This window comes from Lysobacter xanthus (assembly GCF_047159895.1).
Map to the genome: position 1 here is coordinate 1 of NZ_BAAGAB020000006.1, position 87,233 is coordinate 87,233.

88 protein-coding genes are annotated in these 87,233 nt (G+C 71.9%); 36 read left to right on the forward strand and 52 right to left on the reverse strand.

Annotated features, from left to right (window positions below; genetic code table 11):
* Nucleotides 1-1,093, forward strand: a 1,093-nt coding sequence (locus ACY35P_RS03490; RefSeq protein WP_462114442.1) for a YifB family Mg chelatase-like AAA ATPase, incomplete at its 5' end; no start/stop codon positions are given.
* Nucleotides 1,094-1,133: 40 nt separating this feature from the next.
* Here ACY35P_RS03490 and ACY35P_RS03495 read toward each other — a convergent pair.
* The 3 genes from ACY35P_RS03495 to aceB form a co-directional block, all read right to left on the reverse strand.
* Nucleotides 1,134-1,586 (reverse strand): hypothetical protein, encoded by a 453-nt coding sequence (locus ACY35P_RS03495; protein ID WP_462114443.1) that lies wholly within the window; start codon nucleotides 1,584-1,586, stop codon nucleotides 1,134-1,136.
* A gap of 80 nt (nucleotides 1,587-1,666) precedes the next feature.
* Nucleotides 1,667-2,956: an isocitrate lyase gene (aceA, locus tag ACY35P_RS03500; protein WP_462114444.1), complete on the reverse strand. Its 1,290-nt coding sequence runs from the start codon at nucleotides 2,954-2,956 to the stop codon at nucleotides 1,667-1,669.
* Nucleotides 2,957-3,051: 95 nt separating this feature from the next.
* Complete coding sequence (aceB, locus tag ACY35P_RS03505) at nucleotides 3,052-4,656, reverse strand: malate synthase A (RefSeq protein WP_462114445.1); 1,605 nt, start codon at nucleotides 4,654-4,656, stop codon at nucleotides 3,052-3,054.
* Between the two features lie 110 nt (nucleotides 4,657-4,766).
* On the opposite strand from aceB, the gene ACY35P_RS03510 reads away from it, so the two are divergent.
* Nucleotides 4,767-5,708, forward strand: a complete 942-nt coding sequence (locus ACY35P_RS03510) for a LysR family transcriptional regulator (RefSeq protein ID WP_462114446.1) — start codon at nucleotides 4,767-4,769, stop codon at nucleotides 5,706-5,708.
* Nucleotides 5,709-5,742: 34 nt separating this feature from the next.
* On the opposite strand, the gene ACY35P_RS03515 is transcribed toward ACY35P_RS03510, so the two are convergent.
* From ACY35P_RS03515 to ACY35P_RS03530, 4 genes are all read right to left on the reverse strand, one after another.
* Nucleotides 5,743-5,946 carry a hypothetical protein gene (locus ACY35P_RS03515; RefSeq protein ID WP_462114447.1) on the reverse strand — a complete coding sequence of 68 codons (204 nt, stop codon included), beginning with the start codon at nucleotides 5,944-5,946 and terminating at the stop codon, nucleotides 5,743-5,745.
* A 61-nt stretch (nucleotides 5,947-6,007) separates the two neighbouring features.
* On the reverse strand, nucleotides 6,008-6,634 hold the full coding sequence (locus ACY35P_RS03520) for a lysophospholipid acyltransferase family protein (protein WP_462114448.1): 627 nt from the start codon (nucleotides 6,632-6,634) through the stop codon (nucleotides 6,008-6,010).
* 2 nt (nucleotides 6,635-6,636) lie between these two features.
* Nucleotides 6,637-7,059 carry an alternative ribosome rescue aminoacyl-tRNA hydrolase ArfB gene (arfB, locus tag ACY35P_RS03525; protein WP_462114449.1) on the reverse strand — a complete coding sequence of 141 codons (423 nt, stop codon included), beginning with the start codon at nucleotides 7,057-7,059 and terminating at the stop codon, nucleotides 6,637-6,639.
* Nucleotides 7,060-7,096: 37 nt separating this feature from the next.
* A complete protein-coding gene (locus ACY35P_RS03530; protein WP_462114450.1) occupies nucleotides 7,097-7,789 on the reverse strand; it encodes a pseudouridine synthase in 693 nt (230 codons plus the stop codon).
* Between the two features lie 68 nt (nucleotides 7,790-7,857).
* Here ACY35P_RS03530 and hemF point away from each other — a divergent pair, with 68 nt between their 5' ends.
* Nucleotides 7,858-8,799 carry an oxygen-dependent coproporphyrinogen oxidase gene (gene hemF / locus ACY35P_RS03535; RefSeq protein ID WP_462114451.1) on the forward strand — a complete coding sequence of 314 codons (942 nt, stop codon included), beginning with the start codon at nucleotides 7,858-7,860 and terminating at the stop codon, nucleotides 8,797-8,799.
* A gap of 342 nt (nucleotides 8,800-9,141) precedes the next feature.
* Here hemF and polA read toward each other — a convergent pair whose 3' ends face one another.
* Complete coding sequence (polA, locus tag ACY35P_RS03540) at nucleotides 9,142-11,901, reverse strand: DNA polymerase I (protein ID WP_462114452.1); 2,760 nt, start codon at nucleotides 11,899-11,901, stop codon at nucleotides 9,142-9,144.
* A 92-nt stretch (nucleotides 11,902-11,993) separates the two neighbouring features.
* Between polA and ACY35P_RS03545 the strand changes: the two genes are divergently transcribed.
* Complete coding sequence (locus tag ACY35P_RS03545; RefSeq protein ID WP_462114453.1) at nucleotides 11,994-12,287, forward strand: DUF2782 domain-containing protein; 294 nt, start codon at nucleotides 11,994-11,996, stop codon at nucleotides 12,285-12,287.
* Nucleotides 12,288-12,313: 26 nt separating this feature from the next.
* Nucleotides 12,314-12,976 (forward strand): OB-fold protein, encoded by a 663-nt coding sequence (locus ACY35P_RS03550; RefSeq protein WP_462114454.1) that lies wholly within the window; start codon nucleotides 12,314-12,316, stop codon nucleotides 12,974-12,976.
* A gap of 9 nt (nucleotides 12,977-12,985) precedes the next feature.
* On the opposite strand, the gene uvrD is transcribed toward ACY35P_RS03550, so the two are convergent.
* From uvrD to ACY35P_RS03565, 3 genes are read right to left on the reverse strand one after another with little or no spacing between them, the layout of a single operon-like run.
* Nucleotides 12,986-15,163, reverse strand: a complete 2,178-nt coding sequence (gene uvrD, locus ACY35P_RS03555; protein ID WP_462114455.1) for a DNA helicase II — start codon at nucleotides 15,161-15,163, stop codon at nucleotides 12,986-12,988.
* Between the two features lie 43 nt (nucleotides 15,164-15,206).
* The gene (locus tag ACY35P_RS03560) at nucleotides 15,207-16,904 is read right to left on the reverse strand and encodes a GAF domain-containing protein (RefSeq protein ID WP_462114456.1); all 1,698 of its coding nucleotides are present in this window, start codon (nucleotides 16,902-16,904) and stop codon (nucleotides 15,207-15,209) included.
* A complete protein-coding gene (locus ACY35P_RS03565) occupies nucleotides 16,901-17,443 on the reverse strand; it encodes a biliverdin-producing heme oxygenase (RefSeq protein ID WP_462114457.1) in 543 nt (180 codons plus the stop codon). The genes ACY35P_RS03560 and ACY35P_RS03565 overlap by 4 nt, the downstream gene beginning before the upstream one ends.
* A gap of 93 nt (nucleotides 17,444-17,536) precedes the next feature.
* Between ACY35P_RS03565 and ACY35P_RS03570 the strand changes: the two genes are divergently transcribed.
* Complete coding sequence (locus tag ACY35P_RS03570) at nucleotides 17,537-19,801, forward strand: S9 family peptidase (RefSeq protein WP_462114458.1); 2,265 nt, start codon at nucleotides 17,537-17,539, stop codon at nucleotides 19,799-19,801.
* 70 nt (nucleotides 19,802-19,871) lie between these two features.
* Nucleotides 19,872-21,665, forward strand: a complete 1,794-nt coding sequence (locus ACY35P_RS03575; RefSeq protein ID WP_462114459.1) for a DUF885 domain-containing protein — start codon at nucleotides 19,872-19,874, stop codon at nucleotides 21,663-21,665.
* A 67-nt stretch (nucleotides 21,666-21,732) separates the two neighbouring features.
* Here ACY35P_RS03575 and ACY35P_RS03580 read toward each other — a convergent pair whose 3' ends face one another.
* Nucleotides 21,733-22,416: a YdcF family protein gene (locus ACY35P_RS03580; RefSeq protein ID WP_462114460.1), complete on the reverse strand. Its 684-nt coding sequence runs from the start codon at nucleotides 22,414-22,416 to the stop codon at nucleotides 21,733-21,735.
* 127 nt (nucleotides 22,417-22,543) lie between these two features.
* Here ACY35P_RS03580 and ACY35P_RS03585 point away from each other — a divergent pair, with 127 nt between their 5' ends.
* The 4 genes from ACY35P_RS03585 to ACY35P_RS03600 are packed head-to-tail and all read left to right on the forward strand — an operon-like array spanning nucleotide 22,544 to nucleotide 26,979.
* Complete coding sequence (locus ACY35P_RS03585; RefSeq protein ID WP_462114527.1) at nucleotides 22,544-23,740, forward strand: beta-ketoacyl-[acyl-carrier-protein] synthase family protein; 1,197 nt, start codon at nucleotides 22,544-22,546, stop codon at nucleotides 23,738-23,740.
* Nucleotides 23,737-24,513, forward strand: a complete 777-nt coding sequence (locus ACY35P_RS03590) for a beta-ketoacyl synthase chain length factor (protein WP_462114461.1) — start codon at nucleotides 23,737-23,739, stop codon at nucleotides 24,511-24,513. Before ACY35P_RS03585 ends, ACY35P_RS03590 begins: the two co-directional genes overlap by 4 nt.
* Entirely contained in the window at nucleotides 24,506-25,327 is an 822-nt protein-coding gene (locus ACY35P_RS03595) for a glycosyltransferase family 2 protein (protein ID WP_462114462.1), read from the forward strand. Before ACY35P_RS03590 ends, ACY35P_RS03595 begins: the two co-directional genes overlap by 8 nt.
* Nucleotides 25,324-26,979, forward strand: coding sequence for an NAD(P)/FAD-dependent oxidoreductase (locus ACY35P_RS03600; RefSeq protein WP_462114463.1), 1,656 nt, complete (start codon nucleotides 25,324-25,326; stop codon nucleotides 26,977-26,979). Before ACY35P_RS03595 ends, ACY35P_RS03600 begins: the two co-directional genes overlap by 4 nt.
* Nucleotides 26,980-26,985: 6 nt before the next feature.
* Here ACY35P_RS03600 and ACY35P_RS03605 read toward each other — a convergent pair whose 3' ends face one another.
* The 11 genes from ACY35P_RS03605 to ACY35P_RS03655 form a co-directional block, all read right to left on the reverse strand.
* Nucleotides 26,986-27,414 (reverse strand): hypothetical protein, encoded by a 429-nt coding sequence (locus tag ACY35P_RS03605; protein ID WP_462114464.1) that lies wholly within the window; start codon nucleotides 27,412-27,414, stop codon nucleotides 26,986-26,988.
* 55 nt (nucleotides 27,415-27,469) lie between these two features.
* On the reverse strand, nucleotides 27,470-28,054 hold the full coding sequence (locus ACY35P_RS03610; protein ID WP_462114465.1) for a hypothetical protein: 585 nt from the start codon (nucleotides 28,052-28,054) through the stop codon (nucleotides 27,470-27,472).
* Nucleotides 28,055-28,144: 90 nt separating this feature from the next.
* Complete coding sequence (gene fabG, locus ACY35P_RS03615) at nucleotides 28,145-28,873, reverse strand: 3-oxoacyl-ACP reductase FabG (protein WP_462114466.1); 729 nt, start codon at nucleotides 28,871-28,873, stop codon at nucleotides 28,145-28,147.
* A gap of 46 nt (nucleotides 28,874-28,919) precedes the next feature.
* A complete protein-coding gene (locus ACY35P_RS03620; RefSeq protein WP_462114467.1) occupies nucleotides 28,920-29,366 on the reverse strand; it encodes a hotdog family protein in 447 nt (148 codons plus the stop codon).
* Nucleotides 29,363-31,720, reverse strand: coding sequence for an MMPL family transporter (locus ACY35P_RS03625; protein ID WP_462114468.1), 2,358 nt, complete (start codon nucleotides 31,718-31,720; stop codon nucleotides 29,363-29,365). The genes ACY35P_RS03620 and ACY35P_RS03625 overlap by 4 nt, the downstream gene beginning before the upstream one ends.
* Nucleotides 31,717-32,373 carry a LolA-related protein gene (locus ACY35P_RS03630; RefSeq protein WP_462114469.1) on the reverse strand — a complete coding sequence of 219 codons (657 nt, stop codon included), beginning with the start codon at nucleotides 32,371-32,373 and terminating at the stop codon, nucleotides 31,717-31,719. Before ACY35P_RS03630 ends, ACY35P_RS03625 begins: the two co-directional genes overlap by 4 nt.
* Nucleotides 32,291-33,274: an LpxL/LpxP family acyltransferase gene (locus ACY35P_RS03635; RefSeq protein WP_462114470.1), complete on the reverse strand. Its 984-nt coding sequence runs from the start codon at nucleotides 33,272-33,274 to the stop codon at nucleotides 32,291-32,293. The genes ACY35P_RS03630 and ACY35P_RS03635 overlap by 83 nt, the downstream gene beginning before the upstream one ends.
* Nucleotides 33,271-33,558 (reverse strand): hypothetical protein, encoded by a 288-nt coding sequence (locus ACY35P_RS03640; protein WP_462114471.1) that lies wholly within the window; start codon nucleotides 33,556-33,558, stop codon nucleotides 33,271-33,273. The genes ACY35P_RS03635 and ACY35P_RS03640 overlap by 4 nt, the downstream gene beginning before the upstream one ends.
* Nucleotide 33,559: 1 nt before the next feature.
* Nucleotides 33,560-34,330 carry a lysophospholipid acyltransferase family protein gene (locus ACY35P_RS03645; RefSeq protein ID WP_462114472.1) on the reverse strand — a complete coding sequence of 257 codons (771 nt, stop codon included), beginning with the start codon at nucleotides 34,328-34,330 and terminating at the stop codon, nucleotides 33,560-33,562.
* A gap of 4 nt (nucleotides 34,331-34,334) precedes the next feature.
* Nucleotides 34,335-35,024, reverse strand: a complete 690-nt coding sequence (locus ACY35P_RS03650) for a COG4648 family protein (RefSeq protein WP_462114473.1) — start codon at nucleotides 35,022-35,024, stop codon at nucleotides 34,335-34,337.
* Between the two features lies 1 nt (nucleotide 35,025).
* Nucleotides 35,026-35,295 carry a phosphopantetheine-binding protein gene (locus ACY35P_RS03655; protein ID WP_462114474.1) on the reverse strand — a complete coding sequence of 90 codons (270 nt, stop codon included), beginning with the start codon at nucleotides 35,293-35,295 and terminating at the stop codon, nucleotides 35,026-35,028.
* A gap of 290 nt (nucleotides 35,296-35,585) precedes the next feature.
* On the opposite strand from ACY35P_RS03655, the gene ACY35P_RS03660 reads away from it, so the two are divergent.
* From ACY35P_RS03660 to ACY35P_RS03670, 3 genes are all read left to right on the forward strand, one after another.
* Nucleotides 35,586-36,569, forward strand: a complete 984-nt coding sequence (locus ACY35P_RS03660) for a chorismate transformation FkbO/Hyg5 family protein (RefSeq protein ID WP_462114475.1) — start codon at nucleotides 35,586-35,588, stop codon at nucleotides 36,567-36,569.
* Nucleotides 36,570-36,763: 194 nt separating this feature from the next.
* Nucleotides 36,764-37,138 carry a hypothetical protein gene (locus ACY35P_RS03665; RefSeq protein ID WP_462114476.1) on the forward strand — a complete coding sequence of 125 codons (375 nt, stop codon included), beginning with the start codon at nucleotides 36,764-36,766 and terminating at the stop codon, nucleotides 37,136-37,138.
* The gene (locus tag ACY35P_RS03670) at nucleotides 37,135-38,766 is read left to right on the forward strand and encodes a PA domain-containing protein (RefSeq protein WP_462114477.1); all 1,632 of its coding nucleotides are present in this window, start codon (nucleotides 37,135-37,137) and stop codon (nucleotides 38,764-38,766) included. The genes ACY35P_RS03665 and ACY35P_RS03670 overlap by 4 nt, the downstream gene beginning before the upstream one ends.
* Before the next feature lie 54 nt (nucleotides 38,767-38,820).
* Here the strand turns inward: ACY35P_RS03670 and ACY35P_RS03675 are convergent, their stop codons facing one another.
* Nucleotides 38,821-40,386 carry an ATP-binding cassette domain-containing protein gene (locus ACY35P_RS03675; RefSeq protein ID WP_462114478.1) on the reverse strand — a complete coding sequence of 522 codons (1,566 nt, stop codon included), beginning with the start codon at nucleotides 40,384-40,386 and terminating at the stop codon, nucleotides 38,821-38,823.
* Complete coding sequence (locus tag ACY35P_RS03680; protein ID WP_462114479.1) at nucleotides 40,383-41,213, reverse strand: ABC transporter permease; 831 nt, start codon at nucleotides 41,211-41,213, stop codon at nucleotides 40,383-40,385. The genes ACY35P_RS03675 and ACY35P_RS03680 overlap by 4 nt, the downstream gene beginning before the upstream one ends.
* A 118-nt stretch (nucleotides 41,214-41,331) precedes the next feature.
* Between ACY35P_RS03680 and ACY35P_RS03685 the strand changes: the two genes are divergently transcribed.
* The 8 genes from ACY35P_RS03685 (at nucleotide 41,332) to aroE (ending at nucleotide 49,244) form a co-directional block, all read left to right on the forward strand.
* On the forward strand, nucleotides 41,332-41,769 hold the full coding sequence (locus ACY35P_RS03685; RefSeq protein WP_462114480.1) for an RrF2 family transcriptional regulator: 438 nt from the start codon (nucleotides 41,332-41,334) through the stop codon (nucleotides 41,767-41,769).
* Nucleotides 41,770-41,956: 187 nt separating this feature from the next.
* Nucleotides 41,957-43,375 carry an OprO/OprP family phosphate-selective porin gene (locus ACY35P_RS03690; protein WP_462114481.1) on the forward strand — a complete coding sequence of 473 codons (1,419 nt, stop codon included), beginning with the start codon at nucleotides 41,957-41,959 and terminating at the stop codon, nucleotides 43,373-43,375.
* Between the two features lie 23 nt (nucleotides 43,376-43,398).
* A complete protein-coding gene (locus ACY35P_RS03695; RefSeq protein WP_462114482.1) occupies nucleotides 43,399-44,400 on the forward strand; it encodes a sulfate ABC transporter substrate-binding protein in 1,002 nt (333 codons plus the stop codon).
* Nucleotides 44,397-45,278, forward strand: a complete 882-nt coding sequence (gene cysT / locus ACY35P_RS03700) for a sulfate ABC transporter permease subunit CysT (protein ID WP_462114483.1) — start codon at nucleotides 44,397-44,399, stop codon at nucleotides 45,276-45,278. Before ACY35P_RS03695 ends, cysT begins: the two co-directional genes overlap by 4 nt.
* 28 nt (nucleotides 45,279-45,306) lie before the next feature.
* Nucleotides 45,307-46,119: a sulfate ABC transporter permease subunit CysW gene (gene cysW, locus ACY35P_RS03705; RefSeq protein ID WP_462114528.1), complete on the forward strand. Its 813-nt coding sequence runs from the start codon at nucleotides 45,307-45,309 to the stop codon at nucleotides 46,117-46,119.
* Nucleotides 46,082-47,188, forward strand: coding sequence for a sulfate/molybdate ABC transporter ATP-binding protein (locus ACY35P_RS03710; RefSeq protein WP_462114484.1), 1,107 nt, complete (start codon nucleotides 46,082-46,084; stop codon nucleotides 47,186-47,188). The genes cysW and ACY35P_RS03710 overlap by 38 nt, the downstream gene beginning before the upstream one ends.
* A 153-nt stretch (nucleotides 47,189-47,341) precedes the next feature.
* Nucleotides 47,342-48,334 (forward strand): porphobilinogen synthase, encoded by a 993-nt coding sequence (gene hemB / locus ACY35P_RS03715; protein ID WP_462114485.1) that lies wholly within the window; start codon nucleotides 47,342-47,344, stop codon nucleotides 48,332-48,334.
* A 61-nt stretch (nucleotides 48,335-48,395) separates the two neighbouring features.
* Nucleotides 48,396-49,244: a shikimate dehydrogenase gene (aroE, locus tag ACY35P_RS03720; RefSeq protein WP_462114529.1), complete on the forward strand. Its 849-nt coding sequence runs from the start codon at nucleotides 48,396-48,398 to the stop codon at nucleotides 49,242-49,244.
* Nucleotides 49,245-49,249: 5 nt separating this feature from the next.
* Here aroE and ACY35P_RS03725 read toward each other — a convergent pair whose 3' ends face one another.
* On the reverse strand, nucleotides 49,250-49,708 hold the full coding sequence (locus tag ACY35P_RS03725; RefSeq protein WP_462114486.1) for a DUF3465 domain-containing protein: 459 nt from the start codon (nucleotides 49,706-49,708) through the stop codon (nucleotides 49,250-49,252).
* Nucleotides 49,709-49,866: 158 nt separating this feature from the next.
* On the opposite strand from ACY35P_RS03725, the gene ACY35P_RS03730 reads away from it, so the two are divergent.
* Nucleotides 49,867-50,406, forward strand: coding sequence for a hypothetical protein (locus ACY35P_RS03730; RefSeq protein ID WP_462114487.1), 540 nt, complete (start codon nucleotides 49,867-49,869; stop codon nucleotides 50,404-50,406).
* A 7-nt stretch (nucleotides 50,407-50,413) separates the two neighbouring features.
* On the opposite strand, the gene ACY35P_RS03735 is transcribed toward ACY35P_RS03730, so the two are convergent.
* From ACY35P_RS03735 to ACY35P_RS03770, 8 genes are read right to left on the reverse strand one after another with little or no spacing between them, the layout of a single operon-like run.
* On the reverse strand, nucleotides 50,414-52,321 hold the full coding sequence (locus ACY35P_RS03735; RefSeq protein WP_462114488.1) for an LTA synthase family protein: 1,908 nt from the start codon (nucleotides 52,319-52,321) through the stop codon (nucleotides 50,414-50,416).
* 55 nt (nucleotides 52,322-52,376) lie between these two features.
* A complete protein-coding gene (locus ACY35P_RS03740) occupies nucleotides 52,377-53,729 on the reverse strand; it encodes a DUF58 domain-containing protein (RefSeq protein WP_462114489.1) in 1,353 nt (450 codons plus the stop codon).
* Nucleotides 53,726-54,715 carry an AAA family ATPase gene (locus ACY35P_RS03745; protein ID WP_462114490.1) on the reverse strand — a complete coding sequence of 330 codons (990 nt, stop codon included), beginning with the start codon at nucleotides 54,713-54,715 and terminating at the stop codon, nucleotides 53,726-53,728. The genes ACY35P_RS03740 and ACY35P_RS03745 overlap by 4 nt, the downstream gene beginning before the upstream one ends.
* The gene (locus tag ACY35P_RS03750; RefSeq protein WP_462114491.1) at nucleotides 54,712-55,842 is read right to left on the reverse strand and encodes a DUF4350 domain-containing protein; all 1,131 of its coding nucleotides are present in this window, start codon (nucleotides 55,840-55,842) and stop codon (nucleotides 54,712-54,714) included. Before ACY35P_RS03750 ends, ACY35P_RS03745 begins: the two co-directional genes overlap by 4 nt.
* Complete coding sequence (locus ACY35P_RS03755; protein WP_462114492.1) at nucleotides 55,839-57,338, reverse strand: DUF4129 domain-containing protein; 1,500 nt, start codon at nucleotides 57,336-57,338, stop codon at nucleotides 55,839-55,841. The genes ACY35P_RS03750 and ACY35P_RS03755 overlap by 4 nt, the downstream gene beginning before the upstream one ends.
* Nucleotides 57,335-58,342 carry a stage II sporulation protein M gene (locus ACY35P_RS03760; protein ID WP_462114493.1) on the reverse strand — a complete coding sequence of 336 codons (1,008 nt, stop codon included), beginning with the start codon at nucleotides 58,340-58,342 and terminating at the stop codon, nucleotides 57,335-57,337. The genes ACY35P_RS03755 and ACY35P_RS03760 overlap by 4 nt, the downstream gene beginning before the upstream one ends.
* Entirely contained in the window at nucleotides 58,339-59,025 is a 687-nt protein-coding gene (locus tag ACY35P_RS03765; protein ID WP_462114494.1) for an RDD family protein, read from the reverse strand. The genes ACY35P_RS03760 and ACY35P_RS03765 overlap by 4 nt, the downstream gene beginning before the upstream one ends.
* Nucleotides 59,026-59,085: 60 nt before the next feature.
* Nucleotides 59,086-59,619 carry a gamma carbonic anhydrase family protein gene (locus tag ACY35P_RS03770; protein ID WP_462114495.1) on the reverse strand — a complete coding sequence of 178 codons (534 nt, stop codon included), beginning with the start codon at nucleotides 59,617-59,619 and terminating at the stop codon, nucleotides 59,086-59,088.
* A 43-nt stretch (nucleotides 59,620-59,662) separates the two neighbouring features.
* Between ACY35P_RS03770 and ACY35P_RS03775 the strand changes: the two genes are divergently transcribed.
* Entirely contained in the window at nucleotides 59,663-61,060 is a 1,398-nt protein-coding gene (locus tag ACY35P_RS03775) for a coniferyl aldehyde dehydrogenase (RefSeq protein ID WP_462114496.1), read from the forward strand.
* Nucleotide 61,061: 1 nt separating this feature from the next.
* On the opposite strand, the gene ltaE is transcribed toward ACY35P_RS03775, so the two are convergent.
* Complete coding sequence (gene ltaE, locus ACY35P_RS03780) at nucleotides 61,062-62,066, reverse strand: low-specificity L-threonine aldolase (RefSeq protein WP_462114497.1); 1,005 nt, start codon at nucleotides 62,064-62,066, stop codon at nucleotides 61,062-61,064.
* 53 nt (nucleotides 62,067-62,119) lie between these two features.
* Between ltaE and xth the strand changes: the two genes are divergently transcribed.
* A complete protein-coding gene (gene xth / locus ACY35P_RS03785; RefSeq protein WP_462114498.1) occupies nucleotides 62,120-62,911 on the forward strand; it encodes an exodeoxyribonuclease III in 792 nt (263 codons plus the stop codon).
* A gap of 54 nt (nucleotides 62,912-62,965) precedes the next feature.
* Here the strand turns inward: xth and ACY35P_RS03790 are convergent, their stop codons facing one another.
* Together ACY35P_RS03790 and ACY35P_RS03795 are read right to left on the reverse strand one after the other, a co-directional pair.
* Nucleotides 62,966-63,238, reverse strand: a complete 273-nt coding sequence (locus ACY35P_RS03790) for a GlsB/YeaQ/YmgE family stress response membrane protein (protein WP_462114499.1) — start codon at nucleotides 63,236-63,238, stop codon at nucleotides 62,966-62,968.
* Nucleotides 63,239-63,398: 160 nt separating this feature from the next.
* Entirely contained in the window at nucleotides 63,399-64,766 is a 1,368-nt protein-coding gene (locus ACY35P_RS03795) for an AMP-binding protein (RefSeq protein WP_462114500.1), read from the reverse strand.
* Between the two features lie 70 nt (nucleotides 64,767-64,836).
* On the opposite strand from ACY35P_RS03795, the gene ACY35P_RS03800 reads away from it, so the two are divergent.
* Entirely contained in the window at nucleotides 64,837-65,406 is a 570-nt protein-coding gene (locus ACY35P_RS03800; RefSeq protein ID WP_462114502.1) for a 4'-phosphopantetheinyl transferase family protein, read from the forward strand.
* Nucleotides 65,407-65,428: 22 nt separating this feature from the next.
* On the opposite strand, the gene rsmG is transcribed toward ACY35P_RS03800, so the two are convergent.
* The gene (gene rsmG, locus ACY35P_RS03805) at nucleotides 65,429-66,082 is read right to left on the reverse strand and encodes a 16S rRNA (guanine(527)-N(7))-methyltransferase RsmG (RefSeq protein ID WP_462114503.1); all 654 of its coding nucleotides are present in this window, start codon (nucleotides 66,080-66,082) and stop codon (nucleotides 65,429-65,431) included.
* A gap of 165 nt (nucleotides 66,083-66,247) precedes the next feature.
* Here rsmG and ACY35P_RS03810 point away from each other — a divergent pair, with 165 nt between their 5' ends.
* The 4 genes from ACY35P_RS03810 to ACY35P_RS03825 all read left to right on the forward strand — a co-directional run bounded on the left by ACY35P_RS03810 (nucleotide 66,248) and on the right by ACY35P_RS03825 (nucleotide 69,141).
* Nucleotides 66,248-67,054 carry a ParA family protein gene (locus tag ACY35P_RS03810; protein ID WP_462114504.1) on the forward strand — a complete coding sequence of 269 codons (807 nt, stop codon included), beginning with the start codon at nucleotides 66,248-66,250 and terminating at the stop codon, nucleotides 67,052-67,054.
* Nucleotides 67,051-67,968 carry a ParB/RepB/Spo0J family partition protein gene (locus ACY35P_RS03815; RefSeq protein ID WP_462114505.1) on the forward strand — a complete coding sequence of 306 codons (918 nt, stop codon included), beginning with the start codon at nucleotides 67,051-67,053 and terminating at the stop codon, nucleotides 67,966-67,968. The genes ACY35P_RS03810 and ACY35P_RS03815 overlap by 4 nt, the downstream gene beginning before the upstream one ends.
* Before the next feature lie 103 nt (nucleotides 67,969-68,071).
* On the forward strand, nucleotides 68,072-68,797 hold the full coding sequence (locus ACY35P_RS03820) for a glycosyltransferase family 2 protein (protein WP_462114506.1): 726 nt from the start codon (nucleotides 68,072-68,074) through the stop codon (nucleotides 68,795-68,797).
* Nucleotides 68,798-68,799: 2 nt separating this feature from the next.
* Nucleotides 68,800-69,141: a lipid-A-disaccharide synthase N-terminal domain-containing protein gene (locus ACY35P_RS03825; RefSeq protein ID WP_462114507.1), complete on the forward strand. Its 342-nt coding sequence runs from the start codon at nucleotides 68,800-68,802 to the stop codon at nucleotides 69,139-69,141.
* A 38-nt stretch (nucleotides 69,142-69,179) separates the two neighbouring features.
* Here the strand turns inward: ACY35P_RS03825 and ACY35P_RS03830 are convergent, their stop codons facing one another.
* A complete protein-coding gene (locus ACY35P_RS03830; protein ID WP_462114508.1) occupies nucleotides 69,180-69,593 on the reverse strand; it encodes a GFA family protein in 414 nt (137 codons plus the stop codon).
* Between the two features lie 371 nt (nucleotides 69,594-69,964).
* Between ACY35P_RS03830 and rpmB the strand changes: the two genes are divergently transcribed.
* Nucleotides 69,965-70,201, forward strand: a complete 237-nt coding sequence (gene rpmB / locus ACY35P_RS03835; RefSeq protein ID WP_027082327.1) for a 50S ribosomal protein L28 — start codon at nucleotides 69,965-69,967, stop codon at nucleotides 70,199-70,201.
* A 13-nt stretch (nucleotides 70,202-70,214) separates the two neighbouring features.
* Nucleotides 70,215-70,379 (forward strand): 50S ribosomal protein L33, encoded by a 165-nt coding sequence (rpmG, locus tag ACY35P_RS03840; RefSeq protein WP_036137644.1) that lies wholly within the window; start codon nucleotides 70,215-70,217, stop codon nucleotides 70,377-70,379.
* A gap of 69 nt (nucleotides 70,380-70,448) precedes the next feature.
* On the opposite strand, the gene ACY35P_RS03845 is transcribed toward rpmG, so the two are convergent.
* The 10 genes from ACY35P_RS03845 to ACY35P_RS03890 form a co-directional block, all read right to left on the reverse strand.
* Nucleotides 70,449-70,706 carry a hypothetical protein gene (locus ACY35P_RS03845; protein ID WP_462114509.1) on the reverse strand — a complete coding sequence of 86 codons (258 nt, stop codon included), beginning with the start codon at nucleotides 70,704-70,706 and terminating at the stop codon, nucleotides 70,449-70,451.
* A gap of 78 nt (nucleotides 70,707-70,784) precedes the next feature.
* On the reverse strand, nucleotides 70,785-72,551 hold the full coding sequence (locus ACY35P_RS03850; RefSeq protein WP_462114510.1) for a sensor domain-containing diguanylate cyclase: 1,767 nt from the start codon (nucleotides 72,549-72,551) through the stop codon (nucleotides 70,785-70,787).
* Nucleotides 72,552-72,652: 101 nt separating this feature from the next.
* Nucleotides 72,653-72,853, reverse strand: coding sequence for a hypothetical protein (locus ACY35P_RS03855; protein ID WP_462114511.1), 201 nt, complete (start codon nucleotides 72,851-72,853; stop codon nucleotides 72,653-72,655).
* Nucleotides 72,854-72,905: 52 nt separating this feature from the next.
* Nucleotides 72,906-73,448 carry a GNAT family N-acetyltransferase gene (locus tag ACY35P_RS03860; protein WP_462114512.1) on the reverse strand — a complete coding sequence of 181 codons (543 nt, stop codon included), beginning with the start codon at nucleotides 73,446-73,448 and terminating at the stop codon, nucleotides 72,906-72,908.
* Entirely contained in the window at nucleotides 73,445-74,002 is a 558-nt protein-coding gene (locus ACY35P_RS03865) for a GNAT family N-acetyltransferase (RefSeq protein ID WP_462114513.1), read from the reverse strand. The genes ACY35P_RS03860 and ACY35P_RS03865 overlap by 4 nt, the downstream gene beginning before the upstream one ends.
* Before the next feature lie 45 nt (nucleotides 74,003-74,047).
* Entirely contained in the window at nucleotides 74,048-74,212 is a 165-nt protein-coding gene (locus tag ACY35P_RS03870) for a hypothetical protein (RefSeq protein ID WP_462114514.1), read from the reverse strand.
* A gap of 26 nt (nucleotides 74,213-74,238) precedes the next feature.
* Nucleotides 74,239-75,078, reverse strand: a complete 840-nt coding sequence (locus ACY35P_RS03875; RefSeq protein ID WP_462114515.1) for an SAM-dependent methyltransferase — start codon at nucleotides 75,076-75,078, stop codon at nucleotides 74,239-74,241.
* 119 nt (nucleotides 75,079-75,197) lie between these two features.
* A complete protein-coding gene (gene acs / locus ACY35P_RS03880) occupies nucleotides 75,198-77,147 on the reverse strand; it encodes an acetate--CoA ligase (RefSeq protein WP_462114516.1) in 1,950 nt (649 codons plus the stop codon).
* Nucleotides 77,148-77,448: 301 nt separating this feature from the next.
* Nucleotides 77,449-78,012: a hypothetical protein gene (locus ACY35P_RS03885; protein ID WP_462114517.1), complete on the reverse strand. Its 564-nt coding sequence runs from the start codon at nucleotides 78,010-78,012 to the stop codon at nucleotides 77,449-77,451.
* A gap of 48 nt (nucleotides 78,013-78,060) precedes the next feature.
* On the reverse strand, nucleotides 78,061-79,431 hold the full coding sequence (locus ACY35P_RS03890) for an erythromycin esterase family protein (RefSeq protein ID WP_462114518.1): 1,371 nt from the start codon (nucleotides 79,429-79,431) through the stop codon (nucleotides 78,061-78,063).
* Nucleotides 79,432-79,584: 153 nt separating this feature from the next.
* On the opposite strand from ACY35P_RS03890, the gene ACY35P_RS03895 reads away from it, so the two are divergent.
* Entirely contained in the window at nucleotides 79,585-80,274 is a 690-nt protein-coding gene (locus ACY35P_RS03895) for a glutathione binding-like protein (RefSeq protein WP_462114519.1), read from the forward strand.
* Between the two features lie 4 nt (nucleotides 80,275-80,278).
* Here ACY35P_RS03895 and ACY35P_RS03900 read toward each other — a convergent pair whose 3' ends face one another.
* Genes ACY35P_RS03900 through ACY35P_RS03910 form a run of 3 tightly spaced genes read right to left on the reverse strand, consistent with a single transcriptional unit; the run spans nucleotide 80,279 to nucleotide 82,717 of the window.
* A complete protein-coding gene (locus ACY35P_RS03900) occupies nucleotides 80,279-81,151 on the reverse strand; it encodes a pseudouridine synthase (RefSeq protein ID WP_462114520.1) in 873 nt (290 codons plus the stop codon).
* A gap of 5 nt (nucleotides 81,152-81,156) precedes the next feature.
* A complete protein-coding gene (locus ACY35P_RS03905) occupies nucleotides 81,157-81,510 on the reverse strand; it encodes an EF-hand domain-containing protein (RefSeq protein WP_462114521.1) in 354 nt (117 codons plus the stop codon).
* Between the two features lies 1 nt (nucleotide 81,511).
* Complete coding sequence (locus tag ACY35P_RS03910; protein ID WP_462114523.1) at nucleotides 81,512-82,717, reverse strand: DesA family fatty acid desaturase; 1,206 nt, start codon at nucleotides 82,715-82,717, stop codon at nucleotides 81,512-81,514.
* A 209-nt stretch (nucleotides 82,718-82,926) separates the two neighbouring features.
* Here ACY35P_RS03910 and mutM point away from each other — a divergent pair, with 209 nt between their 5' ends.
* The 3 genes from mutM to ACY35P_RS03925 all read left to right on the forward strand — a co-directional run.
* Entirely contained in the window at nucleotides 82,927-83,739 is an 813-nt protein-coding gene (mutM, locus tag ACY35P_RS03915) for a bifunctional DNA-formamidopyrimidine glycosylase/DNA-(apurinic or apyrimidinic site) lyase (RefSeq protein ID WP_462114524.1), read from the forward strand.
* A 94-nt stretch (nucleotides 83,740-83,833) separates the two neighbouring features.
* Entirely contained in the window at nucleotides 83,834-84,409 is a 576-nt protein-coding gene (locus ACY35P_RS03920) for an ECF-type sigma factor (RefSeq protein ID WP_462114525.1), read from the forward strand.
* 26 nt (nucleotides 84,410-84,435) lie between these two features.
* Nucleotides 84,436-87,233, forward strand: a 2,798-nt coding sequence (locus ACY35P_RS03925) for a serine/threonine-protein kinase (protein WP_462114526.1), incomplete at its 3' end; no start/stop codon positions are given.

An 87,233-nucleotide genomic window follows, 5' to 3' on the forward strand; every position in this document is an offset into this window, starting at 1 on the left:
TGCTGATCGAACGCCTGTGGCTCGGCCGCAGGCTGGAGTGCTGCAGGTGTGCGCGATGCTCGCCGGCCGCGAGTCGCTGCCGCTCGCGGTCGCGCCGGCGGCGGCGATGGACGCCGTCGTCGGCCCCGACCTCGCCGACGTGCGCGGCCAGGCGCAGGCCCGGCGCGCGCTGGAGATCGCGGCGGCCGGGTCGCACCACCTGCTGCTGATCGGCCCGCCCGGCTGCGGCAAGACGCTGCTGGCCTCGCGGCTGCCGGGCCTGCTGCCCGAGGCGAGCGAGGCCGAAGCGCTCGAAGCCGCGGCGGTGGCCTCGATCAGCGGCCGCGGCCTCGACCCCTCACGCTGGCGCGAGCGCCCGTTCCGCGCGCCGCACCACACCGCAAGCGCGGTCGCGCTGATCGGCGGCGGCAGCCATCCGCGCCCGGGCGAGGTCTCGCTGGCGCACAACGGCGTGCTGTTCCTCGACGAGCTGCCGGAATGGCAACGGCATGCGCTCGAAGTGCTGCGCGAGCCGCTGGAGTCCGGCGTCGTCACCGTCTCGCGTGCCGCCCGCAGCTCCGAATTCCCGGCGCGGTTCCAGCTGGTGGCGGCGATGAACCCGTGCCCCTGCGGCTGGGCCGGCGACCCGAGCGGCCGATGCCGCTGCGGCAGCGATGCGATCCAGCGCTATCGCGCGCGCGTTTCCGGCCCGTTGCTGGACCGGATCGACCTCCACGTCGCGCTCGGTCGACTGCCGCCCGCCGAGCTGCGCGGCGACCGCCCGGGCGGCGAGTCGACCGCGACGGTACGTGCGCGCGTCGAAGCGGCGCGCGCCCGGCAGCTCGCGCGTTGCGGCCACCCGAACGCGCGGATGACGCAGGGCGAGACGTTCGCGCTGTGTCGGCTGTCGGACCGCGACCAGGCGCTGCTCGAGCAGGCGATCGACCGGCTGCAGCTGTCGGCGCGCTCGGCGGTGCGGATCCTGCGCACCGCGCGGACAATCGCGGACCTGGACGACGCGGACGCGATCGCCACGCGACATCTCGCCGAGGCGATCGGCTACCGGACGCTCGAACGGCCCCCTGCGGGAGCGACGACGACGGCCGCCGCGTGAAGGCGGCGGCCGTGGCGGGAGCTGCTACGCGCGCGTGCGCTCAGCGCCCGTCGCAGGGATTGCAGATGCGCGGCTTCTCGAGGAAGGCGCGCGCACCTTCGCGCGCATGGTCGCGGTCGTCGACCGTGCCGCAGACCAGCTGCTTCTCGCGCGAGCCGACCACGCTCTGGTAGCGGCAGACGGACTTGTCGTCCCGCGCCAGCCGCGTGCCCTGGACGGCGGCGTTGATGCGCTCGAGCGCATTGTCGAAGTTGACGCGCTCCTGGATGTTCATCGCATCGAGCGTGGGCTTGCGCTGCAGCAGCTCGAAGACGGTGTCCTGGTCGCGGCGCACCTGCGCGGCCACGCGCGGCATGAGCTTGAGCGTGCCGGCATCGAGTTCCGCGCGCAGCGCGGTCTGCTGGGCGCGGATCTGCTCCGTCTTGGGGACGTCCTGGGCGAAGGCCGTGGCCGCGGCCAGAAGGGCGGTGAGCGCGAGGGTCTTGCGGATCATGGCCTTCCTCCTGAAGTGTCCGTCGATCCTCCGCCCGTCCGGACGCGCCAGTCAAGCGCGTCCGTCGGCGGGCACGACCGTCAGGCGGCCTTCTCGAACTGCTCCTCCTCCGTCGAGCCCTTGAGTGCGACGGTGGACGACTGGCCGCCCTGGATGGTCTGCGTCACCGCGTCGAAATAACCGGTGCCCACCTCGCGCTGGTGCTTGACCGCGGTGAAGCCGCGCTCGGCGGCGGCGAACTCGCGCTCCTGCAGCTCGACGAAGGCGCTCATCTGGCGGCGCGCGTAGCCGTAGGCGAGGTCGAACATGCCGTAGTTGAGCGCATGGAAGCCGGCGAGCGTGATGAACTGGAACTTGTAGCCGTAGGTCGCGATCTCCTTCTGGAACTTCGCGATCGTCGCGTCGTCGAGGTTCTTCTTCCAGTTGAAGCTCGGCGAGCAGTTGTAGGCCAGCAACTTGCCCGGGTACTTCGCGTGGATCGCCTCGGCGAACTTGCGCGCGAACTCCAGATCCGGCTTGCCCGTCTCGCACCAGACGAGGTCCGCGTACGGCGCGTAGGCGAGGCCGCGCGAAATCGCCTGGTCCAGGCCCTTGTGCGTCTTGTAGAACCCTTCGACGGTGCGCTCGCCGGTGCAGAACGGCTTGTCGTTGTCATCGACATCCGACGTGATGAGGTCGGCGGCCTCGGCATCGGTGCGCGCGACGATCAGCGTCGGCACGCCCATGACGTCGGCCGCGAGGCGCGCCGCGACGAGCTTCTCCACGGCCTCGCGCGTCGGCACCAGCACCTTGCCGCCCATGTGGCCGCACTTCTTGACGCTGGCGAGCTGGTCCTCGAAGTGCACGCCGGCGGCGCCGGCTTCGATCATCGCCTTCATCAGCTCGAACGCGTTTAGCACGCCGCCGAAGCCGGCTTCCGCGTCGGCCACGATCGGCTGCAGGAAGTCGATGTCGCCCTGGCCTTCCGCGCACTGGATCTGGTCGGCGCGCAGCAGCGTGTTGTTGATGCGCTTGACCACCTGCGGCACGGAGTTGGCCGGGTACAGCGACTGGTCCGGGTACATCTCGCCCGCGATGTTCGCGTCGGCCGCGACCTGCCAGCCGGACAGGTAGATCGCCTTCAGGCCCGCCTTCACCTGCTGCATCGCCTGGTTGCCGGTCATCGCGCCGAGCGCGTTGACGAAGTCCTCGGTCTGCAGCGAGTTCCAAAGCTTCTGCGCGCCGAGCTTCGCGATCGAATGCTCGACCGGAACGCGACCGCGCAGGCGCACCACGTCCTCGGCGGAGTACGGACGGCAGATGCCACTCCAGCGGGCATCGCTGGCCCATTGCTGGCGGAGCTGGTCGGCGGTGGGAAGCGTCGTCGTCATGGCGGATCTCCTGTCTTCGTGTCGGTCGTCGGGCAAGGGGAGGCCGTTCCGCCCGCGATGCGGACGGTCGGGCTCAACGCGGATCGTTTGGAAACTCAGTCGAGGCGTTTGTACGCGGGCAGCGTCAGGAAGTCCTCGAGCTCGTCGCCGTGGGTGAGGCGGCAGAGCAGGCCGATCGCCTCGTTGATGCGGCTCGCGCCGGGAATGTCGGTGGACGCGAGGTTCGGCAGCTTCATCAGTGCGCGCTCGAACAGCGTCTCGTCGAGCGGGGTGCCGTCGTCGAGGTGCAGGTCGCCGGCCTTGAGCCACTGCCACAGCTGTGCCCGCGCGATCTCGGCGGTGGCGGCGTCCTCCATCAGCCAGTGGATCGGCACGCAGCCGTTGCCGTCGAGCCAGGCGGCGAGGTAGCGCACGCAGACCTCGACGTTGCCTTCGAACCCGGCGCGGGTGATCGAACCGATCGGCGGGGTGACGAGGTCGTCGCGCGTGACCAGCACGTCGTCGCGCACGAGGTGCTTCTGGTGCGCGCCGGGCATGCGCTCGTCGAACACGGCCTGCGCGAGCGGGATCAGCGCCGGGTGCGCGACCCAGGTGCCGTCGTGGCCAGCGGTGACCTCGCGCAGCTTGTCGGCGCGCACCTTGGCGAGTGCAGCCTCGTTGGCGGCGACGTCGGTCGAGATGGGGATCTGCGCCGCCATGCCGCCCATCGCATGCGCGCCGCGGCGGTGGCAGGTCTGGATCAGCAGTTCCGAGTACGCGCGCAGGAACGGCTGCGTCATCGTCACCTGCCCGCGCTCGGGCAGCACCTTGTCGCGGTGCCTGCGGAACGTCTTGATGTAGGAGAAGACGTAGTCCCAGCGGCCGCAGTTGAGGCCGGCGATGCGCTCGCGAAGCGCGTACAGGATCTCGTCCATCTCGAACGCGGCGGGCAGCGTCTCGATGAGCACGGTGACGCGGATCTGGCCGCGCGGCAGCTTCAGCTCGTCCTCGACGGCGTCGAGCACGTCGGTCCAGAGCTGCGCCTCCTCCATGGACTCGAGCTTGGGCAGGTAGAAGAAGGGGCCGCGGTCCTTCGCAGCCAAAGCGTGCGCGTTGTGGAAGGCGAACAGGCCGGCGTCGAACAGGCTGCCCGACATCGGCGCGCCATCGACGAGCACGTGCTTCTCGTCCAGATGCCAACCGCGCGGCCGGACCATCAGCACCGCCTGCTGCTCGAACGGCTTGGGCGCGTAGGCCTTGCCGCCCGGGGCGGTGAAGGCGAGCGTGCCGGCGACCGCGCCGCGCAGCGCCTGCTGGCCCTGTACGAGGTTCGCCCAGGAAGGCGACGTCGAGTCCTCGAAGTCGGCCATGTAGACCTTCGCGCCCGAGTTCAGCGCGTTGATGACCATCTTCGGGTCGACCGGGCCGGTGATCTCGACGCGGCGATCCTGCAGGGCGGCGGGCAGCGGCGCGACCCGCCAGGCGGCACTGCGGATGTGGGCGGTGTCGGGGCGGAAGTCGGGCAGGCCGCCGACGTCGAAGGCCGACTGGCGCGCCCGGCGCGCGGCGAGACGCTGCTGGCGGCGGCCCTCGAAGCGGCGGTGCAGGCCGCCGAGGAAGGCGAGCGCGGCGGGCGTCAGCAGGGCGTCCTGCGCCTCGGCGCGGCCGAGCACCTCGATCCCCTGCACCCCGTTCCCCGTTTCGATCAGCACTGCCGACATCGCGCCACCTCATGGTCGCTCCGATGAATCGACCATGCGCCGCCGTCTGGTATTTGACAAACAAGTTTTGGCAATGCGATGTATGAGCAAATCATATACACGCGACCTTCATGGCCCGGACGACCCCGCCGCGCTTCACCTACAAGGCCGACCGGCTCAAGCCGCTGCGGGCCTTCTGCCAGACCGCCCGGCTGGGTTCGGTGTCCCGCGCGGCCGAGGCGCTGTTCCTCAGCCAGCCGGCCGTGACGCTGCAGCTCCAGGCCCTGGAACGCGACGTCGGCGTGCCCCTGCTGGAGCGCAACGGCCGCCGGCTGACGCTGACTCGCGAGGGCGAGGCGCTGTACGACCTCGCCCGGCCGCTGGTGGAGGGCCTGGACAACCTCGACGCCATGTTCCGCGACCGCATCCGCGGGCTCGACGCCGGCGAGCTGCACGTCGCCGCCGGCAGTTCGACGATCGTCTACCTGCTGCCGAAGATCGTGGAGGCCTTCCGCGCCGCGCACCCGGACATCCGCCTGATCCTGCACAACGTGACCGGCCCGCGCGGGCTCAACCTGCTGCGCGACGACGGCGCGGACCTCGCCGTCGGCTCGATGCTCGACGTGCCCGGCGACCTCGCCTACCAGGCCGTCGTGTCCTACGACCCGATGCTGATCACCCCGACCGACCACCCGCTGGCGACCAAGCCCGTCATCGAGCTCGCCGACCTCTCGCCGTACGGCCTGATCCTGCCGCCGCAGCGGCAGACCACGTACCGGATGGTCGACATGGTCTTCCAGCGCGCGCACGTGCCCTACACCGTGGCGCTGGAGGTCGGCGGCTGGGAGGTGATCAAGCAGTACGTGGCGATGGGCCTGGGCATCTCGATCGTCACCGCGATCTGCCTCACCGAGGCGGATGCGACCAAGCTCGCGGCGCGTTCGCTGTCGGCCTACTTCCCGTCGCGCAGCTACGGCGTGGTGACGCGCCGCGGCCGCACCCTGAGCCCGCAGGCGCGGGCCTTCATCGAACTGGTGCGGGCCTGGGGGACCGAGGTCCGCACGGGCGGTTGAACCCCCTCGGCGACCACCCGGCGGGCCGGCCGCGTCAGCGCCGCAGCACCCACGGAATCGCGGCGAGGACCACGCCGGCGAGCAGCAGCAGCGCGACGCTCGAAACCAGGTACGGCACGATCATCAGCCCCACGCCGCAGGCCAGGGGAACGCCCGCGCGCTGCCGGCGGGCGTAGAGGCAGTAGCCGAGACCGATCGAGCTGAGCAGGACGCCGAGCAGGAGTACCGGGGTGTCCATCCTTACCGCCTGTGCGGGGCCGTTCGGCGATCGTACGACGCTGCCGGCGGCGTTCGCCCGTCTACTGCGCCCCGTGGTTCTTGCCCTGCCAGGGCGCATACCAGGCGCGGATGCGGGCCATGTCGGCGGCGACGTCGTCGGTCGGCGTCCACAACGGGCCTACGCCGATCACCTTGTCGGGATAGTGGAAGTAGACCGGCAGCACCGGCACGTCGGCGGCGCGCGCGATCTTCCAGAAGCCGGTCTTCCACTTTTCCACGCGCTTGCGCGTGCCCTCGGGCGCCAGGCCGAACCACAGCGCGTCGGCCTCGCGGAGCATCGCCGCGGCCTGGTCGACGACGCCCTTCGGATTGCCACGGTCCACCGGGATCACGCCGAGCCGCCGCAGCAGCAGGCCGACGCCCGGGACCTTGAACAGCGTGTCCTTGCCGAGCACGCGGATGTCGAGCCCCAGCGCGAGCTTGGCGGCGAAGCCCCAGATGCCGTCCCAGTTCGACGAATGCGGCGCGCCGATCAGCACCAGCTTGGCGACGTCCGGCAGCTCACCGACCATCCGCCAGCCGCCGAGCCGCAGCACGAGTCGGCCGAGCCCGCGGGTGAAGCGGTTGGGCGGCACCTGCGGCACGCGCGGCGGCATGGCCGGAATGTGCCCGACGGCGCCGTCGTGCGCCGGATACCCCTCGCCCATGCTCAGTCCCAGTCCCGCGCGGCGCGCCCCTTCTTGATCGTACCGCGGCCCTTCTTGGCATCGAGCCGGCGCTCCTTCGACGCCCGGGTGGGCCGGGTGGCCACGCGTTTCTTCGGCACGTGCATGCCGGCCTCGACGAAGGCGCGCAGGCGCTCGCGCGCGTCCTCGCGGTTGCGGTCCTGCGTGCGGAAGCGCTGCGCGCTGATGACCAGCACGCCCTCGTTGGTGACGCGCCGGTCGCGGCGCGCGAGCAGGCGCGCACGCAGATCCTCGGGCAGCGACGGGGAGTTCGCGATGTCGAAGCGCAGCTCGACCGCGGTGGCCACCTTGTTGACGTTCTGCCCGCCCGGCCCGGCCGACCGCACGAAGCGCTCGACGAGCTCGTTCTCGGGAATCTCGGGGGCGCTCGCGGTCATGGCGTGCATCGTAACGGCCGCTCGCCGCGCCGGCCTGATGCGATGCTCACGCGTCGAACAGCGCGAGCGCCTTGGCGAATTCGTCGTCGACCGGTGCGCCCACGCGCAGAAGTTCGCCACTGCCCGGGTGCACGAAGGCGAGCCCGCGCGCATGCAGCAGCATGCGATGGATCCCGAGCATGCGGAACGCGCGGTTGTGGCGACCGTCGCCGTGGCTCGTGTCGCCGATGAGATGGTGCGAGAGATGCTTGAGGTGCCGCCGGATCTGCCGGAAGCGCCCGGTGCGCGGCATCGCCTCCAGCCAGGCGTAGCGCGAGGTCGGAAAACCCGCCGACGGGATCTCGAGCTCCACGGTGCGCAGCCGCCGGAACGCGGTGACCGCCGGCTTCTTGAGCGGCTTGCCCGGGCCGCCGTCGAGCGGATGGTCGACCTCGAAGTCCTCGTCGGGCCAGCCCCGGCAGACCGCCCAGTACGTCTTTTCCACCTCGTGCGACATCAGCGTGCGGCCGAGCGCGGACGCGGTCTCGCGGTCGAAGGCGAGCAGCAGGCAGCCCGAGGTCGCGCGGTCGAGCCGATGCACGAGGAAGACCGGCCGGCCGAACTGCTCGCGCAGGCGATCGGCGGCGAAGTCGCTCTCGCCACGCGCGAGCGCGCTGTCGTGGACCATCAGGCCCGCCGGCTTGCAGACCACCGCGAGCGCGTCGTCGCGATACAGCACGGGCAGGGCGAGGTCGGTCATGGCGGCTCCACGGCGGGCGCGCAGTGTCGCAGGCACGGAGGCCCCGCGCGCGTCGCTAGAATCGTGCGATGACGACGCCCCTGCCTTCCATCGACACGGTCCGCGACTACCTGACCGGCCTGCAGGACCGCATCTGCGCGGGGATCGAGCAGGCGGACGGCCGCGCCCGCTTCGTCGAGGACGCCTGGACCAAGGCACCCGACGATCCGTCGCCGATCCGCGGCGGCGGGCGCACGCGCATCCTGCGCGACGGCGCGGTGTTCGAGCAGGCGGGCATAGGCTTTTCCGACGTCTCCGGCACGCGGCTGCCGCCGTCGGCGACCGCGAACCGCCCGGAGCTCAACGGCGCGTCGTGGCGCGCGGTCGGGGTGTCGCTCGTCTTCCATCCGCACAATCCGTACGTGCCGACCACGCATGCGAACGTCCGCCATTTCCGCGCCGAGCGCGACGGTGAGACGGTGGCCTGGTGGTTCGGCGGTGGCTTCGACCTGACGCCCTACTACCCGTTCGACGAGGACGTGCTGCACTGGCACCGCGTCGCGCACGACCTGTGCGCGCCCTACGGCGGCGAGGCGCGCTACGCGGCGCACAAGCGCTGGTGCGACGAGTATTTCTTCCTCAAGCATCGCGACGAGACGCGCGGCGTGGGCGGGCTGTTCTTCGACGACCTGCACGGCGACTTCGACGCCGACTTCGGCTACCTGCGCAGCGTCGGCGACGGTTTCCTCGACGCCTACCTGCCGATCGTCGCGCATCGCCGCGACACGCCGTTCGGCGAGCGCGAGCGCGGGTTTCAGCTCTATCGCCGCGGGCGCTACGTCGAGTTCAACCTCGTCTTCGATCGCGGCACGCACTTCGGCCTGCAGTCGGGCGGCCGCACGGAATCGATCCTGATGAGCCTGCCGCCGCTGGTGCGCTGGGAGTACGGCTACGTGCCCGAGGCCGGATCGCCCGAGGCGCGCCTGCACGACTACCTGCGCCCGCGCGACTGGCTCGCCGAGCTGGGCTGAACCGCCCCGCGCCAAATCGCGGGCAATAAAAAGCCCCGCAGGCAGGGGGGGCCGGCGGGGCTGAGGAACGGGGCCTGGGGAGGGGCCTTACGTTCCGGGATCGCTCCAGGGGAGGGGAGGATCAGCGCCGGACGTTGCATCCGGCGCAGGGACATAAAAACATCGGCGAGATGCACGGAAGGTGAAGGCATCCGTGCACCAACCGGCTGGATTCAGGGGTGATTCACCGTTTTCCGCCCGCTCGTCGGAAAAGCGTGACGCGCCTCGATGAACGGACGCGACGGCGTCCGCGCATGACCGGTCCACCGCCGCTCCTGCGTTGCACCGCGAGGGTGCAATCGCTCAGTGCGCCTCGTCCCAGTTGAGCCCGACGCCGGCGTCCACTTCGAGCGTCACCTTCAGTTCCGCGGCCGCCGCCATGCGCCGCTTCACCTCGTCGACCAGCGTCGGCACGAAGCCCTCGTCCACCTCGAAGACGAGTTCGTCGTGCACCTGCAGCACCATGAGCGCCCGCTCGGCATGGCCGTCCAGCCAGCCGTGGATGTCGATCATCGCCCGCTTGATGATGTCCGCCGCGGTGCCCTGCATCGGCGCATTGATGGCCGCCCGCTCGGCACCCGAGCGCAGGCCCTGGTTCCGTGCGGTGATGTTCTCGAGGTACAGCCGGCGACCGAAGACCGTCTCGACGTACCCCTGGTCGCGCGCCTGCTGCCGCGTGCGGTCCATGTAGTCGCGAACGCCGGGATAGCGGGCGAAGTACAGCGCGATGTAGTCCTGCGCCTCGCCGCGCGAGATGCCCAGCCGCGTCGCGAGCCCGAACGCGCTCATGCCGTACATCAGGCCGAAGTTGATCGCCTTCGCGGCGCGCCGTTCGCCGGGCTCGACCGTCTCGATCGTCTTGCCGAACACTTCGGCCGCGGTCGCGGTGTGCACGTCGACGTTCGAGGTGAAGGCACGCAGCAGCGCGGGATCCTCGGACAGGTGCGCCATGATCCGCAGCTCGATCTGCGAGTAGTCGCAGGCGACGATGCGGCGGCCTTCGGGCGCGATGAAGGCGGTGCGGATGCGGCGCCCGTCCTCGGTGCGGATCGGGATGTTCTGCAGGTTGGGATCGCTCGACGCGAGGCGGCCGGTCGCCGCGCCCGCCTGGTGGTAGCTGGTGTGCAGGCGATGCGTGCGCGGGTTGAGCATCTCCGGAAGCTTGTCGGTGTACGTGCCGCGCAGTTTCGCGAGCCCGCGGTAGTCGAGGATGAGGCGCGGCAGTTCGTGCTGGTCGGCGATCGCCTCCAGCGCGGTTTCGTTGACGCTTGGCGCACCGGTCGGCGTGCGCTCCGTCGCCGGCAGGCCCAGCTCGTCGAACAGGAGCGCGCCGATCTGCTTCGGCGAATCCATGTTGAACGTGCGGCCGGCCACCTCGGTCGCGCGCTGCTGGATCTCCAGCATGCGCCGCGCCATGTCGGCCGACTGCCGCCGCAGCTCGTCCGGATCGATCATCACGCCGTTCGCCTCGATGCGCTCGAGCACCGGGATCAGCGGGATCTCGATGTCGCGGTACACCGATTCGAGCGCCGGCACCTCGCGCAGCTTCGGGCCGAGCACGCGGTGCAGCCTGAGCGTGACGTCCGCATCCTCCGCGGCGTAGCGCGTCGCGTCGTCGAGCGCCACCTGCGAGAACTTGATCTGCTTGGCGCCCTTGCCGGCGACGTCGGCGTATTTGACCGTGTCGTAGCCGAGGTACTTCTTCGCCAGCGAGTCCATGTCGTGGCGCGTCGCGGTGGCATTGAGCACGAAGCTCTCGAGCATGGTGTCGTCGTGGTAGCCGCGCACGTTGACGCCGTGGCAGCGCAGCACGTGGATGTCGTACTTGCCGTGCTGGCCGAGCTTGCGCTTGCCGGCATCCTCGAGGATCGGCCCGAGCGCGCGCAGCACCTGCGCCTTGTCGAGTTGCTCCGGTGCGCCCGGATAGTCGTGCGCGACCGGGATGTAGCAGGCGCGCCCGGGGTCGACGCACAGGCTCAGGCCGACGAGGTTCGCGCAGAGCGCGTCGAGCGAATCGGTCTCGCAGTCGAAGGCGAACTCGTCGGCGTTGCGCAGGGCTTCGGCCCAGGCCTCCAGCTGCGCCGGCGTCAGCACGAGTTCGTACTCGCCCTTCGCCGACAGCGCGGGATCCAGCGCCTCCGCCATCGCGACGTTCGCGGCGACGCCGCGGCTGCCGGGCCCCGTCGGCGCGGTGCCGGCGTCGCCGCCCTCGAGCTCGCGCAGCGCCTGGCGCATCTCGTAGCGCGCGAACAGCACGCGCAGCGCCTCGTGGTCGCGCTCGCGCAGCACGAGGTCCTGCGGCCCCAACGCCAGCGCGCAGTCGGTCTTGATCGTGGTCAGCGTGCGGTTGAGCGGCAGGCGGTCGAGCACGCGGGCCAGGTTCTCGCCGATCTTGCCCTTGATCGCCGAGGCGTTCGCGACCACGCCGTCGAGCGTGCCGTATTCGGCCAGCCATTTGGCCGCGGTCTTGGGGCCGCACTTCTCCACGCCCGGGATGTTGTCGACGCTGTCGCCCATCAGCGCGAGGTAGTCGACGATCTGGTCGGGCCGCACGCCGAACTTCTCGATCACGCGCTGGGTGGAATCCAGGCGGCTGCCGCTCATGGTGTTGACGAGTGCGACGCCGCGGCCGTCGACCGGATCGCGCACCAGCTGCGCGAAGTCCTTGTCCGACGTCGACACGGTGACGTCGAGGCCCTCGTCGAAACCGCGCAGGGCCAGCGTGCCGATCACGTCGTCGGCCTCGACGCCGGGCTCGCGGATGATCGTGATACCGAGCGCGTGCACGATGTCGCACAGCGGCTTCACCTGCGCGCGCAGGTCGTCGGGCATCGGTGCGCGGTTGGCCTTGTACTGCGGGTCGAGGTCGTCGCGGAACGTCGGGCCGGAGTCGTCGACCACGTAGGCGACGAAGTCGGGCTTCTCGGCGAGCACGGACTTCAGCATGTTCACCACGCCGAACAGCGCACCGGTCGGCTCGCCGTCCGCATTGGTCAGCGGCGGCAGCGCGTGGAAGGCGCGGTAGAGGTAACTGGAACCGTCGATCAGGACGAGCTTCTTCATCCGCCGATTGTAGGCGGCGCCCGTCGCGCGCCCTGAGCCTGCCGTTCACGGCAGGGCGGCCGTATGCTGGACGCCTGACCGGAGACGCCCCGATGCCCCGTACCGCCCCTCTCCTGCTCGCCCTGTCGCTGCTCGCCGGCTGTGCCTCGATGCCGCCGGACGACCCGACGCTCACCTTGCGTGATGCGCAGGTGGCGACACGGACGATGGAGAACGGCGACGTCGTCTCCGAATACCGCGTCGCCGGCCTGCTGCGGGTGGTGAAGATCGTGCCGAAGACCGGCATCCCGTATTACCTGACCGACGACGACAACGACGGGCGCCTCGACCATCGCCGCGGCGAAGGCCCGGTTCGCCCGGTCCAGTACAAGATCTTCAGCTGGTAATTCCGACCGCCTTCCAAGGAGAGCCGATGAGCATCGACGCCGCCCCCAAACCGACCCTGCTGATCCGTGCCGCCTGGGCCTGCCTCGCGCTGGCCGTCGTCGCGTTCCTGCTGCCGCTTCCGGCGATCGCCGTGCTCGTGCCCGGCATCGCGGCCGGGCTGCTCGCGCTGATGGCGCAGCTGCGGGGCGCACCGCGCGCGGGCGGCCTCGCCCTGATCACCGCGCTCGTGCTGACGCCGCTGCTGTACATGCTCGACTCGCAGGGCATGCGCCCGCAGCTGGGCGGTTCCACGGGCTTCGCCGGCGGCCGCGATACCGGATCGGCGAGCACGGCCGACCGTGCCACGCCGACCGCCGGCGCCCCCGCGGCCACGCTGCCGGCCCCCGCGGGCGACGCCGCGATGCGGACGGCAGTGACCGCCTACGAGCTGTCCTCGACCTATGCCACCGACGCGAAGGCCGCCGACGACCAGTACAAGGGCAAGCGCCTGCTGGTGACCGGCCTGGTCGCCGGCCGCGACGGCACCGCACTGACGCTGGCGGCCGGCGATTTCCCGGCCGTGCGCGTCGAAGGCGTGGCCGATGCCGCCCGCGCGGCGATCCGCGACGGCCAACAGATCAGCCTCGCCTGCAACGGCGCCGGCGCGACCGCCGGCGCGCCCGTGGTCGACGGCTGCACGCTGCAGTAAGGCGGCGCCTCAGACCCGCTGCAGGTTCGCGAACGCGGCGACGAGCCACTTGCTGCCGGCGTCGTCGAAGTTGACCTGCACGCGGGCGTGCGCGCCGCTGCCTTCCACGTCGGTCACCGTGCCGGTACCGAACGTGGGATGCCGCACCGTCGCGCCGAGTGGCATCGCCGGCGCTTCGGTCACACCGTTGTCGAGGCGACGGCTACCCGCCCCGTACACCGGCCGCGAGACCTGCACCTTCGGCCGCACCTCGTGCACCAGCGCCGACGGGATCTCGCGCAGGAAGCGCGAGGGCATGCCGTACATGTCCATGCCGTGGATGCGCCGCGCCTCGGCATAGCTCAGCACCAGCTTCTCGCGGGCGCGGGTGATGCCCACATAGGCGAGGCGGCGTTCCTCCTCCATGCGCCCGGCTTCCTCGGCCGACTTGTTGTTCGGGAACAGCCCTTCCTCCAGGCCGACGAGGAACACCAGCGGGAATTCGAGGCCCTTCGCGCTGTGCAGCGTCATCAGCTGCACGCCGTCCTCGTTCGCCCGCGCCTGGCCTTCGCCCGCTTCCAGCGAGGCGTAGGAGAGGAAGGCGACGAGCTCGGGCAGCTCCGGTTCCTCGTCGTCCTCCTCGCGGTAATTGAAGCGCGAAGCGACGGAGACGAGCTCGTCGAGGTTCTCGATGCGCGAATCGAGCTGGCCCTTCTGCTCCCGCGCATAGAACTCGCGCAGGCCCGATCGCAGCAGGACGTGGTCGATCTTTTCGGGGAGCGAGCGCTCCATGCACTCGACCTGCAGGTCGTCGACGAGCTTGAGGAAGCCCATCAGCGCATTGCGCGCACGCGCGGCGAGCACGTTGCCGCTGGCGAGCCTGAGCGCGGCGACCGACAGCGGGGAGGCCTCGGCGCGCGCAAGCCTGCGCACCTCGTCGAGCGTGCGCTCGCCGATGCCGCGCGCGGGCGTGTTGACCGCGCGTTCGAACGCCGCGTCGTCGGCACGGTTGGCGATCAGGCGCAGGTAGGCGAGCGCGTCCTTGATCTCGGCACGCTCGAAGAAGCGAAGGCCGCCGTAGACGCGATACGGCAACTGCTCGCCGATCAGCACTTCCTCGAAGGCGCGCGACTGGGCGTTGCTGCGGTAGAGGATCGCGGTATCGCGGTAGCTGCCGCCGGCCTGCACCCACTGCTTGATGCGCTCGACGACGAAACGGGCCTCGTCGATCTCGTTGTAGGCCGCGTACAGGTCGAGCGTCTCGCCGCCGCCGACCTCGGTCCACAGCTTCTTGCCGAGCCGGCCGGGATTGTGCGCGATCACCGCATTGGCCGCGTCGAGGATATTCGCGCTGGACCGGTAGTTCTGCTCGAGGCGGATCGTCTTTGCCGTGTCGAAGTCGCGCAGGAACTTCTGTACGTTCTCCACCTTCGCGCCGCGCCAGCCGTAGATCGCCTGGTCGTCGTCGCCCACCACGAACACCTGCCCGGTGTCGCCGGCCAGCACGCGCACGAAGGCGTACTGGATGTCGTTGGTGTCCTGGAACTCGTCGACCAGGATCTGCCGGAACCGGTTGCGGTAGTGCGACAGCAGCTGCGGCGAGTCGCGCAGCAGTTCGTGCGCGCGCAGCAGCAGCTCGGCGAAGTCGACCAGGCCGGCACGGTCGCAGCGCTCCTGGTAGGCCGCGTAGATGCGACGCATCGTGTCGGTCCACTCGTCCTCGCCGCCCTGGATGTGCTGCGCGCGGCGTCCCTCGTCCTTGCGCGCGTTGATCCACCACGCGGCCTGCCGCGGCGGGTAGCGCGTCTCGTCGAGTTCCAAGCCCTGCAGCACGCGCTTGACCAGCCGCAGCTGGTCGTCCGAGTCGAGCACCTGGAACCCTTCGGGCAGCTTGGCTTCCTGGAAGTGCAGGCGCAGCAGCCGGTGGGCGAGGCCATGGAAGGTGCCGAGCCACATGCCGCGCGCGCCATTCACCAGCTGCATGTCGACGCGGTGACGCATCTCCGCCGCCGCCTTGTTGGTAAACGTCACCGCGAGGATGCCGTGGATCGGCACGCGCTCGACCTCGTTCAGCCAGGCGATGCGGTGCGTGAGCACGCGCGTCTTGCCGGAGCCGGCGCCGGCGAGGACGAGGTAATGGCCGAGCGGTGCGCAGACGGCCTCGCGCTGCGCCGGGTTCAGCGCGTCGAGCAGGTGGGAGACATCCATGGCGGCAAGTGTACGGGCCGGCCGTCGCAGGCCGGCACGTGGCTCATGTCCGGGCGGGCGCGACTTCCGCGAGCCGGCGCAGTTCGAGCTCGAGCGCGGCGATGCCGGCGTCGAGGCGCTCGCTGGCGGCGTCCTCGAGGTGCGCGAGGCCCTCGAGCATCTGCGCGAGCTGGCCGAGGCGCTGGCGACGGTCGTCCATCGCGACCTGCCGCTGCTGCAGTTCCAGCGCGGGCACGTCGGTGCGCGTCTGGATGCGGCGTCGCTGCTCGGTCAGCACCTGGTGCAGGCGCGCGGCGCCGCGACGGTCGGCCTCGCTCCACGGCAGCGCCTGGCCGCGCATGCTCTCGCGCCAGACCGCGAAGCTGCGCCGCGGCGCGATGCGCAGGCCGTCGTCCGAAGGCACCAGCGCCTTGGCGGGCTCGCCGGCCCAGCGCACGGTCTCGACCTGCTCGTCGCGGAACAGCAGCAACCAGTCGTCGCCGCCGAGGCGAAGGCCCAGCACGCCGGCCACCGGATCACCCGGCACGGGCGGCGCCCAGGCGTCCATGCGCTCGCTGGCGACGAGGCTGGCGGCGCCCTGCCCCCGCAGCCAGTCGACCAGCGCGGCCACGCGGCGGGGATCGGGCACATGGCCGTTGCCCTGCCAGCGCGAACCGGTCCACAGCGCGGCGCCGTCGGCGCCGAGGCTCGTGCGCAGCAGCGGAAGCTCGCCGGCGAGCGCGGCATCGAAGTCGCGCGCCTGCGCGAGTCGCTGCACCAGCGCGTCGCGCACCTGCTGGGCGTGCTCGAAGTGGGCAAGCGTCTTCTGCTGCTCGGCGCTCGCCACGCGCATGGACACGAACAGGCCGAACAGGTCGGCCGCGGCGCGCACGGCGGGCGGTACGAGCCGCGGCGCGCGGTGGTGGCAGGCGATCAGGCCCCACAGCCGGCCGCCGGCGATGATCGAGATCGACATAGAGGCGGCGACGCCCATGTTGCGCAGGTACTCGAGATGGATCGGCGAGACGCTGCGCAGCGCATGCTGCGAGAGGTCGACGGGCCGACCGTCGACCGTGCCCGGCAGGACCGGCACGGGCACGTAATCGGCATCCGGAATCACGCGCAGCCGGTTGCGCAGGTAGAGCGCCCGCGCCTGCGGCGGGATGTCGGACGCGGGATACCGCAGGCCGAGGTAGGGCTCGAGGTCGCCGGCGACCGACTCGGCGATCACGTCGCCGCTGCCGTCGTGCAGGAACCGGTAGACCATGACGCGGTCGTAGCCGGTGAGCTCGCGCACCTGCGCCGCGACGTAGTCGTGGAAGTTCTCGGGCGGCTCGTGCGCCACCGCCGCGATCATCGACTGCGCCAGCGCCGTCGGCTGTGGCGCCAGCCCGCGCTCGCTGCGCGGCTCGATCTCGATATGCACGAGGTCGTCGGCGACGTGCACCACGAGGTCGCAGGCGGTGCCGAGCGGGCCGAGGTTGGCCTGCCCGGCGCGCTGCGCCGACGCGCCGGGGCTCACCAGCGCCAGCGTGTCGAGGACGGCCTGCAGCACCTCCTCGCTCACGTACTCGCGCAGGCTGTGCCCGAGCAGCGCATCGACCTCGACGTCGAGCAGGTCCGGCACGTTGGCGGACACCTGCCGCACCGTCCAGTCCGGCATCGCGCAGCTGACGAGGTAGCCATGCGCCTGGATGGCGCCGGAGAGGTGGATCGGTTCCCTCGCGCAGCCTTCGGCATCGATCGTCGCGAAGCGGGTCATGCGGTGAGGCCCTGCGCCTCGTCGAGCGCGCGTTCGACCACGCCGAACGCGGCGACCGCACCGTGGCAGGCCTCGCGCTCGGCCGTCTCGCTCAGGCGCAGGGCGTCGAGCGCGGCGACGAGCGTCGGCCAGGCCCGGCCGCCGGCATGCAGCGTGAGGTAGCGCGCACCGCGGTCGGCGTCGAAACCCAGTGCGTGCGCCCGCTTGAGCAGCAGTTGCGCACCGAGCGAGGAGCCCGCGATCACGTAGCGCCAGCCGAGGCGGGCGTCCTCGCGCGTCGCCGCCAGCGGCGCATCGCCGAGTGGGGCGCGGCCGAGCACCGCGAGGTCATCGACGAGCGCCGCCTCGCAGGCCCCGAGTTCCGGCGCATCGGCGAGCACCTGCCGCGAACTGCGCACGAAGCGGTGCATCGCGCAGAGGAACGTCGCATAGCCGGCGGCATCATCGAAGGCATCGCCCATGCGGGCATCGACGCGGGCATGCGCATCCGCGGTGGCCTCGCGCAGGCGCCACCGCAGGGAAGAGGAAACGGGGGTCATGCCGACGACGATATCAGCGCGGTGTGAACGATTCCTTGCCGCGCGGCCGCTTTCGCCGCCTACACTCGGCGGACTTCCGCGACCCTCCGTGCCATGAACCGACTCCGGCTTCGTGCTGTGCTCCCTGCCCTCCTGCTGACCGCCGCCCTGACCGTGCCGACCGCCGACGCCGCGCCCCCGACCGCCCCCTCGCGGCTCACCCTCGAAGCCCTCGCCGGCGACGCGCCGCTGTCGGGGCCCAGCCTGCTGAAACCGAAGGTCTCGCCGGATGGCACGCGCGTGACGTTCCTGCGCGGCAAGGATCGCGACCGCAACCGGCTCGACCTGTGGGCCTACGACATCGCGAGCGGAAAGACGCAGCGCCTCGTCGACGCCGACGACGTGCTGCCCGGCGCCGAGGTGCTGAGCGACGAGGAGAAGGCACGCCGCGAGCGGCAGCGCATCGCCGCGCTGAGCGGGATCGTCGACTACCAGTTCTCGCCCGACGGAAAGACGCTGCTGTTCCCGCTCGGCGGCGACCTCTACCTGTACGACCTCGCCAAGTCCGGCAAGGACGCGGTGCGCAAGCTCACCGACAAGGAAGGTTTCGCGACCGATCCGAAGCTTTCGCCCGCGGGAAAGTACGTCAGCTTCGTGCGCGCCCGCAACCTGTGGGTGATCGACCTCGCGAGCGGCACGCAGCGCCAGCTCACGTTCGACGGTGCCGAGACGATCGGCAACGGCCAGGCCGAATTCGTCGCCGACGAGGAAATGGGCCGCCACACCGGCTACTGGTGGGCGCCCGACGATTCGGCGATCGCGTTCGCCCGCATCGACGAGTCGAAGGTGCCGGTGCAGAAGCGCTACGAGGTCTATCCCGACCGCACCGAGGTGGTCGAGCAGCGCTACCCCGCCGCGGGCGATACCAACGTGGCGGTGAAGCTCGGCGTGATCGATCCGTCGGGGGCGTCGAAGGAGGCCCGCTGGATCGACCTCGGCCGCGACGAGGACATCTATCTCGCCCGCGTGAACTGGCGCGATGCGCAGCGGCTGACGTTCCAGCGACAGTCGCGCGACCAGCGCACGCTCGAGCTCATCGAGGCGGACCTGTCGACGGGCAAGCAGCGCACGCTCGTGACCGAACATTCGAAGACCTGGGTTCCGCTGCATGACGCGCTGCGCTTCCTCAAGGACGGCAGCTTCCTCTGGAGCAGCGAGCGCAGCGGCTTCGAGCACCTGTACGTGATCGACGGCGCGGGCAAGGCGCGTGCACTCACGTCCGGCGACTGGCCGGTCGACGACCTGCTCGCGCTCGACGCCCGGAACGGCTGGGTCTACTTCAGTGCCGGCCGCGAGTCGCCGACCCAGTCGCAGATCTACCGCGTGCCGCTCAAGGGCGGCGCGATCCAGCGGCTGTCGCAGGAGGCCGGCTGGCATTCGGCGACGTTCGCGGCGAACGCGAGCGTGTACGTCGACAACTGGTCGAACCCGACCACGCCGCCGCAGCTTGTGCTGCACCGGGCCGACGGCAGCGAGGTGGCGACGCTGGTGAAGAACGACCTCGCCGACCCGAAGCATCCCTACGCGCCGTACCGCGCCGCGCACCGCCCGGTCGAGTTCGGCACGGTGAAGGCCGCCGACGGCAGGACGCCGCTGCACTACTGGGTGATGAAGCCCGAGGGGTTCGACCCGTCCAAGGCCTACCCGGTGGTGGTCAACGTCTACGGCGGCCCGGCCTCGCAGACGGTGCGCGAAGCCTGGTCGCCCGACCTCAACCAGTACCTCGCGCAGCACGGCTACGTGGTGTTCTCGGTCGACAACCGCGGCACCCCGCGTCGCGGCGCCGCCTTCGGTGGCGCGCTCTACGGCAGGCAGGGCACGGTGGAGGTCGACGACCAGCGTGCGGCGCTTCACTGGCTGACGTCGCAGCCCGGCATCGACAAGGACCGCGTCGGCGTCTACGGCTGGAGCAACGGCGGCTACATGACGCTGATGCTGCTGGCGCGCGGCGAGGGCGACTACGCCTGCGGCGTCGCGGGCGCACCGGTCACCGACTGGGGCCTGTACGACACGCATTACACCGAGCGCTACATGGACCTCCCCAAGGGCAATCCGAAGGGCTACCAGGCCGCGCGCGTGCTCGAGCACGTCGAGGGCCTCGTCGGCGAGAAGGCGCCGCGCCTGCTGCTGATCCACGGCATGGCCGACGACAACGTGCTGTTCACCAACTCCACCGCGCTCATGAGCGCGCTGCAGCAGCGGGGCCAGCCGTTCGAGCTGATGACCTACCCCGGCGCGAAGCACGGGCTCAAGGGTCGCGACCTGCTGCATCGCCTGCGCATCACCGAGGACTTCCTCGGCCGCTGCCTCAAGCCCTGACGTGACCTTCGGCGCATGGCCGCGCACCGCGGCCGCGCCATCCTCGCCGAATCGCCCGGAACCCGACGCCATGACCAAGCCGCTCGTCCTCGCCCTCGCCCTGGCGCTCGCCGCCCCGGGGATCGCCCTCGCCGCCCCGGCGGCACCCGCCGCGAAGGCCGCGCCCAAGCCCGCGCCCGCGTGGGTCGCGCGCAGCAATGCCAACGCGCAGATCCTGCTGATGGCGCAGGCGCCGTTCCAGCCGGAGCAGCTGTCGTTCTTCGGCGTGCCGGGCTTCGACGAGAAGGTCTTCGACTTCGGTCCCAACTACTCGGCGCGCTTCCGCGAGGCCACGGCCAAGGCGCGTGACCAGCTCCGCGCGAAGCTCGCGACGGAAAAGGATCCGAACGTGCGGCAGGACCTCGAGATCCTGGTGCAGGCGGCCGACGACGCGATCGAGGGCAGCGAGATCAACGAGCGCCTGACGCGTCCCTGGCTCGACGTCGGCCAGACCGTGTTCGGCGGCCTGCAGGGCCTGCTGTCCGACCAGACGCCGCAGGCGCGCCGCGCGATGGCGCTGAAGCGGCTGCAGGCCTATGTCGGCATGGCGCCGGGCAGCACGCCGCTCACCACGCTGGCCCGGCAACGCTACGAGGAGCGGTCGCAGGCCGGCCTGCTGCAGCCGACGCAGGTGGAGGTGCAGCAGTCGCTGTCGAACCTCGACACGTATCGCACCGGCATCAAGCAGCTCTTCGACAAGTACAAGATCGATGCGGGCCCGGCGCTCGCCGAGCTCGACAGGCAGCTCGCCGACTATGCCGCGTGGACGAAGTCCACGGTGCTGCCGACGGCCCGGACGACCTACGTGCTGCCGCCCGAGCTGTACGCGCTCTCGCTCAAGGGCGTCGGCATCGACATCGACCCGCGCACGCTGATCGAACGCGCGCAGATGGAATTCGCCGAGACGCGCAATGCGATGCAGCAGCTCGCGCCGCTGGTCGCGAAGGCGCACGGCTGGCCGGAGACGGACTACATCGCGGTCATCAAGCACCTCAAGCGCGACGTGATCCCGAACGAGAAGATCGAGACGCACTACCGCACCGAGGTGATGCCCGAGCTCGACCGCCTGATCGCGGCGAACCGCGTGGTGGAACTGCCGAACCGCCCGATGCAGATGCGCGTGGGCACGCCCGCCGAGAACGCGCAACAGCCGGCCCCGCACTTCCTGCCGGCGCCGCTGGTGGGGAACACCGGCCAGCAGGGCACGTTCGTTCTCCCGATGTCGAACCCGGACGCCGGCGCCGACGGCCCCTACGACGACTTCAACTATCCGGCCAGCGCCTGGACGCTCACCGCCCACGAAGGCCGCCCGGGCCACGAGCTGCAGTTCACCGCGATGGTCGAGCGCGGCGTCTCGCTCGCGCGCACGCTGTACGCCTTCAACTCGGTCAACGTCGAAGGTTGGGCGCTGTACGCCGAGGCCGAGATGGTCCCGTACGAGCCGCTGGACGGGCAGCTGATCGCGCTGCAGTTCCGCCTGCTTCGCGCCGCGCGCGCGATGCTCGATCCGATGCTCAATCTCGGGCTCACCGACCGCGATACCGCGTTCAACTGGCTCACCGACAAGGTCGGCTTCTCGAAGGCGATGGCGCGGCAGGAAGTGGACCGCTACACCGTGCGCTCGCCGGGCCAGGCCGGTGCCTACTTCTACGGCTACAGCCAGCTGATGCAGCTGCGCACGGAGACGGAGATCGCGCTGGGCGACAGGTTCGACCGCAAGGCCTTCAACGACTTCCTGCTCGACCAGGGCCTGCTGCCGCCGAAGCTGCTGGCCAAGGCGGTACGCGAGCAGTTCGTGCCGCAGCAGAAGGCGAAGAAGGGCTGATCCGTCGGCCCTGCGATGCAAAAACGCCCGCGAAAGCGGGCGTTCTCGTTGGTGGTACCCGGACGACTCAGGTCACCCGCGCCAGCATCCGCTCGTTGCCGATGAAGCGCGCCCAGCGCGTGCCGACGTCGACCCAGCAGACGTAGGCCGCTTCGCCGGCCAGGCGCAGCAGCGTGCGCGGGCCGAGCGGCAGGCGCGGCTCGGCGGCGCAGAGTTCGGCATCGAAGCCGAGTTGCCGCGCGAACATGGCGCAGCGCGCGAGGTGGTAGCGGTTCGACAGCAGCGTCACGCGTTCGCGAACGGCGTCACCGAGCACGTGCCGCGCGTTGCGCAGGTTCTGCAGGGTGTCGCGGGAACCGGATTCGAGTTGCAGCGGCGTGTCGGCCGAGAGCCCCCGGGCGAAGAGTTCGCGGCGTGCGATCTCGGCCTCGCTCGGCTCGCCGTGCGCGCCACCGCCCAGCAGCACGTAGCGACGCTGCGGCTGCTCGCGCCCGAGCGCGACGGCGCGATCGAGGCGGGCCGCGAAATCGTCGTCGATCCGGCCCTGGGGCGCATGCTTGCCGAACAGCAGCAGGTGGCGGCCGCGCTGCACCGTGCACGGCGCGCGGCGTGCGGTGCGCACCACGTGGACGAGGTAGCCGACGTAGACGAGCCCCGCGCTCAGCACACAGGCCGACAGCGCGACGATGCCGGTGTGCAGCGCGTCGCGGTCCCTGAACAGGGTGAGCTGGTGGTGCCGGCGGGAAGACATGGAAGCGGCCGTCCGCGGTGGAGATGCGCGTGCAGGATAGGCCATGACGGGAGGGTGAAGGATGACGGCTGGCATACTTCCGGACCCGTCTTCGAGAAACACCGTGCCCTCGTCCGCGCCTGCCCCGATGCCGCCGATCGCGATCCGCGCGTTCACCGCCACGAGCGCGCTCGGACGCGGCCTGGACGCGCATCGTGCCGCCTTGCGTGAAGGCCGCAGCGGCCTGCGCCCGAACGACTTCGGCCCCGCACGGCTCGACTGCTGGATCGGCCGCGTCGAGGGCCTGGAGGACGCGCCCCTGCCGGCCGGTTGGTCGCAGTGGGACTGCCGCAACAACCGGCTGGCCTGGCTCGCGCTGCAGCAGGACGGCGTGCTCGACGCGACGCGCGATGCGATCGCGCGTTACGGCGCCGAACGCGTCGCGGTGGTCATCGGCACCTCGACCTCGAGCATCGGCGCGACCGAGGAGGCGTACACGCGCCTGGTGACGGACGCGGACGGCACGACCGATTTCCCCGAGGACCTGCGCCGCGCGATCGTCCACACCGTACATTCGCCGGGCGACTTCGTGCGCGAGGCCACCGGCGCGCGCGGTCCCTGCGCCACCGTCGCCACCGCCTGCTCATCGAGCGCGAAGGTGTTTGCGCAGGCCGCGCGCCTGATCGAGGCGGGCGTGGCGGACGCGGCGATCGTCGGCGGCGTGGATACGCTCTGCGGCAGCGTGCTGTTCGGCTTCAATTCGCTGCAGCTCGTCTCGAAGAATCCATGCCGGCCGTTCGACGCGACGCGCGATGGCCTGTCGCTCGGCGAAGCCGGCGGCTTCGCGCTGGTCGAGCGCGCGAACGCGGGCGAGCCTGGGCTGCTGCTGCGCGGCTACGGCGAATCGTCCGACGCGCACCACATGTCCGCACCCCATCCGGAAGGTCTCGGCGCACAGCTGGCGATGCGCGATGCACTGGCACGTGGCGGAGTCGACGCTGTCGACGTCGGCTACCTCAACCTGCACGGCACCGCGACGCCCGCGAACGACCGCGCCGAATCGCTCGCGGTGAAGGCAGTGTTCCCGGACACGCTGCATGCCAGCTCGACCAAGGCCTACACCGGCCACACGCTGGGCGCGGCCGGTATCGTCGAATCCGTGATCGCGCTGCTCGCGCTGGAGAGCGGCGCACTGCCCGGCACGCTCGGCTCCACCACGCCGGACGACATCTGCGGCCCGCAGATCCGCTTCGACGCCGCCACCCGCGAGATCCGCTACGCGATGAACAATTCCTTCGGCTTCGGCGGCAACAACTGCTCGCTGCTGTTCGGACGCGCCGCATGAGGCTGGAGGCGACGATCGAGGGCCTCGGCTTCTGGGCGCCCGGTGTGCCCGACTGGGCGGCCGCGCTCGCCTTCGTGCGCGACGGCACGCTGCCCGAGGAGGCTCCGAAGCGGCCGTCGCCGCAGCTGCTGCCGCCGAACGAGCGCCGCCGTGCGCCGGACAGCGTCGCCGTGGCGCTGGAGGTGGCGCTGGCGGCCTGCGCCGCGGCCGGACGCGACCCGAAGGCGTTGCCGTCGGTCTTCGCCTCCATGCACGGCGACCTCGCGATCACCGACTACATGTGCGCGACGCTCGCCGAGCAGCCCGACACGGTCTCGCCGATCCGCTTCCACAATTCGGTGCACAACGCCGCCGCCGGCTACTGGACGATCGGCGCTGGCGCGATGGCGCCCGCGACCTCGCTCAGCGCCTTCGACGCGACGTTCGCGCAGGGGCTCGTCGAGGCCTGCGTGCAGCTCGCCACCGGCACCGAGGCGGTGCTGCTGGTGGCGTTCGACAGCGCCGCGGCCGGGCCGCTGACGAAGGTCTCGCCCAGCGTGGGCCTGCTCGGCGGCGCGCTGGTGCTCTCACGCGCCGACCGCGGGGCGAGGCTGAGACTCGCGCTGCGCGACGGCGAGCCGGCCCCGGACGTCGGCGCGCTGCTCACGCGGGCGCCGCACAATGCGATGCGGCCGATGCTGCCACTGTTCGAGGCCCTCGCGGCGGGCATGCCGCGCTGCACGCTCAAGGCCGGTCCCGGCCGCGTACTGGATGTGGAGATCCTGCATGGCTGAGGCGATCGGCGCGCGCGACATCGCGATCATCATCCCCGCGCTCAACGAGGCGCTGCGGATCCGCGACGTCGTGGAAGGCGCGCTCGCGCACTGCCCGAACGTGATCCTGATCGACGACGGCTCCGACGACGACACCGTGGAGCGCGTGGCCGACCTGCCGATCACCGTGATCCGCCATCCGCACCGGATGGGCAAGGGCGCGGGACTGCGCGACGGCTTCGCCGAGGCGCTGCGACGGGGCTTCCGCGGCGCCATCAGCATGGACGGCGACGGCCAGCATTCGGCCGACGACATCCCGCGCCTGCTCGAGGCCGCGAACGCGTATCCCGAGCACATCATCATCGGCGCGCGCCTGCGCAAGCGTTCGCGGCAACCGACCTACCGGCGCCTCGCCAACGAGTTCGGCGACTGGGGCATCGCGGTCGGCTGCGGCTTCCGCATCGCCGATACGCAGAGCGGGCAGCGCTTCTATCCGGCCTCGGTCTGCGCGCTCGGCGACATTCCCGGCGAGGACTTCGTCTACGAGGCGCAGATCCTGATCTCCGCCTCGCGCCTGCTCGGCGTGCGTTGCGTCTCGGTGCCGATCGAATCGCGCTACCAGGCGGCGGTCGGCCCGGTGAAGTTCCGCAAGAGCCACTTCCGTCCGCTGCGCGACCTTTGGCGCATCACCTCGCACGTGGTCGGGCAGGTGCTCGCCTACGGCGGCCTCGCCCGCGAGTACCGCATCACGCGCGCCACGCCGGTGATCGTCTTCGATCCCAGCGGCGAATTCGCGCCGCCCGCCGCGCCGGTGCGCGCCCCGGAGCTGACATGACCCCCGCTACCGACACCGACGTCGCCATCCTGGGCGGCGGCCTCGCCGGCCTGACGTTGGCGCTGCAGCTCGTGCGGCGCGATCCGTCGCTGCGCATCACCGTCATCGAGCGCCATCGCCATCCGGTGCGCGAAGGTGCGTTCAAGGTCGGCGAATCGACGGTCGAGATCGGTGCGCACTACTTCGCGCACGTGCTCGGCCTGAAGCGCCACCTCGACGACGAACACATCCGCAAGTTCGGCTTCCGCTTCTTCTTCAGCGAGGGCCGCGACGACGTCGACCGCTGCACCGAACTCGGCGTCAGCCGCCTGCTGCCGACCACGTCCTGGCAGATCGACCGCGGCCGCTTCGAGAACTTCCTCACCGACCACGTGCGCGCGCAGGGCGTCGTGCTGCATGACGGTGCCGTGGTGCGCGGCGTCGAGCTCGCGAGCGGCGACGACGCGCACGCCGTGCGCTTCGAGCGCGACGGCGAGGCCTCCACGCTCAGCGCGCGCTGGGTCGTGGATGCGAGCGGCCGCGCGGGTCTGCTCAAGCGCAAGCTCGGCCTCGCCGAGTCGAATGCGCACAACGCGAACTCGGTCTGGTGGCGCGTCACCGGCCACCTCGATCCGCGCGACTGGTCGACCGACCCGGACTGGCTCGCGCGCACCACGCCGCCGGATCGCTGGCGCTCGACCAATCACATGTGCGGCGAGGGCTACTGGTTCTGGCTGATCCCGCTGTCGTCCGGCCAGCATTCGCTCGGCATCGTCTGCGACGGCGACCTCCATCCGCTGGAGTCGATGAACACGCACGAGAAGGCGATGGCCTGGCTGCGCGAGCACCAGCCGCGGGTCGCGGCGGCGCTGGAGACCGGCGGCCACGCGCTGCAGGACTTCGCGTTCCTGCGCCACTTCTCGCATTCGGCCAAGCAGGTGTTCTCCGGTGACCGCTGGGCGCTCACCGGCGAGGCGGGCGTCTTCCTCGACCCGTTCTACTCGCCGGGCAGCGACTTCATCGCGATCAGCAACACCTACATCTGCGAGCTGATCGAGGCCGACCGCGCAGGCAAGCCGACCGCCGGCATGGCCGCGCTCTACCAGCAGCTCTACTTCTCGTTCTACGAGAACACGATGACGCTCTACCAGGACCAGTACCGCCTGTTCGGCGATGCGCGCGTCATGCCGCTCAAGGTCATCTGGGATTACACGTACTACTGGTCGCTGCTGGCGCCGCTGTTCTTCTCCGGCTACCTCGCGAACCTGCAGGTGCTCGGTGCACTGCGCCCGCTGTTCGGCCAGGCCAGCGCGCTCAACCGCGCGATGCAGGCGATGCTGCGCACGTGGGGCGAGCGCAACGCCGCATCGGGCGTGGACACCGCGCCGCCGGACGGTCGCCTGCTCGACCAGTACCGCATCGACTGGTTCCACGAGCTCAATCGCCAGCTCGACGACACGCTCGATGCCACCGCGTTCGTCGCGCGCATGCGCGGCGACCTCGACCGCATGGTCGACCTCGCCGCCGAGCTGCTCGCACATGCGACCGCACAGCATCCGGACCTGGACGACGCCGGGCTCGGTGCGTTGGTCGGCGGCCGTCGCGCGCCGTCGCCGGCCCTGTTGCCGCCGGAGTGGACACGCGTAGCGATGCCGGTCGCCGAACCGGCCTGAGCCCGGTCAGCGGGCGGACGGCTCCGCGATCCAGATCGCGACCGCGGTGGCCCGCTCCTTCGGCGGGCTGATGCCCACGCTCACGCCGCCGCCGACATGGCGGCTGCCGCCGCCCACGCCGATGCCGACGCCGCCGTTCGACGGCACCTGCCCGCGGTTCTGGATCAGCACGCCGTTCGCGCCCAGCTTTGCCGCTTCGGTGCGCAGCTTCAGCATCAGCGATTCGTCGCGGTTGCGCGCGCCGTAGGTGAAGTCGCCGGTGGTGGCGTCGAGCAGTGCGATCTCGACGTAGCGCGTCGCCGGCGGCTGCACGTAGACGCGCACCTGCTCGACCGGGATCGCCGGACGCGGGTCGGAAATCATCACGCGCGACGTGCCGGCGCAGCCGGCGAGCAGGGCGGTCGCGAGGACGAGGGCGGTCAGGCGTGGCGTCATGGGAACCTCCGGGGAGGCGGTCATCATTGGGCCGCGGCCATGTACCGGGCGTGGATCAGTCCATCGCCCGCGAGGCGCGCGCGACGTTGCTGCCCTGCGCGATCTCGTAGTTGTCGTGCAGGTAGGCCGCGGCCATGTCGGCGATGCGCGCGAGCATCAGCTTGTCGGCGGCGCCGAGGCTGTAGCCGGCGAAGATGCCGGGCGCGCGCTGGTAGAAGCGCGGCGTCGCGATCACCTCGCCGGTCGAAAGGTCGACCAGGTCGAGCCGCACGAGCGCCCACGAATTGCCCGCGAAACCGCCCGCCAGCAGCCGCTTGCCGCCGGTGATGAAGCGGATCTGCTCGATGGTGGGACGGATCGACAGGATGCGGTCGCCCGGCCCGCGCGCATTCCACGGCGCGATCAGCTTGGGCATGCGCTCGTCGAGGTCGACCTGCAGGTACTGACGCGCGACCCGGTTGCCCTTGTGCGCCGCCACGTCGTCGGCCATCGCCACCGGCCGCACGTCGAAGCGGTCGTAGGTGGCCAGCGCGACCGGCGGCGGCGGGTTGCGGTCGTCGCGCGCGATTTCCGGCGGCTTCGCCTGCACGATCGGGGCGAGGACGAGCAGCAGCGGGAGCAGGCAGGCGAAACGACGCATGGACGACCTCCGGCCGCGCGACGCGGCGACCGCAGGCCGGTGTAGCAGCGCCGGTGCGAGGCCGGCGTGGACGGCGTTCCGAAGCGGCCGTCAGGCCATGCCGCCGTTGATGCCGATCACCTGCCCGGTGACGTAGCCGGCGTCCTCGCCGCAGAGGAAGGCCACCAGCGCGGCGACCTCGTCCGGCCGGCCCGCGCGCGCGGCGGGCACGATCTGCTTGATCTGCTCGGGCGGGAACGCATCCCGGGCCATCGTGCCCTCGATGACGCCGGGCGCCACCACGTTCGCGGTGATGCCGCGGCTGGCCATCTCGCGTGCCAGCGACTTCGTGGCGCCGTGCAGCGCGGCTTTCGCCGCCGCGTAGTTCGCCTGCCCGCGATTGCCCGTCACGGCGGCCACCGACGAGATGCTGACGATGCGCCCCCAGCGCCCGCGCGCCATCGGCAGCAGCAGCGGCTGGGTGACGTTGAAGAAACCGTGCAGCGAGACGTCGACCACGCGCGTCCACTGCTCGCGGCTCATGCCCGCCATCGGCGCGTCGTCGTGGATGCCCGCGTTGTTGACGACGATCTGCACCGCGCCGGCCTCGAGGATGCGCGCGATCGCCGCGGCGCTCGCGTCTGCGTCCGCCACGTCGAAGGCGACCGCGTCGGCGGAGCCGCCGGCATCGACGATCGCGTCGACCACCGCCTGCGCGCGATCGAGGCCCCGGTTGGCATGCACGATCACGTGCGCGCCCTGCGCCGCGAGCCGCCGCGCGATCGCGCCGCCGAGGTCGCCGCTGCCGCCGGTGACGAGCGCGCGTCGGGGAGTGGTCATGCCGGTGCTCCGTCGGGATCGGCGCGCATTGTCGCCGATGCCGCGCTCAGGCCGGCGGGTGGATCACCGCCGCCCGGCCCGCGGCGAGCACGACGCCCGCATGACGGATCTCGAAGGCGTACTGCCAGCCGGTCTCGCTCTCGACCAGCACTTCGGCTTCGCCGTCGAGCGGACCCTCGAGGTCGTCGATGCGATCGCGATGCAGCACGAGGCCGCGCAACGCGACGAGCAGGCCGGGCCGCGCCGGTGCACCGGACGCCGCGCCGCGCAGGCCGCCGTGCACCGCCATCGCCTGTGCGCCGTACTCGGCGAGGTGCACGGCATGCAGGCGGTCGCGATGGCGCAGCGGATGCGCGGGGTCCACGTGGTCGGACGCCTCGAGGCGGATGCGCCGCGCGTCCCAGTCCACCACGCGCTGCCACAGGCACATGCGGCCCTGGTGCGGGACGATCCGCGCGATCGCCTCGCGGCTTTGGGGGCGATCGACGGTCATGCCGCGGTCTCCGCCGGCGGCGTACCGTCGTGTCGCACGATCATCAGCGCGAGCACGAAGTTGCAGGCCACGCCGAGCGCCACCGGCAGGCCGATCGCGCGCAGCACCGGGATGCTCGACAGTCCGAGCAGCAGGAAGACCAGCAGCGTCGTCGCCGAGCAGACGAGGATCGCGTGCAGCGCACGCACCTGCTCGTCGGGATCGTCGCCGGCATGGTCGAAGAACAGCGCGTAATCGAGCCCGAGGCCCGCGGCGAGGATGAGCGCGACGAGGTGGAACAGGTTGAGCTCGACGCCGGCGAGGCGCAGCACCGCGAGGATGAGCAGCGTCGTCAGCGCCATCGGCGCGACCACGCGCAGGGTGCGGCGCGCCGAACGCAGGGCGACGCCGACGGTCGCGGCGAGCAGGACGGCGGCGAGCGCCAGCGCCCACAGCACGCGGCTGCGGTAGGCGGCGACGAGCGACTCCGACGCCTCCTTCAGGTCCATCAGGTGGGCGCCGTGGCCTTCGAGCGCGCGCGCGACCGCCGCGGGATCGGTCAGGCCGGCGAGCGTCACGATCGCGGTCGCGCCGTCGCGACGCGGCAGCAGCAGGCCCTGCACGGCGCTCGCGAGCGGCGTGCCGTCGAGGTCCTTCGGCTGCAGCGGGGGCGCGGTGCGCGCGCGCTCGACGTCCTCGACGAAACCCTCGAACGCGTCGGGCACGAACGGACTCGCGGCCACCGCGGCGGCGAGGTCGCGGCGCAGCGTGTCCGCATCGGGCAGCCGCGCCTGGCGTGCACGCTGGGTAGCGGCGCTCGGCAGGTAACGCGCGGCGAGGTCGTACCCCGCGATCGCACCCCGTGCACGCAGCGCGTCGAGCACGGGCACCAGCCGTTCGCCCGCGGCGAGTACCGCGTCGACATCGCGACCGTCCATCGCGACGAGATAGCGCACGTCGGGCGCACCGAGCTCGGCGCGCAGGCGGCCGTCCTCGGCGAGCGCGGCGGCGGGCACCGGCGTGAGTCTCGACAGGTCGTTCTCCCAGAACGCACCGGGAGCGAAGCGCATCGCGGCAAACGCGAGTGCGGCGATGACGACCCCCGCGGTGACGCCCACCCTCGGCCCGCGCGCCACGCGCGACCACAGCGCACGCAGCCGCGCGGAGTCGGCGACGTCGCGCGGCGCGGGATCGATCAGCCCCGGCAACAGGAAGCGCGACGCGAGCGCGGCGCTGCCGAGGCCGACGATGGTGAACACCGCCAGCTGGCGCAGGCCGTCGACGCCCGACACGAAGAACGTCATGTAGGCGATGCACGTCGACGCGACGCCCGTGCCGAGCGTGGGCCACAGCGCGCGTGCGCTGGCCCACGGCGACAGGCCCGGGCGCTGGTGGCTGAAGAGGTGGATCGGATAGTCCTGCGCGACGCCGATCAGGGTGAAGCCGAAGGCGACGGTGATGCCGTGCACGCCGTCGAAGCAGAACGCGACGGCGGCGAGGCCCGTCAGGCCCGCGGTCGCGAGCGGCAGCGCGCCGAGCAGCGGCGCCTTCCATGACCGGTACGCAAGCCACAGCAGCAGCGCGAAGCAGATCGAGTCGACCGTGCCGATCAGGCTCGCCTCGCGCTGCGTGCGCCCGGCCACGTCCACGGCGAACGCGCCCGGGCCGGTGAGCACCAGTCGCGTGCGTGCATCGCCGCGCACCGCGTCGAAGGCGCGATGGATCGCGGCGAGCACGCTCGCCTGGCCCTTGGGGTCGAAGCCGGCGGCGTCCGTCTGCACCGCCAGGACCGCACGCGCGCCGTCGCGACTCGTCCAGACGCCGTCGACCGTGCGCGGCGCCGACGTGGGCGTCCATCGCTCGGCGAGGCGCAGCATCTCCAGCGTCGGATCGCGCTCGATCAGCGGCTCGACCATCGAAGCCATCGGCGAGCCGAGGTCGGCCTCGCGCTGCGACAGCGCATCGGCGAGCGCGGGTGCGGCCAGGCCGCCCTGCGAGGGCGCATCCGAGAGCAGGTACCGGTAGGGCCGCAGGCGCTCGGGGATTGCCGACAGATCGGTATCGCCGTTGCCGACCAGCGCGATGCCCGGCGTCGACCGCAGGCGCACGGCGAGCGCACGCGATTGCGCGATGCGGGCCTCGGGCGTGCCGCCTTCGATCGCGAGCAGCAGCAGGCGCGCGCCCGGGCCTTCGCCGAGCTGGTCCATCAGCAGGCGCTGCGCATCGGTGCGCGGCGCCGGCATGAACTTGCGCAGGTCGCCGCCGAGGTCGAGCGAACGCCCGGCGGCCCAGCCGAGCACGCCGAGCAGCGCGAGCCAGGCGAAGGCGAGCGCGAGGCGCAGGCGCGGCGTCAGCGCGCGGGCCGGCGGACTCATCGCGCGACGGCGCCGTCCCCGCGGCAGAGCGTGGCCAGCCGCGCCGCGTCGTCGACGCCGGACGCGGCGACCGCGGCTCCGGCGAGCAGCGTGCGCTGCACATCGCCCTTCGACGGCTGCGTCTCGATGCAGCGCAGCTCGGCGCCGCGGCCGAACAGCGCGATCCCGCGCACGTAGGTGGCCATGCGCGCGTCCTTCGGGACCAGGCGCAGCGTCCAGCGCTCGCGCGTGCCCGCGCTGTCGATCCGGAAGGCACGCTCGAGCTGCGCGCGATCGCCGCTCAGCAGCGCGCCGAAGCTGCTCTGCAGGCCGGCAAGCTGCGGCGCGCGATCGAGCGGATACGTCTTCGAGGTGGTGCCGCGGCGGATGGTCACGCTGCCGGCGCGGATGGTCGAGCTCTCGGCGTAGGGCAGCCGCACCTCGCGCACCAGCGTGTCGGCGGCCGGGCGCGCGTACTCGCCTTCCACCCGCAGTGGCTTCTTGAGCAGGCGCGAGCCGCGCAGCTCGACGAACTGCGTGCGCATCGGCGCCGGGCGCGCGAGGGTGCCCAGGATCCAGCCCGTGTCGATCTCAGGCGATGCGGCGCGTGTCGTCGGCAGCGCGAGCAGCGGGAGGAGGCATAGGAGCATCGGGAGCGGGGAGCGTCGCGTCATGGTCGGGTTCGCGCCAGAAGTCGAAGAAGTTGAACCAGCAGTACGGCGAGCGACGCGCCTCGCCTTCGAGGATGGCGGCATAGCGCCGCACGCAGTCGGCGATGACCGCCGCGCGGTTATGCCGTTCAGCGACCAGACCGTCGCTGAACATCGTGAAGTCGAGGTCGTAGCGGTTGCCGCCGCGGTACAGCCCGAAGGCCACGCAGACGGGCAGCTTGAGCATCGCCGCGATCATCCACGGCGAGGTCGGGAACGCCGCGGTGCCGCCCATGAAGGGCACGTCGAGCGTGGGTTCGCCGGGCTGCGCGCGGTCCACGAGCAGCGCGACGATCGCGCCGGCGTCGGTCGCCTCCTTGATCGCCAGCACGATCGACGGGCCGTCCATGCCCGCATCGATGATGTTGGCGGCGAGTTCGGGATTGAGCGCGTCGAGCAGCGCCTGCATGGAGGGGTTGTGCTGCTTGTCGAGCACCACGCGGATCGACGTCTGCGGGCGCTTGAGGCCGAGCACGCGCATGGCGTCGAAGCTGCCGAGATGCGAGCCGACCAGCAGCACGCCCTGCCCGCGGTCGAGCGGCGCGTGCAGTGCTTCGAGGCCGCGGGTGCGGATGTCGAAGCGGTCGAGTTCGCCGGCGAGCAGGAAGACGCGGTCGAGGATCGTCGATGCGAACGTGTGGATGTGGCGCGCCACGTCGCGCAGCGTCGCGGGCCGGCCGAGCGCGCGGCCGAGGAAGCGCCGCGATGCGCCGCGCTCGTAGTCGCGGCGCAGCAGGAAGTAGGCGGTGATGGGATACAGCGTGAGGCGCGCCAGTGCACGTCCGCCGTAGCGGCCGATGCTGCGGATCAGCCAGAGCGCGAACCAGCCGCCGCCCTCGGGGCGCTGCTTCCAGGCGACGTTCATGCGGCGCTGCCGTCGACGACGTCGCCACTGGCGATCAGCACGTCCCCGCGCAGCACGCGAAAGCGCCAGCGCGGCGTCTCGCCGTCGAGCTCGATCCGCGCGGGCTCGTCCGGCCGCAGGGGCTGCAGGAACTTCACCTGCGGCATCCGCAGCGCGGCGAGCGGGCCGTGGCGGCGCTCGATCGCCTCGACCACGCGGTCGAGCAGCACCACGCCCGGCACGATCGGGTTGCCGGGGAAATGGCCCGGCAGGCTCGGATGCGAGGCGTCGATGAGGAAGTCCACGTCAGTCGCGCGCGAGCAGGTCGAGCACGGCCTGGCGCGCGCGCGCCGCGAGTGCCTCGCGCGCGTCGGCACCGCTGCCCTCGGCGCTCATCGGCGCGCCGAAGCGCACCCGCAGCGTGCCGGGCCGCACGCGGAAGCTGTACGGCGGCAGGATCGCGCCGGCGCCGCTCAACGCCACCGGCACCACCGGCACGCCCGCGCCGATGGCCACCTGGAACGCGCCGGGCTTGAATTCGCCGACGCGGCCGTCGGTATTGCGCGTGCCTTCCGGGAAGATGCAGAGCACCTGCCCGGCCTTCACGATCTCGCCCGCCGCGCGCAGGCTGCGCACCATCGAGGCACGGTTGCCGTCGCGCTCGATGAAGCACATGCCCATCCGGGTGGCATAGCGGCCCACGAACGGCACGCGCGTCATCTCGTGCTTGAGCATGAAGCGCAGCGGCACGGGCACCGCGCGGAACAGCGCGCAGATGTCGATCACCGATTCGTGCGTCGCCACGAGCACGCAGGGCTTGCTCCAGTCGACCTGTTCGGCGCCGCGGACGTCCAGCCGCGCGCCGGCGCCGGTGAGCAGCGCCGGCGCCCACAGCCGCGCGGCCATGCGCAGCGGCAGACGCGCGCTGCCGGTCACGGCGCGCACGGCGAGCGCGAGCGTCACGCAGGCGGCGGTCCACGCGAGGGTGAAGACGAGCTGCACCGCATTGCACGCCGACCACGCCAGGCGCAGCGGCAGCGGTTCGCGGAGCGGGAGGGTATCGGAGGTCGCGGACATGGGCTCAGCGCATCACGTCGCGCCAGAACGCCGGGCCCATGGCACCGATGCGGCGGACGAACTCGGGAAGGGTGCGGTACGGGCGGTCCGGGAACAGGCGCATCCGCACGAGGTATTCGACGACCATCAGCAGCGCGGCGACGCCGTAGTCGAGCACGTTCGCGACCCACGACCAGGCCACCTGCGGGACGGTGACGGGCGAGGCGTAGCCGAGGTGCACGAGCAGGCCGTCGGGCACCGCGATGATGCCGAGCAGGAGGTTCGCGACGCCGATCCCGGCGAGCACGAGTGCCCAGAGCCGGGTCAGGCCGCGGGTGTAGGCCTGCAGCGGCGGCGGCAGGTCGGCGACGGCACGATCCTCGATCCCCGCCGCGATGCGGCTGATCAGCGGTACCCGCCCGGCGCGAAGCGTGCGCGCGAAGAACCAGGCGACCAGCCACGGGAAGAGCACGGGCGGCAGCAACAGCAGCACCGGCAGCATCACCGAGCGCTGCACGAGCCAGAGCACCGCCGCCGACGCGACGACCGTCGCCCAGGCCCACGGGCGGCGCTGGCCGAGCGGCACGACCAGCAGGATCAGCACGATGTCGAGCAGCGCGAACGCGGCCAGCCGCGGGTCGCGCCCCGCGCTCGCGGCATGCGCGAGCAGCGGGTACGCCGCGCTCAGCAGCAGGCGCGCGAGCGCCAGGTCCATCTCAGGCCGTGCGGTTCGCCTGCACGTGCTCGCTGAGCGCGCGCAGGGAGCCGAAGATCCGGCGGTTCTCGTCGCTGTCGCTGCGCAGCTGGAAGCCGTAGCGCTTGCTGATCGACAGGGCGAGTTCGAGGGCGTCGATCGAGTCGAGGCCGAGGCCGTCGCCGAACAGCGGCGCCGCCGGATCGATGTCGGCGGCGCTGACGCCCTCGAGGTTCAGGCTCTCGACGATCAGCTCGGCGAGTTCGGTTTCAGGGGCGGTCTGCGTGGACATCGGTGCTTCCGTCGAAAAGGGGTGGGCCGCCGATGCCGCGGCCCGCAGCGCCCGCCGCGAGCGGTCCGGCGCCCTCGCGCGGGCTGCCGGTATCATTCGGGGATGAGCGAAGTGCGGAATTCTGCCACCGATGGCGGCGTGGCGCGGGCGTCGGCGGCGATGGGGCCCCGCCCCCGTTCACTGCGCGCCCGGGGATCGGCCGGTGTCGGAGCCCTGCCCCGCGCGGCCCGGCGGCCCGGACCGTCCAGCCCGCGGACCCGTCGCCGCCCCGCTGCCGTACAGGGCTGCCCATGACGGCGCCGACCCCGGCGACCGCTCCGCGCCTGTCGATCACCTACTCCCACGCGCCTCTCCCGGCGCTGCTGGCCGGGGATGACGTGCTGGCGGTCATCGCCTTCGGCGAGGCGGCGCCGCGGAGCGAGGATCCACGCCTCGTCCGCGTCGCCCTCGAACCGGCCGGCGACGCGCCGTTCGAAGTCTGGCGCTCGACCGGCCCCGTGCGGCGCGGCCACATCGACGACCTCGCCTATGCCGAGGACGGCGCGCTGCTGGTCGCCGCGATGGACGTGCCGGAGGTCGCGGGCGACATCCGGGCGGCGGCGGCGCATGCCTATGCCACGTTGCGGCGGCGCACCGAGGCGCTCGGCTATCCCCACCTGCTGCGCATCTGGAACTACCTCGACGACATCACCGCGGGCGAGGGCGACGACGAGCGCTACAAGCGTTTCTGCGTCGGCCGCGCCGAGGGGCTGGGCGATGGCTTCTCGACCGCGACGCTGCCGGCCGCGACCGCGATCGGCCGCATCCGCGGCAATGGACGCCTGCAGGTGTACTGGCTCGCGGCGCGGGAGCCGGGCCTGCCGCTGGAAAACCCGCGGCAGGTCAGCGCCTATCGCTACCCGCGCCAGTACGGCCCGCAGCCGCCGAGCTTCGCCCGGGCGATGCTGCCGATCGAGCCGCTGCCCTTGCTGCTGTCCGGCACGGCCTCGATCCAGGGCCACGAATCCCGCCATCTCGACTGCGTGAGCGCGCAACTCGACGAGACGCTGGCCAACATCGACAGCCTGGTCGAGGTCGCGCGCACCCACCGGCCGTCCCTGCCAGCCCGGCTCGGCCCGGGCTCGCCGCTCAAGGCCTACGTCCGCGAGGCGGGCGAACTGGCGACGGTCGACGCCGCACTGCGGCAGCGCCTGCCCGACGTGCCCCGCCTGGTGCTGCATGCCCGCGTCTGCCGCCGCGAACTGCGGCTGGAGATCGACGGCTGCCACGGCTGAGGGCCGAAAGCGGCCGTTTCTTGAGCGGACCTGTCCGGTTAAGGCGCCCGTCCGATGTCGGGCGAATGCCTATTGAATTGGCGTTGTGAGCTGGTTCACACTCGGGCGCGCCCTCGGTCACTGTCCTGATCGGGCGGGCGAATCCGTTCCGGCTGTGCTGGCCGGGGGTTTTTCGATCATTCCAGGGGATCCACATGAACATCGCACGCACTTCCGTGCTGCTGCTGGCGGTCGCCGCCGGCGCCGCGGTTGCAGCCGAGCCCGCAAAGCCGGCCACTCACAGCGTTACCGCCGCCGGCATCAAGGTCGGCATCGACCCGACCACCGGCCAGCTGCGACCGCTGACGGGCACCGAGAGCGCGGAACTCGAAGTCGAAGGCCCGGCGGTTGCCGGCCCCACGACCGAGGAAATCCTCGCGACCCGCTTCAACGCGGCTGCGGGCGGCACCGGCTTCCGCGTCCCCGCCGACTTGCAGAGCGTTGTCCGCGCGACCACGGGGCCCGATGGGCGCGTCGTGATCGACCACGGCCAGGCGCAGGCCCCGACGCGCGAGGTCAGCGACCGATGAACAAGACCCTCCTTGCCCTCGGCCTGGGCCTTGCGCTCACCGCCGGCGCCGCCGATGCCGCGAACGTTCGACTCGTCAACGTCGACGTGGCGGGCGTTGGCCTCAACGAAACCACCCCGGCCACGCCCGCGGGCGGAAACCCCGGCACCACGCTGGGCCAGCAGCGCACGAACGCCTACCAGTTCGCGGCCGACCTCTGGGGTGGCGTGCTCAAGAGCAACGTCGACATCCGGGTCAACGCCTCGTTCGCCCCTTTGACCTGCGACGCGACCAGCGCCGTGCTGGGTTCGGCCGGTCCGACCTACATCTTCATCAACGGTCCGGGCATGGTGCCCAACGTCATCTACCCGTCGGCGCTGTACGACGCGATCGCTGGCGGCGACGGTGTGCCAGGCGGTCCGGACATCAGCTCCCAGTTCAACGGCAAGATCGGCACCCCGGGGTGCTTGGAGTCGTCCGGCGGCTGGTACTACGGCCTCGACGGCAAGACGCCGGTGGGCAAGATCAACTTCCTCAACGTGGTGATGCACGAGATCGGCCACGGCCTCGGCGTCGCGGGTTTCCTCAACAAGAGCACCGGCGCGCTGTACGCGGGCTATTCGGACATCTACACGCGCAACGCCTATGACAACGTCCGCGGCTTGCGGTTCGACGACCCCGGCATGACCAATGCCGACCGCGCCAATGCCATGAAGACGCCGGGCCGCACCGTCTGGGCGGGTGCTAACGTCAATTCGCAGGCCTCGCTGCTGCTGGACCAGCGGCGCGTGCTGAGCGTGGCCGCGGGCCCCGCCGCCGGCAACTACGAGCTCGGCTATGCGGTGTTCGGCCCTGCAGCCACCAGCGCGGCCATGCCGGCCAACCAGCTCGTGCTGGTGAACGACGGCGTGGCCAGCCCGTCGGCGACTGATGGCTGCGAGGCTCCGTTCGTCAACGCGGCTGCGATCGCCGGCAAGTACGCTGTCATCGACCGCGGCACCTGCTCGTTCAAGATCAAGGTGCGCAATGCCCAGCTCGCCGGCGCCGTTGGCGTGGTGATCGCCAGCAATGCCGCAGGCGTGCAGGACATGGGCGAGGATGCGACCGTCACCCAGGCGATCACCATCCCGTCCGTGCTGGTGTCAAACGTCGATGGCGCCACGCTCAAGGCCAACCTTCCGCTCACTGCGGGCATCGCGACGCCGCCGGGTGTCCTGCAGGGCGCCGACAACGCAGGCCGCGTGCGCCTGTACGCACCGACGGTTGTCGCGGGCGGCTCGACGTTCTCGCACTTCGACACCGCCCTGCAGCCCAACGCGCTGATGGAGCCGTTTGACACGCCGTCGGTCCAGGCGCAGGTTCTGGTCGACCTGACCCCGGCCCTGCTGCAGGACCTCGGCTGGCAGCTGCAGACCGCGGGCACGAAGCTCGGCACCTGCGACACGACCGTTCCGGGTGTGAAGGTGGGTGGCCTGATCCCCGGGTCGAACGTTCTGGGCCAGGCAGGAGTCTGCAAGGCGATCTTCCCGGGCAGCAAGGCGTCGTACGCCAAGTGCGTCATGGATCGTTCGCTGCCGCTCCAGCAGGTCGGCCTCATCAGCTACCTGCAGCGCGACCAGATCTTCAAGTGCGCTTCGCTCCAGCCGTAACCGTCTGACGCTTGCGGTGTGACATCGGCCGGCGCCTTCGGGCGCCGGCTTTTTTTATGCGAGTCCCGACGCCTCGACGAGCGCGCGCGTGTGCGGATGCCGCGCCTGCGCGAGCACGTCGGCGGTGGCACCCGTCTCGACGATGCGGCCGCGCTCCATGACCGCGATGCGCGCGGCGAGTGCGCTGGCCGCCCGCAGGTCGTGGGTGATGAACAGCAAGGCGAGCCCGCGCTCGCGGCGCAGGCGGTCGAGCAGTTCGAGGATCGCGCGGCGATGGTGCGCGTCGAGCGCCGACACCGCTTCGTCGCAGAGCAGCACCGCGGGATCGCCGGCGAGCGCGCGCGCGATCGCGATGCGCTGGCGCTGGCCGCCGGAGAAGCGATGCGGATGGCGATCGAGCATGTCCGCCTCGAGGCCGACGTCGCGCAGCAGTGCGCCGGCGCGCTCGCGCAGCGCGGCCGCGTCGACACCGCCGTGCACGCGCAGCGGTTCGGTCACCAGGTCGAGCACGCGCATGCGAGGATCGAGCGACGCGCCGGGATCCTGGAAGACCACGCCCAGCGTAGGACGCAGCGCGCGCAGCGCACGCGGCGACAGATGCAGCAGGTCGTCGCTGCGGCCGTGGTGGTGCAGCCGCACCTCGCCGTCGGCGCGACGCACGAGCCGCAGCAGCGCGCGACCGAGCGAGCTCTTGCCGCTGCCGCTCTCGCCCACGATCGCCAGTGCTTCGCCGCGCCGCAGGACGAGGTCGACGCCGTCGAGCGCGTCGCTGCGCGCGCCTGGATAACGCAGGCGCAGGCCCCGCGCCTCGAGCACGACGGGGGCGTCGCTCGCGACCCGTGCGCCCGCATCAAGCGCGGCACCATCGCTCGCGACGAGTTCGCGCGTGTAGGCGTGCGCGGGCTGCGCGAGCACCGCGGCGGTGGGGCCGGCCTCGACCACCTCGCCCGCACGCAGCACCAGCACCTGCCGCGCGTGCGCGGCCACCAGCGGGAGGTCGTGGCTCACCAGCAGCACGCCCAGGCCGTCGTCCTCGCGCAGCGCATCGAGAAGACGCAGCACGTCGCGGGCGATGCGCGCATCGAGCGCGGAGGTCGGCTCGTCGGCGACCAGCACGCGCGGCCGGGTGGCGAGCGCGAGCGCGATCGCGATGCGCTGGCGCTGGCCGCCGGAGAATTCGTGCGGGCGACGCCGCAAGGCACCCGCCGGATCGGGCAGCTGCACGCGCTCGAGCAGGCGACGCGCCTCGTCGATCGCCGCGCGCCGGTCGAGGCGGTGCAGGGCCCGTAACGTCTCGACCATCTGGTCGCCGACGCGCCGCAGCGGATGCAGCGAGGCGAGCGGATCCTGCGGCACCCAGGCGAGCCCGCGCCCGGCGAGCGCACGATGCATCGACGTGCCGAGGCTCGACTCGACGCCGTCGAACGCGAGCCGGCCCGTCGACGTGAGCCCCTGCGGCAGCAGGCCGAGCAGCGCCTGCACCGTGAGGCTCTTGCCGCTGCCGCTCTCGCCGACCAGCGCAGTGCAGCCGCCCGCCTCGACGTCGAGCGCCGGCAGGCGGAGCAGCACGCCGGTGCCGTGCCGCACTTCAAGGTCGCGCAGTCGCAGCAGCGCGCTCATGCGGCGGCCTGCGGACGGGTGCGAACGTCGAGCCAGTCGCGCAGGCCGTCGCCGAGCATCTGGAACGCGGCGAGCGTGAGCACCAGCGCGCCGGCGGGGAACAGCAGCGTCCACGGGGCGCTGTCCATCTCCTGCACGCCATCGCTCAGCAGGCTGCCCCAGCTCGCGGCGGGCTCGTCGATCGACAGGCCCAGGAAGCCGAGGAAACTCTCGACGAGGATGGCCTGCGGCAGGATCAGGCCGAGGTAGACCATCGCCAGCGGCAGCAGGTTGGGCACGACGTGCCAGCGCAGGCGCTGGCCGAACGTCGCGCCCAGGGCCTCGCTCGCGAGCACGAAGGGCGCGTTTCGCAGCCGCGCGGCCTCGCTGCGCATCACGCGCGCGAAGTCGATCCAGACGTAGCCGCCGATGGCGGCAAGCAGCAGGCCGAGCGAGCGCTCGAACAGGGTGAGCAGCAGGATCACCACCAGCAGGAACGGGATCGCGCTGACGACGTCGAGCGCGCGCACCATCAGCCGCTCGAGGCGGCCGCCCGCGAGCCCGGCGACGGCGCCGTAGGTCAGGCCGATCAGCAGCGCGAGCACGCTCGACAGCAGGCCGACGCCGAGCGAGAGCCGGCCCCCGGCCAGCGTGCGCGCGAGCACGTCGCGGCCGATCGCATCGGTGCCGAGCAGATGCCCGCCGACGCCCGGCGCGACGGACAGGGCGTCCCAGTCCGGCGACTGCGCATCGAACGGCACCACGAGCGGTCCCAGCGCGCAGGCCAGCGCGAGCAGGCCGAGCACCGCGAGGCTCGTGCGGGCGAGGGACGGAAGGGGCGAACGCATCGGCGGCATCCTAGCCTGCGCGCGCGTCGCCACATGCCGTCACGGCATGAGCAGATTCGACCGCGGCGTTTCCCGGATCGCGCGGCCGCAGGCAGATTTCCCACATGGTGGCTGGGAAATGCTGACGATGAAGGCCAAGTACGCGCTGCGGGCGCTGTCCGCGCTGGCCGTCGGCGACGGCGAGCGGCTGCAGGCGCGCACGCTCGCTGAGCGCAGCGGCACGCCGGAGAAGTTCCTCGAGGCGATCCTCGTCGAGCTGCGCGATGCGGGCCTGGTCGACAGCCGACGCGGCCCGCACGGCGGCCATGCCCTGGCGCGCCCCGCACACCGCATCATGCTCGGCGACGTCATCCGCGTGATCGACGGCCCGCTGGCGCCGGTGCGTTGCGCTTCGGTCACCGCCTACCGGGCCTGCCCCGAATGCCCCGATCCGGACGCCTGTGGCCTGCGCGCGGTGATGCGCGATGCCCGGGACGCGCTGTCGCGGGTGCTCGATGCGGTGAGCGTACAGGCGCTGGCCAACGGCGATCCGCTCGGCGTGGCGACGTCCGCATGACTGTCGCGCCATTCGGCGACTGCGCCGTCCGCAATGCCGGCGCGCGGTGGAGGTCGTCGTACACACTGGCCCCATCGTCCCAATCGCGCGGCCGGATGCTGCGCGTCGACGGACGCGGATCTTCCACGCGTCCACCACGAACCTTCGCGATGCCGCAGGGCATCGCCCACCGCAAACGGAGTCCCTGATGCCACGCCGTCCCGCTTCCCTCGCCGTCGCGCTGGCGCTCGTGTCGGCCACCGGCGCCGCCCACGGCCAGCAGCCGCCCACCGTCGAACAGCTGGCCGAACGCCTGAAGGCGATCGAGCAGCGCCTCGGCGTCTCCGCCACCGACGCCGGTAGCGATGCCGGCCTCGCCGCGCTCGACCAGCGCCTGAAGGTCATCGAGCGCCAGCTGGAGCTGCAGGCCGAAGACGCGGTGACGAAGGCCGCCAGTGCCTCGACGCTCACCGTCAGTGCGGCCAAGGGCGTGTCGCTGAAGTCGCCCGCCGCGGACGGGGTCGAGCTGAAGTTCCGCGGCCTGGTCCAGGCGGACGGCCGCGCCTGGATCGGCGACGACGCGTTGCCGCAGAACGACGGCTTCCTCGTGCGCCGCATCCAGCCGGTGCTCGAAGGCAGCTACGGCAAGCTGCTCGGCTTCCGCCTGATGCCGGAGCTCGCGGGCGACAGCGCGACGATCGCCGATGCCTACGTCGACCTGAAATTCGACCCGCGCGCGACCGTGCGGGTGGGCAAGTTCAAGGCGCCGGTCGGGCTCGAGCGCCTGCAGTCGTCGGGCGCGACCACGTTCATGGAACTCGGACTGCCGTCGGAGCTCGCGCCCAATCGCGATTTCGGCGTGCAGCTGCAGGGCGAGTCCGGCAATGGCCTCACGTATGCGGTCGGTGCGTTCAACGGCACGCCCGACGGCCGCGATGCGCCCACGGCGAGCAATCCCGACGATGCGATCGAGTTCGCCGGCCGGGTGTTCTGGGAACCGTTCCGGGACTCGGCCGGCATCGCATCGGGCCTCGGCTTCGGCGTCTCGGCCACGCAGGGCGACGTCGCGGGCAGCGGCTCGAACGCGCTGCCGCGCTACCGCACCCCCGGCCAGGTGCAGTTCTTCGGCTATCGCAGCGCCGTGGTGGCCGACGGCGAGCGCCGTCGTCTCTCGCCGCAGGCGTACTGGTACGCGGGCCCCGTCGGCCTGCTGGGCGAATACATCGAGTCGTCGCAGCAGGTACGCGCGGGCACGAGCCGTGCGCGCATCGACAACCGCGCCTGGCAGCTCGCCGCGAGCTGGGTGCTGACCGGCGAGGACGCGTCGTACCGCGGTGTGGCGCGGCCCGATCGTCCTTTCAACGTCGCGGGCGCAGGCTTCGGCGCCGTGGAACTCGCCGCCCGGGTCGGGGCGCTCGACATCGACGAGGACGCCTTCCCCGTATTCGCCGACCCGGCCACCGCCGCCCACCGGGTGCGTGCCTGGACGGTCGGCGTCAACTGGTACCTGACGCAGAACCTCAAGCTGGTCGCGAACTACACGCAGGCCGCGTTCGACGGCGGCGCGGCGGGCGGCGACCGCGAGACCGAGAAGACCTTCTTCACCCGCGCGCAAGTCTCCTTCTGACCTCCACTCCAGGCCTTTCCCCCATGAAGACCCTGATCCGCACCGCACTGCTGGCGGCGACGCTGCTCGCCGGTCCGGCCGGCGCCAAGGAGCTGCAACTCCTCAATGTCTCCTACGATCCGACGCGCGAGTTCTACGCCGACGTCAACACGCGGTTCGCCGCCCAGTGGAAGCAGCAGACCGGCGAGACGCTCGAGGTCCGCAGTTCGCACGGAGGCTCGGGCAAGCAGGCCCGTGCCGTCATCGACGGGCTGCAGGCGGACGTGGTGACGCTGGCCCTCGCCGGCGACATCGACGCCATCGCGCAGAACGCGAAGCTGCTGCCGCCGAACTGGCAGTCGCGCCTGCCGCACAACAGCGCGCCGTACACCTCGACCATCGTGCTGCTGGTACGCAAGGGCAATCCGAAGGGCATCCGCGACTGGGGCGACCTGACCAAGCCGGGCGTCGCGGTGATCACGCCGAACCCGAAGACCTCCGGCGGCGCGCGCTGGAACTACCTCGCCGCCTGGGCCTGGGCCTCGCAGCAGTACCGCGACGGCGACAAGGTCGTCGACTGGATGGGCCGGCTGTTCAAGAACGTGCCGGTGCTGGACTCTGGCGCGCGCGGCGCGACCACCACCTTCGTCGAGCGCGGCATCGGCGACGTACTCATCGCCTGGGAGAACGAGGCGTTGCTCACGCTCGCGCAGCCGGGCAACGCCGGCAAGTACGAGATCGTCGCGCCGTCGCTGTCGATCCTCGCCGAGCCGCCGGTTGCGTGGGTCGACAAGAACGTCGCCAGGCACGGCGCGCGCAAGCAGGCCGAAGCCTACCTGCGGTTCCTGTACTCGCCGACGGGCCAGCAGCTCGCGGCGAAGCACTTCTTCCGTCCGATCGACACCACCGGCATCGCCGCGGGCGACCTCGCGCGTTTCCCGAAGCTCAAGCGGGTGACGATCGACAGCGCGTTCGGCGGATGGAAGAAGGCACAGGCGTTGCACTTCGCCGACGGCGGCTTCTTCGACCGCATCTACCGCAAGTGACGCAGTCGGCGACCGCCATCGCGGGTGTCCCGCCGCGCACGCGCAGCCGCGCGGGACGCTCGCCCCTGCCGGGCTTCGGGCTGAGCCTGGGGCTCGGCATGGCGTGGCTCGGCGCCGTCGTGCTGCTGCCGTTGCTCGCGCTGGCGGTGCGTGCGGCCGGGCTCGGGCGCGAAGGTTGGCTGCGCGCGATTTCCGACGAGCGCGTGCAGCAGGCCCTCAAGCTCAGCTTCGGGGCGTCGCTGGTCGCCGCGATCATCGCCTCGCTCGCCGGCGTGCTGATCGCGTGGGTGCTGGTGCGGTATCGGTTCCCGGCGCGGCGCCTGCTCGATGCGCTGGTCGACCTTCCGTTCGCGCTTCCGACGGCGGTGGCCGGCATCGCGCTCACCGCGATCTACGCGCCGAACGGCTGGCTCGGCCGGTACGCCGAATCGATGGGCTGGAAGATCGCCTACACCCCGATCGGCATCGTGCTCGCGCTGGTCTTCATCGGGCTGCCGTTCGCGGTGCGCACGGTGCAGCCGGTGCTGGAAACCCTCGGGCGCGAACAGGAAGAGGCCGCGGCCTCGCTCGGGGCCTCGCGCTTCACCACGTGGCGCCGCGTGGTGGTGCCCGAAGTGCTGCCGGCCGCGCTCACCGGGTTCTCGCTGGCCTTCGCACGCGCGCTCGGCGAGTACGGCTCGGTGATCTTCATCGCCGGCAACCTACCGTACAAAACGGAGATCGCGCCGCTGCTCATCACGATCCGCCTGGAGGAATACGACTACAACGGCGCGGTCGCGATCGCGGCGCTGCTGCTGATCGCCTCGTTCGTCTGCCTGCTCGCGATCAATGCGGTCCCCTTGCTGTTCGCGCATTCCCGGGGCGGCCGCCGTGGCTGAGCGTCATCCGCTCGATCCGCCGGCGTGGATGCGCATCCCGCTGATCGCGCTCGCCTTCCTGTTGATGGGCGGGCTCGTGGTGCTGCCGCTGGCGATGGTGCTGGGCGCGGCATTCGGCGAAGGCTTCCACGCGTGGTGGGCCGCGCTCACCACCGAGGACGCGATCGCCGCGCTGAAGCTGACGCTGTTCACCGCCGGCATCGCGGTGCCGTTGAATGCGGTCTTCGGCGTGATGCTCGCCTGGGCGGTGACGCGTTTCGACTTCCACGGCAAGCGCGTGCTGCTCGCGCTGGTCGACCTGCCGTTCGCGGTGTCGCCGGTGGTCGCGGGCCTGTGCCTCGTGCTGCTGTTCGGCTCGCAGGGCTGGTTCGCGTCGCTGCTCGAGCACTACGACGTCAGGATCCTGTTCGCGCGGCCGGGCATCGTGCTCGCGACGCTGTTCATCACCTTTCCCTTCGTCGCGCGCGAGCTGATCCCGCTGATGCAGCAGCAGGGCGCGGACGAGGAACTGGCCGCGCGCTCGCTCGGTGCCGGCGCGTGGACGATGTTCCGTCGCGTGACGCTGCCCAACATCAAATGGGGCCTGCTGTACGGCGTGCTGCTGTGCACCGCGCGCGCGATGGGCGAGTTCGGCGCGGTGTCCGTGGTCTCGGGCCACATCCGCGGGCTCACCAACACGCTGCCGCTGCACATCGAGATCCTCTACAACGAGTTCGACGGCACTGCCGCGTTCGCAGTGGCCTCGCTGCTGGCGGGCCTCGCGCTCGTCACGCTCGTCCTGAAATTCTGGCTGGAGTCCCGCCATGGCGACGCCCTCGCTCGCCCTTCCACTCGCCACTGAGCCCAGCCGCGCCGTGACCGCCACGCTCCGCCGCCCCGGCACCCGCCTCACCGTGCGCGGGCTGTCCAAGCACTACGAAGGGCTCGCCGCGCTCGATGCCGTCGACCTCGACGTCGCCGCGGGCGAACTCGTCGCGCTGCTCGGCCCCTCGGGCTCGGGCAAGACCACGCTGCTGCGCGTGATCGCCGGCCTGCTCGACGCCGACGGCGGGCGTGTGCTGTTCGATGATGGCGACGCCACGCGGCTCTCCTTGCGCGAACGCAACGTCGGCTTCGTGTTCCAGCACTACGCGCTGTTCCGGCACATGACGGTCGCCGAGAACATCGCGTTCGGGCTGCGCAGCCGCCCACGCGTGCGGCGCCCGGCGAAGGCCGACATCGCACGGCGCGTCGACGAACTGCTCGCGCTGGTGCAGTTGCCCGAGCACGGTGGTCGCTACCCCGAACAGCTGTCGGGCGGCCAGAAGCAGCGCATCGCGCTCGCCCGCGCGCTCGCTATCGAGCCGGGCCTGCTGCTGCTCGACGAGCCGTTCGGCGCGCTCGACGCCAAGGTGCGCATCGAGCTGCGTCGCTGGCTGCGTCGCCTGCACGAGCAGACCGGCACCACCACGCTGTTCGTGACCCATGACCAGGAGGAAGCGCTGGAACTCGCCGACCGCGTGGTGCTGCTGCGCGACGGGCGCATCGAGCAGGTCGGCACGCCGGCCGAGATCTACGACTCCCCGGCAACGGCCTTCGCGTTCGACTTCATCGGGCGCGCGTCCACCGTGGACGGCGCGGTGCGCGACGGTGCGTTCACCGACGGCGAGGTCGCGCTGCCGCTGCCCACCGACGGCGCCACCGGCCCCGCGCGGCTCTACTTCCGGCCGCACGATGCGGACCTGGGCGAGCACGGCTTCGCCGGGCGCGTAGTGGACGTGCGCCGCCTGGCGGGCACGACCACGCTCGACATCGCCCTCGCGCGCGGCGGGCAGGTCGAGGTCGACGTGGCCACCCGCCTGTCGCCCGTGCCCTCGCGCGGTGATGCGGTGCGCGTGCAGCCGCGGCGCTGCCGGGTCTTCGCGCGCTGAGCACCGGCGGCCCCGCCTGCCCGCCGGTGCACGTCGACGGTCGGGGCGCCGGGGTCGACGCCACCCCATCGGCGACCCTCGCGTCCTAATCGCAGCCGACTCCAGCGGCCGTGGCCCGCCGGGCGCACCGGCCGCGCGCGGTAGACTTTCCGCATGAGCTATCCCTACATTCGACCGCGGCGGATGCGCCGCGACGACTTCTCGCGCCGCCTCATGCGCGAGACGGTGCTGACCGCCAACGACCTGATCTACCCGGTCTTCGTGCACGAGCTCGCCGGCCGCGCGGCCGTGGGGTCGATGCCGGGCGTGGAGCGGGTGTCCGTCGACGAACTGCTGCGCATCGGCGAGCAGGCCAGCGAGCTGCGCGTGCCCGCCCTCGCGTTGTTCCCGGTCACCGCGCCCGAGGCCAAGTCGCTCGATGCGGCGGCGGCCTGGGATGACGAGGGCCTCGTGCAGCGCGCGGTGTTCGCGCTCAAGTCGCGCTTCCCCGACCTCGGCGTGATCACCGACGTCGCGCTCGATCCGTACACCTCGCACGGCCAGGACGGCCTGATCGACGAGAACGGCTACGTGCTCAACGACGAGACGGTCGACGCGCTCGTCAAGCAGGCGCTGAGCCATGCGCGCGCGGGTGCCGACATCGTCGCGCCCTCCGACATGATGGACGGTCGCATCGGCGAGATCCGCGCCGCGCTCGAGATGGACGACCACATCCATACGCGCATCCTCGCCTACAGCGCGAAGTACGCGAGTGCCTTCTACGGCCCGTTCCGCGATGCGGTCGGCAGTGCCGGCGCGCTGGGCAAGGCCGACAAGAAGACGTACCAGATGGATCCGGCGAATTCCGACGAGGCGCTGCGCGAGGTCTCGCTCGACCTCGCCGAGGGCGCCGACATGATCATGGTCAAGCCGGGCCTGCCCTACCTCGACATCGTGCGCCGGGTGAAGGACGAGTTCGGTGCGCCGACGTTCGTCTACCAGGTGAGCGGCGAGTACGCGATGCTCAAGGCGGCGTCGATGAACGGCTGGCTCGACGAGCGCAAGGTCGCGCTCGAGGCGCTCACCTCGATCAAGCGCGCGGGCGCGGACGGGGTGCTCACCTACTACGCGCTGGACGCCGCGCGCTGGCTGCGCGAGGACGCCTGATCCCTCCGGCGGCCGTGCGAAGCCGCCGTCTTCGATGCGCGGGGAACCGATCGTGACGAACGTGCTGCGCTACGCCGTGTTCGGGCATCCCGTCGCGCATTCGCGCTCGCCGGCGATCCACGCCGCGTTCGCTGCGCAGTGCGGCATCGCGCTCGACTACGCGCGCATCGACGCCGCACCGGACGCGTTCGCGCAGGCCGTCGCCCGCTTCGGCCACGACGGCGGGCGCGGCGCGAACGTCACGCTGCCGCACAAGGCCGCCGCGGCGGCGCTGTGCACGTCGCTGTCGCCGCGCGCGGCGCGCGCCGGGGCCGTGAACACACTGGTCCGGCTCGACGACGGCGATGCCTCGACGCCGCGCTGGCACGGCGACAACACCGACGGCGTCGGCCTCGTGCGCGACGTGCGCGAGCGCCACGACCTCGCGCTCGATGGCGCGCGCGTGTGGCTGATCGGTGCGGGCGGTGCCGCGGCGGGGGTCGCACCGGCACTGCTCGACGCGGGCGTCGCGCGGCTCGTCGTCGTCAACCGCGGCGCGGAGCGGCTCGCCCAACTCGTCGCGCGGCTCGACGACCCGCGCGTGCAGCCGCGCGCGTGGGGCGATGGCGTGGACGACGCCCCGGTGTTCGACCTCGTGATCAACAGCACGTCCGCCGCCCGCGACGCCGCGGACGTCGAGTGGCCGCTGCCGAGCAGTCTCGCGCCGCGATGGGCTGCGGTCGACCTCGGCTACGGCGCGTCCGCCCGGCCCTTCCTCGACGCTGCCGGATCACGCGGCGCGGCGGTCGGCATCGACGGGCTCGGCATGCTGGTCGAACAGGCGGCCGAGAGCTTCCGCCTCTGGCATGGCATCGCGCCGCACACCGATGACGTCTACGCGATGCTGCGCCGCGAGCTCGACGCCGGCTGACCGCGCTACCGGTAGATGCGGCCGCGCCAGCGCAGCCAGCCGTCGGGATGCGCACCGCGCGGATCGCGATGCGTCCAGTGCACGGTGCCGCCCTTCGGCGTCCAGACGTACTCCCCGCGGAACGCGACGGTGTCGCCCTCGGCGAGACCGTCGAGGCGTGGCGCGAGGTCGATGTTGTGCGCGACGAGCACGGTGCGGTCGTTCCCGACGCGCAGCAGGAAGCGCTGGTGCGCGCTGCCGTCGCGATCGTCGCGCAGCACGCGCGACACGACGCCCTCGCCTTCGACCGGCACGTCCTGCGCATGCCGTCGCATCGCCTCGTCGAGGCTCGCGTTCGACGCCACGGCCCGCGAAGGCACGTCGGCGCGCGGCGCGTCCTCGACCGACGGCGTGCAGCCGACCGCCAGGCCAAGCAGCGCCACGGCGGCCACGTAACGGATTCGGGAGACGGGTCGGCGTTGCATCGCCGGATCATCGCATTCCACCCCCCGATCCGGGACGGGGCAACGCGTTCACCCGGGACGAGGCACAATCCCCGTGCTGCACGAATCGTGCGAGCGGCGCTCTTCACGACAGGGACCCGGCCGATCGGCCGTCGCTGCGCCTTGCCCCGAGGAGATCCATGTCCGCCCGACCCGAACACCAGCGTCTTACCGACCCGCGCGATCGCGTGGTCGATATCGATCCGACCTGGCTCGACTTCGGGCCCGACGACCCGCTCGATGCCGCGCGCTGGATCAACGCCTGCGCCGCCTGCGGCGAGGCGCCCACCCTCGCCTTCGCCGACCTGCGCTGGCAGGTGCGCTGCGACTGCGGGGCCTGCGGCACGCCGGGCCAGCTCGCGGCGATCGCCGCGGTGAACTGGAACAAGGCGCCGCTGTCCCGGCATCCGCGGTACGACGCACTGCCGTTCTTCGCGCTCGACGGGCTGTCGATCCCGGCGGCGCGCGCGAAGCTCGTCTGCGTGCGCGAATACCTCGAGGAACAGAAGCGCCGCTGCGAGCGCCGCATCCAGGCGCGGGAGCCATTCGGCCACCGCTACTTCCAGCGCGTCCGCGCTTACCTGGCGTGGACGATCTACGCGCAGGGCCTCGTGCGCGAGGCGGAGGTGTCGACCCTGCGTGCGGTGGCCGCCGACCTCGACGGCGCCGCGCGCTGCTGAGCGGCGCTCAGCGCGTCCGGTCGAGGCGCATGCGGCCCGAGCGGAAATCGTCCGCCGCCTGCTGGTAGAACGCGATCGCCTCGGCGGCCAGCGCCGGATCGTCCGGCAATCGCGGCTGCGAGGCATCGCCGGCGAGCGACGGATGCAGCGCGACCGCATCGTGTCGCGGCGAGAGCTGCAGCAACTCGCCATCGCGCAGGTAGCCCAGCAGTTCGTAGGTGCCGATGAAGGCGCGCTGCGGCGGCGCCCGCATCACGTCCACGCCGTAGAAACGGCTCGTGTAGTCGAAGCCGAGCAGGCCCAGCAGCGTCGGCGCAATGTCGATCTGGCTCATCAGTCCGTCGAAGCGGCCGGGCGCGACGTGCTTCGGGGAATAGATCCACAGCGGGATGTGGTAGCGGAAGGCGGGCAGGTCCGCCTTGCCGGCGCTGCTCGCGCAGTGGTCGGCGGTGAACACGAAGACGGTGTCGTCGAACCACGCATGCGACTTCGCGCGTCGCAGGAAATCGGCGATCGCCCAGTCGGTGTACTGCACCGCACTCTCGCGCTGCTTCTGCGGCCACGGCCCGCGCCCCGCCGGGAACGTGTAGGGACGGTGGTTGGACGTCGTCATCAGGTGCGCGAAGAACGGCTTGCCCTGCGCATGCGCCCGGTCGAACGTGCCCATCGCCAGCGTGTAGAGGTCCTCGTCGGCGACGCCCCAGATGTTCTCGTGGTGGATCTGCGAGGACGGGATCTGCTCGCGGTCGTGCACGTCGTAGCCGTTCTGCCCGAAGAAATAGTCCATGTTGTCAAAGCGTCCGTAGCCGCCGTAGACGAAGCCGGAGGCATAGCCCTTCGCGTTGAAGACGCTCGCCAGGCTGAACAGGCGTTCGTTGTGGTCGCGCTTGACGATCGACTCGCCCGGCGTGGGCGGCACCGACAGCGACAGCGCCTCGAGCCCGCGCACGGTGCGGGTGCCGGTGGCGTAGAGCCGGGTGAACAGCAGGCTCTTCGACGTCAGTGCGTCGAGGTTCGGGGTCAGCGAGTCCGGACGCCCGTACGTGGCCGAGTACTCGGCGGACAGGCTCTCGACGCTCACCAGGACGACGTTGAGGCGACGCTCGGGGCGGCCCGCCCGGATGCGGCGGACGATGCCGTGGGGATGCAGGAACTCCGCGTCCGGCGTCGCGAGCGCGCCGCGCACGCGCGCCTCGGCCTGCGCATCGGGCAGCGTGCGGTAGAAGCGCCGGTAGTCGAGCTCGGCGGTCCGATAGGCGGCGAAGAACTCGTAGATGCCGTCGCCGGCGAGCTGGTCCGCGTAGCGGTTGCCGCTGCCGTCCTTGCGCTCGCTGGTGACGCCGTAGGTGGCCAGGGTGGCGAGCAGCGCCCATCCCACCACCACGCCCACCCGCACGCGTCCGGAGGCGCGCGCGCCGTGCATCCACCACAGCCGGCGCGTGCCCACGAACGTCGCGGCGCACACGGCGACCAGCCCGGTGAGGATCGCGCCCACCGGATACGACTGGCGGATGTTGCCCAGGACTTCCTGCGTGTAGACGAGGTAGTCCACCGCGATGAAGTTGAAGCGGCTCTGGAACTCCTCCCAGAAGGTCCACTCGGCGATCGCCACGAAACCCAGCGACAGCAGCGCGAGGAAGCAGGCGAGCCCGACCAGCCCGCGTCCGGTCCGCGTGTGCACGACGCGCTCGGGCAGCAGCGACGTGAGCAGCACCAGCGGGATCGCGAAGTAGACGTAGGTGACCAGGTCGAAGCCCAGACCCAGCACCAGCACGCGCGCCATCAGCAGCGGCGTATGCGGCAGGCCGGCGCCCGTCGCCGCCACCAGGGCGATGCGGGTGAGCATCGACAACGCGAGGAACACGACCAGCAGCCACACCAGGGGCCGGAAGCGGCCGGGAATCGGGATGCGCACAGACGGACCGGAGCGGGACGGGCCGCCAGCCTACCGCCTTCGCGAACGCGACGGGCTAGAGCCCGCCGGCGCGCTTGATCTCCAGGTACTTCTCGACCAGCGCGGTGGGCAAGGCGTCGGCCGTGACGTCGAGCACCACCACCCCGTGCCCGCGCAGCGCCTCGTGCGCGGCCGTGCGGCCCGCGAGGTACTGCGCGGTGGCGCCGGCCGTGAGCGCGTCGTCCAGGTCGCCGACGTCGGCCGCGAGCATCGCATCGAGCACGGACTCGCGCAGGCTTGCCACGCAGACGACGTGCCGGCGCCGCAACAGGCGCGCGGCCGCGAGCACGTCGTCCATATCCTCGTCGCGCAGGTTGGTCACCAGCATCACCAGCGCGCGCCGGCGCTGGCGGAGCGAGAGATCGGTCGCGGCGGCGAGGAAATCGGTGGCGACGGGCCGCGGCTGAAGCGCATAGCTGCCGCGCAGGAGGCGGTCGATCGCCGATGCGCCGCGCTGAGGCGGCACCCAGGCGGCAGCGCCGCCGTGCGCGAGCAGGCCGACGGCGTCGCCCTGCCGGAGTGCGAGCCAGGCGACCAGCAGCGCCGCATCCAGCACGTGGTCGAAGTGGCTCAACGTGGCCCCTGCGTTCGCAGGCGCCGCGTCGCGCGCGAGCATGCGGCGGCCGGTGTCGAGCATCAGTACGACCTGTTGGTTGCGCTCGTCCTGGTATTCCCGCGACACGAGCCGGCGCGTGCGCGCGGTGGCCTTCCAGTCGATCTGCCGCAGCGAATCGCCGACGCGGTATTCGCGCATCTGGTGGAAGTCGGTGCCTTCGCCGCGACGCCTCCGCAGGTGCGCGCCCACCAGCCGCGACGCCTGTTCGGCGCTGAACGTGGCGAAGCGCGCGAGCGGCGCGAAATCGGGATACACGCGCACGCGCCGCGGCGCGCCGACCACGACGTCGCGGTCGAGCAGTCGCCACGGCGAGAGGACGCGCAGCTGCGTGCCGGCGAACTCGACGTCGCCGCGCCCATCGGGGGTCACGTGGTAGTCGACGCGCGTCTCGACGCCGGGCCGCAGTGCGAGCCGGCGCGGCAGGCCGTGCATCGACCACGCGCCCGGATGCAGGTCGAAGACGTCGAGCCGCAGCCGCGCGGGCACCTCGTCGACGACGAGCGTCACCGGCCGCTCGACGCCGACCGCCCACGTCTCCGGAATGTCGCGGCGCACCGACGGCAGCGGCAGGCGCAGCAGGCGCGCGCCATCGATGACCGCGACGAGCGCGACGAGGCCACCGGCGGCGAACCAGGCCGTGGGCTCGATGCGACCCGCGAGCAGCGCGAGGCCGACGACCGCCCACGCGCCCAGCACCGCCAGCAACGCGGGCGCGGGTCGGGGCCAGCCGCCGCGGGCGCGCAGGCGCGTCACCGGCGCGGCGCGTCCACGCGGGCGAGCAGCGCCTTCAGCACGGTGTCGGTGGACTGGCCTTCGAGCTGCAGTTCCGGCGCGAGCGCGATGCGATGGCGCAGCGCGGGCAGCGCGACCTCGCGCACGTCGTCGGGCGTCACGAAGTCGCGCCCGGCGAGCACCGCCTGCGCACGCGCGCAGCGCACCAGCGCGATCGAACCGCGCGGACCGGCGCCGAGCGCGATGCCGGCCCAGTCACGCGTGCTCGCGGCGATGCGCACGGCGTAGTCGACGATCTGGTCGTCGACGTGCAGCGCGGCGGTGGCGGCCTGCATCGCGACGATGTCGCCGGGACCCAGCACGCGCGGCACGCGCGAGAGGTCGAACGTGCTCGCGGCGCCGCGGCTCACATCCGCCACCATGCGCACCTCGTCCTCGCGCGAGGGATAGCCGATCAGCACCTTGAGCAGGAAGCGGTCGAGCTGCGCCTCGGGCAACGGATACGTGCCCTCGTGCTCGAGCGGGTTCTGCGTCGCCAGCGTCATGAACGGCGGCGGCAGCGCGAAACTCTGGCCTTCGATCGTGACCTGGCGCTCGGCCATCGCCTCGAGCAGCGCGGCCTGCGTCTTCGCCGGCGCGCGATTGATCTCGTCGGCGAGCAGAAGGTTGGTGAACACCGGGCCGCGGCGGATCGAGAACGTCTCGGTCTTCGGGTCCCACACGGCGTGGCCGCTGATGTCGCTCGGCATCAGGTCCGGGGTGAACTGCACGCGTGCGTGGGCGCAGTCGAGCGCCTGTGCGAGCGCGCGCACGAGCAGCGTCTTGCCGAGGCCGGGCACGCCCTCGATCAGCACGTGGCCGCCGGCGAGCAGCGCGAGCAGGATCTGCTCGAGCACGTCGGGCTGGCCGACGAAGGCGCCGGACACGGCCTCGCGCAGGCGCGCGGCGGCATGCGCGAGGCTCTTGCCGGTGAGCGGCGCGGGTGGAGGAGGCGGAGCGTCGGTCATAGCCGGTTTCCCATGCGGACGAGGGTGGCGATGCGCGCGACGAGGGCCTTCGCATCGCGCGGGTCGGGGGAGGTGAGGGCGTCGCGGATCGACGCGGCGGGCAGCCCGAGGCGTTCGACGAGCCGCACCAGCTGCGGCTCGCCGTCGAGCGCGGCGGTTTCGGGATCGCGGCGGCGCAGGCGGGCGAGAAAGGCCTCGCGCAGCGCGGCATGCAGGCGATCGGCTTCGCCGAAGCGCCAGTGCAGGCGCCCGCTCGCGGCGACGTGCTCGAGCAGCGACCGGCGCTCGGGCACCGGCGAGGGCAGCAGCGGCCCGAAGCGCCGCATGCGCGAGGCGAGCGCGCCGGCGAGCAGCAACGCGAGCGGCGCCCACACGGGCCAGCCGCGCGTGACCAGCGTTCGCCACAGCGAGGGCAGCGCATCGGCGTGGACGAGGTGCACGCGGCCGTGCGGAGCGTCGGTGGCGAACAGTTGCGCCGCGAGCGCGCGCGACCCGACGCGCTCGAGCGCGTCGGTCGTCACGAAATCGAGCGAGGCGAGCACGTCCATGCGCCCGGCGCCGACGCGCACGCGCGCGACGACCTCGCCTTCGTCGTCGCCGATGCGAACGATGGCGCCGGCGGGCGCGTGGAAGCGCCGGCCGTTGCAGGGCAGCGCGGGAAGGTCGGTCGAGCGCACGCAGCGGGTCCGCAGCACGCGTTCGACGCGCACCCCGACGGCGTCGAACAGCGGCACCGGCAGCGTGCTGCCATGCGCGGGATCGAAGACGTCGCCGACCGGATCCGGCGGAGGCACCGCGACGATCAGGTGGCCGCCGCGCCGCAGCCAGTCGAGCAGCGCGGTGCGCGTGGCGGCATCGAGCGTGCGCGGGTCGCCGTCGAACAGCAGGGTGTCGTCCGGTGCGAGCGTCGTCGCGCGCGGATCGATGCGACGCGCGGTGGTGACGCGACGTCCCTGCGATTCCAGCACAAGCTTCAGCGCGAACAGCGGATCGGTCGCCGCCGCGCCGGTGCGCGGCAGGTCCACCCAGCGCTCGACGCGGTGGTACGTGCGCAACCACCACGTCGCGATCCCCGCGATGACCAGCGCAATGACGGCGACGAGCGCGATCCACCCGCGAGCCCTCATGCGCGCCACCCGAACTGCAGTGCCGCGGTGTCGAGCACGTCGTCGAAATCGGAGGCGGCGGGCAGGCGCTTGGCCCAGGCGGCGTACTGCCACTGGCGCACGACGGCCGCGAACGCGCGGCGCGGTTCGTCGGGCAGCGCCTGCGCGGCGCGCAGGCACTGGGCCTCGGTCGCGCCGGGCGGCAGCACGCGGCCGGTGGCGGCGAGCATCGCCTCGACCGAGGCGCGATACACCAGCGCGAGCGCCTCGCGGCCCTGCCCCGCGGCCCACAGGCGTCGCGCCGCGGCCACGATGTCGTCGGGCAGCGGGACCTCGACCGGCAGGCTGCGTTCGCTCGCGTCGGACGGCGCGCGCGGCGGCGGCATCGACAGCCCGCGCAGCCACGGCCACCAGCGTCGCGCGGTCACCGCCAGCAGCAGCACCACGACCCCGGCGATCGCCCACAGGCCGAACTTGCCGACCAGGCCGGCCGCCGCGGCGACGGCCTCGAGCCATTTCGGCGCGTCGCCCGGCTTCCGGTCCGGCTTGGGATCGCGCGGCTCCCAGGCCGTCACGCGACGCTTCGGATGCAGCTGCGGCCCGGCGAAGGCGCGGCCCGCGGCCCGTTCGAACGCGGCGGGATCGCGGTATTCGGGGCCGAAGCCCGCGGGGATGCGGTCGCCCGACGCCGGCGCGGCCGGCGCGGACTGTGCGATCGGCGCGATCGCGAGCACGGCGAGCACGAGCGCGGCACCGGCGGCCGCCTGCAGCCGCGCACGCAGGCGACGGAAGACGAGCTCGATGTCCCAGCCTTCGATCTCGGTACGGCGATTGAGGTAGAGCCCGAAGCCCGTGCCCACGTAGAACGGCTCGAGCAGGCTCGTGGCGATCCACAGCACCGCGTTCTCCGCGACCTGCAGCCACGCCGGCGCGTCGCGCACCGCGCGCCACAGCGATTCGAGCGAAGCCTTGATGTATTCGTCGGGCACGAAGAGCACGAGCAGCGCGACCAGCCCGAGCACGAGGGCCGATTCGAACGCCGCGAAGACCGCGAAGCACAGCGAGGCGATGCCGTAGGCCGGCCCGCCGAGCACGCGTCGCCGCGCGCGCGCCTGCGCCGCACCGGCGCCTTCCAGCATGTCCACCGGCATCAGCAGCGAACGCGCGGGGCTCAGGCGTCGCCACAGCAGTTGCGCGGCCAGCGCCCGGCCGCTGCGCGCGAAGGCGCCGCGCAGCGTCGTGCGGGTGTCGGGCATGTCGCCGAACACCGCACGCGACAGCACGAACAGCGGCAGGCGGTCGAACAGCGGCTTGAGCCACCACATCAGCAGCATCGCGACGATCGGCATGCCCGCCAGCACGCCGACCGCGTTCGCGACGACAAAGGCGGGCAGCGTCACCGCGCACCACGGACGCCACACCGCGCCCGCATGCCGGCGCACCAGCGCGGTGCCGAGCTCGACGGCCTCCCACGACGACCGCGGGCGCAGGGCGACGGTGACGGCGTCGAGCCTCATGCGGCGTCGCCGTCCACCGGCAGGCCGCGGCCGCCGCGCAGCAGCCACGTGCCCACCGCGAGCCACAGCAGCGCGGCGACGCCGAACTTCACCGACGCGGGCAAGGCGGCCACCGACGACCAGAACGCCTCGATGAACGCCGCGACCACCAGCATCACGAACACGCCGGCGCACAGCAGCGCGCCGCGCCGACCGCCTTCGGCGAGTGCGTCGATCCGCCGCCGCTGGCCGGGTGCGAGCAGGCGCAGGCCGATCTGCAGGCCGGCGCCACCGGAGATGACGATCGCGGTGAGTTCGAACGCCGCATGCCCGCAGACGAAGCGCCAGAACGGATCGCCGTGCCCGACCGCCTGCAGGTGCCCGGCGACGCCGCCGATGATCAGGCCGTTGGCCACCAGCACCACCACCGCGCCGACCGCCGCGAGCGCGCCGCTCGCGAACGCGCGGAAGGCGATGGAGATGTTGTTGAAGATGTAGTGGCCGAACATCGCGACATCGGTGCCGGCCTCGCGGCCGAGCGCGCGCGTCGCGTCCGCCGGGTCGTACATGCGTTCGAACTGCGCGAGCTGGTCCGGATCGAACAGCGCCGACGAAAGCTCCGGCCGCTGCAGGATCGCGGCGAAGACGATCGCCATCGGCAGGTACAGCAGCACCGCGGCGCCGAGCATGCAGCGCCACTCCTCGCGCACGAGGCGCGGGAAGCCCGCGGCGAGGAAGATCGCGACGCGGCGCCACTGCGGCGCCGGCGCGCGGTAGAGCACGGCATGTCCGCGCCGCGCCAGCGCCTGCAGGCGGGCGGTGACCGGCGGGCTGTAGCCGCGCCGCAGCGCGAGGGCGAGGTGCTGGGTGATGCGGCGGTAGCGGGCGGGCGCCTCGGCATCGTCGAACGCGGCGGTGGACCGCTCGCGCCGCGCGCGGCGTGGATCCTCGCCGCGCGTGTCGAGCCAGCGCTCGAAGTCCGCCCACTCGGTCCCGTGCCGCGCGACGAACGCGTCCTGCCTCATGCGCGGCGTCCCAGCAGCCAGCCGGCGACCGCGTACAGGCGCGTGGCCGCCTGCGCGCCCTGCGCGGCCACCAGCGGCGCGGCGATGCCGGCGAGCTCGTCGCGGCGCGCGTCCGACAGTCGCGGCGCGCGTTCGGCGAAGGCGATCACCGCGGCCTGTTCGTCGGGACGCAGCGCGAGCGCGGGCGGCTGCGGCGGCACGACGGGCGCGAGGTCCGTCCCCGTCGCTTCCGTGTCGTGGATCACCTGCGTCCGCGCCACCATGTCGCCGAGCCGGCGCGCGGCCGGGTCGGCGAGGCAGGCGAGCAGGCCGGCGGCATAGCCGAACGGCAGCATGTCGACCACGCGCAGCAGGTTGCGGGTGAACGAAGCGCGCCAGCCCACGGGCGCGCCGTCGGCGGCGACGACGCGCAGGCCGAGCGCGCGCTTGCCGGGCGTGCGCCCGTTCCACAGCACCTCGAAGGCGACCGGATAGAACCAGTACATCGCGAAGGCGAGCACGGCCATCGCGCCCGAGCCCGCGGCGCCGAACAGGCCGAGCACGATCGACGCGGCGACGGCGATCATCAGCCGCAGCGCGACGTCGATCACCCAGGCGCAGGCGCGCGGCACCGGGCCCGCGACGGGCAGGTGCAGCGCCACGCCTTCGGGCGTCACGACTTCGAGGTAGGTGTCGAGCGGCATGCGGTCCCTGCGGTGCGACGGTGGGACGCACGGCGCCCGCCCCCCGACTCTACCCGTGGCTCATCCGGCGAGGTAGCGGTCCTTCAGGCGCACGTAGTGCTGCGCCGAGTAGTACAGCGCCTCCACCTCGGCGTCGCTCAGCACGCGCACCTTCTTCGCGGGGTTGCCGAGCCACAGCTCGCGCTCGCCCACCACCTTGCCCGGCGGCACGACCGCACCGGCGCCGACGAAGCCGTGCTTCCGCACGATCGCGCCGTCGAGCACGATCGCACCCATGCCGATCAGCACCGCGTCCTCGATCGTGCAGGCGTGCACGATCGCCTTGTGGCCAATGGTGACGTCGCTGCCGATGCGCGTGGCGAAGCCGCCGAGCTTGGCGTGCGGGCCGTCGTGGCTGACGTGCACGACCGTTCCGTCCTGGAGGTTCGTGCGGTCGCCGATGCGGATGAAGTTCACGTCGCCGCGGATCACCGTCCCCGGCCAGACCGAGACGTCCTCGCCGAGCACGACGTCGCCGATGACGGTGGCCGCCTCGTCGACATAGGCGCGCGCGCCCAGGACCGGGAGATGTTCGAGATAGGGTCGGATCGCCATGCGCGGATTGTAGGCTGTGCCCTCCGACGTCCGGCCCGCCCGCATGACCCCGACGACGCCCGACCTGAACGACACGCTGGGCCACCTGCGGGCGGCCTGGCAGTCCCATCGCCCCGACGTCGCCCAGCGACGCGCCGACCTCGAGCGCCTTCGCACCGTCTTCCGCGCGCGGCAGGCGGCGATGGACGCCGCGATCCGCGCGGACTTCGGCCATCGCTCGCCGCACGAGAACCTGATCGCCGAGACGCTGATCGTGCTCGCCGAGATCGACCACGCGCTCGCGCACCTGCGCCGCTGGTCGCGCCCGCGACGCGCGGCGGTGGGCTGGCGGCTGTGGCCGGCACGGGCGAGGGTGCGGCCGATGCCGGTCGGCGTCGTCGGCATCATCTCGCCGTGGAACTACCCGGTGAACCTCGCGCTGGTGCCGCTGGTGAGCGCGATCGCCGCGGGCAACCACGTCTTCCTGAAGCCGTCGGAGCACACGCCGCGCACCAGCGAGTGGCTGCGCGACGTGCTCGCCGAGGTGTTCCCGGCCGATCGCGTCGCGGTCGCGCTCGGCGGGGCCGAGGTCGGCGCCGCGTTCGCGTCGCTGCCGTTCGACCACCTGCTGTTCACCGGCTCCACCGCGGCGGGGCGCAAGGTGATGGCCGCGGCCGCGCCGAACCTCACGCCGGTCACGCTGGAGCTCGGCGGCAAGGCGCCGGCGATCGTCTGCCCCGACTACGAACTCGACACGGCGGCGGCGCGCATCGCGACGGGCAAGTGGTTCAACGCCGGCCAGACCTGCATCGGCGTCGACTACGCGCTGGTCGACCGCGCGCGGCGGGACGCCTTCGTCGGGGCGATGCTCGCCCAGCTGCATGCGCGCTACGGCGAGATCGCGGGCAACCCCGACTACACGCGGATCATCAACGACGCGCAGTACGCGCGGCTGTCGGGCTATGTCGCGGAAGCGCGCGCGGCCGGCGCCACCGTCATCGCGCCGTTCGGCGAGGGCAATCCGGCCACGCGCCTGCTGCCGCCGATGCTCGTCGTCGATCCGCCGCCGAACCTGCGCCTGATGCAGGAGGAGATCTTCGGGCCGATCCTGCCGGTGCTCGGCTACGACGGGCTCGACGACGCCGTCGCGCGCATCGCCGCGCTGGAGCGGCCGCTCGCGATGTACCCCTTCAGCCATGCCGCGGCCAACGTGGCGCGGCTCGTCGACGGCACGCTCGCCGGCGGCGTCACCATCAACGACACGCTCCTGCACTTCGGCGCGCAGGGCCTGCCGTTCGGCGGCATCGGCCCGAGCGGCATGGGCGCGATCCACGGGCAGACCGGCTTCGATGCCTTCAGCAAGATGCTGCCGGTCTTCGAGCAGCGACGATTCGCCGTCACCGACCTGCTGCGGCCGCCCTATGCGCGGCTCGACCGCGTGATCCGCTGGCTCGCGCGCTGAATCAGGCGAAGGCTCGGAACGCCTCGGCCGTGCGCGCGACGCCGTCGTCGTCGACGTCGAGATGCATGACGAGGCGGATCGTCGGCAGGTAGCCGGTCGAGATCACGACGCCGTGCGTCGCGAGGTGCGCCTTGAGCGTCGCCTGCCGCTCCACCGGCAGGTCGACGAAGACCATGTTGGTGTGCGCGACCGCGGGCAGGCCGAGCGCGGCCAGCTGCGTCGCAAGCTGCGCCGCACGGCGATGATCGTCGGCCAGGCGCTCGACGTGGTGGTCGAGCGCATGCAGCGCCGCCGCGGCGAGCAGGCCCGCCTGGCGCATGCCGCCGCCGCAGACCTTGCGCCAGCGCTTCGCGCGCTCGACGAAGTCGCGCGGGCCCGCCAGCACCGAGCCCACCGGCGCGCCGAGCCCCTTGGACAGGCAGACCGAGACGCTGTCGAAGTGCCGCGCGATCTCGCCCGCGGGCACGCCGAGCGCGACCGCCGCGTTGTACAGGCGCGCGCCGTCGAGGTGCAGCGCGAGGCCGTGGTGGTCGCAGAGCTCGCGTGCGTCGCGCAGGTAGGCCATCGGCAGCACGCGGCCGTGCCAGGTGTTTTCCAGCGCCAGCAGGCGCGTTCGCGCGAAGTGCGGATCGACGGGCTTGATCGCGCGCTCCACCGCATCGAGCGGCAGCGTGCCGTCCACGGCGTGCGGGATCGGCTGCGGCTGGATGGAACCGAGCACCGCGGCGCCACCCCCCTCGAACTTGTACGTGTGCGCGTCCATGCCGACGAGGTATTCGTCGCCGCGGCCGCAGTGCGCCATCAGGCCGACCAGGTTGGCCTGCGTGCCGGTCGGCGTGAACAGCGCGGTCTCGAAGCCGAGATCGGACGCGACGCGGGCCTGCAGCGCGTTGACGGTCGGATCCTCGCCGTAGACGTCGTCGCCGACCTCCGCGCGCAGCATGGCCTCGCGCATCGCGGCGGTGGGACGGGTGACAGTGTCGCTGCGCAGGTCGATCGGGGTCATGGCGTCGGCTTCGGAGGCGAACCACGATGATGCCCTGCGGCTAGACTTCGCCGATGAAGATCGCCAGCTGGAACGTCAACTCCCTGAACGTGCGGCTGCCGCACCTCGAGCAGTGGCTCGCCGCCGCCCGCCCCGACGTGGTGGCGCTGCAGGAGACCAAGCTCGAGGACGCCCGCTTCCCCGACACCGAGATCGCGGCGATGGGCTATCGCAGCGTCTTCGCCGGCCAGAAGACCTACAACGGCGTAGCGATCCTCGCGCGCATGGACGCCCCCGGCGGCGGCGTGCTCGACGACGTGCAGGCGGGGATTCCGGGCTTCGAGGACGAGCAGAAGCGCGTGCTCGCGGCGACGGTGAACGGCGTGCGCATCGTCGACGTGTACGTGGTGAACGGGCAGTCGGTCGGCAGCGACAAGTACGACTACAAGATGCGCTGGCTCGACGCACTGCACCGCTGGCTGGGATCGGAGCTGCAGCGGCATCCGCGCCTGGTGCTGCTCGGCGACTTCAACATCGCGCCGGACGAGCGCGATGTGCACGATCCCGCGTACTGGAACGAGGATCGCATCCTCACCTCGCGCGCCGAACGCGATGCGCTCGACCGCCTGTTCGCGCTCGGCCTGCACGACGCCTTCCGCGCGCTCAATCCCGACGAGCGCATGTTCAGCTGGTGGGACTACCGCCAGTTCGCGTTCCGGCGAAACCTCGGGCTGCGCATCGACCTCACGCTGGTGTCCGAAGCGCTGCGCGCGGAATGCGTCGCGGCCGGCGTCGACAAGGAACCGCGCAAATGGGAACGGCCGAGCGACCATGCACCGGCCTGGGTGGAGCTTGCCGGCGGCTGAAAAGAAAAAAGCCCGGGAATCCCGGGCCTTTTTCCACCGAAGCGACGCTAGCGATTAACGCACGCGACCGCGACGGAACATGTTGACGATGGCGAGCAGGACGACGGCGCCCAGCAGCGACATCAGCAGGCCCGACAGCGAGAAATCGCCGTTGTTGATGGAGCCGCCATCGCCCATCAGCATGCCGCCGAGCCAACCGCCCAGGAACGCACCGACGATACCGACGACGATGTTCATGAGCGCGCCCTGCTGGCCGTCGGTCTTCATGATCATGGAAGCGACCCAACCGATGATGCCGCCGACGATCAGCCAAATGATGAAACCCATGGTGTTCTCCTTTCCAGTCAGAGGGTGAATTCAGAACCCCTGCGTTTGGGGGCGAGTCCAGTCTCCAAAGCCGGTCGTGACGGCCGCGTGTGAATACAGCCGCTGGCCGGCTCCGTTCATCCGGAATTTGTGGGCGCGTCGTGAAGCACGCGCCGGCGTGTCATCCCTGCAACAGCGCGAGCACGCGGTCGCGCGGCAGCTTGCCCGTTTCGTTGCGCGGCAATGATGCGACGCAGCGAAGCCGTCGCGGCACGAACACCGGATCCATCTGCAGGCGCAGCGCGCGCAGGATCGTTTCGACGTCGAGCGTGGGCGCCACCGCGAGCGCGGCGATGCGGCGCACGCCGTTCGCGTCGGCGTCGAGTTGCACGACCACGCCGTCCTGCACGCCGGGCACCGCGAGCAGTCGACGCGTGAGATCGCCGAGCGAGGCGCGCTTGCCCGCGATCTCGAGCAGGTCGGCATTGCGTCCGCACAGGCGGAACGCGCCATCGGGCAGCAGCTCGACGAGGTCGGCGAGCGCGACGGGCACGGGCAGGTGCGGCGCATCGACGAGCGTGCCGTCGGGCTGCGGCGACAGGCGCACGCCGGGCAGCAATGTCCAGGCCTCGTCGGTGGCGGTGCGGCGGCGCGCGAAGATGCACGTCTCGGTGGAGCCGAACAGCTCGCGCACCTCGCAGCCGAACGCGGCCTCGGCCGCCTGCGCGAGTTCGCGCGGCAGCGGCGCCGTCGCGGAAACGATGCCCGCGAGCGCGGGCATGGGGAACGCGGGATCGTCGCCATGCGCCTGCACGAGCGCGCGCAGGTGCACCGGCGTGGTGACCAGCACGGGCGGGCGCGGGCAGTCGGCCGCGGCGCGCGCGACGTCGTGCGGGAAGAACGGGCGGGCGGAATGCACCGCGACGTCGCCGAGCAACGGCAGCATCACCGACGTCTCCATGCCGTACATGTGCTGCGGCGGTACGGTCGCGACCAGCGGCGTGGTCGCACCCTCGTCCAGCAGGCCGGTCATCGCGGCGAGGTTCTGCGCGGTGCTCACCTGGAACGCGCCGAGCGTCTTCGGGTTCGGTTTCGGCTGGCCCGTGCTGCCCGAGGTGTAGCCGACCAGCAGCACCGCGTCGGGATCGATCGCGAGCGGGGCGCCGTCGAGTTCGCCGAGCACCGCGGGCAGGCGCCAGTAGGCCGGCGGGGCCGGGTCGAGCGCGGCGTCGCCCAGGCAGGTCGCGTCCGGGTGTTCGTGGCGCAGCGCATCGATGACGGCCGGCGCGCGCGAGGTGGGCAGCAGCGTCACCTGCCCGCGCAGCGCTGCGGCGCACAGGGCGACGATGAAGCGGTAGCGGTCGTCGCACAGGTTCACCACGTGGGTCGCCGGCGGCAGCGCCGCGGCGAGCGCGCGCACGTGGCGCTCGAAGCGCGACCGGCAGACCGGGCCATCGACGTCGTAGGCGACGGTGCGCCCGGCGGCGCCGGCCACCAGCGGGGCCGTGCGCAGGTCTTCCGACCGATCCGTTCCGATGACCGCCGACATGTGTCCGACCTGACGCTTCCCGGCGGGTACTTTACGCTGCCGCCCTCCCCCGGTCAGCCGCGAGGCCCCGTTGCGCCAGCGTTTCGCCTTCGGCCCCGTCCATGTGGTGGTGCTGCCGCATCCGGCGGGCACGGCCGCCGTCGACCTCGTTCGCGCGGAGCTGGCAGGCGCGCTCGACCGGCCGGCCGAGGCCCTGCGTTTCGTCCTGGAGGCGCATGGCCGGCCCCGGCTGGAGCTGCCGGGCCTCGACTGCAACTGGAGCCACAGCGGCGACCGCCTGGCGATCGCCTGGGGGGCCGGGGTGCGCGTCGGGATCGACATCGAGCGGCCCCGGCCGCGCCCGCGCGCCGTGGAGCTGGCCCGCCGCTACTTCACCACCGCCGAGGCCGATGCGCTGGCGGCGCTGCCCGCCGGCGACCGCGAGACGGGCTTCCTGCGGCTGTGGTGCGCGAAGGAGGCGGTGCTCAAGGCCCACGGACGCGGCCTCGCCTTCGGGCTCGACCGGCTGCGCTTCGACGGCATCGGACCGGCGCCACGGCTGGTCGAGGCCGATGCGGAGCTCGGCGCAGTCGACGGCTGGACGCTCGAGCCACTGGCGATCGAGGGGCTGGTCGGGACCGTCGCCTGGCGGGCGGCCTGACGTCGATCGCGGGACGGCTTCGTCAGCCCGAGCGGCCGACGACGACCAGGTGCCGCTCGGCGTCGAGCCCCGGCACGCGCAACGGATGGGTGTCGCGCAGGGCCCAGCCCGGCGGCAGTTGCGCGAGTTCGTCGGCCGGGTGCACGCCCTTCATCGCGAGCAGCACGCCGTCCGGGCCGAGCAGGTGCCCGCCGAGGTCGAGGATCAGCGGGATCGTGGCCAGCGCGCGGGCGGTGATCGCGGTATAGGCGCCCGGCTCGTCGAGGGCCTCGATGCGTGACTCGGCGACGCGGACGTCCGCCAGCCCCAGGTCGCGGATCGCCTGCCGCATGAAGCGCGCCTTCTTGCCGGCGCTCTCGACCAGCGTCACCCGCAGGCCCGGTTTCACGATCGCCAGCGGGATCCCGGGCAGGCCGGCGCCGGTGCCGAGGTCGGCGAGCGCGCCGCCGGACGCGACCAGCCCGTCGACGTACGGATGCATCGCGAGCGAATCGAGCAGGTGCTTGGTGACCATCTCGCGCGGGTCGCGGATCGCGGTGAGGTTGTACGTCGCGTTCCAGCGCACCAGCAGCGCGAGGTAGGCGAGCAGCCGCTCGCCATGGGCCGGGTCCAGCCCGAGTGCGGCGAGGCCGGCGTCGAGCATCGGACGAAGGTCGGGGGGCAGGTCGTTCGCCATCGCGACAGTATGACCGGCGGCCGGGACCGCGATCCGGGGCCGCATGGACCGGGCCCGGGGCGGGTATCCTTGCCGATCCGGACCTGCCCCCGTTCGCCCGTCGCTGCCGGCGCCGGCGGCCTGCCCGACTCCGCCATCCCAGCCACCGTCAGGGGAACGAGGCCAATGGCCCGCATCATCGCGATCGCCAACCAGAAGGGCGGCGTCGGCAAGACGACCACGGCCGTGAACCTCGCGGCCGGGCTCGCCCGTTCGCCGCAGAAGGTGCTGCTGGTCGACCTCGACCCGCAGGGCAACGCGACGATGGGCTCGGGCGTGGACAAGCGCGCGATCGAGGCGTCGATCACCGAGGTGCTGCTGGGCGAGGCCGATGCGAAGAGCGCGATCGTGCGCACCGCCGAGGACTTCGACCTGCTGCCCGGCAACATCGACCTCACCGCCGCCGAGATCCAGCTGATGGACCGCGACGCGCGCGAGCACCAGTTGCGCCACGCCCTCGAACCGCTGCGCGCCGATTACGACTTCATCCTCATCGACTGCCCGCCGGCGCTGTCGCTGCTGACGCTCAATGCGCTCACCGCCGCCGATTCGGTGATCGTGCCGATGCAGTGCGAGTACTACGCGCTCGAAGGCATCAGCGCGCTGGTCGACACGATCGAGGCCATCCGGGGCCGGCTCAATCCGAACCTGGAGATCGAAGGCGTGCTGCGCACCATGTTCGACGTGCGCAACAACCTCGCCAATGCGGTGTCGGCCGAGCTCATCACCCATTTCGGCGACAAGGTCTTCCGCACCATCGTGCCGCGCAACGTGCGGCTGGCCGAGGCGCCCAGCCATGGGCAGTCGATCGTCGGCTATGACCGAGCGAGCCGCGGCGGCGTGGCCTACCTCGGCCTCGCCGGTGAAGTGGTGCGTCGGACCCGGGAACGCGAACAGGCGGCCAGGAAGCAGGCGAAGGAGGCCGCGGCATGAGCACGGCGAAGAAGCGCGGCCTGGGTCGCGGGCTGGAAGCGCTGCTCGGCCCGAAGGCCGCCGCCGAAGCGCCGCAGATCGTCGAGGCCCAGCCCGGCGACACGCTGCGGCACCTGCCCGTCGACGCACTGGTCGCCGGCAAGTACCAGCCGCGCCGGCACTGGGACGAGGCGAAGCTCGACGAGCTCGCCGAATCGATCAAGGCGCAGGGCGTCATCCAGCCGATCGTGGTGCGCGAGATCCGCGACCACGGCGGCAAGACGTACGAGATCATCGCCGGCGAACGCCGCTGGCGCGCGTCCAAGCGCGCCGGGCTTGCCGAGATCCCGGTGGTGGTGCGCGAAGTCGACGACCGCACGGTCGTCGCGATGGCGCTCATCGAGAACATCCAGCGCGAGGACCTCAATCCGCTGGAAGAGGCGCAGGCGCTGCAGCGCCTGATCGACGAGTTCGACCTCACGCATGCCCAGGCCGCCGAAGCCGTGGGCCGTTCGCGCGCCGCGGTGTCGAACCTGCTGCGCCTGCTCGAATTACCCGCGGAGATCCGCGTGCTGGTGGAGACGCGCGCAATCGAGATGGGCCATGCGCGCGCGCTGCTTCCGCTGCAGCCGCAGGCCGCCATCGCGCTCGCGAAGCAGGCCGCCGAGCTAGGCTGGTCGGTGCGCGAGGTCGAGCATCGCGTGCAGCAGCTGATGGCCGGCCAGGTGCCGGGCGCGGCGGCGAAGGCGCGCGCGGCGAAGGCCAAGCCGCAGGCCGACATCGTCGCCCTCGAACGCGAGCTCGCCGAGACGCTGGGCACCAAGGTGTCGGTGCTCAACGGCCGCGGCAACAAGGGCCGCCTCGTCATCCATTACAGCGACCTCGAATCGCTCGACGGCGTGCTCGAGCGCCTGCGCGGGCGCGCGGCGGACTGACCGCGGGCCCCGCCGGGCCCGCGCCGGAACTATCGGCGACAATGCCGCTCCAACGGGCCATGCCCGGCCGCATGGACGTGGCGAACCCCTGAACGAGAGTCCCATGACGCCTGCCCTGCCGTTGTCCGTCGTCGTTCCCGTCTACAACGAGGAAGGCAACGTCGCCCCGCTCGTGCGCGAGATCGTGGCGGCGCTGCGCGGCGTGACGGACTTCGAGATCGTCTACGTCGACGACTGCTCGAAGGACGGCACGGTCGCCGCGCTACAGGCGTTGAAAGCCGAGGCGCCGGAGCTGCGCATCGTGCGCCACCTGCGCAACAGCGGGCAGAGCACGGCGACGCGCAATGGCGTCCGGGCCGCGCGCGGCGCCTGGATCGCGACGCTCGACGGCGACGGCCAGAACGACCCGGCCGACATCCCGAAGCTGCTCGCCAAGCGCGATGCCGCGCCGGCGAACGTGAAGCTTTTCGCCGGCTGGCGCGTGGACCGCAAGGACACCGGCAGCAAGCGCTGGGCGTCGAAGATCGCCAATGCGATCCGCTCGCGCATGCTGCGCGATTCGACCCCCGACACCGGTTGCGGCATCAAGCTGTTCGAGCGCGAGGCCTTCCTCGATCTGCCCTATTTCGACCACATGCACCGCTACCTGCCCGCGCTGATGCAGCGTGCCGGCTGGCAGACGGTGAGCGTGCCGGTGAACCATCGGCCGCGCGGTACCGGCGTGTCGAAGTACAACAACCTCAACCGCGCACTCGTCGGCATCGCCGACCTGCGCGGTGTCTCGTGGCTGATCAAGCGCTCGCGCATCACCGGCGTCGAGGAAGCCTGAGCATGGTCGGCGACGTGATGAATTCGCCGATCCCGTGGCTGGCGTGGACCGGCCTGCATGCCTCGCCGTGGAAGGTGATCGGCCTGGTCGGCGCGGCGATGTTCGGCGGGCGCTGGCTGGTGCAGTTCGTCGCGAGCAAGCGCGCGGGCAAGCCGGTGATCCCGCGGGTGTTCTGGTACATGAGCGTGGTCGGCTCGCTGATGACCCTCAGCTACTTCCTGTTCTCGCAGAAGCAGGATTCGGTCGGCGTCATCCAGAACCTGTTCCCGGCGTTCACCGCCGTCTACTCGCTGTACCTCGACATCCGCCATCGCGGCTGGAACCGGGATCGCGCGACGCATTGATGCCGTCGCGCGTGCGGCGGCCGCCGGACGGCGCGGTGTCAGTCGAAGTGCTCGATGTGCGCCAGCGCCGGCATGACCGTCCAGGCGTGCTGGCGCGCCATGTAGACCTCGACGTTCGGGGCCGGCAGGTCGGTGCCGGCGAATGCGCCGGCGGCGACCACGACGAGGCCCGGGTCGCGCTCCATCGTCCACCACACCGTGCTGCCGCATCGCGCGCAGAACCGGAAATCCGCCGAGCGCCCACTGTCGCCGGCCTGCCGGTAGCGCGCGGCCTCGCCGGTGGCGGTTACGGCGGCGTCCGGAAACCGCACCTGCCAGCCGAAGGGCGCGCCGGTGCGCCGCTGGCAGGCGTGGCAATGGCAGATCGAGACGCGCGGGAGGGGTTCGCCCCGGCAGGCGAGGCCCAGCTGGCCGCAGCTGCAGCGGGCGTGGCGGATGACGTCGGCGTCCATGGCGGGTCGTCGGCGGTTCGCCGCAGCGTACCCGGCCCGGGGCACCGCGCCCTCGGCCACGGCCGCCCGCCTGCCCAGGCATCCGTCCAGGCGACGCCGGCAGTCCCGGCGCGACGCCGCCGGGCGCCCGTCCGCCAGGCGGGCCTCGCCTAAGTGCTTGCCCGGCAAGGAATCGGCCGCCATAATGCGCGGCTCGCTGCGTCCACCCGGCCTTCACGGCCGCGGGGCGTCCACCGGAAAGCGCGTTTTCCGGCACCTGCGACCGCCCGCTTCCGCGGGTCCCGCCCGTATCGCGTGATGCACCGGATGTCCGGCGCGTCGGGGCCGCCGCCTCCCTGGCCAAGGGAAGCTCAATACCTTTCGAGGTGCGTATGTCCAAGGTATGCCAGGTCACCGGCAAGCGTACGGTGTCGGGGAACAACGTTTCCCACGCCAACAACAAGACCAAGCGTCGCTTCATGCCGAACCTCCACGAGCGCCGCTTCTGGGTCGCTTCGGAGAATCGCTGGATCAAGCTGCGTATTTCCGCCAATGCCCTGCGCACCATCGACAAGAACGGCATCGACGCCGTGCTCGCCGATCTTCGCGCCCGCGGCGAAAAGATCTGAGGAGTAGACGACGATGGCTTCCAAGCGCGACAAGATCCGCCTGATTTCCTCCGCCGGCACCGGTCATTTCTACACGACCGACAAGAACAAGAAGAACACGCCCGGCAAGATGGAAATCAAGAAGTACGATCCGGTGGTGCGCAAGCACGTGCCGTACAAGGAAGGCAAGATCAAGTAAGCCGCTGGCCGAACGATCCACCGTTCCGCGAAGAACCCGCCTCCACGGCGGGTTTTTTGTTGCCCGCGCTCAGTGCTTGCGCGGGCCCTTCCGGCGCTCGACGTTCTCGGGCATCACCTTGTCGGCCTTCGTCAGCGGCGACACCGCCAGGCGCAGGCCCGCGGCGCCCAGTGCGCTGCGCACCTCGTGGAACGTCGCCCACTCGGGCATGTCACGCAGCGCGCTCTCGACCAGCACCAGGTCGCCGGTCTGCTTGCAGGTGCGGAAGTACTCGGTCAGGTCGGCGGTCGATCGCAGGTAGTCCGCGATGCGGCGGTTCTCGTCCATGGCGGGCTCGCAGTTCGGATGCGGCCACGCTACGCCCCGGGCGTCGCGGCCGCGTCGACGTCGCGTAAACGCCGCGTCTCAGTACTGCTTGAGCATCGCCTCGGCGTTGCGGCGGTCGAGCGATAGCGGCGGATGCCCGGTCTGCGGCACCGGCGGCGGCTCGTACAGGCTCACGCGGTTGCGGCCGGCGACCTTGGAGCGGTACATCGCCGCGTCGGCATGCGCGATCAGGACCTCGTAGTCGTAGCCCGACTGGCTGGTGCCGACCGCGCCGATGCTCGCCGCCACCGGCAAGGCGCAGCCGGCCATGCTCGGATCGATCGCGGCGATCGCCCGGCGGCAGGCCTCGGCGATGCGCAGGGCCCCGTCGACGTCGCAGTCGATCATCGTCATCGCGAATTCCTCGCCGCCGATGCGCCCGAACAGGTCGCCCTCGCGGCAGTGCATGCGCCCCACGCGCGCGACTTCGCGCAGCACCCAGTCGCCGGACGAATGGCCGCACTGGTCGTTGATCTGCTTGAAGTGGTCGAGGTCGAACAGCAGCACGCTCGCCGGGCGCCGTCGCTGCGCGCACAGCGCGAGCGCAGCCTCCGAGCACGCCCGGAAGTGCCGGCGGTTGGACAGGCCGGTGAGCCCGTCGGTGTCGGCGAGCGTGCGCAGCGAGCCGTGGGTACGACGGGCGCGCCAGCCCCAATAAGCCAGCGAGGCAACGAGCACCAGCAACAGGGCGATCGTCAGCCGCGTGTTCCAGGCAGACGCCTTGGCGGCTTTCTGCTGCAGCAGGAGCAACTCATTCTGGCTCCTGACCAGCGAGAGTTCCTGATTCTTCTGGTTGAGTTCGTGCCGACTCAGCTGAAAGGCGTATTCCCGCGCCTTGACGTCGTCGAGACGCGCCCTGTCGGCTTCGGCATACAGGCGGTATTCCTCGAATGCCGTGCGGTAGTCGCCACGGTCCTGCGCGAGGCGGTACAGCACCTCGTGGGCGTTGACGTTCGGCAGCCACCGCGGGTCCTGCCCCTTGATCCCGGCGACGGCATTCGCATGCACCTCGGCCTGCGCACGGTCGCCGCCTTCAAGGCGGAACTTCGCGAGCAAGCCGTGGAACTCACCGGCGAGCCGCGTGTACCGCGTGGCCTCCACGTCGGGCAACGCCGCCTCCAGCAGCGCGATCGCCTGCGGCACCCGGCCGGACTGCGCCCAGCGCTGGGCAAGCGTGGCCCGGATCAGGTTGGTGGCGATCGGCTCGTTGGCGGACACGCATTCGCTGATCGCCCCCTGGATGTCGCCCAACTCGTCCACGGGGCGCCCCAAACCGTGCAGCGCTTCGACCTGCAGCTGGCGGGCAAAACAACGGCTCCGCGCATCCTTCGCTTCATCGAGCCAGAGGTCGGCATAGTGCTTGCCCAGCTCGAACTGGCCGAACTGGTTGTAGAGCACGCCGGCGACGCCGTAGCCATTGCTGCGGATCGTCGCATCGCGCACGTCGTTGCGCATCGCAAGTGCGCGCTCGAGGTAGCGCAGGCCCAGCGTGAAGTCGCGCGTGTTGGCCGCGGCGTTCGCCACCTGGAGTGCCGCGCGGTAGCGCACGTCCGGCTCGCGGGCCTGGTCGAACAGGGCGATGGAATCACCGATCGCGGCGCCGTATTCACCGCTCAGGATGCGCTGGTGGTTGACCAGCAGGCGTAGGTAGCGCTGCTCGTAGGGCGTCCCGGCCGCCGCGTCGCGCTGCAGGTCCGCGACCAGCGGCGCGAACCGCCTGGGCGCCGCCGTGCGCACGCCGTCGGCCTCGCGCAGCCGGTCGAGGAACGACGAGGCTTGGGCAAGCGGCATGAGCAGCAGCAGCACTGCTGCCACTCCGGTCCGCATGAGCGAGCCCGCCATCGCCATGGAGCCTCCGCCGACCGCCTGCGCGGCGCCGCACTCGCGGCACCCCGCAGGCTAGCAGATCAGGCCGCCTGCGATTCCCCGTCGTCCGGGGTCTCGCCCGGTGCCTCGGCCGGCTCGTCCTGCGGGGCCTGGTCCGGCGCGACGACCAGGCAGGTCATGCGCACGCGCAGCGGCCGCGTGGCCTGTGCCAGCACAACGGCATCGGTCGGCGCGCCCTGCCCCAGACGCTCCAGCCCGTCGATGATGTTCGAGATCTCCATGGTCCTTCCCCCTGTTCTGTGGAATCGGTCGCACCGCGGTGCGGGGGCCAGACTACGGCATCGCGTCGGGCGTGGCACCCCGCCGGCCGTCAGCCCCGCGGGACGCCCAGCGTTCGCGCGTCAGGCACCAACCCACCTCGCCCGGGCGTAGTCCCGGCGCGCGTTCGAAGCCGAACGGGGCGAACAGGCGGTCGATCACCGGCACCTGGGCATCGTCGGGCCGCGAGGCGTCGACGATGTCCAACGCCATCGAGCCGAAGGCCACGGGCAGCAACTGGCCGAGCGCCGCGGTCGCGACGCCGCGCCCCCACGAATGCGGCAGCAGCATGATTCCGAATTCGGCACGAGCACCGTCGCGAAGCAACGCGGTCAGCCCACAGGCGGCCGGCGTCAGGTCGGCAACGCTGACCACCCAAGCCCGGTGGCCCGGGTGTTGGACGGTGTTGTGCCGCACCACCCGGTCGAAGCGGGCGTCGATGTCCGGACCGCCTGTGCCGGCTGCAAGGTGGCGAGTGACCGTCGGATGTTCCCAGAGTGCGCGGTAGAGGACGCCGTCGGACGCGTCGGCGAGACGTAGGCCGACAGGGAGGCTCACGCGCCGGCCGATCCCGTAGGCCGACAGCGTGCTGCGACACAAGCGCTCTGCCATGCCGCCCGCGACAGCCGCCACCGCGCGCGACCCGGAGGCGCGTCGACGCGCTCGAACGGATGTGGATGCAGCAAGCGACGCGACACACGCTCCCGCACGCCGTCACGACTTTCGGCCACCACCTCGTGGATGGGCAACGTCCTGAACGCGTGAGCGATCGCACGCGTGATCGCGGGCTTCGCGTGGCGCCCGGTCCATGCATGCGGAAGCAGCATCACACCCACTTCCGCCGAGTCGCCCTGATGGAGCAGAGCCACGATGCCGATCGTCTCGCCTGAAACGTTCAACGCCCAGAAGCGATGGCACGGACGCCTCGAGCGGTTGTGGTGCAACGCGCGCTGGAATGCGGCATCCGCTTCCACAGGCGTCAGGGCCGGACCGACGTCGGCCATCACGGCCTCGCACGTATAGATCCGGTGGAAGAGCGTTCGATCCTCGGCCCGCAGACGGAGGAAGCGATGCCGCGGTGCCGAGGGCCCGGGGGTCTGCGATTCGCTCATCGGGGCGCGGCGACGTGCCGCCGGCGTGGCCGGCGGCACGGTGGATCAGGCCGCGAGCTCGTCGGCGACTTCGGCCGAGGAGAGGTCCGGAACCCAGACCATGCAGCACAGGTGCTGCGGCGCGGCCAGCACGGCGCGGCAGCGGTCCATGTCGGGACGGGGGGCCGCGATGCCGGTTCCGAGGTCTTCGAGCGCTTGCAGTTCGGTCACTTCGATCTCTCCTTCGTTTGGACGTCCTAGACCAGGACGAGGGTCGGCCGCTGGGAGCGGCCATGGGGTCGCCCCGCCTCGATCGCGTCGAGGGCGGCAAGCACTTTGCGGTCGGGTGCGAGCGTGCGCGCGGGACCGATGACGAGGGTGGAGTGCATGTGCAGCTCGGCATCCACCAACGCCGCGAGCGGCATGCGGTCGATGCGCGGCGCGTCGACGGCGACCGTCGGGGCCTCGTAGACGATCACCTCGTGCGTGGCCGGATAAAAGCGCAGCAGCTTGTCGATGAGCACTTCGCGATGGGCGCGGCCGGTAGCATGGCGCGTGAACCCGCGATCACCGGCCACCGCCACCTGCCACAACACGAGGTGCGCGGAGGTGTCGATCTGGCGGTCGCAGCACAGGAACTGGGTGGCCTCGAAGTGCTGGCAGCCGACCCGGCCGGGGTCGATGCCGAGGTCCGCGTACAGGCAATCCTCTGCCGAGATACCGGGCTGCATTGCGGCATCGAATCCGTCCGCGCGGGCCAGCGCGATTGCCTCGTGCGCGACCTGCGCGAAGACGCCGGGATGGCCATAGAACGCAGCGCAGACGTCGCGGCCGGCGCGCACCTCGGCGACGATGGCGCCAACCATCTCGGCATAGGTCGTACGGCGGTCTTTGCCTTCCGCGTAGTACGGCTGCAGGCTGCGCACGTCGGGGTTCATCGCCTCCACCCAACGCTCGACGAGGCCATCGGAGGCGAGCACGAAGACGACGTTCGCGTGCTCGATGGCGTGCCGCGCGCGCGGCGTCAGGTGCGCGCCGAGCATCATGCCGAGCCCGACACAGTCGAGTCGTCCCTGGCGATTCGCTTTTGTGGTCACGCGGCCTCTCCCCTTGCCGGCCGCGAAACTACCACACCGCCGGGTTCGGCTGTTCCCGCTCGCCTAGGCGTGGCTCGCCAGCCAACCCGACAGCCTGTGCTTACTCCCAGCGGCTGCCGTCAGCGCGCGATGCGGCCCTCGACCAGCGCCTCCACCACCGACGGATCGGCGAGGGTGGAGATGTCGCCGAGCTGGTCCGGCGCGTTCTCGGCGATCTTGCGCAGGATGCGCCGCATGATCTTGCCCGAGCGCGTCTTGGGCAGGCCCGGCGCCCACTGGATGGCGTCGGGGGTGGCGGTCGGGCCGATCTCGCGGCGTACCACCTGCACGAGCTGGGCACGCAGCGCATCGCTCGGCTCGACGCCGACCTTGAGCGTCACGAAGGCATAGATGCCCTGGCCCTTGAGGTCGTGCGGGAAGCCGACCACCGCGGCCTCGGCGACGTTGGGGTCCTCGACCAGCGCGCTCTCGACCTCGGCGGTGCCGATGCGGTGGCCGGAGACGTTGATGACGTCGTCGACGCGTCCGGTGATCCAGTAGTAGCCGTCGGCGTCGCGACGGCAGCCGTCGCCGGTGAAGTACATCCCGGGGTAGGCCTTGAAGTAGGTGTCGACGAAGCGCTGATGGTCGCCGTAGACCGTGCGCATCTGGCCGGGCCACGAATCGAGCAGCACGAGGTTGCCTTCGGTCGCGCCGTCGAGGACCTGCCCGCCGGCGTCGACGAGCGCGGGACGCACGCCGAAGAAGGGTGTCGTCGCCGAACCGGGCTTGAGCGCGGTCGCGCCGGGCAGCGGGCTGATCAGGATGCCGCCGGTCTCGGTCTGCCACCACGTGTCGACGATCGGGCAGCGGCCCTCGCCCACCACGTTGTAGTACCACGCCCAGGCCTCGGGATTGATCGGCTCGCCCACGGTGCCGAGCAGGCGCAGCGACGCGCGCGACGTGCGCGTCACCGGCGCGTCGCCCTCGCGCATGAGCGCGCGGATCGCGGTGGGGGCGGTGTAGAAGATGGTGACGCCGTGGCGGTCGACGACCTCCCAGAAACGCGACACGTCCGGGAAGTTCGGCACGCCCTCGAACACGACGCAGCTCGCCCCGTTGGCGAGCGGGCCGTAGACGATGTAGCTGTGGCCCGTCACCCAGCCGACGTCGGCGGTGCACCAGTAGACGTCGTGCTCGCGCAGGTCGAACACCTGCTCGTGGGTGTAGGCCGCATACACGAGGTAGCCGCCGGTGGTGTGCAGCACGCCCTTCGGTTTTCCGGTGCTGCCCGACGTGTAGAGGATGAACAGCGGGTCTTCCGCGTTCATGCGCTCGGGCTCGCAGGTGTCTGGCTGGCCTTCGGTCACCGCATGCATCCAGCGGTCGCGCGGCATCTGCATGTCGATGCCGGCGCCGGTGTGGCGCACCACCAGCACCGTCTCCACCGAATTGGTGCCCGGCAGCTTCAGCGCGGCGTCGACGTTGGCCTTGAGGGGCACCCGCTTGCCGCCGCGGCAGCCCTCGTCGGCGGTGATGACGAGCTTGCTGCCGCAGTCGGCGATGCGATCGGCAATGGACTGCGGCGCGAAGCCGCCGAACACCACCGAGTGCACCGCGCCGATGCGCGCGCAGGCCAGCATCGCGACGATGGCCTCGTCGATCATCGGCAGGTAGATCGTGACGACGTCGCCGCGGCGCACGCCCAGGTTGCGCAGGGCATTGCCGAGGCGGCAGACGCGGGCGTGCAGCTCGCGGTAGGTCACGCGGCGCGCGTCGGTCGACGGATCGTCGGGCTCGCAGATCAGCGCGACCTTGTCGCCGCGCGTGGCGAGGTGACGGTCGAGGCAGCTCACGCTCGCGTTGAGCTCGCCGTCCTCGAACCAGCGGATGCGGAAGTCCTCGGCGCGGAAGCTCACGTCCTTGATCTTCGTCGGCGCGCGCATCCAGTCGATGCGCGTGGCCACCCGGGCCCAGAAGGCCTCCGGATCGGCGACCGATGCGGCGTAGTCGCGGGCGTAGTCGTCGGCGCGGGTGCGCGCATGGGCGGCGAAGTCGTCGGGGACGGGATGGGCGGCGTGCTGGGACATGGCGCGGACCTCGGGCGGACGCCCCCAGTGTGACGCAGCCGCCGCCCGCGTAGCGCCTCGCGGGCTCGGACCCCGGTCGAGTCCGGCCTGCACGTTCGACCAATGGCGACGGGTGCGGGCGCCGTGCACGCGGCACCGTCGGCGCACAGCGTCAGCCGGAAGGGCCATGCCCCACCGTTCCGCCGCCGGCTCGCGCTGGCGCTCGGCCTCGCCCCCGACGCTCTGCCGTTCCCCGCGGGCCGAAGGACTACGAACTGCACGACGTCCGCACCCCGCCGCCGAGGACGCCGGCGTTGTTTCTTCAGTGCGTCGCGTGGGCTTCGAAGCGGCGCGCGCGGCGCCATTCGAGCAGCGACGGCAGCAGCCCGAACAGGAACGACGTCGCGAGCACCAGCACGACGACGCCCGGCGCGAACATCGGGCGGCGCGGCCGGATCGCCCAGTCCGCCGCGCCGTCGGCCACCAGCCCGCGCAAGGCGGGCGCGTGCAGCAGTGCGACCAGCGCGAGCCCGATCCACGGGATGCCGTCGAGCGCGACGTGCACCTTCTGCTCGGCAGGACCGACGTGCCGGCGCGGGTCCGCGAAGCGCGTGTCGCGCCAGGACGTCCAGGAATGGATCGCGACGAAGGCCGCGCATGCGAGGAACACCGGTGCGGTGACGTCGAGGAACAGCACCAGCAGCACCGGCACGCCCATCTGCAGGCACATCGCGACGTGCATCGCCGATTCTTGGCTGCCGACGCGCGTCTCGATGCGGTCGCGGCGATGCAGCGCGATGTCGAGCACGCCTGCGAGCAGCCACAGCGGATACACGGCCGCGCCGAGCAGGAGCCAGAGATCGCGAGCGGGCAGGAGCGGCGTCATGCCCCGACGGTGCGCGCGGCGCGGTCGAGCGGCGGTGAGGGGGCGTCCCTAGACGCCGAAGGGATACGTCTCCGGCACGCCGCCGCTGCGCGGGCCGTCCAGCGCCTCGACCGCCCGCGTCTCGTCGAACCAGACGAAGGCATCGAACTGCGCGGCGAGCGACGACTCGGCGTAGTGGCTCCAGCGTTCGGTCTCCGGCCGGTACACCACGCCGATGTAGCGCTCCAGCCGCTCGGCGAGGAGCTCGGCGCGCAGTTCGTCCGCCGCATCGCGCAGATGCAGGACGCCGCAGGGCACGCCGGAATCATGAAACTGCCGCTCCACGCTGTCGGCCATCGACGGATTGACGTCCATCACCCGCATCGGCGCGTCCCAGTCGCTCGCGGCGGCGACGGTGCCGGCGTGGGTGCCGAAGCCGATCAGCGCAGCCTCGTCGCCGAAGTGCTCGCGGCAGAGCTGGCCGAGGTTGAACTCGCCGCGGCTGCGGCCCATCTCGGTCGCGGCCGCGTCGCCGATATGCGAGTTGTGCGCCCAGACCACCGCCTTCGACGCGCCGCCCTGCGCGGTGAGCAGTTGCACCAAGGTCTCGGCCATGTGCGCGTCGCGGACGTTCCAGCTCTCGGCCGCGCCGCGGTACATGGCGCGGTAGTAGTTCTCGGCATTGGCGACCAGGCGCGCGTTCTGCTCGGCCTCGAACCAGTCCGCACGATCGACGCGCGCCAGGTCGATGCGCCGGTCGAGCATCGCCTGCAGCATCGCGAGCACCGCGTCCTCGCATTTCGCGTGCCCGTATGTCATGGCGGCGAGGCCGTAATGCGCGGGATCCTTCGCCCACGGGGTCAGGCAGGCGTAGCGCTCGCGCGCGACCTGCGCGGTCTCGGGATCGACCTCGTCGAGATAGTCGATGACCGCGCGCATCGACGTGTTGAGGCTGTAGAGGTCGAGCCCGTAGAAGCCGGCGCGCTCGTGCATCGGCCGAGTCTCGTTGTGGCGGCGCATCCAGCGGAACAGCGCGGCGACCTCGACGTTGCGCCACATCCACGTGGGGAAGCGGGTAAACGGCGGCTGCGCATCCCCCGCCGGTTCGCGGAGCCGGACATGACGATCGATCACCGCCGCATCGGGCCAGTCCGCTTCCACCGCGACGATGCGGAAGCCGTGCCGTTCGACCAGCCGTCGCGTGATCGCCGCCCGCGCGCGGTAGAACTCGCTCGTGCCGTGGCTCGCCTCGCCCAGCAGGACGACACGGCAGTCGGCGTAGCGGTCGAAGGCTTCGGCGAACGCGGGATCCTCGACGTCGGGCAGCGGCTGCATCGCCTCGCGAAGGCGCGTCGGCAGGCCGGGCTTCGGCGGTCGCGACCGGTCGCGCGGCGGCTGCAGCGGGCCACGCGGCGGCGGTGCATCGGTCTGTCGGTCCATGGAGGCGACCCGGTCGGAGCGCTCGACGCTAGCGCGCGACGGGTCGTCGCGCGGTCAAACGGCGGCCGTCGCAACGCTGCGTGCGCATCGCGACGACGCCGGCTTTCCTTGCGGGGCCTAGCATCGTCGCTCCCGACGTCGGAACCGGCACGCATGATCGACCTGCATTACTGGGCCACGCCCAACGGCTACAAGATCCGCCTGTTCCTCGAGGAGACCGGGCTCGAGCACCGCATCGTGCCGGTCGACATCCGCGCGGGCGACCAGTTCAAGCCCGAGTTCCTCGCCATCGCGCCCAACAACCGCATTCCCGCGATCGTCGATCACGCCCCGGCCGACGGCGGTGCGCCGCTTTCGCTGTTCGAGTCCGGCGCGATCCTGCTCTACCTCGCGGAGAAGACCGGCCGCTTCATTCCGCAGGACCTGCGCGGCCGGACCGAAACGCTGCAGTGGCTGTTCTGGCAGATGGGCGGGCTCGGGCCGATGGCGGGGCAGAACGGGCACTTCAACGTCTACGCGCCGGAGAAGATCCCGTACGCGATGGAGCGCTACGTGCGCGAGACCGCGCGGCTGTACGGCGTGCTCGACAAGCGCCTCGCCGACCGCGAATTCGTCGCGGGCGATGCGTATTCGATCGCCGACATGGCGATCTACCCGTGGATCGTGCCGCACACCGCGCACCAGCAGGACCTCGCCGCGACCCCGAACCTCGCGCGCTGGTTCCGGCAGGTGGGCGAGCGGCCGGCGACGCTGCGCACCTACGAGGGCGCGGCGGCCTCGTACTCCAAGCCGCCGACCGAGGCGGAGCGGGCCATCCTGTTCGGGACGCCGGGCGCGAAGTAACGCCCTACGGCGCGAGCGACTGCCGGCTGTCGAAGCGGCGGCGCTCGCCGGTCAGCGGGTCGACGAAATCGAGCGAGGCCGCGAGCAGCGCGAGCGGCTTTTCGCCGACGTATGCAGGCCCATACACACGGTCGTTCGCGATCGGCAGGCCGAGCGCGGCCATGTGCACCCGCAGCTGGTGCTTGCGACCGGTCACCGGCTCGAGCGCATAGCGCCACGCCACGTCGCCGCGCGCGATGACATCGATGCGGCTGCGCGCATTCGCCGCGCCGTCCACCTCGCGCATGGCGAAGAACGGCGAGCCGCGTTCGATCCGGCTTTCGCGCACCAGTGGAAACACCAGGTGCGGTGCCGGCGCGGCGATGGCCTCGTAGCGCTTGTGGATCGTGCGCTCGCGGAACAGCGCCGCGTAGCGCTCGCGCGTGGCGGCGCGCATCGAGAACAGCACGAGCCCCGCGGTGTCGCGGTCGATGCGGTGCAGCGGGGCGAGGTCCGCCACGCCGAGCCGGCGCACGAGTCGCGCGAGCAGCGTGTCGCTCGCATGACGCCCGGCCGGCACCACCGCGAGCCCGTGCGGCTTGTCGACCACCGCGAGGTCGTCGTCCACGTGCAGCAGCGTTTCGACGCCCGCACAGACCGGCTCGTCGATCACCTCGCGGTAGTAGTGGACGTCGCCGCCGCGTCGCAACGGCGCGTCGACGGCGATCGCGCGGCCGTTGGCATCGAGCACGCGACCGCGATCGAAGCGGTCGCGCCACGTGGCCGCGTCGATCGCGGGAAAGCGTGCGCAGAGCGCGGCGAGCACGGTGTCGCCGTCGCCGGGGCGCAACTGCACGCGACTGGGGCCGACGCCGTCGATCGGCGGCGGCGTGCGCATCGTGCTCAGCGCTGCGGCGGCGCGGCGAGCTCGCGCGCGTCGAGCCGGCCGTCGTGGTTGACGTCCTGCTTCGCGAAGCGGATGGCGAGCGCAGCGCGGTGCTCGACGAGCGACACGGCCTTGCCGCGCCCGCCGGGCAACTCGTCGGGCGTCACCGTGCCGTCGCCATTGCGGTCCATGCGCTCGAAGGCATAGCCCATCCAGGCCTGGAACTCGGCGAGCGACACGCGGCGGTCGCCGTCGGTGTCCATGCGCGCGAGGTAGTCGCCGGTCGACGCGACGGGCGCGCCGGCCAGCGCCGCAAACGACGGGGCCGCGCAGATCAACGCGGCCCCGAGGTGGCGGATGCCCGGTCGCATCTCAGTGCGCGGGCGCGAGCGCATAGCCCTTCAGGCGCGCCGAGAACTGCTGCAGCGAGGCGATGCCGCTCGCTTCGGCCTCCTGGCACCAGGCGTGCAGCCGGGCGAGCGTCGCCTTCGCGTCGCTGGAGCGCTCGTCGAGCACCTGCGCCAGGCGCGCGCGGTACTCGGCGACGGTCGCGAGCTTCGGACGCTCGGCCAGGAACGCGGCGAGGCGCGCCTTCTTGTCGTCGTCGAGCCAGCGCCCGCCGTCGGCGAGGCCCTTGCGCAGCTTCGACGGCAGCAGCTGGCTCGCCTTCGCGCCCGCCGCCGCGGCTTCCTCGCGCAATGCGGGAAGGGTGACCGTGCGGTAGTAGTCGGTCATCGCCTGGAAGCGGATCGCGAGCAGCGCCTTGAGCGTCTCGCCGTCGGGCATCTCGATGTTCGGTCGCACGTCCAGGCTCGGTGCGACGCGCAGCACCTTCGCCAGCCCGAACGCCTCGAACGTCTTGATCGCGGCCCAGCCGATGTCGAACTCCCACTTGCGCAGCGCGAACTTCGCGCTCGAGGGGAAGGCATGGTGGTTGTTGTGCAGCTCCTCGCCGCCGATCCACACCGCCCACGGCACGAGGTTGGTCGCGGTGTCGGTGGTCTCGAAGTTGCGGTAGCCCCACCAGTGGCCGAGGCCGTTGACGACGCCGGCGGCCCAGAACGGGATCCACGCCATCTGGATCGCCCACACGGCCACGCCCTTGAAGCCGAACAGGGCGAAGCTCAGGAACAGCAGCAGCGTCGGCCCGAACGTGGCGTACGGGGTATAGAGGTGGCGCTCGATCCAGTCGTCCGGGCAGCCCTTGCCGTACTTCTCGATGTCCTCGCGCTGCCAGCGCGCCTCGCGGTAGAGCTCCACGCCCTGCCAGAACACCTTGCCGATGCCCTTCACCTGCGGGGAATGCGGATCCTCTTCCGTCTCGCACTTGGCGTGGTGCTTGCGATGGATCGCCGCCCACTCCTTCGTGATCATCGACGTGGTGAGCCAGCACCAGAAACGGAAGAAATGCGCGAGCACCGGATGGAAGTCGACGGCGCGGTGCGCCTGCGAGCGGTGCAGGTAGAGGGTGACGGTGAAGATGGTGATCTGCGTGGCCACCAGCAGGTAGACCAGCATCGATCCCCAGCCCAGCTGCAGTGCGCCGCCGACCAGGAAATCGCTGAGGGAAGAGGACATCGAACACTCCGGGGGAAAGCGGCCGCGAAGCCGGGTCGCATGGGGCGACGTATGCATCATGCCATCGCCGTATGCACGGGAGATGGCTGGAAACCGGGACCGCGCAAGCGGTTCACGCACGCGCCAGTCTTCGGATGCCGCGTGAACGCGGCGCTTGCGGGATGCGGCCGTCGTCGCCACTTTGCAAGCTCGCCGCCCCGGACGCCGTGATGCCCGAACTGCCCGAAGTCGAGACCACGCGCCGCGGCCTGGCACCGCACGTGGAAGGCCGCCGCGTCACGGCCGTCACGCTGCGGCGCCCCGACCTGCGGTGGCCGATCCCGCCGGAGGTGTCGAACCTGTTGCCGGGCCAGCGGATCGACGTCGTCCGCCGGCGCGCGAAGTACCTGCTGCTCGACACCGCCGCCGGCAGCGCGCTGCTGCACCTGGGCATGTCCGGCTCGCTGCGCGTGCTGCCGGCCGGGACGCCGCTGCGCGCGCACGACCACGTCGACCTGTCGCTCGACTCCGGCCGCGTGCTGCGCTTCAACGACCCGCGCCGCTTCGGCTGCCTGCTCTGGCAGCCGCCGGGTACCACGCACGACCTGCTCGCCGGCCTCGGCCCGGAGCCGCTGTCGGACGCCTTCGACGGCGACTACCTCTTCCGCCGCTCGCGCGGCCGCAGCGCGCCTGTGAAGACCTTCCTGATGGACCAGGCGGTGGTGGTGGGCGTCGGCAACATCTATGCGGCCGAAGCCCTGTTCATGGCCGGGATCTCACCGCTGCGCGAGGCCGGCAAGATCTCGCGCGTCCGCTACGGCCGCCTGGCCGAGGCCGCGAAGGCAATCCTCGGCTACGCCATCGCCCGCGGCGGCACCACGCTGCGCGACTTCATCAGCCCCGACGGGGCGCCGGGCTACTTCGAGCGGGAGCTGTCGGTCTACGGTCGGGGCGGGGCGCCCTGCCGGACCTGCGGGCGGCCGCTGCGGCAGGCGTCGATCGGACAACGTGCAAGCGTCTGGTGTCCGGCCTGCCAACGCTGACCGCCGGTCCAACGGGAGCTGCCGGCCATGCCTTCCGGGCCAGGGCCGGCACGGTTCGCGGGCGTATAGTCGGCCCCCGGAGGAGCCTGACGCCATGACGGACAACGCCGACATCACCCTACTGTTGGACGCGGCGCGCGACGGCAACCGCGAGGCGCTCGACCGCGTGCTCGGCACCCTCTACGAGGAACTGCATGCGATGGCGCGGCGCCAGCTGGCCGGCCAGCACGAGCAGACGCTCGACGCCACGGCGCTCGTCCACGAGGCCTACCTCAAGCTCATCGGCAGCCACGGCGCGCAGTTCGGCGACCGGGCCCACTTCTTCGCCTACGCGGCCACCGCGATGCGCAGCGTCGTGGTCGACCACGTGCGCCAGCGCCTCGCGCAGAAGCGCGGCGGCGGGCTCGAGCGCGTCACCTCGATCCCCGAGGACGGCGAGGGCGCGATCCGCCTCGACGAGGACCTGCTGGCGCTCGACGGCGCGCTCGACAAGCTGGCGGCGGTCGATCCGCGCCTCGCCCAGGTGGTCGAGCTGCGCTACTTCGGCGGGCTGTCCGAACTCGAGATCGCCGCGCTGCAGGACCGCTCCGAGCGTTCCATCCGCCGCGACTGGCAGAAGGCGCGGCTGTTCCTGCTCGCCAGCCTGGAAGGCGACGAGCAGGCCGCCTGAGCCGCGACGTGCGCGGTCGCTGAGCCATGGATCCCGCACGCTGGCTGCGCCTGTCGCCGCACCTCGACGAGCTGCTCGAGCTCGAGCCCGACGCGCGTAGCGGTCGCCTGAGCGAGATCGCGGGCGACGATGCCGAGCTCGCCGCCGAGCTCACCAAGATGCTGGCGCTGGAGGACGGCCGCGACGACTTCCTCGCCGAGCCGGCCATCGTGCCGAAGGCGCTGTTGCGCGAGGGCAGCGAGGTCGGGCCCTACCGCCTCGAGCAGCTGCTCGGCGAGGGCGGCATGGGCCAGGTCTGGCGGGCCTCGCGCGCCGACGGCCTCTACCAGCGCCGCGTCGCGCTCAAGCTGCTGCGTCCCGGCCTCACCGACGACAACCTGCGGCTGCGCTTCGCGCGCGAGCGGCAGATCCTCGCGCGGCTCGCGCATCCGCACATCGCGGGCCTGCTCGACGCCGGCGTCAGTGGCGAGGGCGTGCCCTACCTCGCGCTCGAATACGTCGAGGGCGAGCCGATCACCCGCTACTGGCAGCGCCTCGACGTGCCGCTCGATGCGCGCCTGCGCATGTTCCGGCAGGTCTGCGCCGCGGTCAGCCATGCGCACGCCAACCTCGTCGTGCACTGCGACCTCAAGCCGTCGAACATCCTCGTGACGCGCGACGGGCAGGTGCGCCTGCTCGACTTCGGCATCGCGAAGCTGCTCGACGGCGGTGCCCCGCGCATCGACCACACCCGCACCGGCGCGCGCGCGTTCACCCTGCACTACGCGGCGCCCGAGCAGATCCGCGGCGCGCCGGTCACCACGATGACCGACGTCTACTCGCTCGGCGTCGTGCTCTACGAGCTGCTCACCGGCAACAAGCCGTACCGCCTCAAGCGCCAGAGCGATGCGGAGTGGGAGGAGGCGATCCTCAGCGTCGATCCGGTGCGTCCGTCGCAGCGCCTGCTGCGCGAGGCCGAGCTCAAGGGCGACCGGTTCGACCGGCAGCAGCTGCGGCGTCGTGCGCGCCGCCTGATGGGCGACCTCGACAACATCGTGATGCGCACGCTGTGCAAGTCGCCGGAGGATCGCTATCCGTCCGTCGAGGCGCTCAGCGAGGACCTCGCGCGCCATCTCGACGGGCGCCCGGTGCAGGCCCGGCCGCAGGGCCTTCTCTACGTCGCGCGCAAGTACCTGCGGCGCCACCGCTGGGCGCTCGCGGGCGGCGTCGCGGCGGTCGCCTTCGTCGCGATCGCGGTCGGCGTGACGTGGCGGCAGAGCCGCGAGGCGGTCGACGAGGCGCATCGGGCGCAGGCCATGCGCGACTTCATTGCGAGCGTCTTCGAGAAGGCCGCCGAATCGCGCGATGCCGGCGGCGTCGACCTGCGCAGCCTGCTCGACGCCGCGGTGGAGCGCGGCGACCGCGAGCTCGCGCGCGAACCGGCCGCGCAGGCGGAGCTGTTCGGCCTCGTCGCGCGGCTGCGCATGGGCCTGGGCGACTACACGCAGGCGCTCGCCCTGCTCGAACGCCAGCGCGGCCTGCTCGAGCACGGCGTCGACATGCCCGAAAGCCTGCGCGTCGAAGCGGTCGCGCTGCGCGGCGACGTGCTGCGACGCACGGGCGACCCGCGCGGCTGCGTTGCCGGCATGCGGCCCATGCTCGGCATCGCGCAGGCCCGGCAGACGGCGATGCCCGCGCCGGCCGCGGAGTTCTTCTCGCAGCTCGGCCGCTGCGAGCGCGCGCTCGGCAATGCGCGGGGTGCACGCGACCTGTTCGTGCGCGCGCTCGCGCTGCGGCAGTCCGTGGACGCGCCGGGCTCGGCGGTCGCCGAGATCGAGAGCCGCCTCGACCTCGCGACGCTGCAGGTCGACCAGGGCGAATTCGACGCGGCGCTCGACACCTATCGCGAGGCCCGCGCACGACTCGATGCCGAAGTGGGCCCGCGCCATCCGTTGCAGGTCGACATCGGCCGGCAGATCGCGACGGTCGAACGCCGCCTCGCGCACCCGGGCCGCGCCGAACGCGAGCTGGTCGACACGCTCGCCGCCGCGCAGGACGTGCACGGGCCGTTCCATCCGGTGACGCTCGCGGTGCGCCGCGAACTCGCCGACGTGCTGGTCGACCAGTCGCGCTATCGCGATGCCGCGCTGCCGCTGCGCACGCGCCATGCCGAGTTGAGCGCACGCCTGCCGCCCACCAGCGCGGAGTTGCGCGACAGCCATCTCGCGCTCGCGCAGGTCGAATGGCAGCTCGGCCGGCTGCCGGCGGCGCTGTCGTCGCTGCAGGCGGCGCTCGCGATCGACCGCCACCGCGGCGATCCGGTCGCGATCGCGCAGAGCCTGGTCGCGCAGGCGGACGTGCTGCACGAGGCCGGGCGCAGCCCCGAAGCGCGCGCGCTGCTCGAGGAGGCGCGCGACCTGCGCGTGGAGCGCGACAGCGCGGCGAGCGCGGACGTCGCCGACGTCGACCGCCGGCTGGGCGATGTCGACGCCGCGCTGGGCGCGCCGCAGGCGATCCCGGAACTCACGCGCGCATTCCATTTCCTGCGGCTCGGCCACGGCATCCGCGATGCGCGCACGCGCGAGGCGCAGCTCTCGCTCGCGCGCGCGCAGGCGACGCAGGGCGACGCGGTGGCGCTGCGGGTGCTGGACGTGGTCGCGGCCTCCGCGCGCGGCAGCACGCGGCCGCAGCCGCTCGCCTGGCGCGCGGCGGCCTATGCCGATGCGATCCGCTGCGCCGGGCGACCGCGTTCGCCGAGCGCCCGCCATCTCGCCCACCTGCTGGAGGCCGTGCGTGCGGCGCAGCCCGACGGCGGCGTGACGGTGCGCGAGATTGAACAGCTGCT

Excerpts from the sequence above, each read along its gene's own strand:
- ACY35P_RS03605 (WP_462114464.1), bottom strand. The coding sequence starts at position 27,414 with ATGACGCCACGCCTGACCGCCCTCGTCCTCGCGACCGCCCTGCTCGCC.
- ACY35P_RS03655 (WP_462114474.1), bottom strand. The coding sequence starts at position 35,295 with ATGTCCACGCAGACCGCCCCTGAAACCGAACTCGCCGAGCTGATCGTC.
- ACY35P_RS03520 (WP_462114448.1), bottom strand. The coding sequence starts at position 6,634 with ATGGGCGAGGGGTATCCGGCGCACGACGGCGCCGTCGGGCACATTCCG.
- acs (WP_462114516.1), bottom strand. The coding sequence starts at position 77,147 with ATGTCCCAGCACGCCGCCCATCCCGTCCCCGACGACTTCGCCGCCCAT.
- ACY35P_RS03760 (WP_462114493.1), bottom strand. The coding sequence starts at position 58,342 with ATGAGGCAGGACGCGTTCGTCGCGCGGCACGGGACCGAGTGGGCGGAC.
- ACY35P_RS03890 (WP_462114518.1), bottom strand. The coding sequence starts at position 79,431 with ATGGACCGACAGACCGATGCACCGCCGCCGCGTGGCCCGCTGCAGCCG.
- aceB (WP_462114445.1), bottom strand. The coding sequence starts at position 4,656 with ATGTCGGCAGTGCTGATCGAAACGGGGAACGGGGTGCAGGGGATCGAG.
- ACY35P_RS03560 (WP_462114456.1), bottom strand. The coding sequence starts at position 16,904 with ATGACCCGCTTCGCGACGATCGATGCCGAAGGCTGCGCGAGGGAACCG.
- ACY35P_RS03770 (WP_462114495.1), bottom strand. The coding sequence starts at position 59,619 with ATGGCGATCCGACCCTATCTCGAACATCTCCCGGTCCTGGGCGCGCGC.
- ACY35P_RS03595 (WP_462114462.1), top strand. The coding sequence starts at position 24,506 with ATGGCTGAGGCGATCGGCGCGCGCGACATCGCGATCATCATCCCCGCG.
- mutM (WP_462114524.1), top strand. The coding sequence starts at position 82,927 with ATGCCCGAACTGCCCGAAGTCGAGACCACGCGCCGCGGCCTGGCACCG.
- ACY35P_RS03590 (WP_462114461.1), top strand. The coding sequence starts at position 23,737 with ATGAGGCTGGAGGCGACGATCGAGGGCCTCGGCTTCTGGGCGCCCGGT.
- ltaE (WP_462114497.1), bottom strand. The coding sequence starts at position 62,066 with ATGACCCCGATCGACCTGCGCAGCGACACTGTCACCCGTCCCACCGCC.
- ACY35P_RS03845 (WP_462114509.1), bottom strand. The coding sequence starts at position 70,706 with ATGGACGAGAACCGCCGCATCGCGGACTACCTGCGATCGACCGCCGAC.
- ACY35P_RS03730 (WP_462114487.1), top strand. The coding sequence starts at position 49,867 with ATGTCCGCCCGACCCGAACACCAGCGTCTTACCGACCCGCGCGATCGC.
- rpmG (WP_036137644.1), top strand. The coding sequence starts at position 70,215 with ATGGCTTCCAAGCGCGACAAGATCCGCCTGATTTCCTCCGCCGGCACC.
- ACY35P_RS03710 (WP_462114484.1), top strand. The coding sequence starts at position 46,082 with ATGGCGACGCCCTCGCTCGCCCTTCCACTCGCCACTGAGCCCAGCCGC.
- ACY35P_RS03885 (WP_462114517.1), bottom strand. The coding sequence starts at position 78,012 with ATGACGCCGCTCCTGCCCGCTCGCGATCTCTGGCTCCTGCTCGGCGCG.
- ACY35P_RS03515 (WP_462114447.1), bottom strand. The coding sequence starts at position 5,946 with ATGGACACCCCGGTACTCCTGCTCGGCGTCCTGCTCAGCTCGATCGGT.
- ACY35P_RS03910 (WP_462114523.1), bottom strand. The coding sequence starts at position 82,717 with ATGTCCTCTTCCCTCAGCGATTTCCTGGTCGGCGGCGCACTGCAGCTG.
- ACY35P_RS03695 (WP_462114482.1), top strand. The coding sequence starts at position 43,399 with ATGAAGACCCTGATCCGCACCGCACTGCTGGCGGCGACGCTGCTCGCC.
- aceA (WP_462114444.1), bottom strand. The coding sequence starts at position 2,956 with ATGACGACGACGCTTCCCACCGCCGACCAGCTCCGCCAGCAATGGGCC.
- ACY35P_RS03565 (WP_462114457.1), bottom strand. The coding sequence starts at position 17,443 with ATGACCCCCGTTTCCTCTTCCCTGCGGTGGCGCCTGCGCGAGGCCACC.
- ACY35P_RS03810 (WP_462114504.1), top strand. The coding sequence starts at position 66,248 with ATGGCCCGCATCATCGCGATCGCCAACCAGAAGGGCGGCGTCGGCAAG.
- xth (WP_462114498.1), top strand. The coding sequence starts at position 62,120 with ATGAAGATCGCCAGCTGGAACGTCAACTCCCTGAACGTGCGGCTGCCG.
- ACY35P_RS03865 (WP_462114513.1), bottom strand. The coding sequence starts at position 74,002 with ATGAGCGAATCGCAGACCCCCGGGCCCTCGGCACCGCGGCATCGCTTC.
- ACY35P_RS03920 (WP_462114525.1), top strand. The coding sequence starts at position 83,834 with ATGACGGACAACGCCGACATCACCCTACTGTTGGACGCGGCGCGCGAC.
- ACY35P_RS03790 (WP_462114499.1), bottom strand. The coding sequence starts at position 63,238 with ATGGGTTTCATCATTTGGCTGATCGTCGGCGGCATCATCGGTTGGGTC.
- ACY35P_RS03625 (WP_462114468.1), bottom strand. The coding sequence starts at position 31,720 with ATGAGTCCGCCGGCCCGCGCGCTGACGCCGCGCCTGCGCCTCGCGCTC.
- ACY35P_RS03795 (WP_462114500.1), bottom strand. The coding sequence starts at position 64,766 with ATGTCGGCGGTCATCGGAACGGATCGGTCGGAAGACCTGCGCACGGCC.
- ACY35P_RS03750 (WP_462114491.1), bottom strand. The coding sequence starts at position 55,842 with ATGAGGGCTCGCGGGTGGATCGCGCTCGTCGCCGTCATTGCGCTGGTC.
- ACY35P_RS03895 (WP_462114519.1), top strand. The coding sequence starts at position 79,585 with ATGATCGACCTGCATTACTGGGCCACGCCCAACGGCTACAAGATCCGC.
- ACY35P_RS03820 (WP_462114506.1), top strand. The coding sequence starts at position 68,072 with ATGACGCCTGCCCTGCCGTTGTCCGTCGTCGTTCCCGTCTACAACGAG.
- ACY35P_RS03650 (WP_462114473.1), bottom strand. The coding sequence starts at position 35,024 with ATGGACCTGGCGCTCGCGCGCCTGCTGCTGAGCGCGGCGTACCCGCTG.
- ACY35P_RS03765 (WP_462114494.1), bottom strand. The coding sequence starts at position 59,025 with ATGCCGCTCGACACCTACCTCGAAGTCGTGACGCCCGAAGGCGTGGCG.
- ACY35P_RS03900 (WP_462114520.1), bottom strand. The coding sequence starts at position 81,151 with ATGCGCACGCCGCCGCCGATCGACGGCGTCGGCCCCAGTCGCGTGCAG.
- ACY35P_RS03510 (WP_462114446.1), top strand. The coding sequence starts at position 4,767 with ATGGCCCGGACGACCCCGCCGCGCTTCACCTACAAGGCCGACCGGCTC.
- ACY35P_RS03745 (WP_462114490.1), bottom strand. The coding sequence starts at position 54,715 with ATGACCGACGCTCCGCCTCCTCCACCCGCGCCGCTCACCGGCAAGAGC.
- ACY35P_RS03570 (WP_462114458.1), top strand. The coding sequence starts at position 17,537 with ATGAACCGACTCCGGCTTCGTGCTGTGCTCCCTGCCCTCCTGCTGACC.
- ACY35P_RS03630 (WP_462114469.1), bottom strand. The coding sequence starts at position 32,373 with ATGACGCGACGCTCCCCGCTCCCGATGCTCCTATGCCTCCTCCCGCTG.
- ACY35P_RS03600 (WP_462114463.1), top strand. The coding sequence starts at position 25,324 with ATGACCCCCGCTACCGACACCGACGTCGCCATCCTGGGCGGCGGCCTC.
- ACY35P_RS03575 (WP_462114459.1), top strand. The coding sequence starts at position 19,872 with ATGACCAAGCCGCTCGTCCTCGCCCTCGCCCTGGCGCTCGCCGCCCCG.
- ACY35P_RS03675 (WP_462114478.1), bottom strand. The coding sequence starts at position 40,386 with ATGAGCGCGCTGCTGCGACTGCGCGACCTTGAAGTGCGGCACGGCACC.
- polA (WP_462114452.1), bottom strand. The coding sequence starts at position 11,901 with ATGAAGAAGCTCGTCCTGATCGACGGTTCCAGTTACCTCTACCGCGCC.
- ACY35P_RS03755 (WP_462114492.1), bottom strand. The coding sequence starts at position 57,338 with ATGAGGCTCGACGCCGTCACCGTCGCCCTGCGCCCGCGGTCGTCGTGG.
- ACY35P_RS03905 (WP_462114521.1), bottom strand. The coding sequence starts at position 81,510 with ATGCGACCGGGCATCCGCCACCTCGGGGCCGCGTTGATCTGCGCGGCC.
- ACY35P_RS03775 (WP_462114496.1), top strand. The coding sequence starts at position 59,663 with ATGACCCCGACGACGCCCGACCTGAACGACACGCTGGGCCACCTGCGG.
- ACY35P_RS03545 (WP_462114453.1), top strand. The coding sequence starts at position 11,994 with ATGCCCCGTACCGCCCCTCTCCTGCTCGCCCTGTCGCTGCTCGCCGGC.
- ACY35P_RS03660 (WP_462114475.1), top strand. The coding sequence starts at position 35,586 with ATGACGGCGCCGACCCCGGCGACCGCTCCGCGCCTGTCGATCACCTAC.
- arfB (WP_462114449.1), bottom strand. The coding sequence starts at position 7,059 with ATGCACGCCATGACCGCGAGCGCCCCCGAGATTCCCGAGAACGAGCTC.
- hemB (WP_462114485.1), top strand. The coding sequence starts at position 47,342 with ATGAGCTATCCCTACATTCGACCGCGGCGGATGCGCCGCGACGACTTC.
- ACY35P_RS03855 (WP_462114511.1), bottom strand. The coding sequence starts at position 72,853 with ATGGAGATCTCGAACATCATCGACGGGCTGGAGCGTCTGGGGCAGGGC.
- ACY35P_RS03550 (WP_462114454.1), top strand. The coding sequence starts at position 12,314 with ATGAGCATCGACGCCGCCCCCAAACCGACCCTGCTGATCCGTGCCGCC.
- ACY35P_RS03665 (WP_462114476.1), top strand. The coding sequence starts at position 36,764 with ATGAACATCGCACGCACTTCCGTGCTGCTGCTGGCGGTCGCCGCCGGC.
- hemF (WP_462114451.1), top strand. The coding sequence starts at position 7,858 with ATGACGACGCCCCTGCCTTCCATCGACACGGTCCGCGACTACCTGACC.
- ACY35P_RS03580 (WP_462114460.1), bottom strand. The coding sequence starts at position 22,416 with ATGTCTTCCCGCCGGCACCACCAGCTCACCCTGTTCAGGGACCGCGAC.
- ACY35P_RS03670 (WP_462114477.1), top strand. The coding sequence starts at position 37,135 with ATGAACAAGACCCTCCTTGCCCTCGGCCTGGGCCTTGCGCTCACCGCC.
- ACY35P_RS03495 (WP_462114443.1), bottom strand. The coding sequence starts at position 1,586 with ATGATCCGCAAGACCCTCGCGCTCACCGCCCTTCTGGCCGCGGCCACG.
- ACY35P_RS03825 (WP_462114507.1), top strand. The coding sequence starts at position 68,800 with ATGGTCGGCGACGTGATGAATTCGCCGATCCCGTGGCTGGCGTGGACC.
- uvrD (WP_462114455.1), bottom strand. The coding sequence starts at position 15,163 with ATGGATGTCTCCCACCTGCTCGACGCGCTGAACCCGGCGCAGCGCGAG.
- ACY35P_RS03620 (WP_462114467.1), bottom strand. The coding sequence starts at position 29,366 with ATGACCGTCGATCGCCCCCAAAGCCGCGAGGCGATCGCGCGGATCGTC.
- fabG (WP_462114466.1), bottom strand. The coding sequence starts at position 28,873 with ATGACCACTCCCCGACGCGCGCTCGTCACCGGCGGCAGCGGCGACCTC.
- ACY35P_RS03725 (WP_462114486.1), bottom strand. The coding sequence starts at position 49,708 with ATGCAACGCCGACCCGTCTCCCGAATCCGTTACGTGGCCGCCGTGGCG.
- ACY35P_RS03830 (WP_462114508.1), bottom strand. The coding sequence starts at position 69,593 with ATGGACGCCGACGTCATCCGCCACGCCCGCTGCAGCTGCGGCCAGCTG.
- cysW (WP_462114528.1), top strand. The coding sequence starts at position 45,307 with ATGCGCATCCCGCTGATCGCGCTCGCCTTCCTGTTGATGGGCGGGCTC.
- ACY35P_RS03680 (WP_462114479.1), bottom strand. The coding sequence starts at position 41,213 with ATGCGTTCGCCCCTTCCGTCCCTCGCCCGCACGAGCCTCGCGGTGCTC.
- ACY35P_RS03635 (WP_462114470.1), bottom strand. The coding sequence starts at position 33,274 with ATGAACGTCGCCTGGAAGCAGCGCCCCGAGGGCGGCGGCTGGTTCGCG.
- ACY35P_RS03690 (WP_462114481.1), top strand. The coding sequence starts at position 41,957 with ATGCCACGCCGTCCCGCTTCCCTCGCCGTCGCGCTGGCGCTCGTGTCG.
- ACY35P_RS03530 (WP_462114450.1), bottom strand. The coding sequence starts at position 7,789 with ATGACCGACCTCGCCCTGCCCGTGCTGTATCGCGACGACGCGCTCGCG.
- ACY35P_RS03610 (WP_462114465.1), bottom strand. The coding sequence starts at position 28,054 with ATGCGTCGTTTCGCCTGCCTGCTCCCGCTGCTGCTCGTCCTCGCCCCG.
- ACY35P_RS03685 (WP_462114480.1), top strand. The coding sequence starts at position 41,332 with ATGCTGACGATGAAGGCCAAGTACGCGCTGCGGGCGCTGTCCGCGCTG.
- rsmG (WP_462114503.1), bottom strand. The coding sequence starts at position 66,082 with ATGGCGAACGACCTGCCCCCCGACCTTCGTCCGATGCTCGACGCCGGC.
- rpmB (WP_027082327.1), top strand. The coding sequence starts at position 69,965 with ATGTCCAAGGTATGCCAGGTCACCGGCAAGCGTACGGTGTCGGGGAAC.
- ACY35P_RS03645 (WP_462114472.1), bottom strand. The coding sequence starts at position 34,330 with ATGTCCGCGACCTCCGATACCCTCCCGCTCCGCGAACCGCTGCCGCTG.
- ACY35P_RS03815 (WP_462114505.1), top strand. The coding sequence starts at position 67,051 with ATGAGCACGGCGAAGAAGCGCGGCCTGGGTCGCGGGCTGGAAGCGCTG.
- ACY35P_RS03585 (WP_462114527.1), top strand. The coding sequence starts at position 22,544 with ATGCCGCCGATCGCGATCCGCGCGTTCACCGCCACGAGCGCGCTCGGA.